This window comes from Plantibacter cousiniae (nom. nud.) (genome assembly GCF_977070315.1).
On record NZ_CDRVEU010000011.1, the window covers coordinates 1 to 115,343 of the forward strand.

General features: G+C 58.8%; 95 protein-coding genes (1 of these 95 running past the window's edge). 48 read left to right on the top strand and 47 right to left on the bottom strand.

The annotated features are described in order from the left end of the window. Positions 1–432: 432 nt before the first annotated feature. The 5 genes from ACW55A_RS19805 to ACW55A_RS19825 all read right to left on the bottom strand — a co-directional run bounded on the left by ACW55A_RS19805 (position 433) and on the right by ACW55A_RS19825 (position 10,001). Positions 433–2,283: a hypothetical protein gene (locus ACW55A_RS19805; RefSeq protein ID WP_498811564.1), complete on the bottom strand. Its 1,851-nt coding sequence runs from the start codon at positions 2,281–2,283 to the stop codon at positions 433–435. Positions 2,284–2,285: 2 nt separating this feature from the next. Beyond that, positions 2,286–4,655: a sensor histidine kinase gene (locus ACW55A_RS19810; protein ID WP_498811563.1), complete on the bottom strand. Its 2,370-nt coding sequence runs from the start codon at positions 4,653–4,655 to the stop codon at positions 2,286–2,288. A gap of 262 nt (positions 4,656–4,917) precedes the next feature. Further along, complete coding sequence (locus ACW55A_RS19815; protein ID WP_498811562.1) at positions 4,918–5,757, bottom strand: phosphoadenosine phosphosulfate reductase domain-containing protein; 840 nt, start codon at positions 5,755–5,757, stop codon at positions 4,918–4,920. Next, positions 5,750–9,058 (bottom strand): ATP-binding protein, encoded by a 3,309-nt coding sequence (locus ACW55A_RS19820; protein ID WP_498811561.1) that lies wholly within the window; start codon positions 9,056–9,058, stop codon positions 5,750–5,752. The genes ACW55A_RS19815 and ACW55A_RS19820 overlap by 8 nt, the downstream gene beginning before the upstream one ends. Beyond that, positions 9,048–10,001 carry a DUF4007 family protein gene (locus ACW55A_RS19825; RefSeq protein ID WP_498811560.1) on the bottom strand — a complete coding sequence of 318 codons (954 nt, stop codon included), beginning with the start codon at positions 9,999–10,001 and terminating at the stop codon, positions 9,048–9,050. Before ACW55A_RS19825 ends, ACW55A_RS19820 begins: the two co-directional genes overlap by 11 nt. 421 nt (positions 10,002–10,422) lie before the next feature. On the opposite strand from ACW55A_RS19825, the gene ACW55A_RS19830 reads away from it, so the two are divergent. After that, on the top strand, positions 10,423–11,472 hold the full coding sequence (locus ACW55A_RS19830; RefSeq protein WP_498811559.1) for a hypothetical protein: 1,050 nt from the start codon (positions 10,423–10,425) through the stop codon (positions 11,470–11,472). Positions 11,473–12,135: 663 nt separating this feature from the next. On the opposite strand, the gene ACW55A_RS19835 is transcribed toward ACW55A_RS19830, so the two are convergent. After that, on the bottom strand, positions 12,136–12,420 hold the full coding sequence (locus ACW55A_RS19835; protein WP_498811558.1) for a helix-turn-helix domain-containing protein: 285 nt from the start codon (positions 12,418–12,420) through the stop codon (positions 12,136–12,138). Between the two features lie 902 nt (positions 12,421–13,322). Between ACW55A_RS19835 and ACW55A_RS19840 the strand changes: the two genes are divergently transcribed. After that, the gene (locus ACW55A_RS19840; protein WP_499140630.1) at positions 13,323–13,517 is read left to right on the top strand and encodes an antitoxin Xre/MbcA/ParS toxin-binding domain-containing protein; all 195 of its coding nucleotides are present in this window, start codon (positions 13,323–13,325) and stop codon (positions 13,515–13,517) included. A 480-nt stretch (positions 13,518–13,997) separates the two neighbouring features. Continuing rightward, positions 13,998–14,165 carry a hypothetical protein gene (locus ACW55A_RS19845; protein ID WP_455885225.1) on the top strand — a complete coding sequence of 56 codons (168 nt, stop codon included), beginning with the start codon at positions 13,998–14,000 and terminating at the stop codon, positions 14,163–14,165. A gap of 1,150 nt (positions 14,166–15,315) precedes the next feature. Here ACW55A_RS19845 and ACW55A_RS19850 read toward each other — a convergent pair. The 12 genes from ACW55A_RS19850 to ACW55A_RS19905 all read right to left on the bottom strand — a co-directional run bounded on the left by ACW55A_RS19850 (position 15,316) and on the right by ACW55A_RS19905 (position 30,892). Next, positions 15,316–15,786 (bottom strand): hypothetical protein, encoded by a 471-nt coding sequence (locus ACW55A_RS19850; protein ID WP_498811555.1) that lies wholly within the window; start codon positions 15,784–15,786, stop codon positions 15,316–15,318. A gap of 2 nt (positions 15,787–15,788) precedes the next feature. Next, a complete protein-coding gene (locus ACW55A_RS19855; protein ID WP_498811554.1) occupies positions 15,789–17,837 on the bottom strand; it encodes a hypothetical protein in 2,049 nt (682 codons plus the stop codon). Then, positions 17,834–19,771, bottom strand: coding sequence for a hypothetical protein (locus ACW55A_RS19860; RefSeq protein ID WP_498811553.1), 1,938 nt, complete (start codon positions 19,769–19,771; stop codon positions 17,834–17,836). The genes ACW55A_RS19855 and ACW55A_RS19860 overlap by 4 nt, the downstream gene beginning before the upstream one ends. Further along, a complete protein-coding gene (locus tag ACW55A_RS19865; protein WP_498811552.1) occupies positions 19,764–21,233 on the bottom strand; it encodes a site-specific integrase in 1,470 nt (489 codons plus the stop codon). The genes ACW55A_RS19860 and ACW55A_RS19865 overlap by 8 nt, the downstream gene beginning before the upstream one ends. 303 nt (positions 21,234–21,536) lie before the next feature. Next, complete coding sequence (hrpB, locus tag ACW55A_RS19870) at positions 21,537–24,053, bottom strand: ATP-dependent helicase HrpB (protein ID WP_498811551.1); 2,517 nt, start codon at positions 24,051–24,053, stop codon at positions 21,537–21,539. 394 nt (positions 24,054–24,447) lie between these two features. Then, positions 24,448–24,858 carry an amino acid ABC transporter permease gene (locus ACW55A_RS19875; RefSeq protein WP_498811550.1) on the bottom strand — a complete coding sequence of 137 codons (411 nt, stop codon included), beginning with the start codon at positions 24,856–24,858 and terminating at the stop codon, positions 24,448–24,450. Further along, positions 24,807–25,628: an ABC transporter permease subunit gene (locus ACW55A_RS19880; RefSeq protein WP_498811549.1), complete on the bottom strand. Its 822-nt coding sequence runs from the start codon at positions 25,626–25,628 to the stop codon at positions 24,807–24,809. Before ACW55A_RS19880 ends, ACW55A_RS19875 begins: the two co-directional genes overlap by 52 nt. Positions 25,629–25,974: 346 nt before the next feature. Then, on the bottom strand, positions 25,975–27,510 hold the full coding sequence (locus ACW55A_RS19885; RefSeq protein WP_498811548.1) for a sensor domain-containing diguanylate cyclase: 1,536 nt from the start codon (positions 27,508–27,510) through the stop codon (positions 25,975–25,977). 108 nt (positions 27,511–27,618) lie between these two features. Beyond that, positions 27,619–28,944 (bottom strand): DUF2254 domain-containing protein, encoded by a 1,326-nt coding sequence (locus ACW55A_RS19890; RefSeq protein WP_498811547.1) that lies wholly within the window; start codon positions 28,942–28,944, stop codon positions 27,619–27,621. Between the two features lie 60 nt (positions 28,945–29,004). Further along, complete coding sequence (locus ACW55A_RS19895; protein ID WP_498811546.1) at positions 29,005–29,253, bottom strand: hypothetical protein; 249 nt, start codon at positions 29,251–29,253, stop codon at positions 29,005–29,007. Between the two features lie 119 nt (positions 29,254–29,372). Beyond that, on the bottom strand, positions 29,373–30,386 hold the full coding sequence (gene hopI1, locus ACW55A_RS19900) for a type III secretion system effector HopI1 (protein ID WP_455809253.1): 1,014 nt from the start codon (positions 30,384–30,386) through the stop codon (positions 29,373–29,375). Positions 30,387–30,508: 122 nt separating this feature from the next. Continuing rightward, a complete protein-coding gene (locus ACW55A_RS19905) occupies positions 30,509–30,892 on the bottom strand; it encodes a RidA family protein (protein ID WP_455809254.1) in 384 nt (127 codons plus the stop codon). A gap of 188 nt (positions 30,893–31,080) precedes the next feature. On the opposite strand from ACW55A_RS19905, the gene ACW55A_RS19910 reads away from it, so the two are divergent. Together ACW55A_RS19910 and ACW55A_RS19915 are read left to right on the top strand one after the other, a co-directional pair. Further along, entirely contained in the window at positions 31,081–31,755 is a 675-nt protein-coding gene (locus ACW55A_RS19910) for a tRNA (adenine(22)-N(1))-methyltransferase (RefSeq protein ID WP_032609179.1), read from the top strand. A gap of 340 nt (positions 31,756–32,095) precedes the next feature. Continuing rightward, the gene (locus ACW55A_RS19915; protein WP_003368767.1) at positions 32,096–32,635 is read left to right on the top strand and encodes a DsbA family protein; all 540 of its coding nucleotides are present in this window, start codon (positions 32,096–32,098) and stop codon (positions 32,633–32,635) included. 9 nt (positions 32,636–32,644) lie between these two features. Here the strand turns inward: ACW55A_RS19915 and ACW55A_RS19920 are convergent, their stop codons facing one another. Both ACW55A_RS19920 and ACW55A_RS19925 read right to left on the bottom strand, forming a co-directional pair. Beyond that, positions 32,645–33,616 (bottom strand): alpha/beta hydrolase, encoded by a 972-nt coding sequence (locus ACW55A_RS19920; protein ID WP_183131710.1) that lies wholly within the window; start codon positions 33,614–33,616, stop codon positions 32,645–32,647. 75 nt (positions 33,617–33,691) lie between these two features. After that, a complete protein-coding gene (locus ACW55A_RS19925) occupies positions 33,692–34,618 on the bottom strand; it encodes a Gfo/Idh/MocA family protein (RefSeq protein WP_455809255.1) in 927 nt (308 codons plus the stop codon). 286 nt (positions 34,619–34,904) lie between these two features. On the opposite strand from ACW55A_RS19925, the gene pmcY reads away from it, so the two are divergent. Beyond that, entirely contained in the window at positions 34,905–35,324 is a 420-nt protein-coding gene (gene pmcY / locus ACW55A_RS19930) for a periplasmic Zn2+ metallochaperone PmcY (protein WP_003368770.1), read from the top strand. Positions 35,325–35,349: 25 nt separating this feature from the next. Continuing rightward, entirely contained in the window at positions 35,350–36,243 is an 894-nt protein-coding gene (locus tag ACW55A_RS19935; RefSeq protein ID WP_498811545.1) for a cation diffusion facilitator family transporter, read from the top strand. 6 nt (positions 36,244–36,249) lie between these two features. Here ACW55A_RS19935 and ACW55A_RS19940 read toward each other — a convergent pair whose 3' ends face one another. Then, positions 36,250–37,416: a DUF6515 family protein gene (locus tag ACW55A_RS19940; RefSeq protein ID WP_080053375.1), complete on the bottom strand. Its 1,167-nt coding sequence runs from the start codon at positions 37,414–37,416 to the stop codon at positions 36,250–36,252. A 393-nt stretch (positions 37,417–37,809) separates the two neighbouring features. Between ACW55A_RS19940 and ACW55A_RS19945 the strand changes: the two genes are divergently transcribed. After that, positions 37,810–38,289, top strand: coding sequence for an Lrp/AsnC family transcriptional regulator (locus tag ACW55A_RS19945; RefSeq protein ID WP_002555305.1), 480 nt, complete (start codon positions 37,810–37,812; stop codon positions 38,287–38,289). A 13-nt stretch (positions 38,290–38,302) separates the two neighbouring features. On the opposite strand, the gene ACW55A_RS19950 is transcribed toward ACW55A_RS19945, so the two are convergent. The 4 genes from ACW55A_RS19950 to ACW55A_RS19965 all read right to left on the bottom strand — a co-directional run bounded on the left by ACW55A_RS19950 (position 38,303) and on the right by ACW55A_RS19965 (position 44,336). Continuing rightward, on the bottom strand, positions 38,303–38,935 hold the full coding sequence (locus ACW55A_RS19950) for a pseudouridine synthase (RefSeq protein WP_498811544.1): 633 nt from the start codon (positions 38,933–38,935) through the stop codon (positions 38,303–38,305). Positions 38,936–39,014: 79 nt separating this feature from the next. Further along, the gene (amn, locus tag ACW55A_RS19955; RefSeq protein WP_003368777.1) at positions 39,015–40,478 is read right to left on the bottom strand and encodes an AMP nucleosidase; all 1,464 of its coding nucleotides are present in this window, start codon (positions 40,476–40,478) and stop codon (positions 39,015–39,017) included. A gap of 52 nt (positions 40,479–40,530) precedes the next feature. Then, positions 40,531–42,180 carry an acyl-CoA dehydrogenase family protein gene (locus tag ACW55A_RS19960; protein ID WP_498811543.1) on the bottom strand — a complete coding sequence of 550 codons (1,650 nt, stop codon included), beginning with the start codon at positions 42,178–42,180 and terminating at the stop codon, positions 40,531–40,533. Positions 42,181–42,302: 122 nt separating this feature from the next. Next, a complete protein-coding gene (locus tag ACW55A_RS19965) occupies positions 42,303–44,336 on the bottom strand; it encodes a sensor histidine kinase (RefSeq protein WP_498811542.1) in 2,034 nt (677 codons plus the stop codon). Between the two features lie 326 nt (positions 44,337–44,662). On the opposite strand from ACW55A_RS19965, the gene ACW55A_RS19970 reads away from it, so the two are divergent. The 4 genes from ACW55A_RS19970 (at position 44,663) to ACW55A_RS19985 (ending at position 48,486) form a co-directional block, all read left to right on the top strand. Then, a complete protein-coding gene (locus tag ACW55A_RS19970) occupies positions 44,663–45,460 on the top strand; it encodes a hydroxymethylpyrimidine/phosphomethylpyrimidine kinase (RefSeq protein ID WP_046718967.1) in 798 nt (265 codons plus the stop codon). 23 nt (positions 45,461–45,483) lie between these two features. Then, positions 45,484–46,101, top strand: coding sequence for a thiamine phosphate synthase (gene thiE, locus ACW55A_RS19975; RefSeq protein ID WP_003368782.1), 618 nt, complete (start codon positions 45,484–45,486; stop codon positions 46,099–46,101). Between the two features lie 256 nt (positions 46,102–46,357). Beyond that, the gene (gene hemL, locus ACW55A_RS19980) at positions 46,358–47,641 is read left to right on the top strand and encodes a glutamate-1-semialdehyde 2,1-aminomutase (protein WP_498811541.1); all 1,284 of its coding nucleotides are present in this window, start codon (positions 46,358–46,360) and stop codon (positions 47,639–47,641) included. 296 nt (positions 47,642–47,937) lie between these two features. Beyond that, entirely contained in the window at positions 47,938–48,486 is a 549-nt protein-coding gene (locus ACW55A_RS19985) for a tetratricopeptide repeat protein (protein WP_003431680.1), read from the top strand. A gap of 42 nt (positions 48,487–48,528) precedes the next feature. On the opposite strand, the gene ACW55A_RS19990 is transcribed toward ACW55A_RS19985, so the two are convergent. After that, positions 48,529–48,855: a DUF1820 family protein gene (locus ACW55A_RS19990; protein ID WP_003368785.1), complete on the bottom strand. Its 327-nt coding sequence runs from the start codon at positions 48,853–48,855 to the stop codon at positions 48,529–48,531. A 139-nt stretch (positions 48,856–48,994) separates the two neighbouring features. On the opposite strand from ACW55A_RS19990, the gene miaB reads away from it, so the two are divergent. The 5 genes from miaB (at position 48,995) to lnt (ending at position 54,412) form a co-directional block, all read left to right on the top strand. Then, positions 48,995–50,323 (top strand): tRNA (N6-isopentenyl adenosine(37)-C2)-methylthiotransferase MiaB, encoded by a 1,329-nt coding sequence (gene miaB / locus ACW55A_RS19995; RefSeq protein ID WP_003368786.1) that lies wholly within the window; start codon positions 48,995–48,997, stop codon positions 50,321–50,323. A gap of 176 nt (positions 50,324–50,499) precedes the next feature. Then, positions 50,500–51,522 (top strand): PhoH family protein, encoded by a 1,023-nt coding sequence (locus ACW55A_RS20000; protein WP_455809268.1) that lies wholly within the window; start codon positions 50,500–50,502, stop codon positions 51,520–51,522. Continuing rightward, the gene (gene ybeY, locus ACW55A_RS20005; protein WP_003368789.1) at positions 51,515–52,015 is read left to right on the top strand and encodes an rRNA maturation RNase YbeY; all 501 of its coding nucleotides are present in this window, start codon (positions 51,515–51,517) and stop codon (positions 52,013–52,015) included. Before ACW55A_RS20000 ends, ybeY begins: the two co-directional genes overlap by 8 nt. 5 nt (positions 52,016–52,020) lie before the next feature. After that, positions 52,021–52,863 (top strand): CorC family transporter, encoded by an 843-nt coding sequence (locus ACW55A_RS20010; RefSeq protein WP_003368790.1) that lies wholly within the window; start codon positions 52,021–52,023, stop codon positions 52,861–52,863. Positions 52,864–52,891: 28 nt separating this feature from the next. Then, positions 52,892–54,412: an apolipoprotein N-acyltransferase gene (gene lnt / locus ACW55A_RS20015; protein WP_003368791.1), complete on the top strand. Its 1,521-nt coding sequence runs from the start codon at positions 52,892–52,894 to the stop codon at positions 54,410–54,412. 66 nt (positions 54,413–54,478) lie between these two features. On the opposite strand, the gene ACW55A_RS20020 is transcribed toward lnt, so the two are convergent. Then, the gene (locus ACW55A_RS20020) at positions 54,479–55,249 is read right to left on the bottom strand and encodes a YdcF family protein (protein ID WP_003368792.1); all 771 of its coding nucleotides are present in this window, start codon (positions 55,247–55,249) and stop codon (positions 54,479–54,481) included. Between the two features lie 113 nt (positions 55,250–55,362). Then, positions 55,363–55,704, bottom strand: a complete 342-nt coding sequence (locus ACW55A_RS20025) for a hypothetical protein (protein WP_058417074.1) — start codon at positions 55,702–55,704, stop codon at positions 55,363–55,365. Between the two features lie 312 nt (positions 55,705–56,016). Here ACW55A_RS20025 and leuS point away from each other — a divergent pair, with 312 nt between their 5' ends. The 5 genes from leuS (at position 56,017) to ACW55A_RS20050 (ending at position 62,469) form a co-directional block, all read left to right on the top strand. Beyond that, complete coding sequence (gene leuS, locus ACW55A_RS20030) at positions 56,017–58,623, top strand: leucine--tRNA ligase (RefSeq protein WP_060708299.1); 2,607 nt, start codon at positions 56,017–56,019, stop codon at positions 58,621–58,623. A gap of 89 nt (positions 58,624–58,712) precedes the next feature. After that, positions 58,713–59,318 carry an LPS-assembly lipoprotein LptE gene (locus tag ACW55A_RS20035; protein ID WP_003368795.1) on the top strand — a complete coding sequence of 202 codons (606 nt, stop codon included), beginning with the start codon at positions 58,713–58,715 and terminating at the stop codon, positions 59,316–59,318. A 41-nt stretch (positions 59,319–59,359) separates the two neighbouring features. Beyond that, entirely contained in the window at positions 59,360–60,397 is a 1,038-nt protein-coding gene (gene holA / locus ACW55A_RS20040) for a DNA polymerase III subunit delta (RefSeq protein WP_455809271.1), read from the top strand. A 495-nt stretch (positions 60,398–60,892) separates the two neighbouring features. Further along, a complete protein-coding gene (gene arfA / locus ACW55A_RS20045) occupies positions 60,893–61,048 on the top strand; it encodes an alternative ribosome rescue factor ArfA (RefSeq protein WP_002555325.1) in 156 nt (51 codons plus the stop codon). 83 nt (positions 61,049–61,131) lie between these two features. Beyond that, a complete protein-coding gene (locus ACW55A_RS20050; RefSeq protein WP_003368797.1) occupies positions 61,132–62,469 on the top strand; it encodes a lytic murein transglycosylase in 1,338 nt (445 codons plus the stop codon). Between the two features lie 120 nt (positions 62,470–62,589). On the opposite strand, the gene lipA is transcribed toward ACW55A_RS20050, so the two are convergent. The 12 genes from lipA to ACW55A_RS20110 all read right to left on the bottom strand — a co-directional run bounded on the left by lipA (position 62,590) and on the right by ACW55A_RS20110 (position 73,997). Beyond that, a complete protein-coding gene (gene lipA / locus ACW55A_RS20055; RefSeq protein ID WP_002555327.1) occupies positions 62,590–63,597 on the bottom strand; it encodes a lipoyl synthase in 1,008 nt (335 codons plus the stop codon). Continuing rightward, the gene (lipB, locus tag ACW55A_RS20060) at positions 63,590–64,246 is read right to left on the bottom strand and encodes a lipoyl(octanoyl) transferase LipB (protein WP_003368798.1); all 657 of its coding nucleotides are present in this window, start codon (positions 64,244–64,246) and stop codon (positions 63,590–63,592) included. Before lipB ends, lipA begins: the two co-directional genes overlap by 8 nt. Next, on the bottom strand, positions 64,246–64,521 hold the full coding sequence (locus ACW55A_RS20065) for a DUF493 domain-containing protein (protein ID WP_003368799.1): 276 nt from the start codon (positions 64,519–64,521) through the stop codon (positions 64,246–64,248). Before ACW55A_RS20065 ends, lipB begins: the two co-directional genes overlap by 1 nt. Positions 64,522–64,611: 90 nt before the next feature. Beyond that, the gene (locus ACW55A_RS20070; protein ID WP_003431689.1) at positions 64,612–65,772 is read right to left on the bottom strand and encodes a D-alanyl-D-alanine carboxypeptidase family protein; all 1,161 of its coding nucleotides are present in this window, start codon (positions 65,770–65,772) and stop codon (positions 64,612–64,614) included. 241 nt (positions 65,773–66,013) lie between these two features. After that, on the bottom strand, positions 66,014–67,042 hold the full coding sequence (locus ACW55A_RS20075) for a septal ring lytic transglycosylase RlpA family protein (RefSeq protein WP_498811539.1): 1,029 nt from the start codon (positions 67,040–67,042) through the stop codon (positions 66,014–66,016). After that, positions 67,042–68,049 carry a lytic murein transglycosylase B gene (gene mltB, locus ACW55A_RS20080; protein ID WP_002555333.1) on the bottom strand — a complete coding sequence of 336 codons (1,008 nt, stop codon included), beginning with the start codon at positions 68,047–68,049 and terminating at the stop codon, positions 67,042–67,044. The genes ACW55A_RS20075 and mltB overlap by 1 nt, the downstream gene beginning before the upstream one ends. Positions 68,050–68,066: 17 nt before the next feature. Beyond that, the gene (gene rodA, locus ACW55A_RS20085; RefSeq protein WP_003419341.1) at positions 68,067–69,212 is read right to left on the bottom strand and encodes a rod shape-determining protein RodA; all 1,146 of its coding nucleotides are present in this window, start codon (positions 69,210–69,212) and stop codon (positions 68,067–68,069) included. Further along, positions 69,202–71,097: a penicillin-binding protein 2 gene (gene mrdA, locus ACW55A_RS20090; RefSeq protein WP_003431692.1), complete on the bottom strand. Its 1,896-nt coding sequence runs from the start codon at positions 71,095–71,097 to the stop codon at positions 69,202–69,204. The genes rodA and mrdA overlap by 11 nt, the downstream gene beginning before the upstream one ends. 28 nt (positions 71,098–71,125) lie before the next feature. After that, positions 71,126–71,593 (bottom strand): 23S rRNA (pseudouridine(1915)-N(3))-methyltransferase RlmH, encoded by a 468-nt coding sequence (rlmH, locus tag ACW55A_RS20095; RefSeq protein WP_002555336.1) that lies wholly within the window; start codon positions 71,591–71,593, stop codon positions 71,126–71,128. A gap of 9 nt (positions 71,594–71,602) precedes the next feature. Next, complete coding sequence (gene rsfS, locus ACW55A_RS20100; RefSeq protein ID WP_002555337.1) at positions 71,603–71,989, bottom strand: ribosome silencing factor; 387 nt, start codon at positions 71,987–71,989, stop codon at positions 71,603–71,605. Between the two features lie 60 nt (positions 71,990–72,049). Next, complete coding sequence (gene nadD, locus ACW55A_RS20105; RefSeq protein ID WP_498811538.1) at positions 72,050–72,718, bottom strand: nicotinate-nucleotide adenylyltransferase; 669 nt, start codon at positions 72,716–72,718, stop codon at positions 72,050–72,052. A gap of 13 nt (positions 72,719–72,731) precedes the next feature. After that, entirely contained in the window at positions 72,732–73,997 is a 1,266-nt protein-coding gene (locus tag ACW55A_RS20110) for a glutamate-5-semialdehyde dehydrogenase (RefSeq protein ID WP_074805268.1), read from the bottom strand. Positions 73,998–74,282: 285 nt separating this feature from the next. Here ACW55A_RS20110 and ACW55A_RS20115 point away from each other — a divergent pair, with 285 nt between their 5' ends. From ACW55A_RS20115 to ACW55A_RS20125, 3 genes are all read left to right on the top strand, one after another. Then, positions 74,283–74,954, top strand: a complete 672-nt coding sequence (locus ACW55A_RS20115; protein ID WP_498811537.1) for a DNA-3-methyladenine glycosylase — start codon at positions 74,283–74,285, stop codon at positions 74,952–74,954. 3 nt (positions 74,955–74,957) lie between these two features. Continuing rightward, positions 74,958–76,274, top strand: a complete 1,317-nt coding sequence (locus ACW55A_RS20120; protein WP_096120829.1) for a bifunctional DedA family/phosphatase PAP2 family protein — start codon at positions 74,958–74,960, stop codon at positions 76,272–76,274. 137 nt (positions 76,275–76,411) lie between these two features. Further along, positions 76,412–78,445, top strand: coding sequence for a TadG family pilus assembly protein (locus ACW55A_RS20125; protein WP_455809278.1), 2,034 nt, complete (start codon positions 76,412–76,414; stop codon positions 78,443–78,445). On the opposite strand, the gene ACW55A_RS20130 is transcribed toward ACW55A_RS20125, so the two are convergent. After that, entirely contained in the window at positions 78,442–81,222 is a 2,781-nt protein-coding gene (locus ACW55A_RS20130; protein ID WP_498811536.1) for a PAS domain-containing sensor histidine kinase, read from the bottom strand. The two genes, ACW55A_RS20125 and ACW55A_RS20130, sit on opposite strands and share 4 nt — an antisense overlap. Further along, the gene (locus ACW55A_RS20135; protein WP_003431704.1) at positions 81,212–81,667 is read right to left on the bottom strand and encodes a TadE/TadG family type IV pilus assembly protein; all 456 of its coding nucleotides are present in this window, start codon (positions 81,665–81,667) and stop codon (positions 81,212–81,214) included. The genes ACW55A_RS20130 and ACW55A_RS20135 overlap by 11 nt, the downstream gene beginning before the upstream one ends. A 75-nt stretch (positions 81,668–81,742) precedes the next feature. On the opposite strand from ACW55A_RS20135, the gene ACW55A_RS20140 reads away from it, so the two are divergent. Both ACW55A_RS20140 and ACW55A_RS20145 read left to right on the top strand, forming a co-directional pair. After that, positions 81,743–82,213 carry an A24 family peptidase gene (locus ACW55A_RS20140; RefSeq protein ID WP_046718960.1) on the top strand — a complete coding sequence of 157 codons (471 nt, stop codon included), beginning with the start codon at positions 81,743–81,745 and terminating at the stop codon, positions 82,211–82,213. A 179-nt stretch (positions 82,214–82,392) separates the two neighbouring features. Then, positions 82,393–83,175 carry a response regulator transcription factor gene (locus ACW55A_RS20145; protein ID WP_044309550.1) on the top strand — a complete coding sequence of 261 codons (783 nt, stop codon included), beginning with the start codon at positions 82,393–82,395 and terminating at the stop codon, positions 83,173–83,175. A gap of 7 nt (positions 83,176–83,182) precedes the next feature. On the opposite strand, the gene ACW55A_RS20150 is transcribed toward ACW55A_RS20145, so the two are convergent. Next, complete coding sequence (locus ACW55A_RS20150; protein WP_044309551.1) at positions 83,183–84,838, bottom strand: response regulator; 1,656 nt, start codon at positions 84,836–84,838, stop codon at positions 83,183–83,185. Between the two features lie 264 nt (positions 84,839–85,102). On the opposite strand from ACW55A_RS20150, the gene ACW55A_RS20155 reads away from it, so the two are divergent. The 6 genes from ACW55A_RS20155 (at position 85,103) to ACW55A_RS20180 (ending at position 91,639) form a co-directional block, all read left to right on the top strand. Beyond that, the gene (locus ACW55A_RS20155; RefSeq protein ID WP_003431710.1) at positions 85,103–86,182 is read left to right on the top strand and encodes a DUF2333 family protein; all 1,080 of its coding nucleotides are present in this window, start codon (positions 85,103–85,105) and stop codon (positions 86,180–86,182) included. Next, on the top strand, positions 86,182–86,727 hold the full coding sequence (locus tag ACW55A_RS20160) for an NUDIX hydrolase (RefSeq protein WP_003368817.1): 546 nt from the start codon (positions 86,182–86,184) through the stop codon (positions 86,725–86,727). Before ACW55A_RS20155 ends, ACW55A_RS20160 begins: the two co-directional genes overlap by 1 nt. A gap of 188 nt (positions 86,728–86,915) precedes the next feature. Then, the gene (locus ACW55A_RS20165) at positions 86,916–87,287 is read left to right on the top strand and encodes a translation initiation factor Sui1 (RefSeq protein WP_003313912.1); all 372 of its coding nucleotides are present in this window, start codon (positions 86,916–86,918) and stop codon (positions 87,285–87,287) included. A gap of 88 nt (positions 87,288–87,375) precedes the next feature. Continuing rightward, complete coding sequence (gene speA / locus ACW55A_RS20170) at positions 87,376–89,289, top strand: arginine decarboxylase (RefSeq protein ID WP_003431712.1); 1,914 nt, start codon at positions 87,376–87,378, stop codon at positions 89,287–89,289. A gap of 230 nt (positions 89,290–89,519) precedes the next feature. Further along, on the top strand, positions 89,520–90,656 hold the full coding sequence (locus tag ACW55A_RS20175) for a contractile injection system protein, VgrG/Pvc8 family (RefSeq protein WP_074805274.1): 1,137 nt from the start codon (positions 89,520–89,522) through the stop codon (positions 90,654–90,656). Between the two features lie 80 nt (positions 90,657–90,736). Then, the gene (locus tag ACW55A_RS20180) at positions 90,737–91,639 is read left to right on the top strand and encodes an alpha/beta hydrolase (protein WP_054081955.1); all 903 of its coding nucleotides are present in this window, start codon (positions 90,737–90,739) and stop codon (positions 91,637–91,639) included. Here the strand turns inward: ACW55A_RS20180 and ACW55A_RS20185 are convergent. Next, on the bottom strand, positions 91,633–92,973 hold the full coding sequence (locus ACW55A_RS20185; RefSeq protein ID WP_455809286.1) for an MATE family efflux transporter: 1,341 nt from the start codon (positions 92,971–92,973) through the stop codon (positions 91,633–91,635). The genes ACW55A_RS20180 and ACW55A_RS20185 overlap by 7 nt on opposite strands. Positions 92,974–93,318: 345 nt before the next feature. Between ACW55A_RS20185 and ACW55A_RS20190 the strand changes: the two genes are divergently transcribed. Then, positions 93,319–98,265, top strand: coding sequence for an alpha-2-macroglobulin family protein (locus ACW55A_RS20190; RefSeq protein WP_498811535.1), 4,947 nt, complete (start codon positions 93,319–93,321; stop codon positions 98,263–98,265). 312 nt (positions 98,266–98,577) lie between these two features. Here the strand turns inward: ACW55A_RS20190 and ACW55A_RS20195 are convergent, their stop codons facing one another. After that, entirely contained in the window at positions 98,578–98,871 is a 294-nt protein-coding gene (locus ACW55A_RS20195; RefSeq protein ID WP_003307908.1) for a hypothetical protein, read from the bottom strand. A gap of 95 nt (positions 98,872–98,966) precedes the next feature. On the opposite strand from ACW55A_RS20195, the gene pbpC reads away from it, so the two are divergent. Beyond that, positions 98,967–101,315, top strand: coding sequence for a peptidoglycan glycosyltransferase PbpC (gene pbpC / locus ACW55A_RS20200; RefSeq protein ID WP_498811534.1), 2,349 nt, complete (start codon positions 98,967–98,969; stop codon positions 101,313–101,315). A 126-nt stretch (positions 101,316–101,441) separates the two neighbouring features. Here pbpC and ACW55A_RS20205 read toward each other — a convergent pair whose 3' ends face one another. Next, positions 101,442–101,849, bottom strand: a complete 408-nt coding sequence (locus tag ACW55A_RS20205; RefSeq protein ID WP_003368825.1) for a response regulator — start codon at positions 101,847–101,849, stop codon at positions 101,442–101,444. 41 nt (positions 101,850–101,890) lie between these two features. Next, complete coding sequence (locus ACW55A_RS20210; protein ID WP_122267108.1) at positions 101,891–102,130, bottom strand: Flp family type IVb pilin; 240 nt, start codon at positions 102,128–102,130, stop codon at positions 101,891–101,893. Positions 102,131–102,450: 320 nt separating this feature from the next. Between ACW55A_RS20210 and cpaB the strand changes: the two genes are divergently transcribed. The 13 genes from cpaB to prmA all read left to right on the top strand — a co-directional run. After that, positions 102,451–103,410 (top strand): Flp pilus assembly protein CpaB, encoded by a 960-nt coding sequence (gene cpaB / locus ACW55A_RS20215; RefSeq protein WP_455809289.1) that lies wholly within the window; start codon positions 102,451–102,453, stop codon positions 103,408–103,410. A gap of 35 nt (positions 103,411–103,445) precedes the next feature. Further along, the gene (locus ACW55A_RS20220; RefSeq protein WP_499140626.1) at positions 103,446–104,681 is read left to right on the top strand and encodes a type II and III secretion system protein family protein; all 1,236 of its coding nucleotides are present in this window, start codon (positions 103,446–103,448) and stop codon (positions 104,679–104,681) included. Then, positions 104,678–105,868 carry a CpaE/TadZ family protein gene (locus ACW55A_RS20225; RefSeq protein WP_003368829.1) on the top strand — a complete coding sequence of 397 codons (1,191 nt, stop codon included), beginning with the start codon at positions 104,678–104,680 and terminating at the stop codon, positions 105,866–105,868. The genes ACW55A_RS20220 and ACW55A_RS20225 overlap by 4 nt, the downstream gene beginning before the upstream one ends. Further along, a complete protein-coding gene (locus tag ACW55A_RS20230; RefSeq protein ID WP_003313926.1) occupies positions 105,868–107,124 on the top strand; it encodes a TadA family conjugal transfer-associated ATPase in 1,257 nt (418 codons plus the stop codon). Before ACW55A_RS20225 ends, ACW55A_RS20230 begins: the two co-directional genes overlap by 1 nt. A gap of 18 nt (positions 107,125–107,142) precedes the next feature. Then, positions 107,143–108,027 carry a type II secretion system F family protein gene (locus ACW55A_RS20235; RefSeq protein WP_455809291.1) on the top strand — a complete coding sequence of 295 codons (885 nt, stop codon included), beginning with the start codon at positions 107,143–107,145 and terminating at the stop codon, positions 108,025–108,027. 1 nt (position 108,028) lies between these two features. Continuing rightward, entirely contained in the window at positions 108,029–108,913 is an 885-nt protein-coding gene (locus tag ACW55A_RS20240) for a type II secretion system F family protein (protein WP_044309562.1), read from the top strand. A gap of 35 nt (positions 108,914–108,948) precedes the next feature. Further along, positions 108,949–109,686 carry a tetratricopeptide repeat protein gene (locus ACW55A_RS20245; protein WP_065350630.1) on the top strand — a complete coding sequence of 246 codons (738 nt, stop codon included), beginning with the start codon at positions 108,949–108,951 and terminating at the stop codon, positions 109,684–109,686. Continuing rightward, positions 109,683–109,955 carry a DUF3613 domain-containing protein gene (locus ACW55A_RS20250; protein ID WP_003431725.1) on the top strand — a complete coding sequence of 91 codons (273 nt, stop codon included), beginning with the start codon at positions 109,683–109,685 and terminating at the stop codon, positions 109,953–109,955. The genes ACW55A_RS20245 and ACW55A_RS20250 overlap by 4 nt, the downstream gene beginning before the upstream one ends. Positions 109,956–110,060: 105 nt before the next feature. After that, on the top strand, positions 110,061–111,848 hold the full coding sequence (locus ACW55A_RS20255; RefSeq protein WP_455809293.1) for a protein-disulfide reductase DsbD: 1,788 nt from the start codon (positions 110,061–110,063) through the stop codon (positions 111,846–111,848). Between the two features lie 129 nt (positions 111,849–111,977). Further along, positions 111,978–112,430 carry a type II 3-dehydroquinate dehydratase gene (aroQ, locus tag ACW55A_RS20260; RefSeq protein WP_002555369.1) on the top strand — a complete coding sequence of 151 codons (453 nt, stop codon included), beginning with the start codon at positions 111,978–111,980 and terminating at the stop codon, positions 112,428–112,430. A 76-nt stretch (positions 112,431–112,506) separates the two neighbouring features. Beyond that, on the top strand, positions 112,507–112,968 hold the full coding sequence (gene accB, locus ACW55A_RS20265) for an acetyl-CoA carboxylase biotin carboxyl carrier protein (protein WP_003368836.1): 462 nt from the start codon (positions 112,507–112,509) through the stop codon (positions 112,966–112,968). A 17-nt stretch (positions 112,969–112,985) separates the two neighbouring features. Then, positions 112,986–114,329, top strand: a complete 1,344-nt coding sequence (accC, locus tag ACW55A_RS20270) for an acetyl-CoA carboxylase biotin carboxylase subunit (RefSeq protein ID WP_003368837.1) — start codon at positions 112,986–112,988, stop codon at positions 114,327–114,329. 137 nt (positions 114,330–114,466) lie between these two features. Next, on the top strand, positions 114,467–115,343 hold the 5' portion of the coding sequence (prmA, locus tag ACW55A_RS20275; protein ID WP_122265466.1) for a 50S ribosomal protein L11 methyltransferase. It continues 2 nt past the right edge of the window; only the first 877 of its 879 coding nucleotides appear in the window; its start codon is at positions 114,467–114,469; its stop codon straddles the right edge of the window (only 1 of its three bases is visible, at position 115,343).

Consider the following 115,343-nt stretch of genomic DNA (forward strand, 5'->3'; position numbering starts at 1 on the left):
CCCCCCCCCCCCCCCCCCCCCCCCCCCCCCCCCCCCCCCCCCCCCCCCCCCCCCCCACTTAGAACGACGTGAAAAGCAATCAAGCGTTCCGTGCCTGTCGAAACCCAGCTTAGTGACACCGCGATTAACTTCAGACTTTGGATAAATGAAGAGCAATTTTTCGATGGCGTAGCTTTCTACTTAGCCCAAAGACAGCACTTTAAAAACGGTATTCTAGTGGGCTTCAAGTCCATGCAAAAAGTTCATTCTAGGAAAAATCCCCAAAAACACTGTAGCCTGCAACTCCGTTCTTAACGACCATATCTTAATCGATCAGGTACCGCGCGGCATCGCAGCTAACTTATCGGCGCCCGCACTAGAACTCTTGGAAGACGAAAGCTATTAAAGGCTGACCGACTCAAGGCCCGGCCAGCCTCCAATAAGAGTGCCGAATTAGGCGTACCAAAGTGCGACTATTACTTTTTGGCGATTATCCCCACGGTTTAACCATTGCTCGTGGTCGAGCTCAGCGCGGAGCTCTCTGATGTTTTTCGGAGTCGCTTTGCAATAAAGAATAAGTGGAGAACCCTCTTTTTTACCGCCAATCTTCAGTTGCAATCCTTCATGAGCGTGAACCGAGTTTGAATAGACCCCTGGAAATTCATCTGATAGCGCTGTCAAACATTCTCGGTCTATATGAATTTCCTCTGATTTTCCTCGAGACATTCCGTGACCAGAAAGGACAACACCCACAACTGGTCCGTCCGGATCGGAGTCTAGAATCGTATTTACCGATAATCCAACCCCTTGTAGTCTCCAGCTCCACATTTTTTTTTGAAGGCCCACTCTGGCTGTTCTGGAGCCATACTGCGTGGCGATGCTCTGCGCCAAATCTAGCCGAAGCTCACCTGATACCGACCATCCCTGCTCGTACTCAATCCCAAACTGTTGTATCGAGGGAGTCCTCACGCTGCGAAGATTCCACCCAAGCACTTGTGCATCCTTATCCGTCATGGTCGAATTCATCTGAAGCATCGCCTCATTCGCAGCGGAACTTGATGGATGAGCTCTATAACCACCGACCAGCAGCAGCGTGGTAATTTCAACGTCGGTATCTTTTGCTTGCGCCAGATCGCAGGCTTGGGTGATGTTAAGCCACTCCTTCCCATCTGCGGATTTAAGAACCATACCAAAACGAAGGTTGAGGCGAACCCACTTCGCTTTCTCTATCGGCGCCCCGCCCGCTGGATACGCTGAAAGGCTAGGCCCTGCCCCTCCTCGCCATTCCATGCTTTTCATGAGAGCGCGGATAGCGGCACGGGAGTCACCAATCTCCGCAACAGGCGGTATGACTTTAGCTACGCGATGAGCAACCAGTTGTTCTTCTAGAGTTGTAAGCGCCGCGCGCATGACCGTTTGTTCTTCAAGATTAGTCAACAAATTTCGGCTTAGACACTCTTCCACGTAACGGCAGTAATTATCGTTATCTCGGCTCGATGTTTCGTGCAAGATGTCCATAGCTTGGAGATCAAGCTCCCACATACTACGAGCTTGTTCGGCAGCCGCTTTCTGCATGGCGGCGCCGGCATTCCTGATGAACCCTTCCATCACATTAATATAGGAACGGTCGTTCGCTAGCTGCAGCAACGCCAGACGCCATTGTATGAGATAGTCGTCAGATACAGGTTTCCCCATCACCCTCATACGGGAACTTGTAACCCCGAGTTGAGGACGAAAATTGCGAAATTCTTTTTTGAGCTCGGCCTCATGAGTAGACATTAAAATTACTTGTAACGGATGCTCTCTTCCGTTATGAGACTCAATCATCTCGCGAATAAATGGCAAGGTTTTCTTTTCGGAGTTATCCACCAAAAAGTAGTCAACAATAATTAGATCATACAACTTATCAGGTGGGACATACGGAGAAGAATATTTGTCAATATTATCTTCCAAGATGCCTGCTGATATTAAAAGGGCGTGAAGCCGGGCCACCGGCTCAGCGTTGCTGGCTCGGGCTTCCAAAACTTGTTCCGCTGCCTGCCTCAATCTGGCAGGTGCCCGCGCAGCAATCGCGGGATCTGAAAGAGGCGTTGCTTTATCCTCTAGCTCATCGTAATCATGACCCAGCGAAGCGAGTAGTTCTTGATACTGCTGGCTATCGGGATCGTTTGGATCACTCAATAATGCCTCGAGATCACCGTCAATAGTCAACAGATCTGGAGTCGTGATGTTCCCGGAAAGATCGTCATCCACAATGGCCACTCGCGTGATGCTGGCTTGCATCAGAACTTCACTAAAATCCATTTTTAATCCCTCGGCAACTCAAGAACAAAACAACGATAACGCCCATCGTCATCAGGAGAATCTAATAGTAATTTTGCGCTATGGTAAGTCGCAACTTCCGCCGCAATGAAAAGCCCCAACCCTTGCCCCTTAGGGCGTAAAGAAAATCCCGCGCTGAAAATTCGGTTTTTGTCCGCGGGCGATATCCCTGGCCCCGTATCGCTGATTGAGAGCGTTTTAGACTCTGGATCCAGCTCAATTCGGATCACCGACTGCTCGGTAGAAATCTTGCTTTTTTCTTTCAACCAATATATGGAATTAGTGATAAGGTTTTCGATCGCAAGGCTGACAAACCCTCGGACCATCGTCACTTTCACTGGCCTAAGCGTATTCGAGTCAGAGATGCATAGCTCACATGCGATTTCATGCCGTTCAAATCGGGCCGCATAGCCATCCACTATCGTCTCCAACAACGACACCAGATCAAATTCTTCCTTGCGATGACGACCAGAAGGGGTCAGCGGATCTAGTTGGCGAAGTCGAGTATTAATCGCCTTAATTTCCGCATCCAACTTCAATAGTAACGCCTTCGTCTGAGGAGACTCATCTTTTGACAATTTCTGAAGAAGTTGTCTAGTGTGCCCTGTTGTCCTCGTCAGCTCATGCAGCACTCCGGACATCACTGTACCAACGCCGGCAAGTTCAAGAATATCCTCTCTGCGCTCACCTGCTTGCTTGCTCGCATTCTCGAACTTTTTTACCTCATTTTTAATCAGGTGCAAATTGACCGATATAGACTGTATGGTTTTCTTGACCTCAGGGGAGACTTTTGAACGTATCTCAGCTAACCCCTGCTCCGCTTTAACCACCCTCGACCGAATCGTGGCAGGAGCGCTTTCGACCAAATCGTCCAATTCAGTTTTTTTCTCTTCTCGGCCTTCTTTGTCTATGTACCTACGGAGTTCTCCTATCGCGAAATCTGTCAATATTTCACGCACCAGCACTGTTTCTCTTGAATCGATTAGACCCTCACGGTTCGACCGATCAATCAGATTGGGGTTCAGCGCACGGGTGATCTCTAGCGCACCGACAACCTGAATACGATTGACTGCAAAACCACCGCGTTTTAATGCCGAGCTATCTAATCCAAGCCAATCTTCACCCGTTGATTGGCCGGAAAATCCAACTCGAAAGCCATCTCGATAAATTGCAATTCCACCACTCCAAAGATCCAACTCTTGTTTGGCAGCTTTCCAGCTACCATGAAGTGTTGCCTGCTGACGCAGTTTATCGCGGTTAAACCATCTTATGACGGCTCGGAAAGGCCCGATTTTGTCAAGCTCATCCTTGGTAGCCTCTAATTTAGTAGCCACCTCAATAAGCGTCCGTCGCGTTACATCAGGGTCTTTCCCACGCTGATAGTCATTAAGCTTGGTTTCGACAATGACATCGGGTTTTTTATCGACTCCTTTCGGATTAAAGTCGAGTTCAAAGTCGATTTGAACAAGATCAGTAAGTACTTTTTTCATCCCTTCGATTGGAAGTCTATGCCCACCATTAAAATGGACGTCTATAGGAAAGCTACTAGTTCTTGTTTCATCGTTTACTTTCGCAAATGGACTCTGGAGCCTACGCAGAAATTGACCCACCAAATCCAGGCGAATTTTATCTTCTGTCCACGTATTTTTCAGCGCAAAAATCTGGATTAGAGTTCCTGACGAAGTACTCCGAGGCGGCGAGGTTGATAAGATGCCAAGAGGTATGTCGCCGATCTCCTTATCCGGATCATCGAACATACGCCAGTCAAATTTTATCTTATGCGCCACCTTGGCATTTTCCCAAGTAGTCACATGCGCAACCCCACCTAAGCGCATCATCGCAAGCCGACCGATCCCCTTGTTACCTTGGATTTTTCGACTCAAGTCCTTACTGCTTTGAGTATTCAGCTTTGATGGCGTACCAATAGTGAGAAAAACTGATAGCAAGTTCTTCTTACTCATCCCAACGCCCGCATCCTCTATAGAGATATAATTAAGCGTGTCTAATATACGCACCGCCTCAAATCTAAACCTAGCGGACTCGATCAACCGAATTTTCTTTTCTGCTTCCTTCTTAACAGCCCCATCTGCCAGATCCAGCAACGCCTCCGATAGCTGTTCACCGGCCAGTGTTAATACAGCTTTCAAGCCAACATTATTTTTTATAGCGCCTAACTTATCTCCTATTTCTTCAACAAGCTGGTGAGGCACTGGATTTACTATGTCAATTTTTACGCGAGGAGACTCAGCATCAAACGAATTTTTAATCAGTTCATTTACAGCAACTTCATCCGAGGTGATGAGTTCTGCGCCGAGGTGTACAAGGGTTCGAGCTGCTACTGAAAACTTCGCCACTGATTCGGATCCCTGAATTTTGAGTGAAATGATGGCAAGGCTACCTAGAAGCTAGGGCTAGCTGAAGACTCCATCAATGAGACCATAAGATGACATGCCGAAAGCAAGGTCAACCCTAGCCACGGGCTATACATCGACACCTGTTGCAACCTCCAGCGGATTTTGCCAATCCTAATTCATCGTCAGCCCAACCTGCAAAAATTGGCTGGCGCGCACACCGAGTGTCGGGGGGAGACCCCGATGTGGCGCTCGTATATCGGATCTATTTATGACAGACGTTACAGCCCCCGTCAGCTTCATCGACTCCGTAAATATCATCAATGTCCATGTTGTCCTCCCATGGACGCAATGGGTTTCGAGGGCGCCGCGCCTTGGTGCGTAGCTTCCGCGCCTCGTACTCCTTACGGATCGCTGCGACACGTTTTGGCTGTTCCAAGTCAGTAAGCGGCTCACCTTTTGTCCAGGTGAAAGGCGATCCATGATCCAGAGCGGTCTTTTCCAACGCCTTGGCCTCCTCAAAGGCATGAGGATGGCGCTCGCGCAATCGAACCCACTCAATTTTTTGCTGGAAGAAGCAAAAGGTACACCCACTCCTACTACGCCACTCGTAATACTCGGGTAATCCGACACCAGAGGACTCCAGGATCTCGATCACCCCAGGCTTGTCCACACCCTCCTCACGGAAGGGAAGAACCACCTTAAGATTCTCATGTTTGGACGCATACCCCTCGCGATAGTCCTCGTCGGAGCGAATAGCGACGTAGGAGAAGACTTTTTCGCCTGCAGCCAACATGGGACGAGTCCACTCCTCGAAGGGGGCGAGTTTCAATTGCCGGGTGCACCAACGCGTCTGGGCGGAAGGCAGAAAATTGTTGTACTCCTTCAGCCAAAACTCAAAATCTCTCCTTGGATTTAGCCTCAGGATTGGCTTACCCAAGAAACCTTCAAGCTTTCCAAGAAAATCCTGGACCTCAGGCAATTCCTCTCCCGTGTCGGTGAAGAAATATTCGATATCCAATTCAGGCCTAGTCTGGCGAATATAAATCGCTAGAGCAGCACTATCACGCCCCCCTGAGAGGCCCAAGAGGTGACGTTCACGCATGTTCAGATCCTTCACTCACAATCGTTGATCCTGCCTGAGCAAGAGCAGCGAGCAGCAAGTCACCCTCCAGTCCAGAGCTACGCAACATTTCAACAACCTTAATGGCAGCACCTGAAACAACTTCTCTGTCTCGGCCTGCAACCTCAAAGGTTTTACTGATGACATCTGACGAACCGCCAGAGCCGATGACAATCGAGAAGGCCTCACGCCCCGGAGCCCTGCCAGTAACTGCGATCAGTGCCTCGGCTTTCCTGAACGCGAGCGATAGATCTGCGACCGCAATCAATGCAGCGTCGATATCCAGGTCAGTCCAATCACGTGGTGGTTTTTTTGCCACCAAACTCATAACCTTTTCCATCCCCCCAAGCGTCCCATCCCGCTCCTGCAAGCGGAGAGCAAAGCCTTCAAGGCGAAGGTCCCCCGTCGCCTTCGATACGGAGTGGGCACGATCCCTGAGTTCGGGGTCATCGCCTTCTAATGCGTCAATGGCGTCGGCCAGCCGGCTATCCATCCTTCTTAACAATGCGGGAAAGGCCTCTATCAACTCCGATAGCGCGCTGTCTAGGAGCGCCCCCTCACCCATCGAACCGTCATCAAAAAAGGCAGGCAGATCTACGAAGAGCAGCTTATGTGGGTCAGATGCTTTAACGAGTAGATCACGAATAGCACGTGCCATACCCGAGAGTTGCTGGGTACGTCTAGTCCACATTGGCTGGGTGAACAAGACTTTTACCAAGGCTCTGGCAATTTCAAGAGGCGTTTCGGATGCAGCTGCATAACCACGTCTGCTGAGTACAGCGGCGATAGTTTTAAGCTGTTCGGCTTTTTCAAGATCCTCATCCACCCAGCGAAGCGCGAAGCGGCTTGGATCCTGCAGCATTTCGTCAACATCCACATCTGTAAACTGCGGCTCAAAAACTCCGTCCCGATAGATAGCGACCTTATCGGAATGAGCGAGCATGAAAGCAGTTGCAAGCACTGGAAGCATTCCACTTTTCACTCCATATGGGGATCCGCCCCAAAGGGTGTAAAGCTCTCTAACACCAACAGTCCCTACGATCTGGCTCGAAAATTTCTTAAGTGCTGCGGCCCACAGCGGATGGAAACCTCTTTCATTGCTAGGTTTAGGCGCCTGGAAGCCCCAAACACCTTGCTTATCCAATCGATGGAGTCCTGTTGAAGAGAGCAGGGTTTCGTATAGGCCTCTTTCAGCAGGGTAGCCCTCGATGCCCAGACACTCCTCATGAGAGTTTTGAACCATGCGATGGAGCAGATCACGGCGCGCTTTTACGCTATTGCTCGACAATGCATCCCTATTGACGAGTTCGCTCCACACTTTTGGGGCGGAGCTGAACGCTCGATCAGCCACATCCGAGGCAAGTGATGACAGCCTATCAGGCTTAACTAACCCCCCCTCATACAGCCATTTCGCTCGCGTCACCGCCTCTCGCAACGCTTCCTCGAGCGCTCCCTTAACAGAAGAGAGGCGCGCAGCGACTTCGCGCCTAGCTACAGAGTCTCCTTCCAATTCAGGGCTGTTCTCATACACCAGACGCAGCGACATCAACTCAGCACCCAGATCGGCTATGAGCTCATAATTAGGTGGGATGCCGAAAAATAGCGTTCTCTTGGCGTTGTCCTTCAGCCTGCTCAACGTTTTGACTACATCCTCGACTGTCGAGGAGCGCTCGGGCAACACCAGCGCCAGCCGACCAAACTCCCCACTCTCGGGCACATAGCTTTTTGACAATCGCTCGGCCTCTTGCACAGAGTGCATAGTCACACCGAGCCACCGAAACGTCCCTGTGGAATGGTAGTGACGCTTAGCGATGATCGGATTCAAACTCGCCATCGCCGTCAATGCTTTCGTGTCCGCGTCTACGAAAGTGGCACGAGCCTTCGACACTTCCCGATCAATATCGAAATCGCTTCCTTCGAATATGGTCCAAGCACCAAGATGCGCTCGATAAAGCGCAACACGCCAACTTGCCAAGCGCTCCATAGCAAGTGTTACGTCCGCTTTCGAGTAACTAGGCAAAACCGTGTGCAGCACCGCCTCATCAGCTGCAAGTCCTGAAGCACCGCGGAACATATCAATTAACGCAAGCGTTTTAGACAGCGAGATTTCTGTTTCGGTAGCACCTTTGGATGCTGCGCGCTCAACCGCCTCAACAGCTTGTGCCCAACGATGCCCGTCGGGAGACGCCAAGATCGCTTGCTCGAGATTTGCTCTCAGGTAATCCCAAAAAAGGTCAGGCCCATAAAGGGATTGCCGATCCCAACTCGACAGGAAGTCTTGGAAACCATGAGGCTCAAGCGATGTTAAAAAACCAAATACGCTTCGCTCATTCTGACCAAACTGGCGTCGTGAGGCAGGTCCAAGCAAAGCTGCTGTTGCAGGGTGAAGTGGCCAGCACTTATCAAGGAGAGCGCCCATTCCACCGCCAACTGCGGGACGGCGGCCCGATATGGCAGCTCCAATTGTCTCGCTCATGGCGACTGTGTCTGGATGAGCTATGTCACATTGAATGGCCCTTCCGATGAGCTCGACCACCTCATCACCGGTTGCAACGAAAGAGACATCTGTGAATCTCCCTTGCACCTTAGCCCACTCGTCCCTTGCCTCGATGCCGAGCCGGGACGCGTATTGTCGGAATGCTTGATGGAGAATGCCTACGATAACCAGTTTTCCTCGGCAGCGAGCTGCGACCTCCGCCAGGTCTTGGAAGAAGTGAACATCGTCACCGCCAGCGGCCGACGCTTCGAGTAGCTTCCCCATCTCATCGACGATCAGAAGCACCCCGGCACGGCCATCTGCTTCCGCTTCACGCACCAATGCATCTATCAAAGCATCGGAATCACCAACAGACTCATCTCGCCCGGAGGCTTTGCTGAGCGATTTGGAAAGCTCTGCGAGGATGCTACTGCGACGCCCCACAACCGGTACAACAAGCCAACTGCCATCGTCAGTGCTGAACGCCTGTTTAAAAGACGGAACCTCACCAATGAAACATTCCGATCTTTCACGCAATGACGCATCATCGGCGATTGCAGCGGCGAGAACTAAAGCCAGAGATGACTTACCGCCTCCATAAGGACCTGTCCAAGTAAATGCGCGCTGACTACTACCAACGATCTGACGCGTCATAACCGTCAGCGCATCGCGAGCAGTCTGGGTCAGCACATAGCCATCCAAAGCATCATGTCGGCCAAGGTCTGCATCTATGCGGACCGAGCGCCGATAATGCCGTTCAATTTTCACTGGCGCGGCATCGAGCAACAAGTCTGACTCAGCGGACATAGGATTCTCTCAACAATTTGGCCATCATCAGCTCACAATCAAAATCGCCGCGATAAACCTGGCGCAAGCCTGAGGTATCCGACCAGCGGAGTTTCCCATCAGTAAGGTCACTTAGAGTGAAAAGGCGCTCCGCTACCGAATCCTCATCGAGTTTGAATACCCGTCCTGGAGAACCCGGCGCGTAGGCTGCTGTTTCAAATGTGAGAGAAGACTCGCCTGCCCTATGCCGCTGCCAAAAGTCTAGGAGCGCCCATGCGAAAAAGGCGTCGGTAAGTGTTGACTTGGGCCCGCGCCGAAAGGAAAAAACGCCTTTTCGTTCCTCTTGCAGCAATCCGAGCTCCGCGAGCATTGGTTCAGCGGCCTCTTCAACCGAAGAGGTAGCGGACCTCGGAGCGTATCCGCGCAAGCAAGTGTCCAAATCGCGGCTAAGAGTGGCGCTGGAGAGTTTCCTCCCGCCAGATATAGCTTGAGCAAATTTGGTAAGAGTCGGGAGCGCTTCGTCTCGGCTAAATGAATGAGAGGTGAAGATGTTAAAAAGCCAGTACCACGTAGTTGAACGATTCCCGCGACCGGCCAAGCACCAATGTGCATACCATGCAGTGGTAGGGCTCTCGGAGAATGGATCTAGACCATCATCAAGGAAAATTTCCCTGCCTGTCAGGCTAAGTTGGAAATTTCGTCGCGACTCGTCATCAACCATCACATCGCAAGCTAGAGCCCAATGCTTGATAGCCGCAACCATATTTCGACCTACGCCGAACACTGCGATTGCTTTCTCGTCGGTGAACGTGGCCTTGGGCACGAGCCCATCTGCATCTGCGGTCTCAACCGCTTTTTTCAGCCACATTTGACGAAGCGGGAATGTCTCATGCCCAGAAAAATGGGCGTCTATCTTGCCATCGTGCATCGAAGTCATTGACCCCATCCAAAGCTGCTTACCCATTTCCAGCACCAGAGGTCCGGCCTGGTGGACTCATCCAGTCGTCCAGGGTGATAAGGGCGCATTGTATCCGGGGCACACTGATATGTCTCTTTGAAAGCCAGTTTCGAAAGGCATTTTCGGCGCCTCGGCGTTGGAGAAATGCTGCGTCGGCAGATCCCAAAGCGGCGACGCCCAAACCTCTCAACAACATAAAAGCAAGCTATTGCCGAGAGATTTGCATGACTTACAGGTGCGGGGGGAAGTGGGATCAACAACTGCTTGATCGACAGAGACAGTAGGCAATACGTTGCATCATCATGAATGACGACTGACGGCAATACGTATCTCGCGCTCACCGTGAAATCTGTTGCTTGATGACGAGCTTGGCTTTCTCTACGTGCAGCCTCATGATGGCCATCATTTTTTGAGCCAGAGTGCCATCATGGACGATTTGACCGCTTTCTACCTGACACATGTTCGACCTTACTTTGGTCAATCGCCGAACGACGCGCTCCTCAATCAGTACGAGCCAATTGCTGCTGGCGAGCTGCGCCAGAAAAGGCTGATAGGGGCTGAAGGGACTGGGGTCAATCCTATTTGTCGATTTTGCGGGCTGGGACCAGATGCAACCACGTTTGAACTAGTACCCCATGCGGTGCCGGAGTTCCTTGGCAATACCAAGCTCATAGCCACAGACGAGTGTGATATCTGCAATAATAAATTTGGAGGAACTATAGAGAGCGACCTTGCTAACTATCTCGGAATAGAACGAATCCTTACCGGCATGAAGGGGAAAAACGGCCTACCAAAAGAAAAATTTAAGGGAGGCTCAATCCAAAAAGGAAAACATACAAGACTTGTTGAAGTGTGTTCTGCCCCAGGAGGTAGATCTATAACATACGACCGAGCTCAAAAAACTATAACTTTCAAAACTACCAGAGCGCCTTACATTCCAGCTGGAATTTTCAAATGTCTAACTAAAATTGCTATATCTATCATGCCAGATGAGCATTTAGAGGAGTTTTCAGAATCTAGAAAATGGGTCGAAAAAGCTCATGACGACTGGGGATTTTTGCCCGCCTCGGCGTTCCACGCCATCAAGAGCACTATATATATTCCGAACCCATATCCATATGTGCACATTCTGCTAGCTAGACGCAAAGCTAACATTTTCAACTGCCCATACATGCTATTCCAAATCAGCTTTAGCAATATAATTCTTCAAATTCCGGTGTTTCGAGGCGAAGCAGACATCCCCGTCTTTGGAGAGCGATCACTCAAACTATCTATACCAGTAATTCCGAATCGCTACGGCCTACATCCGGCCACTCGCCCTCTTGTAGAGGTGGAAGTTTTAGATCTGAGCAACACAGATAAATTAAGAAACGACGAGCAGATAGTAAGGATGTCGTATGAATCCATGATCAATGTGGACGTCTCAAACCTTACCCTTGACAAAGGTCAAATTAAAGTAATCGCTGAAACAGACTAGCCAACAGAAACCCGCAGAATTTTCGCTGGTCTCGGCTCGCAAAGCCGGGGGCACTTGATTCCCCTTTGGCACGAGGGTGGAACAGGTCCTCGACGATATGAGGCAACCGCACCATCGCTGTAGACGCGTAAACGCCTCAGCCCATAACTAAACCCGACTCCGGTATCAATTGAACCGCCCACGACACTGGCCGGGCACGGCGATAAGTTAATCCCGACAGCAAGGCCCTCGGGGCTAAATAACTAAAACCGGAGATTACCCACATGCTGCAAACCATTCCTCGGCCAGCGCGCGCATGCCCAAGCGATGGCAGACCATCGCCCCCCACTCTCATCAAGAACTGCTCGTATGTCGCTAGTCTCAGCCACTAGGTCGGTCGCCATCTGCTGGAGCGCAGACTCCTTGAAACCTCAGTTGCCATGTACCGTAGCCGTAACCTCCATCACATTGATGCGGATTTCGACCAGTACGCCCTCGTATAGCCATCGTACTGCGTACTAAGAAAACCTAGACGCTCTGACCTGGTGCTTGATCATGGGCCTGGAACCGTCGAAAGACTGAGCTTCGCTCCGGATCCTCCCGGCATCTTGTGCCGCCGTACTCTGCTGCGCTTGTCGCAGCTGGAAAACGGCGGGTGGGTCAGCTTTTAATCAGCGCCACTGACTAAAGCATGCCAAGCTCCTCGAGCTCCGTGTCGATTTGTTGGAGCAGCTCCTTACGAGCGACCACACGTTCTTGGGCGAGGAATGCTGCCGTGATGAGTGTGGCAGGGTGGACGTTCAGGACCTCAGCCAACTGCGTTATCTTGTCAATGGTTGGGCACTTCAACCCACGTTCCAGCGTGCTCAGATACGTCCTGCTACTAACGTCCGAGAAGTCTTCTTGGGTGAGGCCCCTTTGCTTGCGGATATCCCGAAGGACCTGCCCAAACGCGATGTTCAGTTCCAATTTTCAGGCTCACAAAAGGAACGATGAAGCCTTCTTGAGTCCTATAGAGCTACAATCTATAGTGTTCATTTTGGAGGGGCTTATGTTCACTACCTACCGAAGCTCTGAGATTCAGTTACCCGATCTCGGCAATCCTCAATGTGGCGACACGCAGATCTGGCCATACGTTGAGCAGGAACTGATATATCCGTGGTTTTACCTAAACGTAGTTCGGGTAGGCGCGACCGAATCGGATACGTGCATGCTTATGATTCAGCATGCAAGGGACGTCGTATCCCTAGTACGTCGTGAAACCTCTCGGATGAGGGTTGAGGGGGTCCAAATTGTTACCCCTGCACACGTGAACGGTACTGATCGCTGGCTTATGGAGTCCGTCAAAAAAATTTCTGTCCTAGAATCCCCCAGCTTAGGCGGACTATGCGAGGCATTCGAGGTCGATGGAGGCAACTGCTATAGCCTTTCTGGATCGGGGGTTTTAGAGAATGCCACCTTGATACAGGTGATCTTCGACGCCGCAACCGATCTAAAAAATTCTCGATAGCGTTGCTCGACATCAGTGTGTAAGCCGCATCGGCTAGATCCTGTAGCAGGCTACCCCGTTTAAACCTGCAAGGTGTGCGATGAAAGATCTAATACCAGACTCTACTCCCAGACCCTGCCAGCCTCGGGGGCCGACAGAGACGCTGACAAAGCGCCCTCTTGAGGAGCTTGGAGACCTGGAGCTTGTGATACTCGTCTTACAGGGGTTTGCGCTGCAGGACGTACAGATAATGCTTTCCAGTTCGACGCTGTACACGAAGCGAAATGTAATCGAGCTGATAACAGGGAAATCTCAGCGGAGGGTCAATCACCTGCTGAGTTCCGGCCTAGGAATGGATCGGCTCAATGCCCCACAAAGCGCAATGGCATTCCACTTCGCAAAGACGTTAGAGCACGCGATTACGGTTTTAGGTACACAGGCGATGGCAGAAGACTGGCTATGTCGATCATCTAGGCATTTATCGGGACTCACGCCAGTTGAGCTCATCGAAACGTCAGTTGGGTTCATTATGGTTGAGCGTTATCTCTCGCAGATTCAACACGGGGTATACGTGTAAATGCAGCCGAAAGCCAATCAAGTAACCCACTCCTTCTTTCGAAAGGGGCGACTGTATGCCTGATGCGGATCGGGCAGTTGCTGCGTTGAAGGCAGAGAAAAACATTATGTTTTTCACCGGCGCCAGTATTTCAGCAGAGAGTAGGATTCCTACGCTCCGTGACAAGCTGACCGGGGTTTGGTCCAGAACTCGTGATGACAATTGTGAGATGCCATGCCCCCAGGATGGCAGCGGAACCTGATCGTCGACCTTACTTCCGACCTTGGCGAAAGCATAAGTCTTATTGATGGTGACTCGCTGAGTATTGAGTTGGTTGACGGAGGCGTGGCGCTCAAGCCGATTTGTGGTGGAGGTACTAGGCGCTGGATCAGGTGCCGGCGCAGAGAACGGAAGCACAGCATCTTTCGAAGCCGGAATGCGTTGACATCCCAACTGCAAGAGCTAACTTTACTGATGGCGAACCGATTCTGGATGACGGGCATGAAAACCAAAGAAAGTGAAAACGTGAAGGCAGCGGCGCGTGCAAAGCTAAAGAAGATCCAACAATCGACCGGCTACAAAAGCTTTTTTAATGACTCGGCAATTGAGGCGTTTGGTCGCGTTGAGGCCACCGCCTTTGCTGGCAGGCCTTTGAGCGGCAAAGCTTAGGCTGCCCCAGCCCGAGTTTCCCATGGGTCGCACGGCCCGAATTCGCAACGATATGGGTGTCCGCTTTGGTCGATTCCTGCCGGTCAAGGCGCACCCACTGCGCTGATCATCCGATGCAAACAACTGGTCAAGTCGATGCAAATGGGTGGTCAAGTCCATGCAACTTCGCAATAACGGCGCGCATCGCTGGACGCATCTGTTTGCGATGCGGGTAGTACAGAAAGCAGGCGTCGTGCGGCACGGCGTAGTCCGACAGTACTTCGACCAAATTTCCGCTGTTTAGGTGCTCAATGACTTGTTCCCTTAATACGTAAGTGACCCCGCATTTCGTTAGGGCTGAGGATCGCCATTCCGAATAGGTTCGGGAACTCTAGATCAGGCAGTCGTGCTGAAGGAGGTCAGCTGGCGATAGAATGGCTGGTCGACCAGCTATGTATTCCGGTGCTGCGAAACCTCTGCGTGTTCTCTGGGCCCACGCGCATCGCAATCATGTCGTGAGCGAATTGCTCGCAGTAACGGATGCCCGCATCGAACACCTCCAACCACAATGCCGACTAGCCGACCATCGAAAGCGAGGTCGATGATGACGCCCGGATGTACCTCGCGTAGCGTTCTCAGCTTGGGCACAATGTGCAATAAAGCCGCAGTTCGGTGGGCATTGATCCTGACGATGCCGGATGGGCGGTCTCGCTCGTTGGCCAGTAACTCGACCCCCTCGACGATCTCGCTGAGAGCGGGTGCGAGCCGTTAAGCAGGCCGCCACCCTGCAGCCATTGGCGCAACACTGCGGGTCGTGCGGTTCAGCAGTTCGGTTCCCAATCACTCTTCGAGGAGTCGGATCGCGTGGCTGAGTGCGGAGCTGGACAGACCTAAGCGCACAGCGGCCGCGTGATGCTTTTCTCTTCGGCGATGAGGGTTAAAGCGTTAGGGGGACGCATTCGAGTGCAGAGGAAGACCTGCTAGATTTCCCAGGATGCACTGGTGCTGGCGTGCAATATCCACCGCAGCGACTTAGGATGGCTCGAGCGTGGCGAGGTCAACATCACCTTCGAGAAGCTGGATCGCATCGCAAGCGTACTTGAATGCGATCCATGCGGCTTACTGCCTCAGGTGCGGTCTACCCCGTTAAAACGGAAACTTTCGAGGAAGCTCACGCCGAGGTTAAGGTGATGCCTTTGTCACTATGCAGCAGCGTTTCGACCTTCGCCAAGTGGCCCGAGCGGCTATAAGCCATCGAATGTTCCAGTTCGCGCACCCGCTGCCACAACTTTATGTTCTGAGCCAGCACGTTGTCACGCTGCATCTGAGCGATTGATAGCTTTTTTTCCAGCGCGGCCAGCCGACTTTCCATCTGCCGGATTTGCTTACCGCTCGATGAGTCCGTCCCTTTGCTGGCCTCAGCCCGAACCGCTCCAATTTGAGCAAGTAGTGGTAAATGCGCTTTACGCGCCTTCTTCAAGTAGCCACGGTCAAAACCAGCTTCCAGGCTAACTATGCTGGCTGTCAGTTTTGACAGGTCTAATCCCACATGCTCGGGCACAACAGGTTTCCCAATCAAGAGGCGCTGCAAGGCTTCCTCGCAAGCGCCCAACCCCTTGTTTGTTCCGTAACCAGACTTCATCGTTAAACCTCCACTGAGTCAATCAGGCGGGCTTTGAAGGCGGTTAAACGCTCAATGTCGCGCTTCACAATTTGATACTCCCCCGAGCCTTCTGCGTAATTACACAACTCATCCGTCGCATCCTTAATCGCTGCATTGAGCTTGTCGGGCTTGATGATCCCGCCCTCGCAAGACGTGCACTCCGCGTAGTCACCGAGCAAGAACGAGTCACAGCGGCCCACCTTTGTACAGCCACCCAGCAACGTCGGCCGATAACTAATTTCGCCATTTTTCACCCGTTGTTCGGTGTCAGCGCGCACATCTTCAATCTGAATTTCTCCCGACTTGACCCGCTCCTTCTGTCTTTCCATGTACGAGCCGGTGCCGCCGAACAGTGGTTCTTCATCAAATAAAAGATCGGCAATCAACTGGTTCGCCACGGACATGGGCATGGCCATCTGATACTCGAAGGCGAAGTGATTGCTTGGCAGCACAAAGTCTTTCTTCTTGTCGTCGTAGTAGCCGAAAACGGTGCGCAGGTTGTCGTAGCCATTCGCGTAATAGCGTGACATTTCAATCGTCATGTGCTTGAACTGCGCTCGTAGCGTCGGCAAGGAAAGAAAACCGCTACTGCTGCCATAGAATGCCAGCGAGCGCCGAAACTGATGACTTGTTAGCGGCCAGGGCTGGCCGACAGCAAAAGCTGGCTCATTGTAGAAGTCACGAGAAGGATCGCTCTGCGCCAGTTCCCGCAAGTCCTCTGCCTGGATCGACAGCGCGTGCAAAGCAGTTTCCTGTGTCGCTCTACACGCAAAGCGCGTCACGCCAATTTCGGCACTGTTCCGGGTAATACCAACAATCGTCGGATTGAGAAACAGCGGGCAATGCGCGTCTAACTCAATTTTGTAGAGCTTGGCAAGGCCGCGACTAATCGCCTGGGCGACCCCGATCGCCCTGACGACTTCCTCCGGCGCGAACCAGATACTTTCCCGCTTGTAGCCGATGAACTTCGTAGTGGTCGAGAGGACATTTATTGTCTGCGGCTTATCACGTTCAATGCCCTGATCATCGACGGTTACCGGCCTGACGACTTGATTGGACAAGCAGTGATAGTGGATGCGCATCACCTCTTGATCACGCATACCGGTATATAGGTGAATCACCGTTTTCAGCACATACTGCATCTGGATCAAGACCCGTTGCAGATTCCTCTTACGAGAACACGCAAACTCACCGACAAACACTGAAGTCAGACCGTGATCCTTGATTGCCTGCGCCATGTCGGGCAGCCAGTGTGCCCTGCCACCGACGCCCCGACTTCTCTGAGTATGATGACAGATGCCGTAATTCTCGTCAGCAAAGCAGGCGATAAAAGACTCGAACCCACCCATACCCTCAAAAAGCTGATCGAGCAGGTCGTTACCAAGATTGATGAGCTTTAAATAGATCCGAGTCGGAATAACTGGATGCTGCCTGCTCTCGGGCCGATTGGTTTTAAAATTGGCGGGATTAAGCATGGCATACCCTAACCGTTTTTCGCCCACCCTAACCAAGCAGTTCAAAAAACCTGAAAACCTCGTCTTTGTATTAGTCATTGAGTTACGAAACGCCGCTAGATAAACCGGCACGGTAAAGAGCTGCCGCAAGGACAGCACGCCAACCAAAGGTTTCTGTTTCTGCTGATAGCAGAACTGCATGGCGGCGCGTAGTAATAGCCAATACTGGAGCAGTGTGCCTGCACCCAGTTTCCCGAGTCGCCCGCCACCGGCATAATAGATTATGCAATACAGCAGATATTTGGCTTCTGCTATAAGCGTCTGTTGCTCTGGCCCACTTTCGTCGAACACCGTTTCAAACAAGATTCTGTGAATTTTTACTGCACTAAGCCGATAAGGGTTAAAGTCCCATGTAGACTCACCGTATACTGCCGTTGCGTTGCCGCTCCCATCACGACAAAGAACGAAATCAGCCGCTGGCTGGCCGTAGAGTTGCGGCGCTTTATCTGGCTCACTGGCAGGCGGAAATTGATCATTGGAAAAGAGACTGCCGATGGACTGAACAACAGCGTTCAAAATGATACTCCCATTTTTTCATAACGGTTCAAGCGGCTTTCCCAGAAAAGCGTGAGCTCACCGTATTCAAAGACCTTGGTCTTGATCGATTCGACCAACTTCTGCACCTCAGCCGAACGCTCGCCAAGCGCCTCGAGGATGAGTTCTATTCGGATCGACAATTCTTTGTAGAGCACCTCAGCATGAGTCGTATCGGGCGCGGCTTTACGCACCGCATTAATCACATACTGCAAGCTCACAATCTTGTGCAGGTCTTCTTCATCGCTGTGACAGATATAGTGCTCGCAGTACAAGCAGCCGTACTGGCTGCCGCAGTTTGGCTCGATTGAAACAGCTCCTACGTCGCGCGCAGGGATCGGCTGATTAAACCCATCACAGTGACCCGCCGCTGTTGGTATCCTGCCTTCATCTGGCCTCTGGCTGCGCTCAAACGCGACTTTGGCAGCACGTCGCATGGCCTGCCAGAACTCTCCGAGCTCCGCTTCCTGCAGGTCAGGATTAGCATGTGAATAAGCCGAAAGATTTACGGCTACACTATGATTCAAGGTCGCCGCTACAGTGGACGGAGACACGCCAGCGCCGTGCATCCCAAGGCTTTTGTGCTTGCGCATCTTGCGCGGCGAAAGTATGGGTACCTTGGGGTCTAGGAAAGTGCCGCTGAGGACTTTAAAGAACCTGGGCAGTAAATAAACTGCCCTAAACTCAGGAAATTCTTGACTAGCACTTACTCGTTCACCAGCCGTGGGCATCGAAAAGAACAACCGCTCATGCGTCGCGCCATTCAGAATCCACTCACGGAGCTTCAGGTACTCCTTCAATAGGGGCAAACCCGTGCTCTGCCCAATATTGTAGAGAGTTACTTTCCCCCCAGCACGAAACTTCACAGCCGACAACTCTTTCTTTAGCGGAGACTTCTCAATGTCGAGCGCGTCTGCATATTTAAACTGTTGAAACTCGGTCGGCGTGGCACCTGTAATCATCAAGAAAAGACTGGCATAGGCTTTCAAAGCAAGGCCAGCCACGTTAAGCCGGTGCCAATAGCGCTCATCTCGATTGGCCGCATCCAAGAACTCTTTTGCCGCTGCTGTAGCACTCTTCACAGTCGATCTAAAGGGTCGCTTTCGCCCCAGTTTTTCAGAAGCTGCCAGGTATTCCTCGATCGTCGCAATCCGTCGAGCGCCGGCATTGTATGCAAGCGGCGATTCCTTGAACGGACCAACCCAACCGTGGTTTGATGGGAACCCAACCACCTCATAATCCCTAATACTCACAACCAAGGGATATGGCTGACTTTTAAGAACGAAAGCGCTGCATTGCCGGGCAACGGCTAAACAAACTTCCCGGTACACCTCAACATGGGCAGTTCTGGCGGGCTCCTCAGAGCCTCTTTCGGCAACGATCGGGACCGCACCCGCTAAAATATGGTGACTGTTTTCTGGATAAAGCAGCTCAATAATCATCGAAAAAAAGACCTGCATACTTTTGCCGGTGCCGGGCTTCAACTTCTGGTGATGTATTTGATGATTCAGATGCGCGGTATAGTCTCGATAGGCTTGCTGGGCTTGCGCTGCACTGGCAAAAAACTCCCTGTAGCCTTCCGTGTTCAGCCAGTCGATAAGGTATTCGGTATTTCTCAATCTAGTTAGCACAGTGAGCTCACGCTGACCGACAAAGGTCTCCAGCAGTCTCATTATCAGTTCACGGCGATTTTCAACAAAAGACTCAATCCCTACCGGTGTACCGCGATCATCAAAAATGCTTTCATTCTTGCCACGGATGGCATACGCAAAACTCCCAATATCAAATGGTTTCCTCAGCACATTCGGAGAAAGTTGCAGTCGCAAGCGCTCAGGCTCGACAAACTCATGAGTGACTTCACTCAAAGCAATAATCTGAGTATTGGTGCGATACTCAAATTCCTGACGGCTATTCATCCTGCGCCCCAACCTTCAGCAACGCGTAGCCGCCATTGAACAGTTTTTCCTCCCAAATCTCTTGGGCAATAATCTTTTCGTGAGTCATATTGAACAATTTCAGGTAGTTCTCTGTCGTCTCCCTAGACTCGTGATGCATGCGTTTCTGAATAAAGTCAATATCTTCACCCGGTTTCAGCATCCCCTCCCGAACCAATACTTGCAAGCGCTGATAGAGCTGATAGGCAAAGGTCGCTCGCAGCCAGTGATATGAAAAGTCTTTCGGGAATGAGCTAGAGGCTTTTCTGGCTAACTTGCGTTTAATCGTTTCCGTTACCTGTCCTGTCTGCGGCGACTTCACAATCGTATAGCGCGGATCATTTTTAGCCATGTAGTAGCAGTTACCTTGATCGGAAAGAAACAAATACATATCGTCTTCGGCCATTGACAGGCCGGGATGACTTGCTTCTAACTTAGCTAGAAACTTCTCTCTCCGCGTCTTCATGGTTCGGCTTTTGGCGAGCGTGACCAGCTCTTCGGCAAGTTGCTTCGGAACGTACAGGACTTGCGGTTTGTCGTATTTAGTATCAATGCCTGTGCGGGGGCCAGCATGTAATTTATAGGCACCCTCCCGCTCCAGCTTCTCCTCTGTAAAGCCTTTCAAATTCTTCAAGCGTATGGTCAGAACGGTCTGCTTGCGGGCGCCCGTCATTAGCGAGGTCATCAGGATCAATCGCTCAACCGCAGACCATCCTTTTTCATTGCGAATGGAGGTCAAAAACGCACCCAACTCAAGATTAGAAAGCGGCCTAAGATCCTCGCCGTCTTCCCGCACAAGCCCTAGCTGCACTGAACTAACCGGCAACGTGCGTCGCGTCTGGCTGCGTTTCTCTGTATCTACGATCTTAACGCCTTTAGACCCCTGCACGATGAATCGTACCTGCCTGATCGTATCGACACGCTTCATGTCGAGAGCATGCCAATGCTCGGAAACGTAGTTGTAGAATTGGTAGATAACGCCTGTATATTGATTAATTACCTGATTACTTCGAGTTCCTTCGTTGATCAGATTGTAGAAATATTTGTATGTCGGACGAAGTGGAGGCCGAGCACCTGAGAAGTCGAGCCAATCGAGATTGCTATCCTCACAGAACAACAGGTAATCAAGGAGTTTGCTAGCACGCCGCCGAACATCGTCAGTACGCCGATTGATCGGAGGCTTGTCACGCATTAGACTCAGCAGATAGTCATTAGCCTCTTTCCACGGATATCCATTTGAATGAAACAGAAACGGGAAATTATATAAATCAGGGTAGTTTTCTCCGCCAACCTCACCAACTTGGAACACAATTTCAGAACCGCTTCCTTCCAGTACGGTTTTTTTTGCGCCGGGCGCTTCACTGACGCAGAGACTTGAGAAGGCGTTTTGGAGGGCCGAGAGAAGAACCAGGCGCGCTTCGTGCAGAGGATTTCGATAGGACATGACTCACCTTTAACGTAGATGAGACGACAGTAGCAATTAGGCATTTTCGAGGCATCCCAACTCACTGCACTTCCCTCACCCCACCGTGGTGGGGGTTGAGGGCCGGATTGAAACTGAACCCGCAGTAGGCTTCCTGCCTCTGAGCAGCGAGTAGCAAGTTCATGCACAAAGAGCTTCAGAACGAACTGCAAAAGCCCTATCAGCACGATCACCTCCCAGGCTCTATCCCCGCTCGCTAGGACCTTCACAAGCGACCTGTCAACGATCCACGTTACAGGAGGATGTTTTTACGAAAACTGTCAATCACTTCTTGTTAAGTGACTCCACCCATGGGTCCAACTTATGGAATAGCTTGGGATAACGCCCCTTCAAGTCCTTCTTCACATCTATATAGGTCGACCGCCAAAAGTTAGCCAGGTCCTGCGTCACCTGCACCGGGCGGCGTGCCGGGGACAGCAAGTGCAGTTTCAGCACCTGCCGCCCATTGGCGATACGCGGCGTATCGGACAAGCCAAACAGCTCTTGCAGCCGCACCGACAGAATCGGCGGATGCTCGCTGTAGTCGATACGGATATTCGAGCCGGAGGGCACTTGCAGAGTCTGGGGTGCCTGCGCCTCCAACTGTTGTGGCAATGGCCATGGCAGGAGGTTGCGCAGGATGGAGGGCAGGTCGAGCTGGCTGAAATGGCTGAGCCGAGTGACTTTGCCCAGGTAGGGCATCAGCCAGTTTTCGAGTGTCGCCAGCAGTTGTGCGTCGCTCAGATCAGGCCACTCGCTGGCTGAGCTTTTCTCGATATCCAGGCTGCGCAACAGCGCAACACGCGCCTGCCACTGACGCAGTTCCGGCGTCCAAGGCAGCAGTTCCAGGCCTTTGCGACGCACCAGCACCAGCAACGCATGGCTGCGGGTTGCGTCGTCGAGGCCGGTCAGTGGTTCGCGACTGATGATCAGTTCACCGACTTTGCGCTGTCGTTCGGCGCGGAATACACCTTCGCGTTCGTCCCAGTCGATCTGGTCCACGCTGATGACCTGCTCGGCCAACACCGAGTCGAACAGTGCCGGATCGAACTCGGCGGCGAGGTAAATGCGTTCTTCACGCTGGCCCTGGCGGCTGCCCAAATCCGCGATGACCAGCCATGGCTGTTTCATCAGCGCATCTGCCTCGGCGAACAGTGCCGCGCGGCCGTTGGCCAATCGGTATTCCGCTCCGCCCGCTCGGCGTTGCTGTGCGACGCGATCCGGGTAGGCCAGCGCCAGCAAGGCGCCCAGCCAGCGGGAGTGGTCCGGATCGCTGACCGGGCTGTTCGCTGTGCCGCGCAGATAACCGCGATATTGCCGCGACAGTTGTCTGGTCCGTTGTACCCCGCCTTGTGCGCCGCGCGCCGCGCGTTCGGTGCCGGCCAGCAGGGTCAGGCGGCTGTGCAGGTCCGCGCCAGCGCCGCGCAAGATATCGCGCTCGCCCAGCAAGGCCGCCACGTCGCACGCCAGTTCGCCCAGCCCCAGCGCATGGCCGCGCAACAGCAGATGGGCGATGCGCGGATGAGCAGGCAGCTCAGCCATCGCCTGACCGTGTGGCGTCAGGGCTGGCGGCTGACCCGGCTGATTGTTCAACGCCTCCAGACGCACCAACAAATCCTGCGCCTGTGCATAAGCCGCGGCTGGCGGTATATCCAGCCAGACCAGTTGCGCAGGCGTGACGCCCCAGCGAGCCAGTTGCAGCGCGAGCCCGGCGAGGTCCGCCTGAAGAATTTCTGCCGCCCCGTAGGCGGCCAGTTGATCGTGCTGCGCTTCGGACCACAGCCGATAACACACGCCCGGCTCCAGCCGCCCTGCCCGGCCAGCGCGCTGGGTGGCGCTGGCACGAGAGATGCGCTGAGTCTCCAGACGCGTCATGCCGCTGCCCGGATCGAAACGCGGCACCCGCGCCAAGCCGGCATCGATCACCACGCGCACGCCGTCGATGGTCAGACTGGTTTCCGCAATGTTGGTCGCCAGCACCACCTTGCGCGTGCCCTTGGGAGCCGGTTCGATAGCCGCGCGTTGCGCATTCAGATCAAGCTCGCCATGCAAAGGGCACAGCAGAATGTCGGCACGCTCACCCAGTGCTTCCGCCAGTTGCTGGTTGACCCGACGAATCTCGGCCTGCCCCGGCAGAAACACAAGCAGGCTGCCGGACTCGCTGCCCAGCGCATCCAGCACCGTCTGCACGACACGCGGCTCGACAAACTCACCGGGCTGAAAAGGACGCCCCCACTGCATGCTCACTGGAAACATGCGCCCATCGCTGCGCACCACCGGCGCGTCGTCCAGCAACGCCGCCAACCGCTCGCCTTCCAGCGTGGCCGACATGAGCAGAATCTTCAGCGGTTGATCGTCCCGAAACAGTTCCCGGCCATTGAGGCTCAGGGCCAAGGCCAGATCGGCATCCAGACTGCGTTCGTGGAACTCATCGAAAATCAGCAGCCCCACACCTTCCAGCGCCGGATCGTCCTGCAAACGACTCGTGAGGATCCCCTCGGTGACTACTTCGATACGCGTCTTCGGGCCGACCCGGCTTTCCAGACGAATCCGGTAGCCCACCGTCTCGCCGACCTTCTCGCCCAGCTCACTGGCCAACCGCTCGGCAGCCGCTCTCGCAGCCAGGCGCCGAGGCTCCAGCATCAGAATGGTCTGCCCGGCCAGCCAGGTTTCCTCAAGCAGCGCGAGCGGCACGCGCGTGGTCTTGCCCGCGCCGGGAGGGGCTTCGAGTACGGCTTCATGGCGCGTGGTCAGGGCTTGGCGCAAGGCCGGCAGGGCGGCATCGATGGGTAACGAGGTCATGGGGGCTCCCAGGTAAGCTGGCTATTGTAACGGGTAACCATCCCAACTTCGCCTGACGCCTTTCACTCCAAGCGCGCTAACGCATAACTTGTCGGTGCCATGAAAACCCCGTGAGATGTTCACACAGAGTCCGCCAGCGCTGACGTTATGACAGCTCAGAACGACCGCTTTTTTTGACTTGAATTTAAGTCTTCTTTTGAGATGTTCAGCACGGAAAAAATAAGTACATTAAGAAAGTCATGAATCTTGTCTTCAAGCATCATCTTTTATATGACAGCTTGCTCCATGCCAGCCACGCAAACAGAGGTCTGGTGATAGCCTGACCCCATTGAAAAGGCGTGCTTTAAAATCCGCCCCGCCTTTGGCTGAGCGGATTTACAGGGGGTAGTTGCTGTTAGCGTTTGCCCTTGCGCTCAAGGAATCTAACGCCGATAGAAAGCGGGAAACACAGGGCGAAATACATCGCGCCCACCAGGATGTAGGTTTCCAATGGCATGAAGTACACCGCGCTGAGATCCTGTGCCCTCAGCATTAGATCTGGAGCCGCGATCAGCGACGCGACGGAGGTGTCCTTCAAGAGCGAAATAGCGACGTTGCCAATAGGGGCCAGCACGATCCTGATCGCTTGAGGAAGTACGACCCACCTCATCACCTGCCCCCGTGGCATCCCGATAGCCTTGGCAGCCTCAACTTGTCCTTTCGGCACCGCTTCCAGACCTGCACGGTAGATCTCTGCGAGGTATGCAGCCGCGTTCAACCCCAAGCCAATGATCGCGGCGATGAACGAGCTGAATTCGATCCCCACAGCACGATGATGCGCATTGCCATGCTGCGAGTCATTCCGATGGAATACGCCGCTTCGGCCTGTCCTTTGTCGATAGTCTTGATGCTGGACCTGAAAACCTCGGACAGGATCGCTGCTCCGTTCAGCCCGAACCCGATGATGGCTGCTCCGACGGCAGGTAACGTGATGCCGATGTAGGTAAGGCCGAAATACAGGATGAATAGCTGTGTCAGGATCGGAATATTCCGAAAGATCTCCAGATAGCAGCTAGCGATTAACCCCAACGTGCGGTGTCTTGAAAGCCGCATCAACGCCAGAAAAAAACCAAGCAATGCGGCGACGGTGAAAGCAGCCAGAGTCAGTCCGACCGTGGTCAATGCGCCTACGCCGAGCACGTTCAAAAAATACGGCAACATCTCGAAGGCTTTGCCGAAGGCACTGCTACCTGTACTCACCAGGTTGACCGCTGAGGCTATGTCACCTTGTCTCATCAACGGTTCGAGAATATCCAGTTGTTTGGAATAGGCATCGGCGCTGTTTTTTACTGGCGTGTAGAACGAGCGCTCTTTATCGCTCGCTATCAGTGGCTCATAGCCCGCCACCGCATCGGTGAAAGCCTTGCGATAGCCAGCGAAGTTTTCAATGTTCTTTTGAATGGATTGAGGGTCAGCGAGGCCTCGCTGGGTCTCGAGCCTCAGGCGAAGTGTCGCTTTGTCCATCAACGCAGTTTGTCGGATGCTGGCCATCCAATTGAGTTCGACGTCTTTTTCGGCATCCCGTAGCTTGCCCATTTGGAGGACTGCGAATATACCCAGCACAAAACTAGAATGATGATTGAAGTGAAAAACAGGGCAGCTCGTGGAACTAAATTGAGATTTCTAAGGCGCATGTTAGATTCCTGCTCTCCAATGATGGTTGACATATTCAACAGGCTATCGACCCAAAATTGGAAACTTTAAGCCTTTCGTCAAGAGGCAATGTGGCTGCTGGACGGCTGTCAAAACCTGGCATGCATATTCAAAGGCCACGAAGCAGGTTGAATGATCAGGCCAGCGGCACCAAAGGCCTACACCCATCGCAATTGGGGTGCATGGCAATGGGGTTCAGAAGGCGAGACGGGCAGCAAGTCGGCCATAATCAGCATTGGCTTGTGCCTAGAACGGGCTGGCATATGAACTGCTTTCTGGTGGTGTCGGCCATTGCTCGTCCCTCGACGCAGTTGCGACCTTTGGTTTTAGCAGAGTAAAGAAGTAGATCTGCTTCCCTCAGGGCGGCTATATAACCCTCCTTCTCCGGTGCGTTGATCGCCACCACACCTGAACTGATTGTTACATTCCCCACTGGACTGCCGGAGTGCTCTATAAATGAGTTTTCAATGGATAACCTGACTTTTTCGGCAACGCTCAAAGCACCCGCTAAATCTGTTTCAGCTAGCAGGATCACGAACTCCTCACCGCCATACCGTGCCGCTAGATCGCCAGCCCGGTTGATGCAGCTTCCGATGATCCCGGCTACCTGGCGCAGGCAGTCGTCCCCCCGCAGATGGCCGTAGCAGTCGTTGTATTGTTTGAACCAGTCGATATCCAACAAAATGATCGCGATGACCGAGTTATTTCGAGACGCTCGTCCCCACTCTTTTTGCAACGTAGCGTCGAAGCAACGTCGATTGGCCAAATGCGTCAGACTGTCGGTCTGAGCGATGACCTCAAGCTCGGTTCGGGCGCTGCTCAGCTCACTTTCCGCAGTGATCAAGTGCTGAATTTGCCTGTACAACAAGAGACCTAGCGAAGCCAAAGATAAAGTGATCATAGCCACCAGAGCCATGGATCGATACGCATAGGCCCACCAGGGGGCGAATACATGCTGGCAGGAAACGCCAGCAGCAGCGACGATGGGCAACCCGGAAACCCGCCGATAGGCATAAATCCTTTCCACGCCATCCACTACAGACTTGATCACAGCGGTACCGCTATCGCTGTATGGCAGGTAACTGGTGAAAAGATCCCCTTTGGCCACATTGGTTGTCATAAGTGCCGTCATTGTCGGTCGCCGAGCCAGCAAGTCGCCATTGTTCAGCGCGAGAAAAATAACGCCCTTGTCGTCCACATCCATGCGCTTGAAGAATGATTGGAAATAGGCAACGGGCACAGTCGCTAATGCCACACCTGCAAACGTACCGTCGGCAGCATTGATGCGTCGACTGATAGGGATAACCATCTCCCCCGTAATGCGACTCTCGACAATGGAACCGACGTGGATGGACTCATCGGCGTTATCGCGGTGATACGCGAAGTACGCGCGGTCGCTGTTGTTTTTCACCTGTATACCTTGGGAAAAGGAGTTGGCGACCCAGTTGCCTTGGGCATCGTAGATGAAAAGCCCCTGGATGCCGTCCACATTCACCACATCCTGGGCCATCAGTTTCGCCAGTCGAGCTTGCTGAGCCCCCTCTAAACCGTCGCGCTCCACGCGCTCCACGAGATCACGCAGCGTATTATCAGCTTGTCGTACCGTATCCCGAGCTTGCTGCTCGGCGGCAAGAACGATGTTTGAAACCGCAATTTTGGCTGTAGCTACGCGCTCACGCTTGGACTGATTCATCTGCCAGGCTGTAGCCAAAATCAACGAGAGACACACTAGAGCAATGAAGCCAAGCAGTGCTTTGGTGAGCATGGAAGGCGCGAGTCTGGTGGAGGTAAGGTAAAAAGGCTTCATAGAGGGCGTCATCAAATTGGCTTTTGAGCGCTCTATGCAGCTTTCGTACCTTAGTAGTGAGGCTGGTTAGTTAAACAGCAACTTGTCTGCCAGTGCCCTTAGTTGGCACTTTTCCTCGTTCAAAGCCAAGGCGCTGTCTGATCTTCTCAAAAGGATATTCGCGTGCCTCACGCAAACGGCTTTGAACAAAGCGGGATCGATCTGAGCCAGGCTGATCAGGGCTTTCATCAGGCGCAGATCCACTTCGATGATTGCTGCGCCATCTCTGGCTATCGGCGCAAAGAAGTCATCGAATAAGTCGTCCACATTCAAACCATGCAGAAAAACCTGGCCGCAGCTTTTTTCATGCTCAGGGGCAACTGGCTGTGGCTTACACCACGTAGTCAAGCTACGTACGCCTCGCCCGATGACATCAATGGCCGTGCCGGGGTCATTCACTGCGGGAGACAGCGCGCGGGATGCTATTTCCGACAGCACTGAAAGTCCAAAGCGGGGATCGTGTTCGAAGGTTCTCCAGGTGCCTATTGTCAGCGTAGCGAGCACCTTCTCCGACGGCTCGCCAGTGATCTCGACAGACTCTTTGGCCAGCGGTACGAGATAGGCCAGCGGCCTCCCCAGGTGGACGAAACTACCGGGGAGAATATCCACGAATATTTTGAGATTTCCGGCCTCAGCTACCTCGCTCAGTGCCTGAACATCGATATGCTGTACATATCCAGTCGATTCACTGGTAACGATCTGAGAGCCGATAGGCACAGTCCACCCCTTTGGGAAAGCGACTCCGCCCAGGTATGGCCACCGTACTCTATGATCGATTGCATCAATGGCCGCTTTCTCCACCAGATCAATCGTCTCGCCCATTCGCCCCAACTTTGAAAGGTGATCAATCCAGCGCAGAAGCGTGTAAACGATGAGGATGACCACCACTATGGTCGCTGCGAACAGGAGTACGCGTCCTTGGGCGCCATAGACTCCAGTGCTCAAAGCGATGATGCCTACCAGGCTAAATAGAAATGAGCCGATGAACGTCGCGAGCGCGTTTTGTGTTGTCGTGTCCTCCATTACCAACGTCGTCGCACGCGGTGTTACGCCACTGCTGGCCGCGCCGTACGCTGTCACCATAGTGCTTAGCGAAAAGGTGGTCACTGCAAGCATGCTGGAGGCAATGATGCTCAGAATCTTGTCAACGGCATCTGCACCTATACGGGCCGACAGAGAGAATGGAATCGAGTCCTTGAGCAAGATTGATATCAAGGCGGTCGCTACGCCCAGCAGTGAAAACAAGGTAGCTCTGAGCCAAAGCTTCTTTGTAAGTTGCACCAGCATCCAATGCCATCGAGCGATCATAGCCTTACCTTTTTGGACAACTGATTCGGAAGCAAACGGAATCATCCTCCGACTACCTAGACTGATTGAGTTCGTTCACCAACAGAAGGTTCAGCGCATAGGCGTCTACCCCAACGTTTCGCCGACCTTCTCGCCCAGTTCACTGGCCAACCGCTCGGCAGCCGATCTCGCGGCCAGGCGCCGAGGTTCCAGCATCAGAATGGTCTGTCCGGCCAGCCAGGTTTCCTCAAGCAGCGCAAGCGGCACGCGCGTGATCTTGCCCGCGCCGGGAGGGGCTTCGAGTATGGCTTCATGGCGCGTGGTCAGGGCCTGGCGCAGGGCTGGCAGGACGGCATCGACGGGTAACGAAATCATGGGGGCTCCCGGAGAGATGCAGGGAGTATACCGGGGTGGGGTTGGGGAATCAGGCGGCGTATTTTAGCTGAACGGCAGTCGCCAGAAACACTGCCGCCAGCACGCCTCACGCCGAAAACTCAGGTCTTGAACTCGTTACCGTTCTCATCAATAAGGCCATTGTCGTATTTCTTGCGCAATTCTGGATCGGACAAAATCCTGAACGCATTTGAAATCACTTTGAAACGCTCAGTCGCCTCAGCCTCGTTACCGAGGTTCTTATCAGGATGATTCTTCAGCGAGGCTTTCTTGTAAGCCTTTTTGACTGCGGAGAGGTCCGCCGTCATGTCCGAGAGGCCCAGGTGCTCGTACAACTGCTTGACGGGTGGCTTGGCGGGGGCGGAATTGTCCACCTTCGCGGACGCGCCAGCAGCGGGTGTTTTGTGGGGCCGCTCTGTTGACGGCCGCTGAGCGCCTGAATTGGGCTGGGCTTTCGGCGGTGGTGGCGGCGCGCTGTTGGCCTGGGGGCGAGCGCTTGGAGGCGTTTGCGGGCGCGCTTGCTGTTGAGTGCTTTCAGGTCTCCAGGAGGGTCCCGGTGTGGGTCGTCGCACACGATCGGTGTTCTGCTGATGAATCTCGTTGATCACCTGGTCAGCGATGTCGTTCATCAGTTTGTTCAGCTTCAAGTTGCTGGAGAAGAATGCGTAGTTCGCCTCACTGTTGTGCTTGCCATACTCAGGTTCGGGCTTGACCATCGCGTCGGCCAGCGTCTTGCCCAGAGAGAACAGCAGGTTGCCCTTGCTATCGCTGACGCCCAAAAAGCTCATCACGTTGCGCATCGACTTGTCGCGCTCCCAGACAACGCTGGCCACGTCGAAGGCAGCTCGCGCCAGATTGAATCGGCCTCCGCCTTCGTGGGTCTCGACATGGGTCACCGGTTCCTTGCCGCGCAATGCGTCGAGGATCACCGCGAGGCCTTTCTGCTGACGCTCGTTGAGCCGGCCTGTCTGCTCTAACAATGAGTTGTTGACCTGCAACGCCACTTTGCCAGCGATATGGCTGACGACGTTCATCGCGCGGTCTATCGTTGGCTTTGTCGAATCGCTGAGCGCTACACGCGCCAACGAAGATGCAATGCTGGTGAGGTTGATCATCGGCTTCTCCGGAAACTCATACCGCCTTGGTGGCAAGCAACGAGATCCGGTTCCACGGGATGTCCAACTCTGCACAGGCGCAGAACACTGACGCGAGCATCAGTCAGGTGTGTGCATTACGGTCAGCCCGCTTTGGCCGCCATCGCCGTCACTTCAACCCGCATGCCCTGAACCGCCAACGCAGCCACACCCACTGCCGCGCGCACGGGCCACGGTTTTTTGAAGAAGCGTTTATACACTTCGTTGAAGGCGGCGCGATCGGCCATGTCGGTCAGGTAGATGGTCAGGTGCATGACCCGGTCCATCGAGCTGCCGGCGCGTTCGAGGGCGTCTTTCAGGGCACGCAGGGTGCATTCGCTTTGCTCGGTGATGCCGCCCAGTTCCAGGCTACCGTCGGGATGAGTAGGGATCTGGGTGCTGACCAGCACGCCGTTGAAGTCGGCGACGTCCGACGAGATGGACTCCGGATCTGGATCGGGGGTGAAGGTGATGTCTGCGTTTGCCATGGGATCTCTGCTTTGCAAAGGATGGAAAACGCCAAGCCTACGCGAGCGACAGGTGGGGGTCGAGCCGTGGGTTTTGTCGCGGAAAGTTGAAATGCGCCGCGTTGCTCTACAGAATCGCGCCCGGACCCGGCCATGCTGTCGGACGTTTGGGGTGAAAGGGGTTGCCGTTGAACGAACAGAGATTGTCCATGCGCCTTGAGCGTGTGGCGACGCACGTACCCGCCGGTGCACGGCTGGCTGATATCGGCTCGGATCACGGTTATCTGCCGGTCGCGCTGCTGAACCGTGGCGCCATCTCGGCGGCGGTGGCTGGCGAGGTGGCATTGACGCCGTTCTGCGCAGCCGAGCGCACCGTGCGCGAGAACGATCTGGAGGATCAGGTCAGCGTGCGCCTGGCCGATGGTCTGGCGGCGATCGAAGCGCAGGACGCGATCACGGCGATCAGTCTCTGCGGCATGGGCGGCGAGACGATTCGAGACATCCTTGAAGCGGGCAAGGCGCGCCTGAGCGGTCAGGAACGCTTGATCCTGCAACCCAACGGCGGCGAGCAACCGTTGCGTGTCTGGCTGATGGAGCATGACTACCGCATCGTCAGCGAAGAGGTGCTGCGGGAAAACCGTTTCGACTACGAAATCATCGTCGCCGAACGCACAGGCCCCGTTAAGTACACGGCTGAGGAGCTGTATTTCGGCCCGCTACAGATGCAGGCGCGCAGCCCGGCGTTTCTGCTCAAGTGGCAGCGTTTATTGGGCAAAAAACAGAAAACGCTGAACAACTTCGAAAGAGCACAGAAAGGCGTGAGCGAAGAAAAAGGGCAGGAGGTTGCGCAGCAGATTCGCTGGATTAGCGCATTGCTGGCCTGAAAATCGAACTCATGTCCGAACCTGCTCTCAAACCCGCATGAGCCGCAGTTCAGGCTTTTATGGCGCCTCAAGCTGGTGGTGTCAAAGTTGCAATGTGTGACGCGGAGCGTCACGAACTGCATTCCCACGCGGAGCGTGAGGAACGAGAGGTGTGCGGGAGATTACTTCTCGTGACCATGCGCGGCGCAGGGCAATCAGCCCGGCGCGCCTGTTTGTCTCGCGCCAATGCTCTGCGTGAGGAGCGAGAGGTGTCCGGGAGAATGCTTCTCGTGACCATGCCCGGCGCGGGCAACCGGCCCGGCGCGTTTTCTGTACAACCATCGACGGGAGCAACACGACCATGTATTCAGACGTACTTTCCTGGGGCCACGGACCTCGTCTGTTCGAAGTCTTCCTTGAGCCAACCTGCCCCTTTTCGGTCAAGGCCTTCTTCAAGCTCGATGAGCTGCTGGCTCAGGCCGGAGAAGACAGGATCACGGTCAAAATCCGCTTGCAATCGCAGCCCTGGCACATGTTTTCGGGTGTCATCGTGCGCTGCATTCTGGCGGCTGCGACCCTTGAAGGCGGCAAGCAAAGCGCCAAGGCGGTCATGACGGCGGTTGCGTCGCACCGTGAAGAATTCGAGTTCGAACACCACGCCACCGGCCCGAACATGGACGCGACGCCCAACGACATCATCGCGCGCATCGAGCGTTACAGCGGCCTGGCGCTGGCGGAGGCATTCGCCAATCCCGAGCTTGAACAGGCCGTGAAATGGCACGCCAAATACGCTCGCCAGAACGGCATACATGTTTCGCCGACCTTCATGATCGACGGTCTTGTGCAGCCGGGCTTGAGCAGTGGCGACCCCGTGTCGAAGTGGGTCGCAGAATTGGGTTGAGCGGCGGGCTCAACCCAGCGCACCGATCCGCTCATTGATCCATTCACGGCTGCGCGCCAGCGCCTTGCGCGCCAACGTGGTCGGGAAATGGATGAAGCCGTGCGGCGACTCGGGCATGAGGTGCATTTCGACCTCTGCCGAGTTGGCCCAGCGCTCGGCCATTTGCAGTGTGTCATCCAGCAGCGGGTCGATCTCTCCGACGAACATCAGTGCGGGCGGAAGGCCGGTCAAATCGCCATACAGCGGTGACAGTGGCGGCTCGCGGCGTTTATCGTCGCTTCGGTCGGGGGTAAGCGCGCGCATGGCGCCGACCATGCCCGGACCGTCCAGCACCAGCGTATCCGGCCCTGCGGTACGCACGCTCTTGGTGCCCGTCAGGTCGTAAACGCCGTAGTACAGCACCGTCCCCACTATCCGCTCGAGCAGATCAGGTCGGCTTTTCAATTTCAGAAGCGTGGCTGCGGCAAGATGTCCGCCAGCGGATTCGCCGACCACGATAACCGGCAGGCCGGCAAACTCCTCGCAGTCTTTGCCCAACAGCCAGCAGGCGGCAGAAAAACAATCCTCCATCAGGCCCTCGATGGGGGTTGTTACAGCAAGTCGGTAATCAACCGAAACAATGGCTACGTCGCAGGCGTTGACCATGCCGACGTTGAGATCATCGTTCATCTGGGCATTACCGATCACCCATCCGCCGCCGTGGATGTCGAACACCACGCCCTTGGGTTTACCTTTGGGGCGGATGATGCGCACGGGCACCGGTACGTTATCCGAACTGACCGTTCTTTTCTCGATGCGCAGGTCATGGCCTCCCGGTTTCAGGGCGCTGCCGATCTGAGCTGCACGCAACAGCGCCTGAATCAGCCGGGGCGTGACGCGATTGCGAATCTGGAAACGCGGCATCCGCGCGAGGGTTTTATTAAACCGTCGTACTTCTACCAATTCCTGCTCACTGGAAGGCCAAGGCTGTTTTGTGTCCACTTTCTGCTCTCTTGTCAGGCTGACGTATGCAGGGGCGCGCAACGCGGTTTGCCCCCACCTGTACCTGAGAGGCTTTTAGTCGTAGAACGGTTCAACGGATGCCCGACTGCCCACGAAAAAACTGTCCGCGACCAGCCGCAACGGTTGCAGGTCCAAGTCACTGGCTTTATCGCCGATCAACTGTTGGAAGTGGCGATACACCGCTGCGTACTCGCCCTCTTCTGAAACAGCCTGACGCACGCCATCGATACTCAACACTGCACCGCCGTTGTCCAGGCGCAACGTCCCCTCAGCGCAGCGAATCTCGATGCTCCAAAGCTCGTCGTGACCATGATCGAAATCGAACTCGGCGCGGATATCGAGATGGCGCATGTCGGACATTTTGATGGACGCAGCGATAGGCGACTGGCAATTGCTCGGCACGCGCAGTTCGGCAGACTCGACGAACAATGACAGTGGCAGCAGGTGGGTCACGATCGACAGGGCATTGATGCCCGGATCGAACACGCCCAGGCCACCGGGCTGCCAGATCCACGCCTGACCGGGGTGCCATTTGCGCACGTCTTCTTTCCAGTCGATCTGCACGCTGTGCAGGGTGCGGGTGGACAACCACTCACGCGCCGCTTCGATACCCTGCGCGTAACGCGAATGCCAGGCAAACAGACCGCTGACGCCCTGCTCTTGCACTTGGGCCACCAACGCCATCGCCTCACCCAGGGTCGCGCACGGCGGTTTCTCGACCAACACATGTTTGCCGGCCGCCAACGCTTCCTGCACCAGAGCAAAGCGACCTTGCGGGGGCGTACAGAACGCAATCGCGTCAACCTGCAGCCCGCTCGCAAGCAGTTCGCCCAGGGATTTGAAATTCTCTACCCCGGCGCACGGCTGGCCTTGCGTGGCCACGGCCACCAGCTCAAACGCGGGGTTGGCGTGGATCGCCGGGACGTGTTGATCCTGCGCAATCTTGCCGTAGCCCACCAGACCGAGACGAATCGGTTGCATACATGACTCCTGAGTTTTTGTAGTTATCGTGCGGCACAGTAAACCAGATGTTAATCGTGGTCGGTAAGGGGCATCGGCGCGGGAGCTGTTTCCCTGGTCAATCTCACCTTCGATAATCTTCAGCGCCCGTTCAGGGCCTTCGTGAGCAAGCTCACTCCCACCACTGCGATGGCTCCGCATCCCATGTGGTTTAACTTAACGGCCGCAGAACCACCCCATCACTCAATAGTCTTAGCCTTGCAGTCATTGCCTTGTATAGTTGCCCTCTTCATCTCAGGAGCTTTCCATGCGCATTCCTTCTCGCTTGATCGGTGGCGTTCTGGTCGCCACGTTGCTGACTCAGATTTCGGCCTGCGGCAGTATTTTCTATCCTGATCGTCGTGGTCAGATCGATGGCAAGGTTGACCCGGCCATTGCGGCGCTGGATGCTTTCGCGCTGCTGTTCTATATCATTCCAGGGGTGATTGCGTTTGCGGTGGACTTCGCCACTGGTGCGATCTATTACGGGCCTGGCGAGCATGCGCAGATCGATCCGCAAAAGCTGCAAAAAGCGCTCAAGGCTGACGGCAGTGTCGACAACACCAAGCTGCAAGCCATCATTGAAACCGAGCTGGGCCGTTCCCTGCCGTTGAACGATCCACGCCTGATCCAGCACAAAGGCAGTGTCGAACAACTGGCAGCACTGGGTCTGGTCCCGGCTGCCTGATATCAATTCCGTTCAAGGAAGCGTCATGAGCACCACTGCCGAACATTCCCGACTGCTGCGTCTCGCGACACGGGCTTCGCTGGCAGTTGCCACGACGCTGATCCTGGCCAAGGGCGTTGCCTGGTGGCTGAGCGGTTCGGTGAGTCTGCTGGCCGGTCTTACCGACTCGCTGCTCGATGGCGCCGCCTCGTTCCTCAACCTGCTGGCGGTGCATTACGCACTTAGGCCTGCAGATGACGATCATCGCTATGGCCACGGCAAGGCGGAAGCGCTGTCGGGCATGGCGCAGGCGTTGTTCATCACCGTCAGTGGTGTGCTGATTGCCGTTCAGGCGGTCGAGCGCATCCAGAATCCCGAACCGCTGGGCGCGCCGCTGCTGGGCATGGTCGTGATGGTGGTTTCCATCGCGCTGACGATCGCACTGCTCACCCTGCAATACCGGGTGATCAAGGCGACCGGCTCGGCAGCGATCCGCGCCGATTCGCTGCACTACCGTTCAGACCTGCTGCTTAACGCCAGCATTTTGGTGGCGCTGACGTTGGCGTATTTCGGCTGGCAACAGCTGGACGCGTATTTTGGGCTGGGCATCGCGCTGTATATCTTGTGGAGCGCCTTTCAAATCGCCCGCGAAACGATATCGGTGTTGATGGATGCGGAGTTGCCGGCCGATGTCAGCACTCAAATGCTGGCACTGGCGTGCGATGTGCCGGGCGTGCTCGGGGCGCATGATCTGCGTACACGAATCTCCGGTAATCACTGGTTTGTGCAATTGCACCTTGAGCTACCGGGCACCCTGACGCTGTCGGTCGCCCACGCCATTTGTGATCAGGTGGCCGACGCCATTTACAAGCAATTCCCGAAGGCCGAAGTGCTGGTGCACGCCGACCCTCAGGAAGTCGTCAAGCAGGCCAGTGCCTGACCGGCATCAGTTGACGCTGTAACCTCGCCCCGCCAGGCACGCGCCCATCGAGCGACGATACAGATCGACCATGTCAGGCGATGGCTGGCCGGTGACATTGGCCGGGTCGAAACCGCTTTGCTCCGCAGCCCAGCGGTAGCACTGGTATTTATCCAGCTCGACCTGCTGCGGGCTCTGCCCGTTGGTAGGGTAGGCCACCGGATCATAGCCATTGCCCTGTTGTTCGGCCGGCGGAGCCTGATACACGGCTTCGTTCTGCGGCGGATTGACCACCACATAGTCCTGACTGTCCGGCTGGTAGGCGTAATAAGTGCCGGCAGCCAGAAACAGCAGGCTGCTGCCGATCCATACTTCCTGAGAGTAGGACGGTAGTCTGCTGACACGCACGCCGTAGGGCGGTGTCACCACGACATACCGCGGGCCTTGCGGGCGATACCAGTAGCCACCCGAGTAGTAATAGTCCTGCCCACGATAGGGAATACGCGAGTAGCCACCCGGTACGCGATCTATCGCATAGCCAGGCCGGTATTGCGGGCCGGGGCCCCAGCCATTGCCACGCCCATCGGGGCGTCCTTCCCAGTGATCATTAGGGCGACCGTTACCGGCCTGCCAGTTGCGATTGTTGCCGCGTGGAATGTCCTGGTAATAGCCCTGACGCGGCGGCTGGGTTTGCCACGCCTCTTTCGGGCCGCTCTGAATCGGCAGGTTGTCCTGAGCCTGGCGCAACTGCTGACGCTGCTGGTTTTGCTGCTGCTGAATCTGGCGCTGCTGATCGCGCTGTTGCTGCTCGATCTGCTGTTGCTGCTGGCGCTCGACGTTGCGCTGCTGAAGCTGCTGTTGCTGGATCTGCTGCTGTTGCTGACGCTCGACCTGACGCTGCTGGTTCTGCTGTTCCTGAATCTGGCGTTGCTGATTGGTCTGCTGCTGGTTGATCAGTTGTTGCTGCTGACGCTCGACCTGGCGCTGCTGGTTTTGCTGCTGTTGGATCTGCCGCTGCTGATTGTTCTGCTCTTGAGCACGCTGTTGCTGCTGCTGACGCTGCTGCGCGTTTTCACCGGGGCTGCCGTAAAGCGGATTGCGCGGCGGTTCATCACGTTCGTCGGCCAGCGCCTGAGCACCAATGCTCAGACACAACAGACTTACACCCGCAAACTGCCAGATGCCAGATTTCATGCTTTCCTCACTAGAGCGCGGGTTGACGTCATTAAGACTGTTTAAGCGTAGCGCCGTTCTGCGCACTTTATCAGCAGACAAAGAAAAGGGGACCAAATGGCCCCCTTGAGATACTTCGTCCTGGCGCAGCGCTTTTGACGCTGGCTCACCTCATGCCGTCTTCTGGACAGTATGTAGCCCGGGGGCCTGACACACCCTGTTGGGTGGGAGGCCGCGACTGGCCTGATTCGGCGGGTCGCGCTGGACGCTGTGTCCGGGCAGTGATTCTGTTTAAAAGAATAGGCCTGAGGCTGAGGCAGAAGATTGCTAATATTGCGGATTAAAACATTACTTGCGCAATTTTTGACTTCAGATGAATAATCCAGCGCAATTGAATTGATAATGGGGTGCATCGTGAGCAAGCTCGACAGATACGACCTGAGCATTTTGGCTGAATTGCAACGGGACGCACGGATATCCAACCAGGAATTGGCCGAACGCATTGGTCTGTCGCCGTCGCCCTGCTCGCGCCGGGTCAAGCAACTGGAAGACGACGGTTACATCGTGCGCCAGGTTGCCCTGCTGGACCGCAAGAAACTGGGCCTGAACCTGACCGCCTACGTGCTGATCGGCATGGACCGGCACACACCCGAGCGCTTCGAGAACTTCGAGCAGCAGATCCGCAACCTGCCTCAGGTACTGGAATGCAGCCTGGTGACCGGCATGGACGCGGACTATCAACTGAAGGTGGTGGTGCCGGACATGGATCACTATCAGAAGCTGCTGCTGGGCCATCTGACCCGCATCGAAGGCGTGACCAGCGTCAAGTCGAGCTTTGTCCTCAATCAAGTGCTGGCCAGCACCGAAATGCCGCTGACTCACCTGCGCAACTGAGCCAGCACCGGTATCACAGTTTTGCGGCGACTTCCCTGTACTGGCCCTGATCCAGGCCCTCCAGCGTCCAGTCGCCAATCCTGACCCGCACCAGCCGCAGGGTCGGCAAGCCGACGGCAGCGGTCATACGCCGCACCTGCCGATTGCGCCCTTCCTTGATAACCAGCTCCAGCCAGCTTGTCGGCACACTCTTGCGAAAGCGCACGGGCGGGTTGCGCGGCCAGAGTTGCGGTTCATCGAGCTGCCGCGCTTCGGCGGGCAAGGTCGACCCGTCATTGAGCTGCACACCGTCGCGTAACTGCTGCAACTGCTCATCGCTCGGCTCGCCTTCGACCTGCACCCAGTAGGTCTTGGCCAGCTTGTGCTTGGGATCGGCAATGCGCGCCTGCAACTGGCCGTCGTTGGTCAATAGCAGCAAACCTTCGCTGTCGCGATCCAGACGCCCGGCCGGATAGATGCCGGGGATCTTGATGAAGTCCTTGAGCGTGGCGCGCCCTTCCTCATCGCTGAACTGGGTCAGCACGTCGAAAGGCTTGTTGAACAGGATCAGCCTGGGCTCGGCCGGTGGCGCTTTGGCGACACGCCGGGCAGTGCCTGTCGGTGTGGAGGCAGGACGGCGGGAAACGGGGCGTTGGGTGCGGGACATGAGAATTCGGCAATCGGAAAACAGAAAGGGCCACTTTAGTGGCCCTTGGTGCAAATACCAATCTATTAACGGCAAGCCATCAACGGAATGGCGGCTCGTCGAAGCTGCGCAGTTTGCGTGAGTGCAGCGAGTTCACCTCGGTACGCAGCAGGTCCAGCGCAGCGATGCCGATTTTCAGGTGCTGACTGACAGCACGCTCATAGAACGCATTCGCAGAACCCGGCAGCTTGATTTCGCTGTGCAGCGGCTTGTCGGATACACACAGCAACGTGCCGTAAGGCACACGCAGGCGATATCCCTGAGCAGCGATGGTGCCGCTTTCCATGTCGACCGCCACTGCGCGCGACAGGTTGATCAGCGGACGTTCCTGAGCCCAGCGCAGTTCCCAGTTACGGTCGTCATAGGTCAACACCGTGCCGGTGCGCAGGCGCTTCTTGAGCTCTTCGCCGCGCTCGCCGGTAATCTGCGCAGCCGACTCCTGCAAGGCTAGTTGCACTTCGGCAAGCGCCGGAATCGGGATATGGGGCGGCAGTACGCGGTCGAGAATCCCGTCGCGACGCATGTAGGCGTGAGCCAACACGTAATCGCCGATGGTCTGCGACTGACGCAGGCCGCCGCAGTGACCGATCATCAGCCAGCAATGCGGACGCAGCACCGCGAGGTGATCGGTGATGTTCTTGGCGTTGGACGGGCCGACGCCGATGTTGACCAGCGTCACGCCATGACCGTCTTCGGCGATCAGGTGGTAGGCCGGCATCTGATAGCGGTGCCAGACCACGCTGGCGACGATGGCCTGGGCTTCTTCCTGGCCCATGCTCTTGTCGACCACCACGTTACCCGGCAGGACCATGCGCACGAAACGCGGGTCTTCGCGGAGCTTTTCCAGGCCGTGCAGAATGAACTGGTCGACATAGCGATGGTAGTTGGTCAGCAGAATCCACGGCTGCACATGACGCCAGTCGCTGCCGGTGTAATGCACCAGACGGCGTAGCGAAAAATCCACCCGCGCAGCGTCGAACAGCGCCAGTGGCAGCGGATCGACGTTGGCCCAGTCGTAGAGGCCGTCGGCAATGCCGTCGGTGGCAGCCGACAGGTCGGTGCTCGGGAACACTCGTGCCAGCGCCGCCGCGGTGACGCCCGTGCCGGCCAGCTCATCGCCCTGCTCGACCACGTAAGGATAAGGAATGCTCTGCTCGCTCATACCGACTTCGACCGTCACGGTGAAATCGTTCATCAGCGGGACAAGTTGTTCGAGCAGGTACTTTTTGAAGGCCTTGGGCTGCGTGACGGTGACGCTGTAAGTGCCCGGCAGCTGCACCTTGGCGTAGGCGCGCGTGGTGACCGGCACTTCGCCCTGGCATTTGTAGACCAGGCGCAGTTCCGGGTAGCTGAATTGCGCTCGCTCTTCGGCAGTGGGTTCAACGCGGTCTTTCAGGTAGCGCTTGAGCGCCTGACTCAGCGCACTGGTGGCGCGTTCATGCAGCTCGGCGAGCCGTTCTACAGCCTGCTCGGCGGTGTCGACAACAACAAAGGCTTGGGTCACGATTCATGTCCTGTCTGATCTTGCAGACGTGCATCGTAACGGGTTCGCGTGCTCATGCCACCTGCGGCGAGGCCCTTTGCAGCAATGTTTCTACGTCAACACCCTTGGGCAAAGCGCCATACACCCGCCCACCAGACACCAGTCGACCGGCAATGAAGCCGTCACTGACCGCCGCGTTACCCGCTTCCAGCAACAACTTGCCCTGCAAGGCGATGGCGATGTCTTCGGTCAGTTGGCGGGCGCGGTACTGAATGTCGCCAGTGTCCTGAAACGCCGCCTTGAGCTTGCCGATATGTGCCGCCAGCTGCCGGTCGCCATGTCCGTCGCCCAGTTCGTCGAACAGCGCATCGAGTGCGCCGGGCTCCTTGGACAGGGTTCGCAGCACGTCCAGGCATTGCACGTTGCCGGAGCCTTCCCATGTCGAGTTGACCGGCGCTTCGCGGTACAAGCGGGGCAGAATGCTGTCCTCGACATAACCGGCGCCGCCCAGGCACTCGGCGGCTTCGTTGATCATGCCCGGGGCGCGTTTGCAGATCCAGTATTTGCCCACTGCCGTGACCAGACGCACAAAACGCTTTTCGTGGTCATCATCCAGGTGATCAAGCGCGCGCCCCATCCGCAGGGTCAGGGCCAGCGCGGCCTCGCTTTCCAGTGCCAGATCAGCCAGCACGTTCTGCATCAACGGCTGCTCGGCGAGCAACCGGCCACTGACCGTACGGTGCGCGCAATGGTGAGTCGCCTGAGTCAGCGCCTGACGCATCAAGGCACTGGAGCCAATCATGCAGTCGAAACGGGTCATGGCGACCATTTCGATGATGGTCGGGACGCCGCGCCCTTCTTCGCCGATCATCCATGCCAGCGCGCCACGAAACTCGACTTCGCTGGAGGCGTTGGACCAGTTGCCGAGCTTGTTTTTCAGGCGCTGAATGTAAAACTCGTTACGCGTGTCGTCCGGCCTATGGCGCGGCAGCAGAAAACAGCTGAGGCCCTTGTCGGTCTGCGCCAGGGTCAGGAATGCATCGCACATGGGTGCCGAGCAGAACCATTTATGCCCGACCAGTTCGTAGGCCTGGCCGGGGCCGCCTGCTCCCACCGGGAACGCACGCGTGGTGTTGGCGCGCACGTCGGTGCCGCCCTGCTTCTCGGTCATGGCCATGCCGATGGTCGCGCCACGCTTGTGCGCAATGCCCACGTTGCGTGGATCGTACTCAGTCGACTGCACCTTGGGCAGCCAGATTTCAGCCAGATCCGGTTGCAGCCTGAGCGCAGGAACGCTGGCGAAGGTCATGGTCAGCGGACAGCCGCTGCCAGGGTCTGCCTGGGTATGCAAATAACTCATGGCCGCACGCGCCACGTGAGCGCCGGGCTGCGGATCGGTCCATGGCAACGACGGGATGCCATGCTCGATGGCCGTGCTCATCAACTGGTGATACGCCGGGTGGAATTCGACCAGGTCGATGCGGTGCCCGTAACGGTCATGGCTGGCAAACTCAGGCTTGTGCTGGTTGACCAGAAAGCCCGCCGCCATCAGCGGGCCACCTGCCAGCGCACCGTAGGCATCGATACGCGACTGCGCCCAGCCCGCCCCCAATTGCCTGCTCCATTCCTGAAGTGGCACGTCGATACGGTAAAGGTTTGCCCCGTCCAGCGGCGGCGGTTGATTGGTGACTTCGTGGGTTTCGGCGAATTGATTCAGGTTCATGAGTCATCTCCTGCCTGAGTACACACACAACATGCACACAGTGAATCACGCACCCGGCCCTCGCAAAAGTGCCGTAGCCGCCTAACCGTCGGCGTTTTCAGCTGATGACGCTATAAGGCCGCTTATATACCCCATTGAGCCTTGAGTTCAGGCGCCCTGCGCACCGCGCCCGGCACGACCATCAGCATCGGCACGCTCAGCGTGAAACAGCTGCCCTTGCCGGGTTCGGAACGATGACTCAGTTCGCCGCCCTGCAACTCGACCAGTTTCCGGCAGATCGCCAGTCCGATGCCCAGCCCGCCGTATTCGCGGGTCATGGAGCCGTCGACCTGAAAGAAATGCTGATACAGCCGGGCGTCGTCCAGGCGGCTGAAGCCGATACCGCTGTCCATCACTTCGACCCGCAGGTACAGGCGCTCCAGGTCTTGCGGATGGCCACTGAAACGCACCTGCACCGCGCCCTTCCGGGTGAATTTGATCGCGTTGTCCACCAGACACTCGATGCACTGGTAGAGCTTGCTCGCGTCGCCACGAAGGCTCGGCGGCAGTTTATCGTCCAGATCGAGCGTCAATATCAGGCCCTTGGACTGAGCCGCGCCGCTGAAACGCTCCTCTAACCTGTCAGCCAGATCCTCGGGGGAAAACGCCTCGCAGTCGGCGTACAGCACACCGGCCTGCAGCTCGGTGAGGGTCAGGATACCGTTGATCATGCTCATCATGTCGCGTGCCGAACTGGCGGCGGTTTGCTGATACATCTCGACTTCGTCGTCCATGTCCAGCGTCTGCATGACCTCCAACGATCCGATCACCCCGTTCATCGGCGTTCGCAGCTCATGGGTGAGCGTGGCAAGGAACTCGTCCTTCAGCCGGTTGCTGTTGGCCAGTTGCTGGTTGAGGCGCTCCAGATCCTGACCGGCGGCCAGCAAGGTTTGCGCCTGCTGCCTGCGGGCGTGGTTGATACGGTCGGCCAGCGCCATCGACAGGAAGGCCATTTCCAGCACCGTGCCGATGTGCGAGGCGTACATGGTCAGGAACGTATTGGGCAGATAGCCAAGCAGCATCAAGCCGAAGATCAGTCCGCTGACCATGAATACCGACCAGGCAAGTACGAAGTAGCGCCCGACCCGTTCGCCTTTGATGACCGCAACGATACCCGCCAGGTAGATCGTCAGAGAGCCCGCCATGACCAGCTGAGTGGCACCGCGCAGAGCCGGCCCGTAGCTGAGGAACAAGGCCATGAACATGACCAGTACGGCAGCGCCGATAACCGCCAGCAGCAGCCGGTCCAGCCAGCGGCTCAATTGTGCGGAGCCCAGAAAGCTGCGCGAAAACTGGCATGCGAATAACGTCGCCAGAGACATCAGGAAGGGGGTCGACGCATTCGCCCACCAGGGGCTGTCAGGCCACAGGTATTCGATGGCGACGCCGTTGATCGACATCTGATAAAGCCCGAACGAGGCGACATACAGCAGGTAATACAGGTAATCCACCTCACGAACGCTGAGGTAGATGAACAGGTTGTAGACCAGCATGCCCAGGAGCACGCCGTAGATCAGACCGAAGACGTAAACCTTGGTGGGCTGAGCGTCCAGATACGCGTGGGTAGACCAGAGGTTGAGCGGTGCCTGAACAGAGCCTTCGCTGCGAATACGCATGTACAGGGTTCGCGCCTGGCCCGGCGGCAGGTCCAGCTGGAAGAGGTAGTTGTTCTGGGCGAACTGGCGGCTGGAGAACGGCAGCATGTCTCCGGTCTGCCAGACCCGCCCGGGATTCCCGTCGGCATCCGGGACATAGAAATCAACGTGGTCCATTGGCGGATAGGCCAGTTCCAGCAACCAGTCGTTATGGATGCTGGCGTCCGTCGGGCGGTAGGTCAGCTCGACCTTCAGCCAGAAGGCGGAACGCGAATAACCGGCGTTGAAGGTACCGGCAGGCACGGGCTGAAAGGCACCGGCGTGAGCGGCGGCACTGACGCTTTCGATGGTCGCCTCGCCGGTCGGGTCTTCGAATGCCTGAATGGCACGGCCCAACGGCAGAAAACGAGTGTTTTCATCAAACTCGACTGCATGACTCTGCAACGGCAGCCAAAGAGCCAGAATGATCAACAGATAGCGCATTGAAGCCCCAAGGTAGGTCGTCGCGTTCAATCCATCCATTGATTACGACGTCCCGCAAATTTCTATCCTTGAAACAGGCTAATGATTCAAACAGACCGTTGAACGTGCACATGTACCGGCAGACATCAGTAAAGACCCGAACCGTCACTTGTCAGCCTTGCCACTCAAGCATAGCCGCTAATAGCTTAAAGACAGTATCGCGATCAAAATCAAGGCAATAGCTCTATATCGGTGACCGCAAGGCAAACATGAGTACTTTTTAAGGTTTTGTCGAGCCTGCCGTTGTCACCGATCGGGCTCGATCCGCAAGAAAAAACCGGCACCCCGAGCGGTCCGCGAAAGGTTTAGTGATAAGCTCGCGCACCATGAATATCTATAGCTCCCGCCCCGTAGTCCTTTGCCTGTCCGGTCACGACCCTAGTGGCGGCGCCGGTATGCAGGCCGATATAGAAGCCCTGCTCGCCCAAGGCTGCCATGCCGCTCCGGTGATTACCGCGCTCACCGTGCAAGACACGGTGAACGTCAGTGATTTCCGCGTGCTGGATCGCGAATGGGTGATGGCGCAAGCCAATGCAGTCCTCAACGATTCGAGCGTAGCAGCCGTCAAGCTGGGCATGCTGGGGTCACTGGAAATGGTCGATACGGTAGTCGAACTGCTTCTGGCCCACCCGCATTTGCCCATGGTCTGTGATCCGGTGCTACGCGCTGGCGGCGGCGGCAGACTGGGCAAGGACGAGGTCGGCTACGCCATGCGTGAACGCCTGTTGCCCCTGTCGACCATCGCCACCCCGAACCTTCCGGAAGCCCGCATCCTTGCCGAGCTTCCCGAAGGGACTGCGGACGAGTGCGCTGACAAACTACTGCCGTTTTGTGAATATCTGTTGATCACAGGCGGACATGGTGACGAGCAGCAAATCCATAACCGTCTGTACCTGCGTGACGGCCGGACCCACACTTTCGTCTGCGAGCGTTTGCCCGGCAGCTACCACGGCTCTGGCTGTACCCTGGCCAGCGCACTGGCCGGGCGCATCGCCCAGGGTGAAGAGCTGGTCAGCGCGGTGAAGTCGGCACTCGACTACACCTGGCGGACCCTGAGGGATGCCGAACAGTTGGGCCGGGGGCAATTCGTGCCACGTCGGCTGCCGCTGGATTTTTGCTCGTAACACATCGCCATGAGGGTCGATTCATGAAACTGCGTGGCCTGTATGCCATTACCGACAGCCAGTTGCTGTCCGGAAAATTTCTGTCGTATGTCGAAGCTGCGCTGGACGGCGGCGTGACTCTGCTGCAATACCGCGACAAGAACAGTGACGAGTCCCGCCGTCTGCGCGAAGCGACCGAACTGCTCAAGCTCTGCGAGCGCTACAAGACCCGACTGATCATCAACGATGACGCTGAGCTGGCTGCGCGGCTGGGGGTGGGCGTGCATCTGGGACAGTCCGACGGCTCGCTGCCCGATGCCCGCGCCCTGCTCGGACACAAGGCGATTGTCGGTGCCACCTGTCATGGCCGCGTGGAGCTGGCCGAGCAAGCCAAGGCTGACGGCGCGACGTACGTGGCATTTGGCAGGTTCTTCAATTCCCTGACCAAGCCTGGCGCCCCCGCTGTACCGCTGGACCTGATCGCTCAGGTGCGTGCCAGGGTCCACCTGCCGATCGCGGTGATTGGCGGCATAACCCTGGAGAACGCACCGCAACTGGTTGAACACGGGGCCGACCTGCTCGCCGTGGTGCACGGCTTGTTCGGCGCTGAAAACACTCAGGAAGTGACGCGCCGGGCAAAAGCTTTCACGGCGTTGTTGTAGAGCGGAATGGTCGTGGGCCAGAACCGGGCGACGCTTCGTTTTCTCGCGAAGGCGATGGTTCAGAATGCGCTGTTTTCGGGGCCTGCACTGCCCCCTTCGCGAGCCAGTACGTGGATCCTCCTTCATTTGATATAGTGCGTGTTCCTTCGCCTTCTCTGGCTCATGCCACCCAATAAAGCAGCCCACCCTGAAGCTGCCCGCCTCGGCTGACCCCAGCGTAGACACGAATTCCCCGTTTCAAAGCAGAGACCCGATCATGTCCCGTTCCGAAACACTGTTCGCCAACGCCCAAAAACACATCCCCGGCGGCGTCAATTCGCCGGTTCGCGCCTTCAAGAGCGTGGGTGGCACGCCACTGTTCTTCAAGCACGCTGCGGGCGCCTACGTGACTGACGAAGACGACAAGCGTTATGTGGATTACGTCGGCTCCTGGGGCCCGATGATTCTTGGCCATAGCCACCCCGACGTGCTCGACGCCGTGCGCAGCCAGCTGGAACACGGCCTGTCCTACGGCGCACCGACGGCCATGGAAACCGAAATGGCCGACCTGGTCTGCGAACTGGTGCCATCCATGGAAATGGTTCGCATGGTCAGCTCGGGTACTGAAGCGACCATGAGTGCAATCCGTCTGGCCCGTGGCTTCACCGGCCGCGACAGCATCCTCAAGTTCGAAGGTTGCTACCACGGTCACTCCGACAGCCTGCTGGTCAAGGCCGGCTCCGGTGCGCTGACCCTCGGCGTGCCCAGCTCGCCTGGCGTACCTGCCGCTTTCGCCAAACACACCCTGACCGTGCCCTTCAACAACCTCGACGCCGTGCGTGAACTGCTGGCCGAAGTGGGTCAGGAAGTGGCGTGCATCATCGTCGAACCCGTGGCTGGCAACATGAACTGTGTGCCGCCTGCGCCTGGCTACCTGCAAGGGCTGCGCGACCTGTGCGACGAACACGGCGTGGTGCTGATTTTCGATGAAGTGATGACCGGTTTCCGCGTTGCCCTCGGTGGCGCACAGGCTTACTACGGCGTGACGCCCGACCTGAGCACTTTTGGCAAAATCATCGGCGGCGGCATGCCGGTCGGCTGCTTTGGCGGCAAACGCGAAATCATGTCGCACATCGCACCGCTCGGCCCGGTCTATCAGGCCGGCACCCTGTCGGGCAACCCGCTGGCGATGGCGGCCGGCCTGACCACCCTGCGCCTGATCAGCCGTCCGGGCTTTCACGATGAACTGAGCGACTACACCCGCCGCCTGCTCGAAGGCCTGCAACAGCGCGCTGATGCCGCAGGTATCCCGTTCGTGACGACCCAGGCCGGCGGCATGTTCGGCCTGTATTTCAGCGAAGCCGACCAAATCGTGACGTTCGAAGACGTGATGACCAGTGACTCCGAGCGCTTCAAGCGCTTCTTCCACCTGATGCTGGAAGGCGGCGTTTACCTCGCGCCGAGCGCTTTCGAAGCGGGTTTCACTTCCATCGCCCATGGTGATGCCGAGCTGAAACTGAGCCTGGATGCCGCAGAAAAGGCATTCGCTGCGCTGAAATAAGCTCGTCAGGCATCACTCGCGCAGGGTGTCAGTGAACCGGCGCGAGTGATGACTGCGAATGAAACTGAACGTTAAGTACGTATTTTGCTTCTACAATGCAATGCGAACGCTGCACAGACACGCTGACAACAACCCTCTTTCAGGTAATCCGCCCGTAAAAAAGGATGTTTTCAGGCCGTGCAGCAGAAAATCCGTAAAGACTTTGTAAGGTTGGCTCTGCTTATTTCATAATGCGCAGCCAGCACGTTTAGCTGGTCGGGCATGCCCGCACCTTTTTCAGAGGTAAGTCGACTCCCATGAACCGCACCGGCCGCACCCTTGTATTGGGCTGCCTGTTGCTTGTCTATCCTCTGCTGGCAACTGCCGGCGGCAACTCGTTGTTAGTCCCGGCGATGGGTCGTTGCACCCTCAATACCCAGCCAGAGAACCTGCCAGCAGCGCTCGAAGCCTGCCAGCAGGCCGCCAAGGGTGGGGACGCGCAGGCGCAGTACGAGTTGGGTGAGTTCTATTACGAGGGCAGAAATGCACCTCGCGATTTGTCGCAGGCGCTGAATTATTTCGAGCAGGCTTCGCTGCAGGGCCATGCCCAGGCGCAGTATCAACTGGGCTTGATGTTCAGCCGTGGTGAAGGTGTGCAGGCCAACAACATTCAGGCCTACATCGTGCTGAAGATGGCCGCGGTCAACGGTTCGGAAGACGCGCTGGACGCTGCCGACGAAGTCTCGGCGAAGATGCAACGTGACGAGCTCGAAGTCGCCACTCAGGTACTCGGGCAGATTTTCCGCAAATACCTGCTTGAACTGCAGACCGCCGAAGGTCGCAGTCCTTTTTCTCCGTTGCCCTGATCAGGAATCTTTCAGGGCAATCGCGATTCACACCTGCAACGCTTACTTTTCCGGCATCGGCATGGGGAACGGCATCACATTGCTGCTGCCGCGCGCTTCGCTGATCTTCGGCGTGCCCATGCGTTCGACTTCATCGATGCGCACAATCGAATGCATCGGCACGAAACTGCGCACCACACCTTCGAACTGGGCCTTGAGCTTCTCTTCGCTCGGGTCCACCACAACGGTCGTGCGCTCGCCGAAGACGAATTCTTCAACTTCCAGAAAGCCCCACAGATCACTTTGGTAGATCTGCTTGGCGTACATCTCGAACACCTGTCCCTGGTTGAGGAAAATCACCTTGTAGATTGGAGCTTCGCGTTTGGTCATAACGGGCGGGTAACGATCGGAGATGAAAAAGGGGCACGGACTATAGCATGTCCGCCCGCCTCGTCGGACAGCCGACGCTAGGAACCCGAGCCCTTCATCCTTATAATGCGCGGTTCACTGACACGGTTGATCATCACGCATGGCCAAAAAGCTTTATATCGAAACCCACGGTTGCCAGATGAACGAGTACGACAGCTCGCGCATGGTCGACCTGCTGGGCGAACATCAGGCCCTGGAAGTCACCGCTCGCGCGGAAGACGCCGACGTGATCCTGCTCAATACCTGCTCGATTCGTGAACGCGCCCAGGACCGGGTGTATTCCCAGCTCGGCCGCTGGCGTGAGCTGAAGCTGGCCAATCCGGAAATGGTTATCGCTGTAGGCGGCTGCGTGGCCAGCCAGGAAGGCGCAGCCATTCGTGATCGCGCGCCCTATGTGGACGTGGTGTTCGGCCCGCAGACCCTGCACCGCCTGCCGGAAATGATCGACGCCGCACGCGTGACCCGCTTGCCGCAGGTCGATGTCTCGTTCCCGGAAATCGAAAAATTCGACCACTTGCCCGAGCCGCGCGTCGATGGCCCGAGCGCTTATGTGTCGGTGATGGAAGGCTGCAGCAAATACTGCACGTTCTGCGTGGTGCCCTACACCCGTGGCGAGGAAGTCAGTCGCCCGTTCGACGATGTGCTGAGCGAAGTCATCCACCTGGCCGAAAACGGCGTGCGTGAAGTCACCCTGCTGGGGCAGAACGTCAACGGTTATCGCGGCACCACCCACGACGGCCGCGTCGCAGACCTGGCGGACCTGATCCGCGTGGTCGCCGCCGTCGATGGCATCGACCGAATTCGCTACACCACCTCGCACCCGCTGGAGTTTTCCGACAGCCTGATCCAGGCCCACGCGGAAGTGCCGGAACTGGTCAAACACCTGCATTTGCCTGTGCAGTCGGGCTCCGACCGTATTCTGGCGGCGATGAAGCGCAACCACACCACGCTGGAATACAAGTCGCGTTTGCGCAAGCTCAGGGCCGCAGTGCCGGGCATCAGTATCAGTTCCGACTTCATCGTCGGCTTCCCCGGCGAGACCGAAAAGGATTTCGACAACACCATGAAGCTGATCGAGGACGTGGGTTTCGACTTCTCGTTCTCGTTCGTCTACAGCCCGCGCCCGGGCACGCCCGCCGCGGACCTCAAGGACGATACGCCCGAAGCCCTGAAGAAAGAGCGCCTGGCAGCGCTGCAACATCGTCTGAACCAGCAGGGTTTCGAGATCAGCCGGCAGATGGTGGGCAGCATCCAGCGCATTCTGGTGACCGACTACTCGAAGAAAGACCCAGGCGAACTGCAGGGCCGAACCGAGAACAACCGGATCGTCAATTTTCGCTGCGACAACCCCAAATTGATCGGACAGTTTGCCGATGTACACATCGATGATGCGCAGCCTCACTCGTTGCGCGGCTCGCTGCTACAGTAAAGCTTGAGTGTCGCTGCAGAAACGAATCGCCGAATGAATTCGTTTCTGCGCGGTCCCTACCATTGAGCACGGTGAATCCCTGGCGCGGCCTTTAACAAGGCAACGCTTTCGCACAATCAGCGCTAGGGGTATTCTTCAATACATCTCAATTGCCGCCGGACGGCCATTAAACGACCTTGAACGCACCCATAGAACCTCATCGCTTCACCCTCGAGCCTTTCGAGGCCCATCGTTTCGCCAACTTGTGCGGGCAACTCGACGAGCACTTGCGCCTGATCGAGCAACGCCTGGACATCGAGATCCGCAATCGCGGCAATCAATTCGAGCTGATTGGCGACGCCAAACAAAATCATTCCGCCGAGAACCTTCTGCGCCGTCTGTACCGGGAAACCAAAGGTACCGAACTGACGCCGGACATGGTCCACCTGTTCCTTCAGGAATCGGGTGTGGACGGCCTCGACAATCACCCTGCCGCCGAAGTCGGCGTCTCGCTGCGCACCAAAAAGGGCATGATTCGCCCGCGCGGCCTGAACCAGCAGCGTTACGTCAAGGAGGTCGTCAGCAACGACATCAACTTCGGCATCGGCCCGGCGGGTACCGGCAAGACCTACCTGGCGGTGGCCTGCGCGGTGGATGCACTGGAGCGCGAGCAGATCCGACGCATCCTGCTGGTGCGCCCGGCGGTCGAGGCTGGCGAGAAGCTGGGCTTCCTGCCCGGCGATCTGGCACAGAAGATCGACCCGTACCTGCGCCCGCTGTACGACGCGCTGTACGAGATGCTCGGTTTCGAATACGTCGCCAAGCTGATCGAGAAGCAGGTCATTGAAGTGGCACCGCTGGCTTACATGCGCGGACGCACCCTTAATAACAGCTTCATCATTCTCGACGAAAGTCAGAACACCACCGTCGAGCAGATGAAGATGTTCCTGACCCGTATCGGCTTCGGCTCCACAGCCGTGATCACCGGCGACATCACCCAGGTCGACCTGCCGAAGGGCACTCGCTCCGGGCTGACGCACGTCATCGATGTGCTCAAGGACGTGCCGGGCATCAGCTTCACGCATTTCAAACCCAAGGATGTGGTTCGCCACCCGCTGGTTCAGCGCATCGTCGAAGCCTACGAGCGTTTCGACGACCGCCTCAGTGATGGTCCGTCGGGCAACAACAGTTACCCACGGGACAACCACCGCGATGCTTGAGCTGGACCTGCAGATTGCAAGCGAGACAAGCGCCCCTGACGAAGCCCGATTCCGCCTCTGGTGTGAAATGGGCCTGCGTCAGCGCAGTGCCGACTCCGAGCTGACCATCCGCCTGGTTGACGAAACCGAAGGGCGTGAGCTCAATCACACCTGGCGACACAAAAATTACGCAACAAACGTGCTTTCATTCCCGGCAGACGTTCCAGACGACATGCTGGACATCCCGTTGCTGGGTGATCTGGTCATCTGCGTTCCGGTCGTCAACCGTGAAGCCGTTGAACAGGGCAAGTCCGTCGACGCGCACTGGGCGCACATGGTCATTCATGGCTGCCTTCATCTGCTGGGTTACGACCACATCGATGATGAAGAAGCCGAAGAAATGGAAGCACTGGAACGAACGTTGCTTGAGGAGCTGGGCTATCCCGATCCCTACGCCGACGATGAAAGTGCCGACCATCCACATTCAGACACACCAAGCAAGGACCACGAGTAAGGGCTATGAGCGAAGACCGATCGAGCAACGGGCAAAAGTCATGGTTGGGTAAACTGACCCAGGCCTTTGTCCATGAGCCGAAAAACCGCCAGGAGCTGCTTGAGCTGCTGCGCGAAGCCCACCAGAACAAACTGCTGGACAGCGAAGCGCTGGCCATCGTCGAGGGCGCCATTCAAGTGGCTGACCTGCAAGTGCGCGACATCATGGTGCCGCGCTCGCAGATGATCAGCATCAAGGCGACCCAGACACCCCGGGAATTTCTGCCTGCGGTCATCGATGCTGCGCACTCGCGCTATCCGGTGATCGGCGAAAGCCACGATGATGTGCTCGGTGTGCTGCTGGCCAAGGATCTGCTGCCGCTGATCCTCAAGGCCGACGGTGACAGCGATGACGTCAAGAAGCTGCTGCGTCCGGCCACCTTCGTGCCCGAATCCAAGCGTCTCAACGTGCTGCTGCGCGAATTTCGCGCCAACCACAACCACATGGCCATCGTCATTGACGAATACGGCGGCGTGGCAGGTCTGGTGACCATCGAAGACGTGCTGGAACAGATCGTCGGCGACATCGAAGACGAGCATGACGTCGAGGAAGACAGCTACATCAAACCGCTGCCCAGCGGCGACTTCCTGGTCAAGGCCCTTACGCCGGTCGAGAATTTCAACGAATTCTTCGACAGCACGTTCTCGGACGACGAGTTCGATACTGTGGGCGGTCTGGTGATGAATGCCTTTGGCCATCTGCCCAAGCGCAACGAAATCACTGAAATCGGTGCCTATCGTTTCCGCATCCTGAGCGCTGACAGCCGTCGCATTCATTTGCTGCGCGTGACGCCCATTTCACGTCCGTAAACACTTGATGCTGCTTTAAGGAATCTACATGCGCTGGATAACCCGCCCCGGCTGGCCCGGTAACCTGCTGGCCCTGGCGGCTGGCGGGCTCACGACCCTGGCCCTGGCGCCTTTCGACCTCTGGCCTCTGGTGCTGGTCGCAGTGGCGATGTTCTATCTGGGCCTGCGCGACCTGAACCCGCGCCAGGCACTGGCCCGTGGCTGGTGCTATGGCTTCGGTCTGTACGGCGCCGGCACCAGCTGGATCTACGTCAGCATTCACACCTACGGCGGCGCTTCCGTGCTATTGGCTGGGCTGTTGATGCTGTTGTTCATCGCCGCCATTGCCCTGTTCTTCGCCCTTCCCGCCTGGGTCTGGGCGCGCTGGCTGCGTCGCAATGAAGCACCGCTGGCCGATGCGCTGGCCTTCGCAGCGCTATGGCTGTGGCAGGAAGCGTTTCGCGGCTGGTTTCTCACTGGCTTCCCGTGGCTCTACTCCGGCTACAGTCAGCTCGACGGCCCACTGGCCGGGCTTGCCCCCGTCGGCGGCGTATGGCTGATTTCGTTCTCGCTGGCGCTGACTGCTGCACTGTTGTGCAACCTGCACCGCCTGCGTGCACGCAAATCGTTTCTGGCCATGGGCGTGGTGCTGTTGCTGGCCCCGTGGGTGACAGGCCTGGCCCTCAAGGGTCACGCTTGGACATCGCCGTCCGGCGCGCCACTGAAAGTTGCGGCGATGCAGGGCAACGTCGAACAAAGCATGAAGTGGGACCCGCAAAAGCTCAACGATCAGCTGGCGCTGTACCGCGACATGACCTTCCGCTCGCAGCAGGCAGACCTGATCGTCTGGCCGGAAACCGCCGTGCCGGTGCTCAAGGAAAGCGCAGAAGGCTATCTGTCGATGATGGGCAAGTTCGCTTCGGACCGCGGCGCTGCGCTGATCACCGGCGTACCGGTGCGTGAACCGACCGGGCGCGGTGAGTATCGTTATTACAACGGCATCACGGTCACGGGCCAGGGTGACGGCACCTACTACAAGCAGAAGCTGGTGCCGTTCGGTGAGTACGTGCCGCTGCAGGACCTGCTGCGCGGGCTGATTTCCTTCTTCGACCTGCCAATGTCGGACTTCGCGCGCGGGCCGAACGATCAGGCGTTATTGCAGGCCAAGGGTTATCACATCGCGCCGTTCATCTGCTACGAAGTGGTCTATCCAGAGTTCGCCGCAGGCCTGTCGGCGCAAAGCGACCTGCTGCTGACGGTCAGCAACGACACCTGGTTCGGCACCTCGATCGGCCCTCTGCAACACTTGCAGATGGCCCAGATGCGCGCCCTTGAAGCAGGCCGCTGGATGATCCGGGCAACCAACAATGGCGTGACCGCGCTGATCGACCCGTTTGGCAAGATCACCGAGCAGATTCCGCAGTTCGAACGCGGCGTGCTGTACGGCGAAGTGGTGCCCATGCATGAACTCACGCCTTATCTGCACTGGCGCTCGTGGCCGCTGGCGATTGTCTGCCTGCTGCTGTTTGGCTGGGCGTTGATGGCGGCACGGATTTCCAAGACCGTCTGACTGCACCAAGCCGGTTTCATCTGCCTGCAGGTGGAATCGGCTTCAGATGGCCATTGCTTCAAATGATCATTGCCCCTTCCGATAGATCCACGGATAAACCAGCAAGCCTGCGGCTTCATTGAGCAGCATCCCGCTCTGCGTGAACACGCGACTTTCAGGCAGCCAGCCGCCAAAAGGCCGAGCGTTGTCGACACCCAGATAGCCGACCGGCGCACTCACCACAGTAAAGCCCGCCTGCTCGAAGCTCCAGCGTGCCCGCGGCATGTGCCAGGCCTGAGTCACCAGCACCACGCGCTTGATGCCTTGCGGCTGCAGAACTGCGGCGCTCATGGTCGCGTTTTCCCACGTGGTGCGACTCAGCCCCTCCTGCCAGCGCACCGTCACAGCAAAATCGTCCTGCAGTGACTGCGCCATGATCGCCGCCTCGCTGGGCGGCTGGTCAAAATGCAGGCCGCCGGAGGTCAATATCGGCAGTCCGGATTCTTTCGCCAATCGAGCCGCCAGACGCAGGCGCTCCAGTCCAAGACCGGTGGGCGTGTCTGCACCCCAGGTCGGCGAATTGCGCTCGCGCCCATTGCCCAGCACCACAATGGCGTCGGCCTGCTGCGCCAGCGTCGCCCATTGCTGTTGCGGCAAGGGCGGGATCTGCTCAAGTTTACGCGCTGCGAACTCTACGGCGACCGGCAGGCTCATCAGCCACAATCCGCCGAGGCCGACCGCAAAGGATACCGTCGCCAGTCGTGGCCGGGAGCGACGCAGCCACCAGCCAAGAATCAGCAGGACAAACAGAATACCGGGCGGCAAAAGAAGGGTTTTGAGCAGGTAGCGCAAGGGCATCGGAACATCTCCATGAGTGCCCGCAGCCTAGAATGTTTACAGACACGCGACAATGCCAGAAGCAGGAAGCCCGAAATGGCCAGGCCCTTGGCCCGCGTGCAGGCAGGCAATGCCTAAGTGTTACGGCCCAGCCGCACTGACGCCCTGGCTCGTCGCCGATCTTTCAGCCACACGATGGTGGCTGACGCACGGGGCGACCTGCCATGCTCCGCAGCCGCCAGAGCGCTGCCCGCAGGCATGTCGACGACAACTGCGCCTGCGTCCCCGTTGCCCTTTTCGAGATAGGCTTCGATCAACCGGAACTCGGCATGGCTCAACCCCTTGAGCTCAAGCTCGGCAGGCGACTCGTTTCGGAGCCGGACCGAGGTACTCGCCGTCTCGAGTGCCAGTCCGAGACGATCGATCAGACGCTCATACAGCCTGGTCAGGCTTGCAACATGCTGCAACTCTGTCATCCACTCACCTCATCGAAGATAATCATCACCCTCGCGTTTGAGCTTAGCGCTGCTGCAAGAACCGGTAGGGGACTACGACCAACGGCCAGATGAGGTTGCCGGCCGGGCGTTGAGCCCGCAAGGGACGCAATCAGGGTTTCCCTCGATAGACGGCCCTCATGTATGCTACTGCGCTTCCTGTAATTCCACTTCCGCGCTCTTGAGCCTGAACGCACCGCACAGACAGTTGCAAATGTCCGCCACGCGGTGCCGACCTGACTCGGCGAAGCAATGAAGAGGTCAAGGGTCACTAATCCTTAGTAAAAAGTAGCCATGCACGAACTCTATCAGCCCCGTGAAATCGAAGCCGCCGCCCAAACGTTCTGGGATGAGCAAAAGTCTTTTGAAGTCAGTGAACAGCCAGGCAAGGATACCTTCTACTGCCTGTCGATGTTTCCTTACCCGAGCGGCAAGCTGCACATGGGTCATGTGCGCAACTACACCATTGGTGACGTGATCTCCCGCTACCAGCGCATGCTGGGCAAGAATGTTCTGCAGCCACTGGGCTGGGACGCTTTCGGCATGCCGGCTGAAAACGCCGCCATCGACAACAACGTCGCGCCGGCCAAGTGGACCTACGAAAACATCGACTACATGAAGACCCAGCTCAAGAGCCTGGGTCTGGCGGTGGACTGGTCGCGCGAAGTCACCACCTGCAAGCCTGATTACTACCGCTGGGAACAATGGCTGTTCACTCGCCTGTTCGAGAAGGGTGTGATCTACCGCAAGAACGGTACCGTGAACTGGGACCCGATCGACCAGACCGTACTGGCCAACGAGCAGGTCATCGATGGCCGCGGCTGGCGTTCCGGCGCGCTGATCGAAAAGCGCGAAATCCCGATGTACTACTTCAAGATCACCGCGTACGCCAATGAGCTGCTGGAAAGCCTTGACGAACTGCCGGGCTGGCCTGAACAGGTCAAGACCATGCAGCGCAACTGGATCGGCCGTTCGCGCGGCATGGAAGTGCAGTTTCCGTACGACCAGGTCTCGATCGGCGAAGCCGGTGCCCTGAAAGTCTTCACCACCCGCCCTGACACCCTGATGGGTGCGACCTACGTCGCGGTGGCGGCCGAACACCCGCTGGCAACCCTGGCCGCGCAAGGCAACCCAGCCCTGCAGGCGTTCATCGATGAATGCAAGGGCGGCAGCGTTGCCGAAGCCGACGTTGCCACGCAGGAAAAGAAAGGCCAGGCGACTTCGTTGTTCGTCGAGCATCCACTGACTGGCGAGAAACTGCCGGTGTGGGTCGCCAACTACGTGCTGATGCACTACGGCGATGGCGCGGTCATGGCTGTACCGGCGCACGACGAGCGTGATTTCGAGTTTGCCACCCAGTACGGTCTGCCGATCAAGCCCGTGGTCCGCACCAGCGCCGGCGACGAAACACCTGCCCCATGGCAGCCGGCCTACGGCGAGCATGGCGAGCTGATCAATTCCGGCGAATTCACCGGCCTGACCTTCCAGGACGCGTTCGACGCCATTGAAGCCGCACTGGTCAAGAAATCCCTGGGCCAGTCCCGTACCCAGTTCCGCCTGCGCGACTGGGGTATCAGCCGCCAGCGTTACTGGGGCTGCCCGATTCCTATCGTGCATTGCGACACCTGCGGCGACGTGCCGGTCCCGGAAGACCAGTTGCCGGTTGTCCTGCCGGAAGACGTCGTGCCCGACGGCGCTGGCTCGCCACTGGCACGCATGCCCGAGTTCTACGAGTGCAGCTGCCCGAAATGCGGCGCACCGGCCAAGCGTGAAACCGACACCATGGACACCTTCGTCGAGTCCTCGTGGTACTACGCACGCTATGCCTCACCGCATTACGAGGGTGGTCTGGTCGAGCCGAACGCTGCCAACCACTGGCTGCCGGTGGATCAGTACATCGGTGGTATCGAACACGCGATCCTGCACCTGCTCTATGCGCGCTTCTTCCACAAGCTGATGCGCGACGAAGGCCTGGTGACCTCGAACGAACCGTTCAAGAACCTGCTCACCCAGGGCATGGTCAACGCCGAAACCTACTTCCGCATGGAAACCAGCGGCAAGAAGACCTGGATCAACCCGGCCGATGTGACCCTCGAAAGAGACGCCAAGGCCAAGGTGATCAGCGCCACATTGACCAGCGATGGCCTGCCGGTGGAAATCGGCGGCACTGAAAAGATGTCGAAGTCGAAGAAAAACGGCATCGACCCGCAGACCATGATCGACCAGTACGGCGCCGACACCTGCCGCCTGTTCATGATGTTCGCCTCCCCGCCCGACATGAGCCTGGAATGGTCCGACTCGGGCGTCGAAGGTTCGCATCGTTTCCTGCGCCGCGTATGGCGTCTGGCCCAGGCGCACGTGGCTCAAGGCCCGTCGACCGGCCTGGACGTTGCGGCATTGTCCGATGAGCAGAAAGCCATCCGCCGCGCGATTCATCAGGCGATCAAACAGGCGAGCCAGGATATTGGCCAGAACCAGAAATTCAACACCGCTGTCGCGCAAGTGATGACGCTGATGAACGTGCTGGAAAAAGCCCCGCAGGACACACCGCAGGATCGCGCACTGATGCAGGAAGGCGTGGAAACCGTCGCCCTGCTGCTGGCGCCTATCACGCCGCACATCAGCCACGAACTGTGGAAGCAACTGGGCCACAATGAGCCGGTGATCGACGCGGGCTGGCCTGCATTCGATGCAAACGCGCTGGTGCAGGACAGTCTGCAACTGGTGATTCAGGTCAACGGCAAGCTGCGCGGTCACATCGAGATGCCTGCCAGCGCCAGCCGCGAAGAAGTCGAAGCGGCCGCACGCGTCAACGAGAACGTATTGCGCTTTACTGATGGCCTGACCATTCGCAAGGTGATCGTCGTGCCTGGCAAGCTGGTCAACATCGTCGCAAGCTGATTGGATCGGGCGCCCGGCAAACGCAGGGCGCCGAACATATTTCCAGGGCACGCACTGGCGGCCCAAACGGATTCAAGGGGAGCATCAAGATGATCAAACGCAATTTGCTGGTGATGGGCCTGGCTGTTCTGTTGAGTGCCTGTGGCTTCCATCTGCGTGGCACCGGCACCACCGAGCTGGCGATCAAGGAGCTGGATGTCAGCGCCCGCAACGCCTACGGCGACACCGTGACGCAACTCACTCGCCTGCTGACCAGCTCTGGCGTCAAGGTCTACACGGGCGCGCCTTACAAGCTGATGCTGACCAACGAAGCCGAGACTCAACGGGTCATCAGCTACTCGGGCTCGGGTCGCTCGGCTGAATACCAGCTGACCACCACCCTGACCTATGAAGTGCATGGCGACAAGGATCGCTTCCTGCTTGGCGATAAAGTCACCGCAGACCGTTCCTACGTACACGACGGCAACAACCTGACCGGTTCCGACCAGGAAGCCTCTCAGGTTCGTCAGGAAATGCGCAACGACCTGATCCAGAAACTGATGGCTCGCTTGCAGCAACTGACCCCTTCGCGTCTGGACGAGCTGCAGGCCAAGGCTGATGCGGTTGCCAAGGCCGAAGCCGACGCACTCGAGGCTGCTCAGCGAATCCGCGACGAGACGCCTCAGCAGTCGCCTGTCGAAGTTCCAGCCAGATAAGTGTTCGGGGCCGGCTTTCCGGCCCCGACATGCTCTGACGCATGAAACTCGCCCCCGCCCAACTCGGCAAGCACTTGCAAGGCACACTTGCGCCCGTCTATGTGATCAGCGGTGACGATCCGCTGCTCTGTCAGGAAGCGGCTGACGCCATTCGCGCGGCCGCACGCCAGCAGGGCTTCGATGAGCGCCAGGTGTTCAGCGCCGACGCCAGCTTCGACTGGGGCACATTGCTCCAGGCGGGTGCCAGCATGTCGCTGTTTGCCGAACGCCGTCTCCTGGAGTTGCGTCTGCCCTCCGGCAAGCCCGGCGACAAGGGTGCTGCGGCGCTCATGGAATATTGCGCCAGACCTGCCGAAGACACCATTCTGCTGATCAGCCTGCCCAAGCTCGATGGCAGTGCGCAGAAAACCAAATGGGGCAAGGCTCTGGTTGAGGGTGCGCAAACCCAGTTCGTGCAAATCTGGCCGGTGGACATCGGCCAACTGCCGCAATGGATTCGCCAGCGCCTGTCGCAGGCGGGTCTGGCAGCGACTCAGGACGCTGTCGAACTGATCGCGGCCCGGGTCGAAGGCAACCTGCTGGCCGCCGCGCAGGAAATCGAAAAGCTCAAGCTGATGGCCGAAGAAGGCCAGATCACCGTCGAGACTGTGCAGGCGGCGGTAGCCGACAGTGCACGCTTCGACGTATTTGGCCTGACCGATGCCGTGCTCAATGGCGAAGCTGCCCATGCCCTGCGCATGCTCGAAGGCCTGCGTGGCGAAGGGGTCGAGACGCCGGTGATTCTCTGGGCATTGACCCGCGAACTGCGCGCCCTGGCCAATATGTCGCAACAGTTCAGTCAGGGCGTGCCGCTGGACAAGGTCTTCAGCTCGGCACGCCCGCCGATCTGGGACAAGCGCAAGCCACTGATGAGCAAAGCCCTGCAACGCCACTCGGCAAAACGCTGGAGCCAGTTGCTCATGGATGCGCAACGCATCGATGCGCAGATCAAAGGCCAGGCAGCAGGCTCGCCCTGGAGCAGCCTCAGCCGACTGGCGCTGCTGATGGCGGGGCAACGGCTGGCACTGCCTGCGGAGTGAGCTGTCATGTCCGAGCTTGTTCAAGAGTTACTCGAAGTAATCCTTCGTGCGATCTGCTATCCCGTTGGCTGGCCCATCGTGCGACTGTTGTCACGCGGTAGATATCCATCCAGAGGGTCGTGGTTTTCAAACACCGCAGAAGCAAACTGGACGGTAGCAACAGGGCTCGCAATTCTGGCGATCACCATGATGGCGTTGCTTCATCAATTCGATATGCCCTGATCGGCCTGCATTTTACACCCTCGTTATTACACAGCGGCCAAGCGCGCTTTTCAGCACCATACAAATATCTCGTGGGAGCGAGCTTGCTCGCGAAGAGGTCAGTGCAGCCCCTGAAACTCGAGCGTTCGGACGATTGCCTTCGTGAGCAAGCTCGCTCCCACAGGTATTGCATTCAAGTCCACCTCCCGCGTCATAGCACACGACTATTAGACACAACCGCCAATCTGCCCGATTATTTGCATCGCTTTACAACACCCATCAGGAGCACCCGCCATGAGCAAGCCAAAGCGGCCGAACAAGGCCAAATCCATCATCGCCCAGCCCTTGTTCCGCAGTCGTCAGGAACAACCCGCCAAGGGCAAAGGCAGCTACCGCCGCGAAGCCTTCCAGTCTAAAAGCTGGGAGGCTTCCTGCTTTATGGCAGCCTGATATCGAGCAACATTTCCGGGGCGCTTTCAACCGCTTAGCCGTGTTATGGTCTGCACCTAACGGTAATACCCTTGGACTCAAGCATGCCTTCTCGTTTTACCCATCGCCCGCAGCTGCGCCAACTCATCGCTGCCTCCAGTCTTGTTGCCCTGGTAGCCTGCGCAGAAAAACCCACTGCAGCCGATGCCACGCCTCTTCAATCCAGCAAGGTGCAGACAAACGCTCCTGCCGTGGCGCCTACGCCAGCGCTGGTCGTTGATGACAACCTCACGATTCAGCCCGCCGTCAGCTTCAGCGAATGGCAGGCCGGCTTTCGTGCCCAGGCGTTGAAGGCAGGTATCCGTGCGGACGTATTCGATCTGGCATTTGCCGGCGTCACCCCCGACATGAGCGTGGTCAAGGCCGACCGCAGTCAGCCTGAATTCAGCCGCCCGGTCTGGGAATACCTAGACGGTGCCATCTCTGCCGTACGTGTGCGCAAGGGTCAGGCGCTGCTTTCGCAGTATGCCGACGACCTGCAGAAGATCGAGCAGCAGTACGGCGTGGATCGTCAGGCGCTGGTCGCGGTATGGGGCATGGAAAGTAACTTCGGCTCGTTCCAGGGCACGCAATCCGTCATTCGCTCACTGGCAACGCTGGCCTACGAAGGCCGTCGTCCCGGTTTTGCACAGAGCCAATTGCTGGCCGCGCTGGAAATCATCCAGCATGGCGACATCACACCGGACAAGATGCTGGGTTCGTGGGCCGGTGCGATGGGCCAGACCCAGTTCATCCCGACCACCTACAACACCCATGCCGTGGATTTTGACGGCGATGGCCGTCGCGATATCTGGAACACCCCTGCCGATGCCCTTGCTTCCACTGCGCACTACCTGCAAAGCTCCGGCTGGCAGCGTGGTCAGCCCTGGGGCTTTGAAGTGGTGCTCGGCTCGGGATTCGATTACTCGCTGGCCGACTCGACGACCCGCAAGAGTCTCGCTGAATGGCAGCAACTGGGCTTGAAACAACCGGACGGCTCAGCCATTCCGGTCGCCGCCAGCCAGCAGCAAGCCACCTTGTTGTTGCCAGCCGGTTATCGCGGGCCAGCCTTCCTGGTGCTGGACAACTTCCGCGCGATTCTCAAGTACAACAACTCGACCTCCTACGCGTTGGCGATCAGCCTGCTTTCCGATCGCTTCAAGGGCGCGGGTTATGTAGTGGGCAGCTGGCCACGCGGAGACCTGCCGCTGAGCCGCTCAGAGCGCATTGAGTTGCAAACCCTGCTCTCTGCACGCCAGTACGACGCAGGCGCGCCAGACGGCATTATCGGCGCTAACACACGCAAGGCTATCCGCAGTGCGCAGCAATCGTTCGGCTGGCCAGCCGATGGTTACCCGACACATGAATTGCTGGAGAACCTGCGCAAGCCTGTCGGGCAGTAATCGGGAGGACGCGGAGCGTCCAGAACGGCATGCCCACGCGGAGCGTTGGCACGATAATCAACCGCAAACAAAAAGGGCCAGGTATCGCTACCTGGCCCTTCCTGTTTTTGCGGCGTGCTGTCAGAGCATTGCCTTGGCGATCTTGGCCTGCTCGTCGGCGTGGTACGAAGAGCGTACCAGTGGCCCGGACGCGACGTTCTTGAAGCCCATCTTGTAGCCTTCTTCGGCGAACCAGGCAAAGGTGTCCGGGTGGACAAAGCGCTGCACGGGCAAGTGATTGCGCGAAGGCTGCAGGTATTGACCCAGAGTGAGCATGTCGATGTCGTGCTCACGCATGCGCTGCATGACCTCGATGACCTCTTCGTCAGTCTCGCCCAGCCCCAGCATCAAACCGGACTTGGTCGGTACGTGCGGGACCATCTGCTTGAAGCGCTGCAGCAGGGTCAGCGACCACTGGTAGTCCGAACCCGGACGCGCAGCCTTGTACAGACGCGGCACGGTTTCCAGGTTGTGGTTGAACACATCCGGCGGCTCGGCGGCGGTGATTTCCAACGCAACGTCCATCCGGCCACGGTAATCCGGCACCAGCGTTTCGAGCTGTACGCCCGGCGACAGCAGGCGGATTTCACGGATGCAGTCGGCGAAGTGCTGAGCGCCGCCGTCACGCAAGTCGTCACGGTCCACCGAGGTGATGACCACGTACTTCAGGCGCAGGTCGGCAATCGCGATGGCGAGGCTCTTCGGTTCGTTGACGTCGAGCGGCTTCGGACGGCCGTGGCCCACGTCACAGAACGGGCAGCGACGGGTGCAGATGTCGCCCATGATCATGAACGTTGCAGTGCCACCGGAGAAGCACTCGCCCAGGTTGGGGCAGGACGCCTCTTCACAGACGCTGTGCAGCTTGTGCTTGCGCAGCAATTGCTTGATGCGGTCGACTTCCGGAGAAACCGGGATGCGCACGCGAATCCAGTCGGGCTTCTTCGGCAGATCTACCGTCGGGATGATCTTGACCGGGATGCGCGCAACCTTTTCCGCTCCGCGAAGCTTGACGCCCGCTTCGACTTTCGGACGGGCCACTCGCTCGGAAACATCCAGCGTCGGGATCAGGGTTTGCACGGTGTCAGTCATAATGGTTTATTCCGCCCGTAAGGGTCGCCTGCTCAGCGTAGTCGAGGTGTTTGACGAGCTGCGCACGCAGTCGGGCACTTACCTCGGAAAATTCTATCTGCCCTGCCTGATCGCTCAGTTGGGTCATGGCCAGCCCCGCGTATCCGCAAGGGTTGATGCGGCGGAACGGCTCAAGGTCCATGTCGACGTTCAACGCCAGGCCATGAAACGAACAGCCGTTGCGAATGCGTAGACCGAGTGACGCGACTTTCGCGCCATCAACGTATACGCCAGGGGCATCAGCCTTGGCTGCTGCCTTGACGCCGTAGTCGGCGAGCAAGGCGATGAGGGTGTTCTCGATCCGGGTGACCAGATCACGAACACCGAAACCAAGGCGCCTGACGTCCAGCATCAGATAAGCCACCAGTTGGCCCGGGCCATGATAAGTCACTTGGCCGCCACGATCGACCTGTACGACAGGAATATTACCCGGCAGCAGCAAATGCTCGGGCTTGCCGGACTGTCCCTGGGTGAAAACCGGCGGATGCTGGACCAGCCAGACTTCATCGGCAGCCTCGCGGCCACGCTCGTCGGTAAAGCGCTTCATGGCGTGCCAGGCGGTTTCGTAATCGATCAGGCCCAGATCACGAAAACCCAGCGTACCCGCCATCAGAGCACCATGTGCACGAAACCCGTAGCGCGCAAGGCACTATTGATATCGCGCAACTGGTCTTCGCCGGTAGCAACAATGTGCAATTGCACAGTGGTGTATTTGCCGTTGCTGCTCTGCCGCTCGGCGAGCGTCTTGAGGTCGACCGTGGCGTGCTTCTTAAGCACTTCCATCACGGCCGCCGTAAAGCCCACACTGGTGTCACCGATCACCTTGATCGGATAGTCATTGCAGGGAAATTCGATTTTGTGCGACTTGATGTCGGTATCGGTCATGGCAGTAAAGGTCTCACAAGCCGTGACGACGGACACGCGGCCCGCTCAGATCATGAGCAGGCCGCGAGAAGGTCGGCATTGGTTACTGGATCAGTTGAACAAGCCGTAGAAGAACAGGCGGATGCTATCCCACACGCGGCGGAAAATACCACCTTCCTCAACCGCATCAAGGGCAATCAGATTGGCGGTGTGAACCACCTGATCGTCTTTCTTGACCTCGACCTTGCCGATCACGTCGCCCTTGGCGATTGGCGCAACCAGTTGCGGGTTCATGGTCATGCTGGCAGACAGCTTCTTCATGTCGCCTTTTGGCATGGTCATGCTCAGATCTTCAGCCAGACCGGCCTTGACCTGACGCTCTGTACCTTTCCAGACCGTGGCCTGAGCCAGCTCAGTGCCCTTCTGGTAGAAGTTCTGGGTTTCGAAGAAACGGAAGCCATAGGTCAGCAGCTTCTGGGTTTCAGCTGCACGGGCCTGTTCGCTGTTGGTACCGAACACCACGGCGATCAGACGCATGCCGTCACGCACTGCCGAAGAGACCATGCAATAGCCGGCTTCATCGGTGTGGCCGGTTTTCAGACCGTCAACGGTCTTGTCGCGCCACAGCAGCAGGTTGCGGTTAGGCTGCTTGATGCCGTTCCAGAAGAACTCCTTCTGCGAGTAGATCGCATAGTGAGCCGGGTCTTCGTGGATGATTGCGCGCGCCAGGATCGCCATGTCGTGAGCCGACGAGTAGTGCTCAGGGTTCGGCAGACCGGTCGGGTTCATGAAGTGGCTGTTGGTCATGCCAAGATCGGCAGCAGTCTTGTTCATCATGTCGGCAAAGGCATCTTCGCTGCCGGCAATGTGCTCGGAGATCGCGACGCTGGCGTCGTTGCCCGACTGAATGATGATGCCGTGCAGCAGGTCGCTGACCGTGACCTGGCTGCCGACCTTGATGAACATCCGCGAACCGCCTGTGCGCCAGGCGTTTTCACTGATCGTCACCGGATCGTTTTCGCCGATCTGGCCGCGACGGATTTCCAGGGTCGCGATGTAGGCGGTCATCAGCTTGGTCAGACTGGCAGGAGCCAGACGCTGATCACCGTTGTTCTCGACCAGGACGTTGCCGCTGGTCGCATCCATCAGCACGTAGGCCTTGGCCGCCAGTTGCGGTGCAGCAGGCGTCATCTGCTCTGCCGCCCACACAGTCGGGGTGATAATCAGTGGAACAAGCAGGCACAAACGTTTTGCAAAGGTGGTGATGTTCATCCGTCTCTCGAGAATCCTAATGGGCAAACATGCCCTTGCGGGCAAAACTGAACAGACCGGCGAAGCGAAACGCCTCGGTACGGCTCGTGGCGCCAGGCTGTAACCCTGGCTGACAAAGTCGCCTGTTCGACACACGACCTTGTGGGCAGTTACCTGCAACGCTTGCCCTGAAAGCAAATCTGCGCCGCCTGCGACTGCATACCGTCCCCCATTGCTGCCGGGGAACGATTGTCGAAAAAACTTACTGATCCGATGTCACTACGCTCGGCTGACCCAGATTGGCCGACCTGACGCTGTTTTGCAGCTGCTGGGCTTCACCCTGCGTGTCGATCGGTCCCATCCGCACTCGATAGAGCGTTTGCTGATTGCGCGCTATCGAGCTGACGAACACCGGCGCTCGAACCATCCCGCTCAATTTCGACCTCAGGAGTTCCGCAGCGTCCGGGTTGGCGAAGGCTCCCACCTGGAGAAACAGCCCAGCGGCTTGTCCTGAAGCGTTTTTTTTTGCGTCAACCTGCAACGGCACCACAGGTGCGGCGTGCTGCTGAGGGGGTGGCGTGTACTGCTCGACGGTGCCGGTCGAAGTGGACAGCGCGGGCGGCGGCGCCTGGGCAACGACCTGCTGCTGATTGAGCATCAGCGGCGCCGGACGACCACGTTGCGCCCACCATTCCTGAGGGTCGATCCCTTCTACCTTGACGCGTGCAGTGCCGGTTTCGGCGTAGCCGAGCTTTTTGGCGGCCGCATACGAAAGGTCGATGATACGGTCGGAATAGAACGGCCCGCGATCGTTGACGCGCAGGATCACCGTACGATTGTTGTCCAGGTTGGTCACTTTGACATAGCTGGGCAGCGGTAGGGTCTTGTGCGCGGCACTCATGCCGTACAGGTCGTACACCTCGCCATTGGCGGTGTTCTGGCCATGGAACTTGGTGCCGTACCAGGAGGCGGTGCCCGAAGCGACGTAACGCTTGGCATCGCTCATAGGGAAGTAGGTCTTGCCCAGCACGGTGTACGGATTGGCCTTGTAGGCCCCGGTGTGCAGGGTCGGTGTTGCATCAGGGATACGCGAGACATCCACATCCCACCACGGCGCGCCGTCCTTGTGGGCCCGGTTGATATCCAGCCCCGGCATCGAGCGCACGACTGCACCGCCTTTTGGCGACTGCGACGACGTTGTGCGTGACGGCGACGAGCAGCTGGCAACCAGCACTGCCAGGCCGGTCAGCGCCAGAAGCTTGAATGATTGAAGAATTGGCGATGCCCGCATTACTTGACGCCTCGAGCTTGAACCAACGATTCAGACAGCTGATATACGGCCATGGCGTACATCACACTGCGGTTATAACGGGTAATTGCATAAAAATTGTTCAAACCCAGCCAGTATTCAGGACCATTGTCGCCTTCCAGACGAAACGCCGTCACCGGCATATCGTCGCGCAGCGCATCATGACTCGCCCAGCCCAGCTGTCGCAACTCCCCGACCGACATTACCGGATCAAGCGCAGGGCTCAACCCCTCGTCAACCCGGTCGCCACGCGCTGTGGCACGACTGACCACCGGCTGCCCGGCCACCCAGCCATGACGTTTGAAATAGCTGGCGACACTGCCGATTGCATCGTCCGGGTCGGTCCAGATATTGATGTGGCCGTCGCCGTCGAAATCCACTGCATAGGCGCGGAAACTGCTCGGCATGAACTGCGGCAGCCCCATTGCCCCGGCATACGAGCCCTTGAGGGTCAGTGGATCGACCTGCTGCTCGCGAGCCAGCAGCAGAAACTCGCGCAACTCCTTGCGGAAAAACTGGGCGCGTGGCGGGTAATCGAAGCCAAGCGTCGACAATGCGTCGATGACCCGATAGTTACCGGTATTGCGGCCGAAAAAGGTTTCTACACCAATGATCGACACGATGATCTGCGCCGGCACGCCGTATTCCTGCTCGGCACGCGCCAAGGCCGCCTCATGCTGACGCCAGAAGTCGACACCGCGAGCGATGCGCGTGTCGGTGATGAACATCGGCCGATACTCTTTCCACTGTTTGACCCGTTCGGCCGGGCGGGAAATGGCATCGAGAATGGCCTGCTTGCGCTCGACCTCCCGAAACAGACTCATCAACTGCTCACCGGCAAAACCATGATCGCGGGTCAGTTCACCGACGAATTCCGCCACCTGGGGCGAACCTTCATAGTCGCCCGCCAGTGCCTCTTGCACCGAGCCAAGGATGCCCACCAGACCGACCACCGGAGCATATCGAGCCCAGTTACGCATTGCTTGCATTGAATAGTTCACCTTAATCAAACCTGAGCGATCCATTTACGATGTGTATGGATCGACATCAAAACCCCAAACGCTGACAGTAGGGTCACGAGCGAAGTTCCGCCGTAGCTAATGAAGGGCAACGGCACCCCCACCACTGGCAGCAGGCCACTGACCATACCGATGTTGACGAAAACGTAAACAAAAAACGTCATGGTCAACGCGCCAGCCAGCAGTTTGCCGAATAATGTCTGCGCCTGTGCAGTGATCACAAGCCCGCGACCGATCAGCAGCATATAGATGATCAGCAGCGCACAGATGCCTACCAGGCCGAATTCTTCACCCAATACTGCAATGATGAAGTCGGTATGGCTTTCCGGCAGAAAGTCGAGGTGCGACTGGGTGCCGAGCAGCCAGCCTTTGCCGAACACGCCGCCCGAACCGATGGCAGCCTTTGATTGAATGATGTTCCAGCCGGTCCCCAGCGGATCGCTTTCGGGGTCCAGAAACGTCAGTACGCGCTGCTTCTGGTAGTCATGCATGAAGAAGAACCACATGGCCACCGCAGCCGGTACGGCCGCCGCCAATACGCTGATGATCCAGCGCCAGCGCAAACCGGCCATGAACAGCACAAAGGCACCCGAGGCCAGAATCAGCAGCGACGTCCCCAGGTCAGGCTGGCGAACGATCAGAATGAACGGCACACCGACCAGGGCGAGACTGACCGCCACATGCTTCAAATGCGGGGGCAGCGTGCGCTTGGACAGGTACCAGGCGATGGTTGCCGGCATGATGATCTTGAGAAACTCCGAAGGCTGGAAGCGGATCACCCCGGGAATGTTGATCCAGCGCGTCGCGCCCATGGCGTTGTGGCCCATGACATCCACCACTACCAGCAGCAGGACACCGATGACATACAGTACCGGCACCCAGCGCGCCATGAAGCGCGGCTCCAGCTGGGCGATCACCACCATCGCCACCAGACCGATACCGAACGAACTGGCCTGCTTGATCAGCAGATCCCAGTTCTTGCCGCTGGCCGAATACAGCACGAACAGGCTGCCCGCCGCCAGCGTCAGCAGCAGGATCAGCAATGGACCATCGATATGAATGCGCTGCAGAAAGGTAGCGCGGCGACGCATCACGTCTTCACTGGACAGGATGCGGTCGAAATTACTCTTCACGGGCCGCAGCCTCCAGATTCAGGGAACCGGCGTACTCGGGTTTGAGATGGCCGTTTTCGTCGAGCAACCAGGCGTCCAGGACCTGACGCACGACGGGTGCAGCAACGCCGGAACCGGATTCGCCGTTCTCGACCATCACTGCAACAACGATTTTCGGGTTGTCAGCCGGGGCGAAGCCGACGAACAAGGCGTGGTCGCGATGACGTTCCTGCACCTTGGTGCGGTCGTATTTCTCGCCCTGCTTGATGGCCACCACCTGGGCCGTACCACTCTTGCCGGCGATCCGGTACTGCGCACCGATGGCGGCCTTGCGCGCCGTCCCGCGCGCGCCGTGCATCACTTCCTGCATGCCATGGTTGACGCGTTCCCAGTTGGCCGGATCGCGCAGCACGATGTTCGGCATCGGGTTTTCATCCACAGGCGCCTTGCCTTCGATGGTTCTGGCCAGATGCGGACGGTTCCACACCCCCTTGTTGGCCACCAGCGCGGTCGCCTGGGCCAGTTGCAACGGCGTTGCCTGCATGTAGCCCTGACCGATCCCGAGGATCAGCGTCTCGCCGGGGAACCACGCTTGCCGGCGCGTGGCGCGCTTCCATTCACGGGAAGGCATCAGGCCGGGAGATTCTTCGAACATGTCCAGCGAGACCTTCTGCCCGATACCGAACTTGTTCATATAGGCAGCGAGCCGATCAATGCCCACCTTGTGCGCCAGATCGTAGAAGTACGTGTCATTTGAACGCATGATCGCCGTGTCCAGATCAACCCAACCGTCGCCGGTGCGGTTCCAGTTGCGGTACTTGTGATCGTAATTGGGCAATTGGTAATAGCCCGGATCAAATACCCGCGAGCCAGGCGTCACCGCACCGGTATCCAGCCCGGCAATCGCCACCGCAGGCTTGATGGTCGAGCCCGGCGGGTAAAGCCCTCGCAGGATGCGGTTGAACAGCGGCCGGTCGATGGAATCGCGCAGCTCGGCATAGGCCTTGAAGCTGATGCCGGTGACAAACAGGTTCGGATCGAAGCTCGGCGCACTGACCATCGCCAGCACTTCACCGGTAGCCGGATCCAGTGCGACGACCGCGCCACGACGACCGCCCAGCGCGGCTTCGGCAGCCTCCTGAAGGTTGATGTCCAGGCTCAGGACGATGTCCTTGCCGGGGATCGGGTCGGTGCGCTTGAGCACACGCAGTACGCGACCACGGGCGTTGGTCTCGACCTCTTCGTAGCCGACCTGACCATGCAGCTCGGGCTCGTAAAAGCGCTCGATACCGGTCTTGCCGATGTGGTGCGTGCCGCTGTAATTGATCGGGTCGAGGCTCTTGAGCTCTTTCTCGTTGATCCGTCCCATGTAGCCGACCGAGTGGGCAAAGTGCGGCCCTTGCGGATAATGCCTGACCAGTTGCGCAACCACTTCGACGCCCGGCAGGCGGAACTGGTTGACGGCGATCAGGGCGATCTGCTCTTCGCTCAGCTCAAACAGGATGGGCACCGGCTCGAACGGCCGACGCCCCTGCTTCATGCGCTTTTCGAAGATGATGCGATCGTCAGGGGTGAGCTGCAGGATCTCGACAATGGTGTCGAGCACGCTGGACCACTCGCCTGCGCGCTCACGGGTCATGCTGAGACTGAAACTGGGCCGGTTATCGGCGACCACAACGCCATTGCGATCGTAGATCAGCCCACGGCTGGGCGGAATCGGCTGAACGTGAACGCGGTTGTTTTCCGAAAGCGTGGAGTGATACTCGTACTGGATGACCTGCAGGTAATACAACCGGGCAATCAGCACGCACACCAGCAACACCACCGCCACGGCACCGAACACGACCCTGCCGCGCACCAGGCGTGCGTCCTTTTCGTGGTCTTTGAGGCGGATCGGTTGAGACATTTAGGCCGTATTCACAGTAAAGACGATGCTACTTGTGATAAGGGTGCCCGGACAGGACCGTCCAGGCGCGATACATCTGCTCGCCGATCAGGATGCGCACCAACGGGTGCGGCAGGGTCAGCGGCGACAGAGACCAGCGTTGTTCACTGCGGGCACAGACTTCAGGTGCCAGCCCCTCGGGGCCGCCGACCATCAGGTTGACCGTGCGTGCATCGAGACGCCAGCGATCGAGTTCGACCGCCAACTGTTCGGTGCTCCACGGTTTGCCATGCACTTCCAGCGTGACAATCCGCTCGCCCGGCTGCACTTTTGCCAGCATCGCCTCGCCTTCCTGACGGATAAAGCGTGCGACGTCGGCGTTTTTGCCTCGGGTATTGAGCGGAATTTCCACCAGTTCCAGCGCAAGCTCGGAGGGCATCCGCTTGGCATACTCGTGCCAACCTTCTTCCACCCACTTGGGCATGCGCGAACCCACAGCGATCAGACGCAGACGCACATCAAAGCCTTATTCGTTGCCTGGTGTGTGGTGCGCAGCGCTGGCAGCACGGCTTTGCTCTGCACCCTGCCACAAGCGCTCAAGGTCGTAGAACTGGCGTGCGGCAGCGGTCATCACGTGGACGATCACATCACCAAGGTCCAGCAGGACCCAGTCGCTGTCGCCCTTGCCTTCTTCGCTCAGGGACTTCAGGCCGGCAGCCTTGACCTTGTCACGGACGTTATCGACCAGTGCGTTCAACTGACGGTTGGACGTACCGGTGCAGATCAGCATGTAGTCGGCGATGCTGGTCTTGTCGCGCACGTCGATGGTCAGGATGTCGGCACCCTTGACCTCTTCAAGGGCTGCAATCGCAACATTGATGACTTCTTCACTGCTCATTTTTTGCTTTGTCATATAAAACTCATTCAGCTCGTATGTGTGGGACCGTCCAGACGCTTGTCGATCAAAGCAGTTTCAGGACGACCCATCAGTGTTCGGCGCGCGGTAAAGTCCGCGTGCATCGATATAGGCCAGTACCGCGTCTGGCACCAGAAAACGTACCGACTTACCGCTGGCCAGCAGTTGACGGATCTGGGTGGCAGACACCGATAAAGGCGTCTGCCAGACGAATGTAATCTGTCCACCCGGCCCTTTCAGGGCCTTGGGATCGCTGACTGCGCGGGCCGCCAGCAGATTGCGCATGGCATCCGGCGACTCGCTGTCCGCATCCGGGCGTTGCAGCACCACGATATGGCAGTGCTCCAGCAGTTCTTCCCATCTGTGCCAGGTCGGCAGCCCGCAAAAGGCATCCCAACCGAGCAACAGGAACAACTGGTCCTGAGGCGCCAGTTCGGCGCGCATCGATTCCAGTGTGTCGAGGGTGTACGACGGTTTGTCACGCTTCAGTTCACGGTCATCCACCGTCAGGGGCGACACACCCGCAACGGCGCTTTGAACCATCGCCAGACGATGCTCTGCGGTGACGCTCGGCATGTCACGATGCGGAGGCCTGGCGCTGGGCGTCAGGCGCAACTCATCGAGTTCCAGCAATTCGGCCACTTCGAGCGCACCGCGCAAATGACCGATATGAACCGGGTCGAACGTGCCCCCAAGCATGCCGATACGTCTGGGCAGCGCGGTCATGGGGCTATTCAAGTCAGGCTTGTCCGCGCAATTGGCCGTCACCGATCACGATGTACTTCTCGCAGGTCAGACCTTCAAGACCGACAGGACCGCGGGCGTGCAGCTTATCAGTAGAAATGCCGATCTCGGCACCCAGGCCGTATTCGAACCCGTCAGCGAAGCAGGTCGGCGCGTTGACCATGACCGAACTGGAATCGACCTCGGCCATGAATCGGCGCACCTGACTCTGGTGGTCCGAGACGATGGCGTCGCTGTGATGCGAGCCGTAGTGGTTGATGTGCTCGATGGCTTCATCCAGACCGGAGACGACGCGAATCGACAGAATCGCCGCCAGGTACTCGGTGTGCCAGTCGTCCTCGGTGGCCGGGATCACGTCGATCAAGTCACGGGTACGCTCGCAACCGCGCAACTCGACGCCCTTCTCGCGAAACTGCGCGGCCATCGAAGGCAGAAAGTCGGCGGCAATGGTCTGATCGACCAGCAGGGTTTCCATCGCGCCGCAGATCCCGTAACGGTAGGTCTTGGCGTTGAAGGCGATCTTCTGCGCCTTGGCCAGATCGGCGTGGGCGCTGACATACACATGGCAGATGCCATCCAGATGCTTGATGACCGGCACACGCGCGTCGCGACTGACGCGTTCGATCAAACCCTTGCCGCCGCGCGGTACGATGACGTCCACGTACTCGGGCATGGTGATCAGCGCGCCAACCGCCGCACGGTCGGTGGTTTCGACCACCTGCACGACAGCAGCGGGCAGCCCGGCCTCGGCCAGACCGCGTTCGATGCAGGCCGCGATGGCGCGATTGGAATGAATGGCTTCGGAACCACCGCGAAGGATGGTTGCGTTTCCGGACTTCAGACACAGACTGGCAGCATCGATGGTCACGTTCGGACGTGACTCGTAGATGATTCCGACAACACCCAGCGGCACGCGCATCTTGCCGACCTGAATACCCGAAGGCCGATAGCTCATGTCGCGGATCGCACCGACCGGGTCTGCAAGCGCTGCAACCTGACGCAAGCCGATGATCATGCTGTCGATCCGGGCGGGGGTCAGCGCCAGACGCTCGAGCATGGCCGGTTCGAGCCCGTTCGCCTGACCATTGGCCAGGTCCAGCGCATTGGCGGCAGACAGCTCGGCGCGGGCTTCGTCCAGAGCGGCGGCAGTGGCCTGCAGGGCGCGGTTCTTCTGCGCAGTGCTGGCACGACCGATCACTCGCGAAGCTTCGCGGGCGGCGCGACCCAGGCGGGTCATGTAGTCAAGAACGGACTCAGTCATTGGTCTCAGAGGTCTTGGCAAAGAGGAAAGCGGCTGATTATAGCTGTCGTGCCGTCCGAACGACAGCGCAGACAGGCGGATGGTCAATATCAGTGCGCAGATTTTTCGCCACAGTGACGGGTGTTGCCGGCGGCAATGCGCAGACAGGCATCACGCACGGGCCTAACGACATGTCATGCGTCGGTCACGTTCAGAAACAACAAAGTGCCTAATCCAGACACATTCAGCTGCAATTAAAGTTGCGCTTGTTATCATCGGGCTCTTTCCCAATGTACCCGTCTGATTATGCCCACAGCCCTACCCGACCACTTCTTTCACCGCGATGCCCAGTTGCTGGCGCGCGATCTGCTGGGCAAGGTCATCCGTCACAAGGCAGGCGATCTGTGGCTGGCCGCGCGGATCATCGAAACCGAGGCTTACTACTGCGCCGAAAAGGGCAGTCATGCCTCGCTGGGCTATACCGAGAAACGCAAGGCGCTGTTTCTCGACGGCGGCCACATCTATATGTACTACGCGCGCGGCGGAGATTCGTTGAATTTCAGCGCCGAAGGGCCGGGCAATGCCGTACTGATCAAGTCGGCATTTCCCTGGACCGACGCGACCAGCGACGAAAACGCGTTGGCGCAGATGCAGTTGAACAACCCCGACGCCAGCGGTGCGATGCGCCCGGCGCAACGGCTGTGCGCTGGCCAGACGCTGCTGTGCAAGGCGCTCGGTCTGAAAGTCCCGGTGTGGGACGCCAAGCGCTTCGACCCGCAGAGGTTACTGGTCGAGGACGTCGGTCAGACACCCGAACGCGTTGTCCAGACCACCCGACTGGGCATTCCTGCCGGTCGCGATGAGCACCTGATGTATCGCTTCGTGGATGCCGGTTACGCCCGTTTCTGTACACGGAACCCTCTCAGACGCGGTCAGGTCGAAGGCCGCGACTACCTATTTCTCGATCAAGGAAACTGACCGATGGGCGATCTGCTCAATGGAATGACCGGCTGGCTGACCGCAAATCCTTCCTGGGTGGCTGTCGCGATCTTTTTGGTAGCCTTCACTGAATGCGTCGCGATCGTCGGGATCGTCGTGCCGGGCACGGTCATCATGTTTGCCATCGCCGCCTTGGCGGGCAGCGGCATACTGCCGTTGAGCGAAGTGCTGTTACTGGGTTTTCTCGGCGGGCTGCTGGGTGACGCGGTGTCGTACTTCATAGGCCGGCGCTTTCATCAGAATATCCGTCAGTTGCCCGGCTTGCGCACGCACCCGGAGTGGATGGAAGGTGCGGAAAAATACTTCCACCGTTACGGCATTGCCAGTTTGCTGGTCGGACGTTTCATCGGTCCGCTGCGCCCGATGCTGCCGATGATCGCCGGTATGTGCGACATGCCGCTGCCGCGCTTCGTGGCGGTCAGCGTGCTGGCGGCGGCCGGCTGGTCGATTGCCTACCTGATGCCGGGCTGGGCAGCCGGCGCGGCCATTCGCCTGCCACTGCCGGAAGGCTTCTGGCCCGAGGCGGCCGTGGTCGGCGGCAGCCTGGCCGTGCTGTTCGGGTTGAGCATCCAGAGCAGTATTCGCCAGAAACGCTACGCAACCCGACTGATCTCCGCGCTCAGCCTGGTGCTGGTAGCGGCGCTGTTCTTCGGCTTTCCCTTGCTGGCCGACTTCGACAACGGCCTGATGACGCTCATCCAGGAACACCGCAGCGAAGCCACGCAGCACATCGTGGTCTTCGTCACCAGCATCGGCGATTTCAGGGCGCAGTTGCTGGCCGCCAGCCTGCTGATCATCGTGCTGGCGGTTGCCAGGCAATGGCGCCACGCAGCCTTTGCCCTGACCGCAACACTGGGCACCGCGATCGCCAACGGCGTCCTGAAAACGTTTTTCGCCCGCGCTCGCCCGGAGGTGCTGTTAGAGCCGCTGACGACGTACAGCATGCCCAGCGGCCACAGCTCGGCAGCCTTTGCGCTGTTCATGACTCTGGCAGTGCTGGCCGGACGCGGCCAACCCGTGCGCCTGCGCCTGACCTGGATGCTGGTCGCCGGTATTCCGGCCCTGGCAATCGCGCTGTCGAGGGTTTATCTGGGCGTGCATTGGCCCACCGACATTCTCGCCGGCATGCTTCTGGCGTTCTGCGTCTGTGCCGCCAGCCTGGCGTTCATCCAACGCAAGGCCCCCTTGCCGGCCATGTCGGTGCGCGTCTGGTGGCTCGTTGTGCCAGCCATGACCGCACTGCTGGGTATCTTCGCCGTTCGTGCCCTGTCGCACGGGGTGCTGCGTTACCAGTATTGATCGACAGCACTGATCGCGCCCGCCCATGACGGGTGCGACACTTCTCAAATCTGGCACCTTGCCAGTGCTCTTTCGGGGCGTTGACTACACTCTCCAGTGACAGATGAGTGTGCAACGGCGTGATCGAAGGAGTGTTGATGTCTCCACTGGATGGTTATACGGCGATGCCCTCCCGGCAGCGCGGCGCAATCGGCCTGATGGCCGCGCTGACCATGGGCCTGGCGTTGCTGTGCACGCTGACCGTTATCGACAGCGGCAGGCTGTATCTGGAAAAGCGCTCGTTGCAGCGGGTTGCGGACATTGCCGCACTTGAAGCGGCGGGCCGTAGAGGAACGTGCAGCGGCACAGCGGCCACGGCGCCCGATTTCGCCAATCAGAGCGCCACTCGCAACGGTTTCACCCCCAATACCGATGGCCGCACCCTGGTGACTCGTTGCGGAACACTCATGGTGGATGTCGCGGGACCGCGCGTATTTGTCGCTGATTCGACGCAGGCGCTGGCTATCCAGGTGGTCGCGGCTCATCCGGTGCCGCGCAGCATTGCAGCCGGTATTGGCGCACTGTTCGAAAAAACGCCCTCCCCACCCAACGTCACGATCAGCGCCACCGCGGTTGCCGCCAGTGCCGCGCCGCTGGCGGCACTGACCATTCGCAGTGCGGCAGTCACCGTGGACAGCACCGGTGCCGCCCTCCTCAACCCGGTGGTCGGCAGCCTGCTGGGGGGCTCGTTGAACCTGAGTGTTGCCAACTGGCAAGGCATCGCCGACACCAACCTGAGCCTGCTGAGCTACCTGAACAGGCTGAAAACCGACCTCAGCCTGACGGCAGTGGGCTACAACGATGTACTCAACACCTCGGTATCGGTCAGTCAGTTGCTGCAGAGCGCAATCAATATCATCAGTCCGAACGCCACGCTGGGCGGTGCCGCCGCCATTCAGGGCCTGCAAGCCTTGAAGCTGGCCGCGGGAACGACCACCGTGCTGCTGGGGGATCTACTGTCGGTGCAGAGCGGCACGGACCTCGCCGCGCTGAATACCAATCTGCGGTTGATGGATCTGGTTCAGGGCCTCGCGCAACTGGCCAACGAAAAGACCGGTGTTCTGACCGCGACCCAGATCAATGTCGCCGGGCTGGCGCAGGTCACCACACGCATTCAGGTGATCGAGCCGCCTCAGTTGTCGGCCATCGGCGACCCGAGCAAAATCGACCCGCTCAACCCTCGAGACGGTGCAAACCGGATTTACGTGCGCACGGCACAAATGCGCGCGCTGGTGTCGATCAACCTGCCGGTGCTCGGCACGATAACCTCGCTGGCCAATACCGCAGGTTCGGTGATCGGCAGCCTGACGCCGATCCTCAACAGCGCATTGGGCCTGAACATTGCCGGGCTGGGGACCTCGGCCACCTGCGCGCTGGGACTGAACAGTTGCATGGTGACCGACTTCAAGTTTCTGACAGACAGCTCGTCAAACTCGGGCCCGAGAATCGACATGAGCCTGTCAATGGCCAGCGCCGACAGCTACGTTACCGGTTTTACCTGCACCAGCAACGCCAGCAAAACCCTCAACGTCAAGACCGACGCAGCGCTGCTCAGTGCCAAGATCGGCTGGATCGACAGTGCATCGGCCTTCCCCGCCAGCACTGATCCGGCGGCAATCACCGCACTGCCTCTGCCTGTCATCGATATCGGCACCAAAACCTGCCAGAAGATCGCCGGGCTGCTGGGCAATTGCACCGCCCGCACGCCTTTCGGGGGTGGCGGCATCGGCCTGACCTTCGACAATGTCAGCCAGTCGGCACTGGGCAGCTCGACGGTGACCAGTACGACGTTCAGCTCGCCCAACCTGCCGGAGATCAACAGCGCCCCGTATTACCTGACAGGCGTTGCGCACACCAAGCCGAGCACCTTGCTCAACGGCACGGCATCAAGCGTCAAAGTGAATGCGTATAAACCGGCGACCAGCAATGTGCTGGGCAACGTCATCACCGGCGCGGCCACCACGCTGAGCAGCCTGACCCTGGCGCTGGACGCGATTGTCGATGACACCCTGACACGCTTGCTGACGTCGGTTGTCGACCCCCTGTTCGAATCGCTGGGCGTGAGCATGGGGGCTACCGACGTCGGCACCAACCTGAGTTGCAACCTGGGTCAGGCGACACTGGTCATTTAGCTGCCGGTCTGATCGGCGTTGAAGATCGGCAGCTCGATCTGGAATCGAGCACCCTCGCCGACGTTGGCGACGCTGAGCTGGCCGCCCATCTGGTCAACGATGCCATAACTGACGGACAAGCCCAGACCGGTGCCGACCCCCACCGGTTTGGTGGTGAAAAACGGCTCGAAAATGCGCTCCAGCAACCGCGGGTCAATGCCCCCGCCATTGTCCTGAACCGCCAGGCGGATGATGTTTTCATCGCGCTCTGCCTCGACGCTGATCCACGGCTGGAAATCGCGGTCCTTTTCCCGACGCGACAACAAGGCATCACGGGCATTGACCATCAGGTTGATCAACACCTGCTCAAGTTGATCGACATGGCCACGAACCTGCACCGCGTCGATCATCGCGCCGACCCGCAACTGCACGGCCTTGCCTTTCATGCCTTCAGCCAGCATCGAGATCGTGCCTTCCACCGCCTGGGCCGGATCGAACAACTGCTCCTCTACCTCAGAGCGGCGACCGAATACCCGCATATGATCGACCACCCGGGCGGCACGCTGCACCTGGGTGTCGATGCGATTGAGTTTTTCGGTGAGGTATTCGATGTCCACATCACCCCGGCCCAGACGCTTGAGAACGTTTACCACGGCCATGCGCATGACGTTGAGCGGCTGATTGATCTCGTGGGCCAGACCGGTGGACATCTCGCCAAGCGTTGCCATCTTCGCGCTCTGATTCAACTGCATGCGCGAGCGACGTACATCGGTGTTGTCACGGCCTACCGCCTGCACTTCGACCAGTTTGCCGTGCTCATCGAATACTCCCCGGTCGGCCCATATCCACCAGGCATACTCGCGTCCCGGCAGCTCGATGCAGATTTCTTCGGTACTCACCGGCGCCTCCGGAGTCAATTGACCGATACGCCGGATGAACGCCTCGCGCTGCTCGTCCGATAGCCAGTCGCCCAGGTTGATCCCGGTCAGCTGCTCGGGTGTGCACTCCATATAATTGGCCAGCGGCCGGTTGCCGAAACTCAACACCAGATCCGGCGTGTAGCGGCAGATCATGGCCGGCGAATCCTCGACCAGAATGCGGTAACGCTCCTCGCTGCGTCGTATATGCTCGGCGGCCAGGGTGGCCTCGGTCACGTCCAGCCACAGCCCCACCGCCTCCACCGGCATGCCAAGGTCGTCACGCAGCAATCGCGCCTCGTCCAGCAGCCAGTGGTATTGACCGTTCCGGTTGCGCAATCTGAACCGGCGACTGACGAATCCTTCGCGCAGCAGTTGGCGGTTACGCTCGAACCAGATGTCGTGATCTTCGGGATGGATGTATCCCGCCAGTTGCCCATCGACGCAATCGGCCAGCGTCCAGCCCAGCAAAGGCGTGAGGCTGTCGCTGAAAAAGGTTGGCTCCAGATTGCCGCGATCGTAACGCTGCACGTAAATCACCGCTGGCGAGCTGGCAATCAGGTTATCCAGCCGGGCATGGGCGGCAGCGGCCTCGGTTTCCTGACTCTTGATATCGCTGACATCCAGCATGAACCCCAGCACACGCTGAACCTGCCCTCGGATCAACGCCTGCCCCTGGATACGAAACCAGAGGTTTTCCTGGGCGGGATCGCTTTGCGCCAGACGCACACAGAGCAACAGCGGTGTGCCCTTGTCGCGTAACTGCGCGAGGCGACTGGACAGTTCCTGTCGATCGGCGGGATGAATCAGCGCCAGCCAGTCCTGACGCGACAGGCTCTCGACCTGGTCGCCCAGACGCAGACTGCGAGCCAACTGCGGCGCCAGCAAAACCTCGTCATGATCAGGCACCAACTCCCACCATCCGGTGCCCAGCAGGTCCTGAAGCACTGCCAGGCGTTCGACATGGTGACGGTTGGTCTGCTCGGACAGGCGAAAAAGCACTGGCCCGGCCAAGGCCGAGCACAGGTTCAGCCACTCTCGCTCGCCAAGGTCCGGAGCCTGCTGCTGCGCGTTATAAAATCCGAACATCAGCCAGGCCTTGGCAACGTTATCGCGACTGTGGGGAATCAGAAAACCGTCAGCGTTACCGAAAGCACTTTGCAGCGCCCCCTGATCGACACCGCCGTCAAACCTCAGCTGCCGCGTAGCGTCGGCGTTGAATCGATCCAGCGCGGAGCCCAACCGCTGCCCGACCTGCCACAACTCGGGCGCCGTATGGGCGCTGTACTGACAATATACGCGCCAGCCAACACCGCCGACCTCCGGCAACACCAGCGCTACACAGGGGATGCGCCACAGCTGCGCGAGTTCCTCCAGTTGCTCGCTCACCACCGCAGTCAGGCGGTCGACGCTGCACCCTCGCACACGCTCGGCCATTTGCCCGGCGAACCGCAGGCACTGTTGACGGCTGCGTGCGGCACTGGCCTCCTCCATCAGGTCGCTGATATCCAGCAATTGCAAGAGCCAGCCCTTGCCATGCGCCTGCACCCAGCCTCGGGCGTGCAAGGTGTGTGCGTCGGCACTCTTGAAGTCCAGGTCGAGCATGTGCCCCAGCCAGTCACGCGGCACGCCTTCGATGACCAGCGCGCTATTGGGTAACAGCAGACTCATCAATCGCTGGGCAGCCGGCAGTGGCGCAGCCATGTCCAGGCGGGCAAGCAAGTGCGGGCTGATGCTTTGGATGCGGCCCTCGTCATCCAGCAGCAGATAGAGGTCCGCACCGATCGGACCGGGCTCGCTCGATACGGGCAAGGGCTGCGGCACTTGTGTTGCTTCACCACGGCCCAGCCAACGGCTCAAACGATTCTTTTCAAGGGACAAGTTGCAGACTCGCTTGTGCAGTCAGGTTGCTCGGCAAGCGCGGGACCTCCCCGATACCAGGGAGGGTCAGCAAGGGCAGAACCTGAGCCAATCGGGCCTTGGGGTACTGGATGGTCACTGTCAGAATGCCTGCGCTGTAAGTCACGCTGGTGTAGCTGACATTGAAGCCCAGCGCTGGAGGTATCCACGACAACTGGTTCATGACCACACTCTGGGCCTGACTCTTCAACACCTCGTTATAGCCAGTAACTGTCGGACTGAGGGCAACACTTCTGCGCACCGCTTCACTGGCGGCGGCATTGAATGACTGGACCATGAGCAACGGCAGGCTATAACTCACCATGCCGTAGAACACGGCAAAGAAGATAACGAACACCGCAGAGAATTCAATAGCGGCAGCCCCGTGTTGACGGCGGGGCAAGGTATGTTGCGGAACTGTTTTCATATCGACGTCTACCCTGACATGTACTGCATCAACACAGCATAGATTCTTTCCCGATAACAGGATGTCTTCGGCGTGATGAAATTATTTTTCCTACTGATATGGTTTGCAATTTGCGCCGAACAGGATGCGCGTTGCAAGCAGATTTCCAACGGGCTGACACTCGGCGCAGCAGCGCTGGCTATTATCTACCTGGCTTTGACCGGTATGACCTGGCTCGGCTCGCCTGCGCTGGAGGCCTTGCTGGCCGTGACCCTGGCATGGGCGCTGACATTGCCAGGTTATGCCCTCGGCAAGTTGGGCGCCGCAGACGTCAAACTGATGACGGCATTGGCGCTGGCCTCAAACAGTGCTTACCTGCTGTGTACGTTTATTGGCGCCGGCCTCACCATGGCAGCCTGGCTTATCGTCGGAAAGAGTACCTGGCCTCATACGCAGCAATGGGTTGCGCAACGCTACCGGTATATGAACCCCGGCACGCCAGATAAATATCCTTTTTCACCTTTTTTATTCGCAGGTTTACTCCTGAGCACAGCACTGCTCCATTAGTCGAATAACGGCACGGGAATATTTTAATGCTATGTACATAGTCAGGAAGTACGACTACGGTTAAGTCATGGCTATGGCGTACTGTCAGCAATACCCGCACCGATCGAATGACGCCGAATCATGGTTTGCTGAATGGATCGGGGCGCCGTCGACGGCCCCCCAACAGCATGGAGTCGCCTGTGGATAATTACCCGCTCACGAAAGTTCTGGTGGTCGATGACCAGCCCCTTATCGTTGAAGAGCTCTGCGAGTTTCTGGAGAGCAGCGGCTATGAGTGTGTGCGTTGCTATTCAAGCCTGGAAGCCATCGAGCGTTTCAGCGCCGACAGCACCATCGGCATCGTACTCTGCGATCTGGAAATGCCCGGCATGAACGGGATCGAGATGGTCGAAGCGATGAAGATGACCGGCGGCAAGACGCATCTGTTCGAGGCCATCATGCTGACCGGCGAGGCCGAGAAAAAAGACGTCATCAAGGCGCTTCGGGCCGGCATCGCCGATTACTACCAGAAGCCGGTCGATCTGGAAGAATTGCTCGAAGGTGTGCAGTTGCAGGTCCAGGCGCTGAACGAGCGGCAGAAAAACCGTCAGCAGCTGGGCCTGCTCAACGAAAAGCTTCAGTTTTTGGCGGCGTCCATTGATGATCTTTATCAGAACCTGGACAGTGTCCAGAACAGGCCTCAGCCCGAGCGAAAAGCGCGTGACGGTGTGGAGCGTGAGGTGCAGATGCCGGTGGCTCTGGCCAAGCTGTCACCTCGCCAGCTTGACGTAGCGCGCCTGGTCAGCACCGGACTGACCAATTATCAGATCGCCTGCGAACTGGGGATTACTGAAAACACTGTGAAACTCTATGTGTCGCAAGTGCTGCGCCTGACTCACATGCATAACCGCACGCAGCTGGCATTGGCATTTTCACCGGGCAAATCGGCGGAGCGGCAAAGACTGATCGAAAGCCAGGGCTGAATGGAACTCAGGCTTCGATCTCACTCAGCACGACGTGAAAAGGCACATCGACCAGCACCGAATACACTTGATTGCGGCCTGCGTGCTTGGCGCAGTACAACGCCGCATCGGCCTGGGACGCAAGGCTCAGGCTGTCGTCATTGGCACCGAGCGAAACCACCCCGGCGCTGAAGGTGCAGAACAGGTCGACGGGCTGCGCCGGGTAATGGATCTCGGCAAAGCGCTGGCGGATATCATCCAGCACCCTATGAGCGCTTTGAATGTCGGTGTCCGGCATGACAATGGCAAATTCCTCACCGCCATAACGACCGATGAAGTCGGTTTTGCGCAGGCGTTGCTTGAGAAACAGCGCAAGGCTCTTGATGACACGATCCCCCATCGGGTGACCGTGGCTGTCATTGACCCTCTTGAAGTGGTCGATATCAAGCATGGCAAAGCACAGCGGCTTGCCTTCACGTCGCGAACGAAAGCAGCAATCTTCCAGCAGTTGCAAAATGTGCGTGTGATTGTAAAGCCCGGTCAGGCTGTCGCGGACCATGCGCGCCTTGAGGTTGCGAGCCCTCGCGGCACGGTTGCGCACAGTGGTGATGAGATGACGGGGTTTGATCGGCTTGGTCAGGAAGTCGTCGCCGCCTTCGCTCATGGCATCGAGCTGCTTGTCCTGATCGTCTTCAGCCGACAGATAAATGATCGGCACACTGACGTAACGGTCATTATGGCGAATGACCTTGGCCAGCTCCGTGCCGGTACACCCCGGCATGTACATGTCGAGGATGATCAGGTCCGGCTGAAACTCGGCCAGCTCGGACATTGCCTGAATCGGGTCGAGCAACACCCGCGTAACGATTCCGGCAGCGTTCAGAACACGCTCGGTGTGCAGCGCCTGCGCGCGGGAATCGTCGATGATCAGCACTTTATAGGGCTCGTATTGAGCCACGCAGGTCAGGACTTCAATTTTTTCCAGCAGACTCGACGCTTCCAGCGCGCCGGTCAGAAACTCCTCGCCACCGGCCCTGACTGCGGCCAGGCGGGTGGGCGTATCGGTTTCATTGAGGCTGAAAAACAACAGCGGAAGTTTCTGCTCCAGCCCTTCCTGAGCCTGGGAGGCCAGTTCGAGCCCCTTGCCGGGCCCGCTGAAATCGACATCCATGACAATCGCCGCCGGATGCCGCTGGGCCATCGCCCGCTGAAACTCGCCGACATTGTGCAGCGACAGCGCCGCCAGCCCGAAAAACTCCAGCTGCTTGGCCAGACGCTCGGCCCGCTCGTGATCATGAAGCACCACATAGACGGGCTTGCGCAACGGTGGCAGCGTCGTTTGCTCAAAACGGTCGCCGTGTCGCAGCCCGGTTCGGGAAAGGCGTTGCATCAGACGATTGAGATCGGTGATGACCCGGCTGTTGAGGCGACCGCGATTGGCTTCCACCGCATCGAGCGCCTGGCTGATCTCCTGCGCCAGCGCGCTGTGTTCGGCCTGCTCGAAGCGTTCGGCAAAGCGCGAAAGACGCAGCGTGGACTCCTTGAGCTCGGCCATATCGCCAATCGACCACTCGGCCTTCTGCAGACGTTGCCACGTCTCCAGAATCTGGCGCGCCTGGTGAATGACCCTCTGGGCAAAGTGGTGCTTCAGGCGGTCTCGGCTAGGGTCTTCGGGGTCGGTCATATTCAGACTACTGTGGTTTTGCTGAGCGATACGGCTGATGGCGCTATGCTAGCACCTCCGTTACAACAGAACAGTGTCGCAAGTCACTTATTTGACAACAGTTTGATGGCGCATAGCCATTATGCAAAATCAATTGGTGCATAGACTGCGCCTATCAACGTTACAGTTCAAATCTCAAGATAATGTCTGCCAGCCGCACCTTGAGGTAAGGTTGCGGTCGAACGCCTCGTGAAGCATTCAACTCAAGATCGAAAGGACCCTACCATGCTGGATTGGAAGAACCGCGCAGGCAGCGCGGGTGCGCGCACCGCAGACACTTCATCGACCAAACGCCGCGGTTACCTGGGTAACCTGTTCTATAGTCGCGCGCTGGGCGCCCTGATCTTGATCTACCTGCTGGTGGCACTGGCAGTCGGCTGGTACTGGAGCAAGGAACCTGCGCTGTTCCCGGTACAGCAAAACGCCCAGGCTGCCGCCGAGCGTGAAGGCAAACAGATGGTCATCGGTTACACGACGGTTGAAACGCTCAAGACCGTGGCGGGCACGTTGCTTAACAAGCCCGGTGGCTACCTGTCCAACGACCGCATGCCACCGGGCCTGTGGCTGGACAACATCCCGAGCTGGGAATACGGCGTGCTGGTTCAGGTGCGTGACCTGAGCCGTGCGCTGCGCAAGGACTTCGCGCGTTCCCAGTCGCAATCGGCTGAAGATGGCGACCTGGCGCGTGCCGAGCCGTTGTTCAACTTCAATAATCGCAGCTGGGTCCTGCCTTCCAGCGAATCGCAGTACGCCGAGGGGATCAACTCCCTGAGCCGCTACCAGGCACGTCTGTCCGATCCGAACCAGAAAGGCGCGCTGTTCTATGCCCGCGCCGACAACCTGAACAACTGGCTGGGCGATGTCGGCACCCGTCTGGGCTCGCTGTCGCAGCGCCTGTCGGCCAGCGTTGGCCGGGTCAAACTCAACAGCACGCTGAAAACCGAAGCTGCTGTTTCGGTCAAGCCCGGTGAAGTACCGCAGGTCGATGAGGAAATCGTCGAAACGCCATGGCTGGAAATCGACAACGTGTTCTACGAAGCACGTGGTCAGGCCTGGGCGCTCTCGCACCTGCTGCGCGCCATCGAGGTTGATTTTGCCGACGTACTGGCGAAAAAGAACGCGACGGTCAGCGTGCGCCAGATCATTCGTGAACTGGAGGCCTCGCAAGAGCCAATGTGGAGCCCGATGATTCTCAACGGCAGCCCGTTTGGCGTGTTCGCCAACCACTCGCTGGTCATGGCCAACTACATTTCGCGTGCCAACGCCGCAGTCATTGACCTGCGCCAGCTGCTGAATCAAGGCTGATGTCCATACCTGCCAACGAGGCCGCGCATCGCGCCGCCTCGGATGCCGAGCAGATCGCCTGGGTCGACGAACAGGATCGGCTGCTCGGTTCACTGGTCCGCGCCGACCTGCGTGAACGCGGGCTGATTGGACGCGGCACTTATATCCTGCTGTTCAACAGTCTGGGTGAGCTGTGTGTGCACCGACGCACGCTGAGCAAGGCGATCTATCCCGGCTACTGGGACGTAGCCGCAGGCGGAATGGTCCAGGCGGATGAAAGCTATGCGGAGTCTGCTGCGCGCGAGCTGGAAGAAGAACTGGGGGTCAGTGGCGTGCCGCTGCAGGCCCACGAACAGTTTTTCTTTGATCAGCCGGGCAACCGGCTCTGGTGTGCAGTGTTTTCAGCCGTGTGGGACGGCCCTTTGAAACTGCAACCTGAAGAGGTGCTGGAAGCGCGCTTCATGCCCGTCGTCGAAGTTCTGCAACAGGCTGAGCACAATCCCTGGTGCCCCGACTCCCTGGCGGCGCTGAAACGCTACCTGAAACAGATAGAGAACGAGCAGTAAGCGAGTGTTCAGAAATTGGCGCATTCAGCCCCTTAGCAACCGGCCGGTTTGCCGTTACACTGCGCGACCTTTTCAAACTGAACCGGCCCTGCCGTTTCAGTAGCGCTGCCCCTGCCAGAGTGGGGCTTCGCGGTCGATGGCTCATACGAGCCCGACCCATCTTCAGTCCTCAACAAGAGGATTTTTGCGTGGCTAAAAAAGCCGCTTCTCTCGCTGCCCTCGGTGGCCTGGTATTTTCAACCGACGCAGGGCGCCACTGCCCCGATTGTCGTCAACCCGTTGCCGAGTGCACCTGCAAACAGACGGCCATCCCGGAAGGTGACGGCATTGCCCGTGTACGTCGTGAAAGCAAGGGCCGTGGCGGCAAGACGGTTACCACCATCAGCGGCGTCCCGCTGGCCGAAGAGCCGCTCAAAGAGCTGGCCAAGGCCCTCAAGCAGCGCTGCGGCACAGGCGGATCGCTCAAGGAAGGCGTTATCGAGATTCAAGGCGATCACGTCGAACTGCTGTTGGCCGAGCTGATCAAAAAAGGCTTCAAGGCTAAAAAGTCGGGCGGCTGAACCCGCGAATCAAATCGTCATTTCCACTCATTACAATGCGCGCAGCTGGCTACTGGCTGGCGCTACGACTTCTTTATAGGGGACTTCGATGTCCGTACGACGCACACGCAAAGACGATGGCAGCCAATGGACCGTTGCGGACAGCCGCAGCGTTTATGGCATTCGCCATTGGGGCGCGGGTTATTTTGCAATCAACGAAGCGGGGCGCGTTGAAGTCCGCCCCAACGGGCCGGACAGCTCGCCCATCGACCTTTACGAACAGGTCGACAACCTGCGCAAGAGCGGCCTCTCGCTGCCTTTGCTGGTGCGTTTCCCGGACATCCTGCAAGACCGCGTGCGTCAGCTGACCGGCGCGTTCGACAGCAACATTGCGCGCCTGGAATACCAGAGCAAATACACCGCGCTGTACCCGATCAAGGTGAACCAGCAGGAAGCGGTGGTGGAAAACATCATCGCCACGCAGAACGTCTCCATCGGCCTGGAAGCGGGCTCCAAGCCTGAACTGATGGCTGTGCTGGCACTGGCGCCGAAAGGCGGCACCATCGTCTGCAACGGTTACAAGGACCGTGAGTTCATCCGTCTGGCGCTGATGGGCCAGAAGCTGGGCCACAACGTGTTCATCGTCATCGAGAAAGAATCCGAAGTCGAACTGGTGATCGAAGAAGCCGCCGAGCTGAAGGTCGCCCCCCAGGTCGGCCTACGTGTGCGTCTGTCTTCCCTGGCATCGAGCAAATGGGCGGATACCGGTGGCGAGAAATCCAAGTTCGGCCTGTCGGCAGCGCAATTGCTGTCGGTGGTCGAGCGTTTCCGCATGGCCGGCCTGGATCAGGGCATCCGCCTGCTGCACTTCCACATGGGCTCGCAGATCGCCAACCTGGCCGACTATCAGCACGGTTTCAAGGAAGCGATCCGTTACTACGGCGAACTGCGCAAGCTCGGCCTGCCGGTGGACTACATCGATGTCGGTGGCGGTCTGGGTGTCGATTACGACGGTACGCACTCGCGCAACGCCAGCTCGATCAACTATGACATGGACGACTACGCAGGCGTCGTGGTCGGCATGCTCAAGGAATTCTGCGACGCGCAAAGCCTGCCGCACCCGCATATTTTCTCGGAAAGCGGCCGCTCGCTGACCGCCCACCACGCCATGCTGGTGGTTCAGGTGACCGACGTCGAAAAACACAACGACGAAGTCCCGGAAATCGCCGACAAGGCCAGCCTGCCGGAAACCGTGCAATGGCTGGTCGACCTGCTGGGTCCGACCGACATCGAGATGGTCACCGAAACCTACTGGCGCGCCACACACTACATGAGCGACATCGCGGCCCAGTACGCCGACGGCAAGATCAGCCTGTCGGAAAAGGCACTGGGCGAGCAATGCTACTTCGCCGTCTGCCGCCGTTTGTACAACTCGCTGAAAGCCCGTCAACGCTCCCATCGTCAGGTGCTGGACGAGCTCAACGACAAGCTGGCCGACAAGTACATCTGCAACTTCTCGGTGTTCCAGAGCCTGCCGGACACCTGGGCCATTGGCCAGGTACTGCCGATTCTGCCCCTGCACCGCCTGAACGAAGAGCCGGTGCGCCGCGCCGTGCTTCAGGACCTGACCTGCGATTCGGACGGCAAGATCAAGCAGTACGTCGATGAGCAGAGCATCGAGACCAGCATGCCGGTGCATTCGCTGAATGAAGGCGAAGACTATCTGCTGGGTATCTTCCTGGTGGGTGCCTACCAGGAAATTCTCGGCGACATGCACAACCTGTTCGGTGATACCGACTCGGTGAACATCTACCAGAACCCGGACGGCAGCGTTTACCACGCCGGCATCGAAACCCACGACACCATCGAAGACATGCTGCGCTACGTGCACCTGTCGCCGGAAGAACTGATGACCCATTACCGGGACAAGGTCGCCAGCGCCAAGATCACCCCACGCGAGCGCACCTACTTCCTCGATGCCTTGCGCCTGGGGCTGACCCGCTCGTCGTACCTGTCGTCCTGATCCTTGCGCGGAGCCAGATCTGACTGCTTATCATGCCAATGCTCCGCATTGGCATGCAGAGGCGTCCGTAACCATCGCCGCGCATGCTCCGCGCTCATACAGCCCACCCACTCGACGTAATCCCCCACCGACACCTGCTGTAGGCAACGTCCTGTTCTACCTGCAGACCTCTGCCCTGCCCGGCTTCTGCGCGAGAATCCGCGGTCGCATTCCCGGTAGAGAAACCCTCCATGCCCGACCCCGCCAGCGCGCCGTTCTTTCATCTGGAGATTGCAAGCCTGCAGCGCCGTTTCACCGTCGTATCGTTCAGCGCAACCGAAGCGATCAGCCAGCCGTATACCATTGAGCTGGAAATCCTCGGCGACGGTTTCGATCTGGACCTCACCAGGCTGATGTACCAGCCTGCCTGGCTGAGCTGCGGTGGCGAGCAGGGTTTTCCGGGGCAGAGTTTTCAAGGGCAGGGCTTTCACGGTCAGATCCACGGCGCGACACGCAAGCATTACCACCCCGGCCCGGCCTGCTACACGCTGCTGATGGGGCCTCGACTGGCCTGCCTCGGGCTGCGCCACCACTCGCGTATCTTTCAACACATGACTGCCACGCGGATCATTGCCCAGGTGCTGGAAGAACATGGTTTGAGGAACACCTTCCGCTTTGACCTGCAGACAGAATGCATCGAGCGCGAAAGCTGCGTGCAGTACCAGGAATCCGACCTGCAACTGGTCCAGCGGCTGTGTGCAGAAGAAGGCATTCACTACCATTTCGTCCACTCACGTCGCCGCCACCAGTTGGTATTTGGCACCATCCCTTGGGAAGCCGGGTTCACAGCACCTGCCCCGGCACCGCGTCCCTGCATTGCGCCTCTGCAGCGTGGCTGGATCATCGGTCGCGACGGCGAACCGGCAAGGACCGATGCGTCAGGCCGGTTGCACGTGCGCCTCGAATGGGACTGGCAACACCCGGAAGGCCCCCATGCTGGCTGCTGGCTGCATTTGGCTGCGGGGCTGGATGTCGAATGTCGGGGTGGGATGTCGGTGATAGTGAGCTTTTGCGCAGACGATAAACGCCCGCCGCAGATCAGTGGCTGCCTGTCAGCGCTGGCAGATGACGGCTGCCACAGGCGTGATCAAGCACCCGCCGATAACGTTGAGATGCACCTTGACTGGCAGGCGATCACCGGGCCAGACCGACGACTGCAACTGGCGAACGGGACCCGCATAGAACTGGCTGAAGGCAGCACACTGATCGTCGACGCCGGGCCGAGCAAGGTACAGATCGACGACAGCGGTCTCACGCTGAGCAGCCCGCGCATCAGCTTCGCCAACAAAGCGGATGGCAAATCGAGTGATCCACACGCCATTGAATGACGTAGCAGCAACTGTGCGGCACTGGGATGAAGCGTGATGGTCTCAGGCATATCCGACTCACCTTCCAGAGCCCCTCCGCCATGATCCGAGTGATTTTCCTGACACTGATGACCGGTGCCGTACTGGCAGCCTTGTCCGGTTGCTCGCCTTTGAAGCTGCTCAATACGTTGAACCCCAGCGGGCCTGTCGATCATGTCTACAACCTGGCGTACGGGCCGGATCCACGCAATACGCTGGATATCTACACGCCCAAGGCGAAACCGGCCAAGGCACCGGTCGTGGTGTTTTTCTATGGTGGCAGCTGGAACAGCGGCTCGAAGGCCGATTACGCGTTCGTCGGCGAAGCGCTGGCTGCGCGAGGCATGGTGGTGGTTATCGCCGACTACAGGCTGTATCCACAGGTACGTTACCCCAGCTTTCTGGAAGATTCGGCCAAGGCGCTGGCCTGGGCGCACAAACATGCGAACACCTACGGTGGCGACCCGAGCCGCCTGTACGTGATGGGCCACAGCGCGGGTGCCTACAACGCCGCAATGCTCGCGCTCGACCCGCGCTGGCTGGCTCGTGAAGGCTTGTCCCCCTCCATCCTCAGCGGCTGGATCGGACTGGCCGGGCCTTACGACTTCCTGCCCATCGAGAACCCGGACGTGAAGCCGGTGTTCTTCTTCCCGAATTCACCGCCAGACTCGCAACCCATCAACCACGTCACGTCCAGCGCGCCACCGGCATTGCTGATGGCCTCGAACACCGACTCGCTGGTCAACCCAAAGCGCAACACCGGCGGCCTGGCCAGGTCGCTGCGTGAAGCCGGCGTGCCGGTGCGAGACTTGTATTTCTCGCGCACCAATCACGGCACGCTGGTCGGCGCATTTGCCAGATTGCTGAGCGGTCTGGCCCCTGTGATCGATGAGGTGGACATGTTCGTCAGCCACACCCCGCAAATGGCGTCTGACAAGAACGGAACCGGGCAGAAGGCTCAGTGAACGAACCAGCCGTCGCTGCGCGTCAGCCGCCAGGCAATGAACCCAAGGCTCAGGCCGCGCAGCAGGGTAAAGGCCAGGAACGTCAGCCATAGGGCGTGGTTGCCGTGGCTGGCAGCCAGATAAGCCAACGGCGCGATGCCCGCTGCGCTGAACAGCATCGCGTTGCGCATTTCCCGCGCACGGGTAGCACCGATGAACAGGCCGTCCAGCAGGTAGCTCCAGACGGCCAGCAACGGCATCAGTGCCAGATACGGCAGATAGGTCATCGCGGTGGCGCGTACTTCCGGGATATCGGTCTGCAGGCTGACGAAGCCATGCCCAGCCACCAGAAAGAACAGCGCAAACACCATGCTGGAAATCAATGACCAGCCTCCCGCAACCACCAGGGAGCGTCGCAACGTATCCCGGTCCCGCGCGCCGATGGCATGGCCACACAGCGCTTCTACCGCATGCGCCAGCCCATCCAGGGCATGGGCAGTCAACAGCAGGCCGTTGAGCAGCAAGGCATTGGCAGCAACCGTCGCATCCCCCAAACGAGCGCCCTGCACGGTGATCAGGAACATCACCGATTGCAGCGCGAGTGTGCGCAAAAAGATGTCCCGGTTGACCGCCAGCAGGGGCCGCCAGTTACTCCATAGCCGCAAGGCCGACCAGAAGATCCGGCCCGGCCAGGCGCGCAAGGTGTTACGTGCCAGCAGCAGACCGAGCACCACGCCAGTCCACTCCGCGAGTACCGACGCACGCGCCGAACCGATCACGCCCCAGTCCAGCCCGATGACGAACCACAGATTGAGAACGATGTTGACCGCATTGGTCAGCAACAGAATGGCCAGTGGCGCCCGCGCGCTCTGCGCGCCAAGAAACCAGCCGACCAGCGCATAACTGGCCAGCGCCGCAGGCAGGCCGAACAGTCGGGTGTGGAAGAAATCCAGGGTCATTTGCTGCAGATCGGCAGACGGCTGCATCATCGTCAGCGCCAGATGGCTGAAAGGCAAGGCGATTACACCCAGCAATACCGCCAGCCCGACGGCCAGCAGCAACCCCTGCAACAGAATGCGGCGCAACGCTGCGCTATCACTGCGCCCTGCCGCCTGTGCGGCAAAACCGGTGGTGCCCATGCGCAGAAAGCCCATCGCCCAGGCGAGAAAGGTATACAGCGTAGAGCCCACCGCCACAGCGCCCAGCTGATGGGCGTGCGGCAAATGACCGATCACCGCGCTGTCGACCAGCGCCACCAGCGGCACGGAAATATTCGACAGAATCATCGGCGTCGCAAGCGCCCAGACACGACGATGGGTTGAGCGATGACGCCAGTCAGTGAACAGCGTAGACATGAGAGCTCCCGGCAAGGCGGGCATTGTAGTCAGATCAAACGCAGGGTGTCCCAGCGTTTCGATACGTCCGGAAACGGTACTCATGCCTCGAAAGCGGCAGCGTTATCATTCAGCACGCTCCACTGGAGCGTGAGGAACGATAGTCAACTGTCTAACTTTTTGGGGTCAGTCCACAGCGTGTGAATGCATTTCGTGACGCTCTGCGTCAACCGCTGCATGCCAACGCGCAATGGCACGATAGTCAGTCCGCTCGATATGTGACCTTACTGGTCAATCTGACAGTAATACTTGTCATCACGACTGTTATATAGTCGCATCCTCTCTACCGTTGCCGATGAGTGCCCCATGTTAAACAAAGGATTGTTTCTGGCTTGCGCGCTTGCGCTGTTGAGCGCCTGTGATTCTTCTTCCACCGATAAACCCGCGCCCGCCACGGCCCCCACGACCCAGGCAACGGTCAACGACAAAAAGCCCAAACCCGCAGTCGACCTAGCCGCGCTGAGCAAGCGCTACGCAGGCCGCGAACTGACGGTCATCGACGTGTCGGAAATCCAGGTCGACGGCGCAAGCACCCTGTCGGTGAGCTTCTCGGTCCCGCTCGACCCCGAACAGAAATTCGACGAAAAACTTCACCTGGTGGACAGCAAGAACGGCAAGGTCGACGGTGCCTGGGAACTGTCGGATAACCTCATGGAATTGCGCCTGCGCCACCTGGAGCCGCAGCGCAAACTGGTCCTGACCGTCGATGCCGGTCTGCTGGCCGTCAACAAGGCCAAACTTGCCGCCGAATACATCAGCCGCCTGGAAACCCGCGACTTGCAGCCCTCGGTCGGTTTCGCCAGCCGTGGCAGCCTGTTGCCGACCCGTCTGGCCGAGGGCCTGCCGGTGATCGCGCTGAACGTCGACAAGGTGGATGTCGAGTTCTTCCGCATCAAACCCGACTCGATGCCGAATTTCCTCGCCCTGTGGGACGGCGCGTCGAGCCTGTCCAGCTACAGCTCCGAAGAACTGCTGCCCATGGCCGAACTGGTCTACAGCGGCCGCTTCGACCTCAAGCCCGCGCGCAACACCCGTGAAACCCTGCTGCTGCCGATTGCCGGTATCAAGCCCCTGCAACAGCCAGGTGTTTATCTGGCGGTGATGCGCGCCTCGGGCACCTACAGCTACTCGCAGCCGGCCACCCTGTTGACGCTCAGTGACATCGGCCTGTCGGTGCACCGTTACAGCAACCGTCTGGACGTCTTCACTCAAGCGCTCGAGGGTGGCAAGGCGCTGAGTGATATCAGCGTCGATGTGTATGACGACAACGGCAAGGTCGTCGCCCAGGGCAAGACCGACAGCGACGGCCACGCGCAACTGCCATTGCCGGCCAAGGCTGCCGTGGTACTGGCGCACAAGGACGAACAGACCAGCATGCTGCGCCTCAACAGCTCGGCACTGGACCTGGCCGAGTTCGATATCTCCGGCCCGCAGTCTCACCCGCTGCAGTTCTTCATCTTCGGCCCACGCGACCTGTATCGCCCCGGCGAAACCGTGCTGCTCAACGGCCTGCTGCGCGACAGCGACGGCAACACCGTCAAGCCGCAGCCCATCACCGTCGAAGTGCGCCGTCCCGATGATCAGGTCAGCCGCAAATTCGTCTGGGAAGCCGACAGCAACGGTTTCTACCAGTATCAATTGCCGCTTGCCGACGAAGCGCCCACCGGACGCTGGCAACTGATGTTCGACCTGGGTGACGGCAAACCGCAGCTCTACGAGTTCAAGGTCGAGGACTTCCTGCCCGAGCGTCTGGCGCTGGAACTCAAGGGCAGCGACACGCCGGTGGCGCCTGCTGACAACCCGCAATTCGATATCACTGGCCGCTACCTGTACGGCGCCCCCGCTTCGGGCAATACGCTGACCGGTCAGGTCTATGTCCGCCCGCTGCGCGAGGCGGTGCCGAAGCTGCCGGGTTATCAGTTCGGCTCGATCACCGAGGAAGACCTCAAGCATGATCTGGAGCTTGAGCCCGTCACCCTCGATGCCGAAGGTCATTCGACGCTCGCCGTGCAGAGCGAGTGGGCGCAGGCCAAATCGCCGCTGCAACTGATTCTGCAAGCCAGCCTGCAAGAGTCTGGCGGGCGGCCGATCACCCGTCGTCTGGTGCAGCCGATCTGGCCTGCCGAACACCTGCCCGGCGTGCGTGCACTGTTCGGCAGCAGCACGGGTGGTGATGACTACGACAACGAGGCCAAGGGCGAAGCGCAGACCAACGGCGACGGCCCGGCCGATTTTGAAATAGTCATGGCCGACGCGGCGGGCAACAAGCTGGGCGCTGACAACGTGAAAGTCCGGCTGATCCGCGAGCGTCGCGATTACTACTGGAACTACTCGGCCGACGACGGCTGGAGTTACCACTTCAACGAGAAATTCCTCAACCTCAACGAAGAAACCGTCAGCATCACCAAGGACGCCACCGCCAAGGTCAGCTTCCCGGTCGAATGGGGTCCTTACCGTGTCGAGGTGGAAGACCCGTCCACCGGAATGGTCAGCAGCCTGCGCTTCTGGGCCGGTTATCGCTGGCAGGACAACACTGACGGCGGCGCGGTCAGACCGGATCAGGTCAAGCTGGCGCTGGACAAACCGGCCTACAACGATGGCGACACCGCGAAAGTCACTGTCACCCCGCCGGCTGCGGGCAAGGGTTATCTGTTGGTCGAGTCCAGCGAAGGTCCGCTGTGGTGGCAGGAAATCGACGTGCCTGTCGAAGGCAAATCGTATGACATCCCGCTGGACAAAAAATGGGCACGCCACGACCTGTACGTCACCGCTCTGGTGATACGTCCCGGTGAACGCAAGGCCAATGTCACACCCAAGCGCGCCGTGGGTGTGCTGCACCTGCCGCTGGACCGGGCGCAGCGCAAGCTGGCGCTGACGGTCACCGCGCCGGAGAAAATGCGCCCCAGACAACCCCTGACCCTCAAGGTCGCCGCCAAAAATGCTGACGGCAGCGTCCCCAAACAAGTCCACGTGCTGGTATCGGCGGTGGACGTCGGCATCCTCAACATCACCAGCTACGCGACGCCCGATCCGTTTGCCAGCCTGTTTGGCCGCAAGCAGTACGGAGCCGACCAACTGGACATCTACGGTCAGCTGATCGAAGCCGGTCAGGGGCGCCTGGCAAGCATGGCGTTCGGTGGCGATGCACTGGCGAAGGGCGGCAAACGTCCGGACACCAGCGTCACCATCGTGGCGTTGCAAAGTGCGCCGGTGACGCTCAATGACGCCGGTGAAGGTGAAGTCAGCGTCGATATCCCGGACTTCAACGGCGAGCTGCGCGTAATGGCTCAAGCCTGGACCGACGACCGCTACGGTATGGCCGAGGCGAAAACCGTGGTTGCCGCGCCGATCATCGCCGAACTGTCGACGCCGCGCTTTCTTGCCGGTGGCGACCAGACCAGCGTGGCGCTGGACGTCTCCAACCTGTCGGGCAAGGCACAGAAGCTGGACGTGAAAATCAGCGCTGAGGGCCAGTTGAGCATTCCGGGCGGCGACCAGAGCAAGCCCCTGCAGCTCAAGGAAGGCCAGCGCGTTACCCTGAAGGTTCCGGTGCTGGCGCAAGGCGGCCTGGGTCAGGGCAAGATCAAGGTGCTGGTCGAAGGTCTGGACCTGCCGGGCGAAAACCTGCCGGCCTTCACACGCGAATGGACCGTCGGCGTACGCCCGGCCTACCCGGCAATGCTCAAGCATTATCGCGCCACGCTCAATGATCAGCCCTGGAGCCTGCCGGAGGGCGCGCTGGAAGCGTTCGAACCGGCCGGTCGTGAGGCGCTGCTGTCGTTGTCGAGCCGTCCGCCCTTGAACCTCGGCGAACAGATTCGCGCATTGAAAGCCTACCCCTACGGCTGCCTGGAACAGACCGCCAGCGGTCTGTACCCGTCGCTGTATGCCGATGCCGCAACCCTCAAACGCCTGGGCCTGACCGGCGAAACGGATGCCGAACGCAAGCACAAGGTCGAGATCGGCATCGAGCGGCTGCTGGGCATGCAACGTTACAACGGCAGTTTTGGCCTGTGGGGCTCGGACAGCGACGAGGAATACTGGCTGACGGCGTATGTCACAGACTTCCTGCTGCGCGCCCGCGATCAGGGCTTTGCCGTGCCGCCGGATGCGCTGAAGAAAGCCAGTGAACGCCTGCTGCGTTATCTGCAGGATGCCGGCCAGATTCAGGTCAATTACAGTCAGAACGCCGAACATACGCGCTTTGCCGTGCAAGCCTATGCCGGGCTGGTGCTGTCGCGCAGTCAGCAGGCACCGCTCGCCGCCTTGCGCAGCCTGTTCGACCGCCGCAGTGACGCCCGCTCCGGCCTGCCATTGGTGCAAGTGGCAGTCGCGCTGGAGAAGATGGGCGACAAACCCCGCGCCGACCAAGCCCTGATGGCGGGTCTGGCCGCCAGCCGCAAGAATGAATGGCTGGCCGACTACGGCAGTTCGCTGCGTGATCAGGCGTTGATACTGGCATTGCTGGAAGAAAACGACCTCGCCAAAGACAAGCGTGATGAGCGCCTATTCGCCTTGGCGGATGAGGTGGCGGCCAATCGTTACCTGTCGACCCAGGAAAGCAATTCACTGTTCATGGCTGGCCGTAACCTGCTGGGCAAACCGGAAAAAGACTGGACCGCCAGCATTGTCAGCGGCACTCAAAACCGCGAACTGAGCAACCGGCAGCCGGGCCTCAAGCTGGACGGTTCGCTGCTGGCCTCGCCGCTTTCGGTGCACAACCAGAGCGGCGAAGCGCTTTACCAGCAACTGACCGTCTCCGGTTATCCCACCCAGGCGCCTGTAGCGGGTGGCGAAAACCTGAGCATTCGCCGCGAGTACCTGAACCTGAGCGGCGCACCGCTGAACATCGGCGCCTTGAAAACCGGGCAACTGGTGCTGGTGCACTTGGAAATCGGTGCCAAACAGCGCGTCCCGGATGCGCTGGTGGTGGACCTGCTGCCTGCAGGCCTGGAGCTGGAAAACCAGAACCTGGCGCAAAGCGCGGCAAGCCTGGAAGACGCCAGCGAGGAGGTGAAAACCATCCGCGAATCGATGGAAAACGCCGGGATCAAGCATCAGGAATATCGTGGCGACCGCTACGTGGCAGCCCTGGACATCGACGGCAGCAGCACTGTGCACCTGCTCTACCTGGCGCGAGCCGTCACCCCGGGCACCTACCGCATACCGCCGCCGCAGGTCGAATCCATGTACCGCCCGAACTGGCAAGCCCTGGGCGAAGCGCCAGCGCAGATGGTGGTGAAGGGAAAATGATCGCCAATTGATTGGAATGCATGACAGTGGAAGCAAGCTTGCTCACAAAGGGGCCGACGCACCACAGATCCAGTAGGAGCGACCGGGGCGGCGATCCGCATTGTTCGCGAAAGGACCGGTACAGGCTTCGGAAACAGCGTGCCCGAACCATCGTCTTCGCGAGCAAGCGAAGCGTCGCCCGGCTCGCTCCCACAAAGGCCTCACTGCATCGACAGCAATGGCGGTTCTTCGGTGTATCTACGTGGGAGCGAGCTTGCTCGCGAAGGCGTCGCCCCGTTCACCCACCATGGCGGCAGGCTAGCCTTCAACGCATCAATGAATGATCCAGCTCAGCAACCAGAGGCCCAGCGCCAGCCAGATGATGCCAAGGATGATCGAAGCGCGCATGAAGGCGCGGACCGCCGAGTACAGCAGCATCAGGCCGATGACCAGTGCGATGATGCTGATCAGCGAGGTGTCCATGCCCAGCGTGCGGGACAAGCCATCGACAAAATTTCCCCCAGCATGGGTAAACCCGTTGAACAACCACGCCAGACCGTCGACAAAGAAGCGAATGATCGCGCCGATGGCCTGCCCGAGCCATTCAAAAAAGCCTTCTACCTGCATATGTACGTCCTGATTGGGGTCGTGAAGAAAATGGTCTGTTCGCTTTGGCTGTCGCAATGCGTGTCAGGTTCCGTGGATCATAAAGGCTCTTTGCGTTGAAACCTGAATTTCTTCTGCGCCTGCCGCGAACATTCAAGTGGCTGGCGGGCGCGATCATGCTGCTGATCGCCCTCCTCTGGCTGGCCGACCGACTTTGGCCGCTGCCACTGCCCAGAGACGATCTGGCTCGCGTCGTCCTGGCCGAGGACGGCACGCCACTGTGGCGCTTTGCCGACGCCAATGGCGTGTGGCGCTACCCGGTCAGCAACGAGCAGGTCTCGCCCTACTACCTCGAAGCCCTGCTGACCTACGAAGACCGCTGGTTCTACAGCCATCCCGGGGTTAATCCGCTGGCGCTGTTACGCGCCACCTGGCAAAACCTCAGCGGTGCCCGTGTAGTCTCGGGTGGCAGCACGCTGTCGATGCAAGTGGCGCGGTTGCTCGATCCGCATTCACGCACGCTATCCGGCAAGTTTCGTCAGCTGTGGCGTACGCTGCAGCTTGAGTGGCACCTGTCCAAGGATCAGATCCTCAGTCTGTACCTCAATCGCGCCCCGTTCGGCGGCACACTGCAAGGCGTCGCAGCCGCCAGTTGGGCCTATCTGGGCAAGTCGCCGCAGAACCTGACCCGCGCCGAGGCAGCATTGCTGGCGGTGCTGCCACAGGCGCCAAGCCGCCTGCGTCCTGATCGCCACCCGCAGCGGGCGCAGCAGGCCCGCGACAAGGTGCTGAGGCGCCTGGCAGAGTTTCAGGTGTGGCCGCAAGCAAGCGTGAACGAAGCACTGGAAGAGCCTTTGTGGCTGGCACCGCGACAGGAACCGAGCCTGGCGCCGTTGCTGGCCCGACGCCTGAATCGCCCCAACAGCCCGCCACTGATCCGCACCACGCTGGACGCCTCACTGCAACGGCGCATGGAAGACCTGCTGATGGGCTGGCGCGCACGACTCCCGGAGCGAACGTCGGCAGCGATTCTGGTGGTCGAGGCGGAAAACATGGCCGTGCGCGCGTACGTCGGCTCGGTGGACATCAAAGACGCCAAGCGTTTCGGCCATGTGGACATGGTCACTGCCCTGCGTTCGCCGGGCTCGACGCTCAAGCCGTTCCTGTACGGCATGGCCATGGACGCCGGGCTGATCCACTCCGAATCCCTGATGCAGGATGTACCGCGGCGCTATGGCGACTATCGACCAGGCAACTTTTCGAGCGGTTTCGGCGGGCCGGTGGCGGCCAGTTCGGCGCTGTCGATGTCGCTCAACCTGCCTGCCGTGCAATTGCTCGAGGTCTACGGGCCGAAGCGCTTCGCCGCCGAACTGCGCAATGGCGGCGTCCCCCTGACCCTGCCGCCGCTGGCCGAGCCGAGTCTGGCACTGATTCTTGGCGGCGCAGGCAGTCGGTTAGAGGACTTGGTGACAGGCTACAGCGCCTTCGCGCGCGGCGGGCGCAGTGCCGATGTTCGACTGCAACCGCAGGACCGACTGCGTGAACGGCGGATGATGTCACCGGGCGCTGCGTGGATCATTCGACGCATTCTCAGTGGCCAGTCGCGCCCGGACATCGACCCGCGCGCCGAGCTGGTACAGCGCCCGCAACTGGCCTGGAAAACCGGCACCAGCTATGGCTTCCGCGATGCCTGGGCGATTGGCGTCGGGCCGCGTTTCCTGGTCGGTGTCTGGATCGGTCGGCCGGATGGCACACCGGTGCCAGGGCAGTTCGGGCTGGCGTCGGCGGCGCCGCTGATGCTTCAGGTGCACGATGTGCTGGTCAATCGCGACAGTCAGCGCGGGATCGCCGCACTGGTGCAACCCGTGCCGCAGAACGTCGGTGTGGCCGCCATCTGCTGGCCGCTGGGTCAACCGATGAGCAAAAGCGACCCCAATTGCCGTCGCCAACGTTTCGCCTGGACGCTTGACGGCACCACGCCGCCCACCCTGCAAGCGGCCGACCAACCGCTCGGGCTGGGTTTGCAGGAACGTGTCTGGGTCAATGCCAAGGGGCTACGCGTCGCGGCCAATTGCCCGGACGCCCGAGCGCAGGACATCGCGCTGTGGCCTGCGCCTCTTGAGCCCTGGCTGCCCAGAGCAGAGCGGCGTGATGCACCCCTGCCGCCCGCTGACCCGGATTGCCCACCGCAGAACCTGAACCTGGCGCCCCCGCTGAGCATTGTCGGCGTGCGCGAAGGCGACAACCTGCGCCTGCCTGCCGCCAGTCGTCAGGCTTTACGCCTCACGCTCTCGGCGCTCGGCGGCAGTGGCCATCGCTGGTGGTTTATCGATGGCAAACCTCTGGCAGACACCGACACCCGGCAAGACTTCACCCCCACCCTGAGTAAACCGGGGCGTTATCAGTTAAGCGTGCTGGACGAGAGCGGCCAGACGGCGCGGGTTGAATTCAGCGTGGTGGAGTGAACGCAGACGGGTGTGACGCAGAGCGTCACGAAAGGCGTTCCCACGCTGGAGCGTGAGGAACGCTAGCCCTTTAACTATCGTGCCCATGCTTCAGCGTGATCATGCTGCAGGGCGCGATGCCTGTCGTCACTGAACCTGGAAAACCTTCGGCTCGGGAAACAGGTTGTTGAGGGTTTCCAGCAAACGGACGTGATAGATCGGTTTGCGGAACAGGTCGAGCACATGCAGGCGCAGCAAATCGCTGACGTCATCCATGTCGGCATGGCCGGAGGTGACAATAACGGGCAAATGCTGGCGTGAGGTGTGGTCGCGCAGGTGGCGAATCAGCTGAATGCCGCTTTCCTCGGGCATACGCAGGTCAGTGATTACCAGCGCGATATCCGGATGAATGGTCAACTGGTGCAGGGCCATCTTGACGGAAGACGCCGTGAAACAGCAGAACCCCTCACCTTCGAGCAGTTCTGCCAATTCCTCGTTTGCGTCCTCTTCGTCATCAACCAGAAGCAGTTGTTGGCGGATGGGGTGGACAGCCATGTGGTTATCTCAACAGGGTGAACTCATAGCGCAATCATAGACTACCCCGCCGTAGGTGTGGAGGCCCCAGGCGTTGTACCCGTCGTGGTACCCGTCAAGGCAGTCTGAATTTTTGTGAAAATCGCCCCCACACTTGTGCTGATCGTTGGAACAAAAGCAATCAACGCCACGGCAACCATCGCCGCTACCAAAGCGTATTCAATACCTGACGCCGCTTCACGATCCCTCAAAAAACAACTGATCCGGGTATAGGCGCCTACATAAATCTTGGTCAGGAACATCTCATTTCTCCTTGCGCCTCCGAGACGCGAACATGCATGACACATGCGAAACTGTGTGCACCTCCAGCATTGTCTCCAATCCATAAACCCACAATCGCAACAAAGCATTAACCAGAAAGTTATAACCCCTGCACATGCCCCAAAACAAAGGCTTCAAACGGAGTCTCGTCAGCAAAAAACCCTTACACACCAAAGCATAATGGCGCTTTTGAATGAATGAGCTAATGTCACTAAAAGCCGTTATGCCGTTCACCGTTGCTTGGTTTAAAAGTTGATGCACCGGTTCGAGAATGTCCTGCGATGACAAAGGGAAACTTGCCATGAGCAGTCGTGTCACCATGGTGCTCGCTGTAGTGTTTTTGCTGGGTGCGTTAATCGCTGGGTATCTGGGAATTATTGTCGGCAGACCAACCGAAGTGTCTGTTGATGCCCCACAATCGGCACCACCTGTAACCACAGAACAAACCACCCCGCCCGCTCCGACTCCGCCCGTCGAGGATGCTGTGCGTCACAACGTTGTGGTGCTGGCGCGGGATGTTCCTGCCTACACCGCAATCATGGCCGATGACCTGACCATCGAGCGCCTCAAGGTCGCCCCACCCGGTAGCTTTGAAGCCATCGATAAAATCGTCGGCCGCAGCAGTTGGCGCACGCTGACCGCCGGAAGCTGGCTTACGGAGAGCAACTTCGAAGCAGGCGGCACCCTGGCGCGAATGATCCGGCCGCACGAGCGGGCCCTGGCGTTACAGGTCGATGAAGTGACGGGCGCCTCCGGGCAACTCAGCCCCGGCGACTACGTGGATGTACTGCTTTATCTGCCTGAAGACGTGAGCAATCCGAATCGGTCGAGCCAGGTCGTGGTGCCTGCCCTGCGCATTCTCGGCGTTGGTGCGCTGCTCGGTCCGGACCGCAGCGGCAAGCCGGTGCAGGACCTCAACGCTGACGAACGCCTCAAACAGGAGCAGCAGCGAATCAACGCGCGAACCGTCACGGTCGCGGTGCCACAAGCCCTGGTGGCGCGCCTTATGCTGGCCTCGCAAACCGGTGTCCTGCGTCTGGCTGTGCGCAGCGCCGACGAGGGCAACCTGCAGGATTACTGGGCCAACGAAGCCGGCGGCCCAGAGGCTGCCGAGCGACTCGATTCAGCCAACCGCCAACTGGTCAGCTTCAGACAACTGAGCCTGGGGCCGGCCAGCGCGCCGACAGCAGGCGCAACCCCGCGTACGTCTCGCGCTGTCGAGGTCATACGCGGTAACCAGATCACGCAACAAACTCCCTGATTGAGCAAGGATTGCATTTGATGAGCTGTTGTTCCGTGCCAGTTATAAAACCCCGTTTGCTGGCGTTAGTCATCGCAGCACTGTGCGCGCCAGGCGCGTCGGCCGCTTCGGGCAGTTGTGCCGGCCTTGCCGCCATGCCGGCGGCCGTGGAAATCGACCAGGGCATTCAACAGGAGGTGCGCTCTGCGGTGCCCATCACCCGCATCGCCGTGGGTGATCCGAAAATCGCCGATGTGCACGTCAACGGCACCGACGGTTTTCTGTTGACCGGCGTCGCGCAGGGGACGACCAGCCTGATGGTCTGGACGGCCTGCGCAAGTGCGCCGCGCCAGAGCATGGTCTTCGTCCGTGGCCGGGCGACGACAGCCATGGTCGAGAGTGTAACCGCGCCCTCTGCCGATGCGCAGTTACCCAGCCAGGTGCAGACCGATATTCGCTTTATCGAAGTCAGCCGCACCAAGCTCAAGGAAGCCAGTACCTCGATATTCGGCAAGGGCTCGAACAACTTTCTGTTCGGCGCGCCCGGCACAGTGCCGGGTGTCAACGTCACGCCAGGCACCGTCAGCGGCACAAGACCAAACATTCCGCTGAACAACAGCAACTTCAATATCGTCTGGGGCGGTGGCAGCAGCAAGGTGCTGGGCATGATCAATGCCATGGAAAACAGCGGCTACGCCTACACCCTGGCACGTCCCAGCTTGGTCGCCCTCAACGGGCAAAGCGCGAGCTTTCTGGCCGGCGGCGAATTCCCGGTGCCGGTGCCCAATGGTGAAGGCAACGGTATCTCCATCGAGTACAAGGAGTTCGGCGTGCGCCTGACCCTGACCCCGACTGTCGTCGGCCGGGACCGGATTCTGCTGAAGGTCGCGCCGGAAGTCAGCGAACTGGATTTCTCGGCCGGTATCACCATCGCCGGGACCACTGTGCCGGCACTCAACATCCGCCGTACCGACACCAGCATTGCGCTTGCCGACGGGGAGAGTTTCGTGGTCAGCGGCCTGATCAGTTCCAGCAACAGCGGCTCGGTGGACAAGTTTCCCGGCCTCGGCGACATCCCGATTCTCGGTGCATTTTTCCGCAGCTCGCAGATCCAGCGCGACGAGCGCGAACTGCTGATGATCGTCACCCCGCATCTGGTCCAGCCACTGGCCGCCAACGCCCGGCTGCCGTCACTGCCAGGCGAGGGGCTGCGCACCTATGACCCGAGCTTCCCGCGCCTGTATTTTCTGGAAAACGGCGATTTCGACCGCCGCGACGGATTATCCAAATGAGCCAGAGCCTGAGCCAGACCTTCCTGGCAATCACCCGTAACAATACCGACCTGGAGTGGCTGCAAAGTGCTCTGGGTTCGCTGGGTCAGGTGGTCAGTGCCGGTACGGGCAGCCTCGACGACCTCCTGGCGCTGGTGGACGTGACGTTTGCCAGCGTGGTGTTCGTCGGGCTCGACCGTGAGCATTTGATGACTCAGAGCGCCCTGATCGAAAGTGCGCTGGAAGCCAAGCCGATGCTGGCCATCGTTGCGCTCGGCGATGGCATGGACAACCAGTTGGTGCTTAACGCCATGCGCGCCGGGGCCAGGGACTTCGTTGCCTACGGGTCCCGCTCCAGTGAGGTCGCCGGCCTGGTCAGACGTCTGAGCAAGCGCCTTCCCGCTGTGACGCCCAACCCGAACATGAGCGGCCTGTCGGTGCTGTACGGTGTGCAAAGCGATGACGACGGGGCCTTGATCGCGACGCACCTGGCGATGGTCGTGCACAAGACCGGCCAGCGCACGCTGCTGCTGGACCTCGGCCTGCCACGCGGCGACAGCCTGTTGATGCTCGGTCTTGAATCGACCTTCAGCTTCGGTGACGCCCTGCGCCATTTGCGCAGGCTCGATGCAACGCTGATCGACAGCGCCTTCACCACCAGCGAAAGCGGCCTGCGCATTCTGGCCTACAGCGAAGCCGACGATCATCTGGAACAGTCCAGCGCCGCCGAGCTTTATATGCTGCTCAGCGCACTGCGCCAGCATTTTCAGCATGTGGTCGTGAACCTGGTGGGGCAGCCGGACAGCGAGGCCTTGCGCTCGCTGGTCAGCCATTGCGATCAGTTGCTGTGGTACACCGACCAGAGCGTGCTGGGCTGTCGACGCAACCTGACGGTGCTCAACAACTGGCGCGAAAAAGGCATGAAAATGCAGCACGCCAGCCTGCTGGTCGATCGCTATCAGCGCTCGGTTGCACCCAATTCCGAAACCGTGAGCAAAACCTTCGGCCTGCCGGTGCTGGCGGTACTGCCGCTTGCCCCGGAGCTGCGCCTCAATGCCAAGAATCAGGGCGTGACGCTGTTCGAACTGGCCTCACGCGACGCTCTGTGCTCCGGGCTGCGGCGGCTTGGCGAGCATTTGGCACGGCATGCCGAGGCACGCGAGAAACCCGATCAGGGCTGGCTCGCTCGACTGTGGGGGAACCGGTAATGGCGGAGAAACTGTTTGGCGTCTCATCGCGCACGCAAGGCAAGCCTGACGACGGGCAAGGCCTGAAACTGGTGCTGCACCGTTACATCATCGATGGCATGGAGGAAAGCGGCAAAAGTCTGCTCGAAGGCTCAAGGCCAGCCCTGGCGCAATTCGTCATCGACAAGGTGGCCGAATACGTCGCACGGCTGCGGCTGGCCATCTCGCGTTACGAAATGGAGCGCCTGGCTGAAGAGCTGGTCGATGAACTGACCGGCTTCGGCCCACTGGAAGTGCTGCTGCGCGACACTTCGGTGACGGAAATTCTGGTCAACGGGCCAGGCAAGGTATTTGTCGAGCGCGACGGCGTGCTGCACCACACCGACCTGCGCTTTATCGATTCACACCATGTCGAGCGCGTGATGCAGCGCATCCTGGCACCACTCGGGCGCCGCCTGGACGAATCCTCACCGATGGTCGATGCGCGTCTGCCCGATGGCAGCCGGGTCAACGCGATCATTCCGCCCATCGCGCTGGACGGCCCATGTCTGTCGATCCGGAAATTCCGCAAGGACATGCTCAAGAGCGCCGACCTGGTGGCCATGCAGACCATCGATCAGTCGATTTTCGAGTTCTTCCAGGAGGCCGTCGGCAAACGCTGCAACATTCTGGTCAGTGGCGGCACCGGTACGGGCAAGACCACCATGCTCAACGTGCTGAGCCAGTTGATCGACAGCAATCAGCGGCTGGTCACCATCGAGGACGTTGCCGAGCTGCAGCTCAGTCACCCGCATGTGGTGCGTCTGGAAACCCGCCCGCCCAACGCCGAAGGGCATGGCGAGGTGCGCGCCAGCGACCTGATCCGCAATTCGCTGCGGATGCGCCCGGACCGCATCATCCTCGGTGAGATTCGCGGCGTCGAAGTGCTGGACGTATTGACGGCGATGAACACCGGCCACGACGGTTCGATGAGTACCGTGCACGCCAACAATGCACAGGATGCCCTGCTGCGCCTGGAAACGCTGGTGGGCCTGACCGGGCGGCTGATCCCGGAAAAGACCCTGCGCCAGATGGTCTGCGCGGCACTGGATGTGATTATCCAACTGACGCGTCTGCCTGACGGGCGCCGCTGTGTCAGTGAAGTGGTGGAAGTGGTCGGCATACGCGATGACATCTATGTCACCAATACCCTGTTCCGCGTTGATCGTCGCACCGGGGTCGGCTTCATGCGCGAAGCGGCCCACGCTGCCGGCGACAAGCTGCGGCCTGGCTACTGACATGACCAGAGAGTCGGCATGAGTGCGTCACTGGTACTGGGCCTGATCTCCGTGATGCTGCTGATGGCGTCCATCCGCATGTTCTATCTGGCGCTCAACCAGGGTGCCAGTGAGCGGGTCAGGCAGCGGCTGATGGCCGGGCAAGTGCAACCCGTGGCCGAAAAGACCGGCTGGAGCTACCTGGATCGGGCCTTTTTGCGCGCCGGGCTGGGACAGCCGACCAAACGCATGGGCCTGGCCTTGTCGCTGTATGCGCTGCTGATACTGATCGGCTACGCAACGGCCAGTATCGTCGGTGCGGTAAGCGTGCTGCTGGCGGTGCCTGTGACACTGCGCGTGTTCGTGTCGTGGCGCTACGAGGTGCGCGTGCGCCGCATGATCCAGCAACTGCCGCAATTGCTCGACCATACCGTGCGCAGCCTCAAGTCCGGCAGAACCCTGGCCGACGCGGTACTGCACGGCATCGATGCCACGGACCAGCCGCTCAAGGACGGCATGAGCCGGATCGAGCGTAACGTACAGCTGGGCGTCAGCCTGCCGGATGCGGCGAGGGATTTTGCCGAACTGTATGAGCGCGACGAGTTTCACCTGTTCGCCATCGGCTTGCGGGTCAATCACCGTTATGGCGGCAATGCCAGCGAACTGATGGAAAACCTGATCAAGCTGATTCGCGATCGGGAACAGGCCGGTCGTCAATTGCGCGCCATGACCGGCGAAACCCGCATGACTGCGTTGGTGCTGGCCCTGCTGCCGATCACCATGGCCGGTTACTTTCTGGCGGTGAACCCCAGTTATCTGCTGCATATGTGGGACGACGACAGCGGCAAGATCATGCTGAGCATGGCCTTCGCGCTACAGGTCACGGGGTGCGTGGTGCTGTGGCGCATGTTGAGGAGCATTTGAGATGGAACTGGTATTCGCTGCCATGATGCTTGCCGCTGCAGCATTTCTGCTGTTGTCCGGCGTAGCCCGTCAACGCCGCAATGAACGTCTGGTGGCCAGGCGCTTGAGGGGCCAGGTGATCCGCGAAAGCCGCATCGGCAGCCTGTTGCGCTTGCTCGGCGATACCCGCATAGGCCAACGCAGCATCAGCCTGGATTCGGAAACCCAGATACTGCTCAACCGCATCGGCTGGCGGCGCGCCAGCAAACGTTCGTTGTTCGCGGCCTGCCAGGTCGGCGTTCCGGTCGGCCTGATGGTCATGGTCATCCTCGGCCAACTGCTGTTTTTCAAAGGCGTCCAGCAACCGCTCATCGCGCCGATCTTTGCCTTGGGAGTCGGTTATCTGCTGCCCAAGCGGATTCTGGCGGCCGCGGCTCGGCGCCGTCAGAAACAAGTGGTGGTGGAAATCTCTACCTTTATCCCGCTGCTGCGCATCCTGTTCGAGTCCGGCATGGCGGTCGAGCAGGCCCTTCGGGTGCTCAGCAACGAAGGCAAGGACCTGTTGCCGGTGCTGTCCGAGGAAATCCGCGTAGTGCTGGTGCGCGTCGACTCCGGCTTGGAGCTGGGCGAAGAACTGAGAAAAACCGCTGCCCTGCTGGCTGTCGACGAGTTGAGCGACACCTGTGTGATCCTCAATCAACTGATTCATCAGGGCGGCGGCGCGTTGAAGTCTCTGCTCACGCTCAAGCAACTGATCGACGACCGACGCTTGACCCGTCTGCAGGAATACATTTCCAAACTCTCGGCAAAGATGTCGGTGGTCATGATGGTGTTTCTGTTCCCCGCCCTGCTGATTGTGCTGGCCGGGCCAGGCTTCATGGCAATAAGCCGCGCACTGGGCAGTTGACCCGGTGTTACCCGTGGACGAAAGGACGCATTGCAATGAAACCAGTGATCGTACTACTCGGGCTGTTGTTGCTGGGCGGATGCGCCAGTGATGGTCGCCCCCTCTGGACGCAGACCACGGCTCAGCCGGGCCAGTGCCCCAAGCTGACCTCGGATCAGGAGTTTTCGCTGAATCTGGCTCAGAACATGGCCGATGAAGGCCGCCTGCATGCCAGCCTTGCCAACCTGGAAAGCCTGCCCGACAGCCTGGGCGAGGTTCGCCTGCGCAAGGCCCGGGTGTTGCGGCTTTTGGGCAGCAACGAAGCCGAGCCTCTGTACCGCAGCCTGCTGGGCACCTGCCGGGCAGCCGAGGGTGAGCATGGCCTAGGGCAACTGGCCGCAGCGCGTGGTGACAACACGCTGGCACAGCAACACCTGCTGATGGCCAGCAAGCTGCAACCGACCGATGAAAAGATCCGTAATGACCTGGGCGTCGTCTACCTCAATCAGTTGAAACTGGAACAGGCACGCTTTCAGTTCCTGACGGCCATGGAGCTCAAACAATCGGACTCGCTGGCGGCGGTGAACCTGGCCACGCTGCTGATCTATCAGAATAACTGGACGCAAGCCGCCGAACTGGCGTCGCGGGCCGGGCTGACGCCTGAGCAGGTGACCGATGCCCAGGCGCGTGCCGAGCAATTGCGGAAGCCCCCTGCCGCTCCTCTAGCATCTGCACGGCCCATTGCGAGCCTGACAGGGCAAAATGATCGTCAGTCCCAGGAGGTAAGACCATGAAGCGCATCCTATTCACCGGGTGTGTACTGCTGTTGAGCGCAGGTGATGCCTGGGCAGACAACAATGAAACTGCGGCCTCTGAAACCAGACAGACCGAGACCTGGCTGCAGCTTCAAGCCAGCGGCAAGGCCGCTTCGCCGACGCCGCAGGTCAATACCGCGGCAGAACGTGACCTCAGCCTGCAACGCTGGCTGGACACGTATAAGTACAAGATCCCGGATTTTTACGACCAGGAAGCTGGTGGCAGCTTTTCCTCGGGCAAGAAATAATTCCGGCACGTCGTGGGCCTGCTGACACCCACTCTTACAACCTGCCCTCGGCACGCCGCCGGGCACTCCGTTATCATGCGCAGACTTTCGAGATTCGAGACTGCCATGCGCCGTTTGTTATGCCTGCTGTTATTGATCCTGGCCCTACCCGCCTCCGGCGCCGGTCTGCTGGAAAGCCGACCTTCATCCACGCTGGGCGGCGGCTCGCTGGATAACAGCAAGGACTTCCTGCCAGTGCGTCAGGCCTTTCAGTTGAGCCTGATCGAAACGACGCAGGAGTCGATCAAGCTGAGGCTGGTCGCCACCGATGGCTACTACCTGTATCGCCACCGCTTTCAGTTCCGCACCGAGCCTGCCGACATCGGCCTTGGCGAAGCGCAACTGCCCAAGGGCGAGCAGAAACACGACGAGTATTTTGGCGATGTCGAGGTCTATCACGGCATTCTCGATATCGACCTGCCACGCAAACCCGGCGAACAGCGCCCCTTCACCCTCGCCGTCACGTACCAGGGCTGCGCCGACAAGGGCTTGTGCTATCCACCTGAAACCGAGCGTTTGAGCATTGGCGACGTAGCCGCCAGCCCGAGCGACCAGGCGTCTGCCAGCGCAGCCACAGCGGCCGCCTGGAGCTGGAAAGAACTGGCGCTGTTTTTTCTCGCAGGCGTAGGCCTGACCTTCACACCGTGTGTACTGCCAATGTTGCCGATTCTGTCCGGCGTGGTGCTGCGCGGCCAGGTTGGCGGGTTGCGCGGGCTGAGCCTGTCTCTGGCTTACGTACTGCCGATGGCGGCGTGCTTTGCCCTGCTGGGCGCGCTGATGGGTGTGTTCGGTGCAGGCCTTAACCTGCAGGCGCGCTTGCAATCAGCCTGGGTACTGGTGCCGTTCTCGGCATTTTTCGTGATCTTCGCCATTGCCATGTTCGGCGCTTTCGAACTGCGCCTGCCGCAGTCCATCAGCTCTCGTCTGGACCGTATCGCCGGCAAGACCCAGGGCGGCTCATTGTGGGGTGCAGCGGTGCTGGGCGTGGTCTCCAGCCTGTTGGTGTCACCTTGCGTATCGGCGCCTCTGGCCGGTGCGCTGTTGTATATCAGCGCCAGCGGCGATGCACTCGGCGGCGCTCTGAAACTGTTCGCGCTGGGCCTGGGCATGGGCGCGCCGCTGTTGCTGATCGCAACCGGCGGTGCCACATGGCTGCCGAAAAGCGGCCCTTGGCTGGTGACGGTTAAAAACGCCATCGGTGTGCTGCTGCTGGGGCTGGCCATCGGCCTGCTGAGCCGCGTACTGCCAGGGCAAGTCACGCTGTTGCTGGTGGGTCTGTTGTCGGCCGGTGTCGCACTGTTTCTCGGCACCCTGGAGTTCAATGTCAAAACCACACGGCAGAAACTCGCCCAACTGCTGGGGCTGGCGCTGCTGGTCTATGCGCTGGCGTGCTGGTACGGCGCGCTGTCCGGGCAGACCGACCCCATGCGCCCGCTGGGCCGCGAGTACGCCACGGCGAATAACGGAGCGGTAGCTCCGGCCGCCTCACAGTGGCAGACGATCACCACCTCCGCCGAACTGAACCGTGTGATGCAGGAGGCCCGGCGCGAGGGCAAACCGCTGGTGCTCGACTGGTATGCCGACTGGTGCATCAGTTGCAAGGTCATCGAACACGAAGTCCTGCCTGACCCGGGTGTGGTCGCCCGCTTGTCGGGTTACAAGCAGGTGCGTTTCGACATGACCGACAGCAACGCAGAGCAACGCGCCCTGCTTGACCGGTACAAGCTGTTTGGCCCGCCAGCGCTGCTTTTCTTCGATAAAAACGGCGAAGAACAGCAAACTGTACGGGTCGTCGGCGAAATCGACGCGGCAGGCCTGATCGAGCGTCTGAACAGCGCCAATGACCAAAACTGATCCCTGAGTCATAAACTTTGCGCGAATATCGCTCATTGTGCTGGCTACTGTTGTTAACTGGACAGTCCACTGCCCTTCCGGCATAGTCGCCGGGCGTAAACCGCTCGCAGACAATAAAAGGAACACGCAATGGCGACTATCCTGGTCCTACATGGGCCCAACCTGAACCTGCTGGGCACTCGGGAACCCGGGGTCTACGGCACTATCACCCTGCCTCAGATCAATCAGGACCTGGAGCAGCGCGCTCGCGATGCCGGTCACCATCTGATGTATCTGCAAAGCAACGCCGAGTACGAACTGATTGATCGCATTCACGCCGCTCGCGGTGAGGGTGTGGATTTTATTTTGATCAATCCGGCTGCTTTTACGCACACCAGCGTTGCAATACGTGACGCGCTGATGGGAGTGAGCATCCCATTCATCGAAGTGCATTTATCGAACGTGCACAAACGCGAACCTTTCCGCCATCACTCCTACTTTTCAGATGTCGCTGTAGGAGTGATCTGCGGCCTTGGCGCCAGCGGTTACCGACTGGCCCTGGAAGCCGCCCTGGAACAACTGGCCGCCAGTGCCAAGCCATGATGAGTCCAGCCTGAAGCTGACCATATGGCTTGAGCCGGCCGACACATTGCCCTTACAGAACCTTGGGAGTTGATTAATGGATATTCGCAAAGTCAAGAAACTGATCGAATTGCTGGAAGAGTCCGGCATCGACGAGCTGGAAATCCGTGAAGGCGAGGAATCCGTACGGATCAGCCGCCACAGCAAGACTCCGGCACAGCCTTACTACGCACCGGCTCCGGTTGCTGCACCTGCAGCCGCTCCGGCTCCGGCAGCAGCACCGGTTGCGGCAGCTGCAGAAGCGCCATCGGCTCCGAAACTGAACGGCTTTGTAGTCAAGTCGCCAATGGTCGGTACGTTCTACCGTACCCCGGCGCCTACTTCGCCTGCATTCGTTGAAGTCGGCCAGACCGTCAAGAAAGGCGACACCATCTGCATCGTCGAAGCGATGAAAATGATGAACCACATCCAGGCAGAAGCCAGCGGTGTGATCGAATCCATCCTGGTAGAAAACGGTCAGCCGGTTGAGTTTGACCAGCCGCTGTTCACAATCGTTTGACCCGGGGAGAGCCTGCGATGTTGGAAAAAGTTCTGATCGCCAACCGCGGCGAAATTGCCTTGCGCATCTTGCGTGCCTGTAAAGAACTGGGCATCAAGACCGTCGCTGTACACTCCACAGCAGATCGCGAGCTGATGCACCTGGGCCTGGCAGACGAAACCGTCTGCATCGGTCCGGCACCGGCCAATCTGTCCTACCTGAACATTCCGGCGATCATTTCGGCTGCCGAAGTGACCGGCGCCACGGCGATCCACCCGGGTTACGGGTTTCTCGCCGAGAACGCCGACTTCGCCGAACAGGTCGAAAAATCGGGCTTCGCTTTCATCGGTCCCAAAGCAGACACCATTCGCCTGATGGGCGACAAGGTTTCCGCCAAGGACGCCATGAAGCTGGCCAACGTGCCGACCGTTCCCGGTTCCGACGGCCCGCTGCCGGAAGACGAGGCAACCGCTCTGCGCATCGGTCGTGAAGTCGGTTACCCAGTGATCATCAAGGCCGCCGGTGGCGGTGGTGGTCGCGGCATGCGTGTGGTTCATCGCGAAGAAGACCTGATCGAAGCTGCGTCCCAGACCCGCGCCGAAGCAGCGGCCTGGTTCAGCAACCCGATGGTCTACCTGGAAAAATACCTGACCAACCCACGTCACGTGGAAGTCCAGGTGATTTCCGACGGCCAGGGCCAAGCCATTCACCTGGGCGATCGCGACTGCTCGCTGCAGCGCCGTCACCAGAAGGTTCTGGAAGAAGCGCCGGCACCGTTCATCGACGAAAAGGCGCGCGAGGATGTCCTGGCCGCCTGCGTCAAGGCGTGTATCGATATCGGCTATCGTGGTGCGGGTACTTTCGAGTTCCTGTACGAAAACGGTCGTTTCTACTTCATCGAAATGAACACCCGTGTTCAGGTGGAGCACCCGGTTTCGGAAATGGTCACCGGCATCGACATCGTCAAGGAGATGCTCAGCATCGCCGCCGGCAACAAACTGTCGTACACCCAGGATGACGTGGTCATCAAGGGTCATGCGCTGGAATGCCGGATCAACGCCGAAGACCCTAAGACCTTCGTGCCAAGCCCTGGTCTGGTCAAGCACTTCCACGCACCGGGCGGCAACGGTGTACGGGTCGATTCGCACCTGTACAGCGGCTACAAGGTACCGTCCAACTATGACTCGCTGATCGGTAAAGTGATCACTTGGGGCGCGACCCGCGAAGAAGCCATGGCACGCATGCGCAATGCCCTGGACGAAATCGTGGTCGACGGGATCAAGACCAACATCCCGCTGCACCGCGACCTGACCCGCGATGAAGGCTTCTGCGAAGGCGGAATCAACATCCACTACCTGGAGCACAAACTGGCCAATCAATAAGCCAGTCTGCTTCACCACGACAAAGCCGCAGTGATGCGGCTTTGTTGTTTGCAGCGCATAGCAGTAAACTTGCCCGCTTCCTGCGGCCGCACCGGCTGTAAAAGCCGCACTTATTTCCAAATCGAAGGTAATCCGCCATGCCTTGGCTGCAAGTCCGTCTCGCCATCAGCCCAGAACAAGCCGAAACCTACGAAGACGCCCTTCTTGAAGTCGGCGCCGTGTCTGTGACCTTCATGGACGCCGAAGACCAGCCGATTTTCGAACCCGAACTCAATACAACGCCGCTGTGGGCGCACACGCACCTGCTCGCACTGTTCGAAGCCGACACCAATGCCGAAATGGCCCTGGCACACCTGAGCCTGCTGACCGGCGAAGAGTTACCCGAGCACAGCGCCGAAGTCATCGAAGATCAGGACTGGGAACGCAGCTGGATGGATAACTTCCAGCCGATGTGTTTCGGCAAGCGCCTGTGGATCGTGCCGAGCTGGCATGCCGCACCACAGCCGGACGCCGTGAACCTGTTGCTCGATCCGGGCCTGGCGTTCGGCACCGGGACCCACCCGACCACCGCGCTGTGCCTCGAGTGGCTGGACGGCCAGGACCTCGAAGGCTGCAACGTGCTGGATTTCGGCTGCGGCTCGGGCATTCTGGCCATCGCCGCACTGCTGCTGGGTGCCGAACAGGCCGTTGGTACCGATATCGACGTGCAGGCACTGGAAGCCTCTCGAGACAATGCCGGACGCAACAATATCGCGGCCGAACGCTTCCCGCTGTACCTGCCCGAGGATCTGCCGCCCCAGCAGGCCGACGTGCTGGTCGCCAACATTCTGGCTGGCCCGCTGGTTTCCCTGGCGCCGCAACTGGCAACCCTGATCAGGACCGGCGGACGCCTGGCACTGTCAGGCATTCTTGCCGAACAGGGTGAGGAAGTCGCGACAGCCTATGCTGAAAGTTTTGATCTGGACCCGATCGCAAACCGAGATGGCTGGGTACGCATCACGGGTCGCCGCCGTT

Coding starts and splice junctions, on each gene's coding strand:
- ACW55A_RS20210 (WP_122267108.1), bottom strand. CDS start 102,130: ATGTTCCTGACCAAGATTTATGTAGGCGCCTATACCCGGATCAGTTGT.
- ACW55A_RS19965 (WP_498811542.1), bottom strand. CDS start 44,336: ATGGATGGATTGAACGCGACGACCTACCTTGGGGCTTCAATGCGCTAT.
- ACW55A_RS20255 (WP_455809293.1), top strand. CDS start 110,061: ATGCGCCGTTTGTTATGCCTGCTGTTATTGATCCTGGCCCTACCCGCC.
- ACW55A_RS20020 (WP_003368792.1), bottom strand. CDS start 55,249: ATGCCCTTGCGCTACCTGCTCAAAACCCTTCTTTTGCCGCCCGGTATT.
- ybeY (WP_003368789.1), top strand. CDS start 51,515: ATGCTTGAGCTGGACCTGCAGATTGCAAGCGAGACAAGCGCCCCTGAC.
- ACW55A_RS20025 (WP_058417074.1), bottom strand. CDS start 55,704: ATGACAGAGTTGCAGCATGTTGCAAGCCTGACCAGGCTGTATGAGCGT.
- ACW55A_RS20185 (WP_455809286.1), bottom strand. CDS start 92,973: ATGTCTACGCTGTTCACTGACTGGCGTCATCGCTCAACCCATCGTCGT.
- mltB (WP_002555333.1), bottom strand. CDS start 68,049: ATGCAAGCAATGCGTAACTGGGCTCGATATGCTCCGGTGGTCGGTCTG.
- ACW55A_RS20245 (WP_065350630.1), top strand. CDS start 108,949: ATGAAACCAGTGATCGTACTACTCGGGCTGTTGTTGCTGGGCGGATGC.
- rsfS (WP_002555337.1), bottom strand. CDS start 71,989: ATGACAAAGCAAAAAATGAGCAGTGAAGAAGTCATCAATGTTGCGATT.
- ACW55A_RS20205 (WP_003368825.1), bottom strand. CDS start 101,849: ATGGCTGTCCACCCCATCCGCCAACAACTGCTTCTGGTTGATGACGAA.
- ACW55A_RS19825 (WP_498811560.1), bottom strand. CDS start 10,001: ATGGGTAAGCAGCTTTGGATGGGGTCAATGACTTCGATGCACGATGGC.
- ACW55A_RS19815 (WP_498811562.1), bottom strand. CDS start 5,757: ATGCGTGAACGTCACCTCTTGGGCCTCTCAGGGGGGCGTGATAGTGCT.
- ACW55A_RS20120 (WP_096120829.1), top strand. CDS start 74,958: ATGGGCGATCTGCTCAATGGAATGACCGGCTGGCTGACCGCAAATCCT.
- arfA (WP_002555325.1), top strand. CDS start 60,893: ATGAGCAAGCCAAAGCGGCCGAACAAGGCCAAATCCATCATCGCCCAG.
- hemL (WP_498811541.1), top strand. CDS start 46,358: ATGTCCCGTTCCGAAACACTGTTCGCCAACGCCCAAAAACACATCCCC.
- ACW55A_RS20050 (WP_003368797.1), top strand. CDS start 61,132: ATGCCTTCTCGTTTTACCCATCGCCCGCAGCTGCGCCAACTCATCGCT.
- ACW55A_RS19845 (WP_455885225.1), top strand. CDS start 13,998: ATGAAAACCAAAGAAAGTGAAAACGTGAAGGCAGCGGCGCGTGCAAAG.
- ACW55A_RS19905 (WP_455809254.1), bottom strand. CDS start 30,892: ATGGCAAACGCAGACATCACCTTCACCCCCGATCCAGATCCGGAGTCC.
- ACW55A_RS19860 (WP_498811553.1), bottom strand. CDS start 19,771: ATGAATAGCCGTCAGGAATTTGAGTATCGCACCAATACTCAGATTATT.
- hrpB (WP_498811551.1), bottom strand. CDS start 24,053: ATGACCTCGTTACCCATCGATGCCGCCCTGCCGGCCTTGCGCCAAGCC.
- lipA (WP_002555327.1), bottom strand. CDS start 63,597: ATGACTGACACCGTGCAAACCCTGATCCCGACGCTGGATGTTTCCGAG.
- ACW55A_RS19960 (WP_498811543.1), bottom strand. CDS start 42,180: ATGAACCTGAATCAATTCGCCGAAACCCACGAAGTCACCAATCAACCG.
- ACW55A_RS19935 (WP_498811545.1), top strand. CDS start 35,350: ATGAGCACCACTGCCGAACATTCCCGACTGCTGCGTCTCGCGACACGG.
- ACW55A_RS20070 (WP_003431689.1), bottom strand. CDS start 65,772: ATGAACATCACCACCTTTGCAAAACGTTTGTGCCTGCTTGTTCCACTG.
- hopI1 (WP_455809253.1), bottom strand. CDS start 30,386: ATGATCAACCTCACCAGCATTGCATCTTCGTTGGCGCGTGTAGCGCTC.
- accC (WP_003368837.1), top strand. CDS start 112,986: ATGTTGGAAAAAGTTCTGATCGCCAACCGCGGCGAAATTGCCTTGCGC.
- ACW55A_RS20180 (WP_054081955.1), top strand. CDS start 90,737: ATGATCCGAGTGATTTTCCTGACACTGATGACCGGTGCCGTACTGGCA.
- ACW55A_RS20150 (WP_044309551.1), bottom strand. CDS start 84,838: ATGACCGACCCCGAAGACCCTAGCCGAGACCGCCTGAAGCACCACTTT.
- lipB (WP_003368798.1), bottom strand. CDS start 64,246: ATGGCGGGTACGCTGGGTTTTCGTGATCTGGGCCTGATCGATTACGAA.
- ACW55A_RS20155 (WP_003431710.1), top strand. CDS start 85,103: ATGCTGGATTGGAAGAACCGCGCAGGCAGCGCGGGTGCGCGCACCGCA.
- ACW55A_RS19840 (WP_499140630.1), top strand. CDS start 13,323: ATGGCATTCCACTTCGCAAAGACGTTAGAGCACGCGATTACGGTTTTA.
- thiE (WP_003368782.1), top strand. CDS start 45,484: ATGAAACTGCGTGGCCTGTATGCCATTACCGACAGCCAGTTGCTGTCC.
- ACW55A_RS20160 (WP_003368817.1), top strand. CDS start 86,182: ATGTCCATACCTGCCAACGAGGCCGCGCATCGCGCCGCCTCGGATGCC.
- ACW55A_RS19925 (WP_455809255.1), bottom strand. CDS start 34,618: ATGCAACCGATTCGTCTCGGTCTGGTGGGCTACGGCAAGATTGCGCAG.
- ACW55A_RS19970 (WP_046718967.1), top strand. CDS start 44,663: ATGAATATCTATAGCTCCCGCCCCGTAGTCCTTTGCCTGTCCGGTCAC.
- ACW55A_RS19805 (WP_498811564.1), bottom strand. CDS start 2,283: ATGGATTTTAGTGAAGTTCTGATGCAAGCCAGCATCACGCGAGTGGCC.
- ACW55A_RS19950 (WP_498811544.1), bottom strand. CDS start 38,935: ATGTCCCGCACCCAACGCCCCGTTTCCCGCCGTCCTGCCTCCACACCG.
- ACW55A_RS19910 (WP_032609179.1), top strand. CDS start 31,081: ATGCGCCTTGAGCGTGTGGCGACGCACGTACCCGCCGGTGCACGGCTG.
- ACW55A_RS19865 (WP_498811552.1), bottom strand. CDS start 21,233: ATGTCCTATCGAAATCCTCTGCACGAAGCGCGCCTGGTTCTTCTCTCG.
- miaB (WP_003368786.1), top strand. CDS start 48,995: ATGGCCAAAAAGCTTTATATCGAAACCCACGGTTGCCAGATGAACGAG.
- ACW55A_RS20235 (WP_455809291.1), top strand. CDS start 107,143: ATGAGTGCGTCACTGGTACTGGGCCTGATCTCCGTGATGCTGCTGATG.
- leuS (WP_060708299.1), top strand. CDS start 56,017: ATGCACGAACTCTATCAGCCCCGTGAAATCGAAGCCGCCGCCCAAACG.
- ACW55A_RS20140 (WP_046718960.1), top strand. CDS start 81,743: ATGAAATTATTTTTCCTACTGATATGGTTTGCAATTTGCGCCGAACAG.
- ACW55A_RS20115 (WP_498811537.1), top strand. CDS start 74,283: ATGCCCACAGCCCTACCCGACCACTTCTTTCACCGCGATGCCCAGTTG.
- mrdA (WP_003431692.1), bottom strand. CDS start 71,097: ATGTCTCAACCGATCCGCCTCAAAGACCACGAAAAGGACGCACGCCTG.
- ACW55A_RS20065 (WP_003368799.1), bottom strand. CDS start 64,521: ATGACCGATACCGACATCAAGTCGCACAAAATCGAATTTCCCTGCAAT.
- ACW55A_RS19890 (WP_498811547.1), bottom strand. CDS start 28,944: ATGATTCCGTTTGCTTCCGAATCAGTTGTCCAAAAAGGTAAGGCTATG.
- aroQ (WP_002555369.1), top strand. CDS start 111,978: ATGGCGACTATCCTGGTCCTACATGGGCCCAACCTGAACCTGCTGGGC.
- accB (WP_003368836.1), top strand. CDS start 112,507: ATGGATATTCGCAAAGTCAAGAAACTGATCGAATTGCTGGAAGAGTCC.
- ACW55A_RS19880 (WP_498811549.1), bottom strand. CDS start 25,628: ATGGGCAAGCTACGGGATGCCGAAAAAGACGTCGAACTCAATTGGATG.
- ACW55A_RS19830 (WP_498811559.1), top strand. CDS start 10,423: ATGGACGATTTGACCGCTTTCTACCTGACACATGTTCGACCTTACTTT.
- pmcY (WP_003368770.1), top strand. CDS start 34,905: ATGCGCATTCCTTCTCGCTTGATCGGTGGCGTTCTGGTCGCCACGTTG.
- holA (WP_455809271.1), top strand. CDS start 59,360: ATGAAACTCGCCCCCGCCCAACTCGGCAAGCACTTGCAAGGCACACTT.
- cpaB (WP_455809289.1), top strand. CDS start 102,451: ATGAGCAGTCGTGTCACCATGGTGCTCGCTGTAGTGTTTTTGCTGGGT.
- speA (WP_003431712.1), top strand. CDS start 87,376: ATGTCCGTACGACGCACACGCAAAGACGATGGCAGCCAATGGACCGTT.
- ACW55A_RS20135 (WP_003431704.1), bottom strand. CDS start 81,667: ATGAAAACAGTTCCGCAACATACCTTGCCCCGCCGTCAACACGGGGCT.
- ACW55A_RS19990 (WP_003368785.1), bottom strand. CDS start 48,855: ATGACCAAACGCGAAGCTCCAATCTACAAGGTGATTTTCCTCAACCAG.
- ACW55A_RS19850 (WP_498811555.1), bottom strand. CDS start 15,786: ATGAAGTCTGGTTACGGAACAAACAAGGGGTTGGGCGCTTGCGAGGAA.
- ACW55A_RS20190 (WP_498811535.1), top strand. CDS start 93,319: ATGTTAAACAAAGGATTGTTTCTGGCTTGCGCGCTTGCGCTGTTGAGC.
- ACW55A_RS20125 (WP_455809278.1), top strand. CDS start 76,412: ATGTCTCCACTGGATGGTTATACGGCGATGCCCTCCCGGCAGCGCGGC.
- ACW55A_RS20175 (WP_074805274.1), top strand. CDS start 89,520: ATGCCCGACCCCGCCAGCGCGCCGTTCTTTCATCTGGAGATTGCAAGC.
- ACW55A_RS20195 (WP_003307908.1), bottom strand. CDS start 98,871: ATGCAGGTAGAAGGCTTTTTTGAATGGCTCGGGCAGGCCATCGGCGCG.
- ACW55A_RS20035 (WP_003368795.1), top strand. CDS start 58,713: ATGATCAAACGCAATTTGCTGGTGATGGGCCTGGCTGTTCTGTTGAGT.
- ACW55A_RS20250 (WP_003431725.1), top strand. CDS start 109,683: ATGAAGCGCATCCTATTCACCGGGTGTGTACTGCTGTTGAGCGCAGGT.
- ACW55A_RS19940 (WP_080053375.1), bottom strand. CDS start 37,416: ATGAAATCTGGCATCTGGCAGTTTGCGGGTGTAAGTCTGTTGTGTCTG.
- ACW55A_RS19985 (WP_003431680.1), top strand. CDS start 47,938: ATGAACCGCACCGGCCGCACCCTTGTATTGGGCTGCCTGTTGCTTGTC.
- ACW55A_RS19915 (WP_003368767.1), top strand. CDS start 32,096: ATGTATTCAGACGTACTTTCCTGGGGCCACGGACCTCGTCTGTTCGAA.
- ACW55A_RS20240 (WP_044309562.1), top strand. CDS start 108,029: ATGGAACTGGTATTCGCTGCCATGATGCTTGCCGCTGCAGCATTTCTG.
- ACW55A_RS20075 (WP_498811539.1), bottom strand. CDS start 67,042: ATGCGGGCATCGCCAATTCTTCAATCATTCAAGCTTCTGGCGCTGACC.
- ACW55A_RS19820 (WP_498811561.1), bottom strand. CDS start 9,058: ATGTCCGCTGAGTCAGACTTGTTGCTCGATGCCGCGCCAGTGAAAATT.
- ACW55A_RS19895 (WP_498811546.1), bottom strand. CDS start 29,253: ATGATTTCGTTACCCGTCGATGCCGTCCTGCCAGCCCTGCGCCAGGCC.
- nadD (WP_498811538.1), bottom strand. CDS start 72,718: ATGACCGCGCTGCCCAGACGTATCGGCATGCTTGGGGGCACGTTCGAC.
- ACW55A_RS20010 (WP_003368790.1), top strand. CDS start 52,021: ATGAGCGAAGACCGATCGAGCAACGGGCAAAAGTCATGGTTGGGTAAA.
- ACW55A_RS20110 (WP_074805268.1), bottom strand. CDS start 73,997: ATGACTGAGTCCGTTCTTGACTACATGACCCGCCTGGGTCGCGCCGCC.
- ACW55A_RS20225 (WP_003368829.1), top strand. CDS start 104,678: ATGAGCCAGAGCCTGAGCCAGACCTTCCTGGCAATCACCCGTAACAAT.
- lnt (WP_003368791.1), top strand. CDS start 52,892: ATGCGCTGGATAACCCGCCCCGGCTGGCCCGGTAACCTGCTGGCCCTG.
- ACW55A_RS19885 (WP_498811548.1), bottom strand. CDS start 27,510: ATGCTCACCAAAGCACTGCTTGGCTTCATTGCTCTAGTGTGTCTCTCG.
- ACW55A_RS20230 (WP_003313926.1), top strand. CDS start 105,868: ATGGCGGAGAAACTGTTTGGCGTCTCATCGCGCACGCAAGGCAAGCCT.